Here is a 115,343-nt window from a genome sequence, read left to right as displayed (position 1 = left end):
TCGTGCCCCTGCAGATCGGCTCACCCGACGTCGCCTTCCCCCGCCTCAACGCCTTCTCCTACTGGCTGTTCCTGTTCGGCGGGCTCATCGTCGTGGGGTCGTTCCTCACCCCCGCGGGCGCCGCCGACTTCGGCTGGACCGCCTACACACCGCTGTCGAGCGCCCCGCACTCCCCCGGTGTCGGCGGCGACCTGTGGATCTCCGGGCTCGTCGTCGGCGGCCTGGGCACCATCCTGGGCGCGGTCAACATGATCACCACGATCGTGTGCCTGCGCGCGCCCGGCATGACCGCGTTCCGGATGCCGATCTTCACCTGGAACATCCTGATCACCAGCATCCTGGTGCTGCTGGCGTTCCCGATCCTCACCGCCGCGCTGCTGGGGCTGCTGGCCGACCGGCACTTCGGCGCGCACGTGTTCGACCCCGCCAACGGCGGCGTGATCCTCTGGCAGCACCTCTTCTGGTTCTTCGGCCACCCCGAGGTCTACATCATCGCGCTGCCGTTCTTCGGCATCGTGTCCGAGATCTTCCCCGTGTTCAGCCGCAAACCGCTGTTCGGCTACAAGGGCCTCGTATACGCGACGATCGCGATCGCCCTCTACTCGGTGGTCGTGTGGGCGCACCACATGTACGCCACCGGTGCGGTGCTGCTGCTGTTCTTCTCCGCCACCACGTTCATCATCGCCATCCCGACCGGCATCAAGTTCTTCAACTGGATCGGCACGATGTGGAAGGGCCAGCTCACGTTCGAGACGCCGATGCTGTTCAGCATCGGGTTCATCGTCACGTTCCTCTTCGGCGGCCTGTCCGGCATCCTGCTCGCCTCACCGCCGCTCGACTTCCACGTCACCGACACGTACTTCGTCGTAGCCCACTTCCACTACGTGCTGTTCGGCACCATCGTGTTCGCCACCTACGCCGGGATCTACTTCTGGTTCCCCAAGATCACCGGCAGGATGATGAGCGAACCGCTGGGCAAGCTGCACTTCTGGACCACGTTCATCGGCTTCCACGGCACCTTCCTGGTCCACCACTGGCTCGGCAACCAGGGCATGCCCCGCCGCTACGCCGACTACCTGGCCTCCGACAACTTCACGTTCCTCAACACCTTCTCCACGATCGGGTCCTTCCTGCTGGGCTTGTCGGTCCTGCCGTTCCTCTACAACATCGCGCGCAGCTACCGGTACGGCGAACCCGCCGGCGGGGACGACCCGTGGGGCTTCGGCAACTCGCTGGAATGGGCCACGACCTCTCCCCCGCCGCGGCACAACTTCCTCGAGCTGCCCCGGATCCGCTCCGAGCGCCCGGCGTTCGAGCTGCACTACCCGCACATGGTCGAACGCATGCGCGAGGAGTCCCACGTCTCCATCACCAGGTCCGGGCCGGCGGGCGTCGACAAGACCACCGAAGAGGTGCTCGCGCCGACCGACCGCGAGACCAAGCACTGAGGCCGCCGTGGACTCCGACGAACTCCGTGAGCTCCGCCGGATCGAGCGCTGGCTCGCGGTCAACGACCCCGACCTGGCCGAGGCGCTCAGCGCGCCCGGCGCGGTGCACCGCCGGGCGAACCGCCCGGTGGTGCGGCTCGCGATCCACCTCTTCGGCACGGCGAGCCTGCTGATCGGCGCGATCACCGACATGCTCTGGATCGTCTTCGCCGGTGTGCTGGTGCTCATGGTGGGCGCGTGCCTGCACACGACACGAAGGCATCGAACGAAGCGCGTGTGACGCGGTTGAACACCCTCCGCACGGGAACACCTGCGGTGCCAAGATCTATCGTCGCGAGGTGACCGCACATGTCCGAAGACCAGTACACCCGCCAGGACCCGCGGGAGCAGTACCCGCGCCCCGGTAGCCAGCAGGGCGAGGAGCAGCCGCATCCCGGCACCGACCGCCGGATGGGGCCGGAACCCGACCACGGCGAGCGCACCTACCGCGGCAGCAACCGCCTGCTCGACACCAAGGCGGTGATCACCGGCGGGGACTCCGGCATCGGCCGTGCCGCGGCGATCGCGTTCGCCCGCGAAGGCGCGGACGTGGTGCTGTCGTACCTGGAGGAGGAACAGGCCGACGCCGAGCGCACCGCCGAGCTCGTGCGGGACGCCGGCCGGCAGGCCGTCCTGGTGCCCGGTGACCTGCGGACCGAGGAAGCCTGCCAGGAGCTCGTCAAGCGGGCCGAGGAGGAGTTCGGCCGGATCGACGTCCTGGTGAGCAACGCCGCCTACCAGATGGCGCAGAGCGAAGGCCTGCTCGGCATCAGCAGCGAGCAGTTCGACCGGGTGTTCAAGACCAACGTGTACGCCATGTTCTGGCTCTGCAAGGCCGCGGTGCCGCTGATGCGCCCCGGCGCCTCCATCATCACCACGTCGTCCATCCAGGCGTTCCAGCCCTCCCCCGAGCTGATGGACTACGCGGCTTCCAAGGGCGCCATCGTCAACTTCACCAAGGCGCTCTCTGCCGACCTCATCGACAAGGGCATCAGGGTCAACTCCGTCGCGCCGGGTCCGGTGTGGACACCGCTCATCCCGGCGACGATGCCGGCGGAGAAGGTGGACGACTTCGGTGCGCAGGCGCCGATCGGACGCGCCGCGCAACCCGCCGAGCTGGCACCGGCCTTCGTCTTCTTCGCGTCGCAGGAGTCGAGCTACATCACCGGCGAGGTCCTCGGTGTCACCGGCGGCCAGTTGCTGACCTGAGCGGCGACTCCCTCCAGCGCAAGGCGGTCCTCTCGACGAGGGCCGCCTTCTCTGTCGGCTGGGTCACATCGGCTGGAAGTTGACACCGGTGTCACGGAATAGCTTCGCACCGTCCGCGCCGACCGCCGGCGCCCGACGGTGAAGGAGTCATCCGAGATGAGCAAAGCATTGGGGTACAACGCTTTCGGCGGCCCAGAAGTCCAGGTGTCCTTCGAGCGGCCGGACCCGGCCCCCGGTCCGGCCGAGGTCCTCATCCGCGTCGCCGCCGCCGGCGTGAACCCGCTCGACCACCTGCTGCGGTCGGGCCACGTTCCGGCGCTGAACGGCCACCTGCCCTTCCCCCAGGTCCTGGGGATGGAGGCGGCCGGCACGGTGCTCGCGGTCGGCGACGACGTGACCGGACTGGCCGTCGGCGACCGGGTCACCGGGTTCGCGCTGACCGGTGCGGGCACGTACGCGGAGACGACGTTGCTGCTCGGCACGTCCACGGCCCGCATCCCCGACACGCTGCCGGAGACCTGGGCGGCGACGGTTCCCGTCGCCGGCACCACCGCGCTGGACGTGCTCGACCAGCTCGACCTGCCCGCCGGGGCCTCGATCCTGGTGAACGGGATCGGTGGCGGTGTCGGCATCGCGCTGGCCCAGCTCGCCGGGGACCGCGGCCTGGTCGTGACCGGCACGGGCGGTCCCGCCAAGCGCGAGCTCGTGACGGCGACCGGCGCGACGTTCGTCGACTACACCCTGGGCGAGGTGGTCGACCGGCTCCGCGCGCACGCCCCGGACGGCTTCGACGCCGTCGTCGACACCGTCGGCGGCCAGTCCCTGCGCGACGTCGCCCCGCTGGCGGCGAAGCCGGACGCGCTGATCGCCGTGGGAGACCCGTCGGTGGCCGAGCTCGGTGGCGCCGAGGTACGCCGCCGCCTCGACCGCGCGAACCTCGAACGCGTCGCCGAGCTGATGGTCGCCGGACGGCTCGACCCGCACATCTCGGGGGCCTACCCGCTCACGCGGGCGGGAGAGGCGCTGGCTCTCGTCGAGTCGCGCCACGCCTCGGGCAAGCTCGTCATCGACATGAGCCTCTGACCGCGCTCAGCCGCCGTCCCCGCCCAACCCGCGCCGGTACCGGGTGTTGATGTCGATCAGCTCGTCGAGGACGTCCCTCGCACCGAGGAGCCGGGTGATGTCGGCGGTCAGCCTGTCGCGCTCGGAGAGCATGGTGGCGAAGGCGTCCTCGGCCACGTCCGTGCTGCCGGTATCGACGCAGGGCATCAGCCGGGCGATCACCCGGCTGCTCAGCCCCGCCTCGAACAGCCGCCGGATGATCTCGATCCGCGTGACCTCCGTCGCCGCGTAGTGCCGCTGGCCGCCGACGGACCGCGTGCTGTGCACCAAGCCCTGTTGCTCGTAGTACCGCAACGAGCGCGCGCTGACGCCCGTCCGCCGGGCCAGTTCACCGATCCGCATGGTCGGGGCAAGAGCTACCGTGGTCACGAAACCCCCTGTGTCGACAGGAACCGCACCAGATCCACCATAACCCCGCGCGTCGTGCGGGACGGCGGTGCCGGTGTCCTCCTCCGGGCGGCCGCGCCGTGGTCCACGGGGGACCGCTCAGCACGAGCGGTCCCCCGCACCGGCTAACGGCGCCCGGCGGAGAACAACGGTTCCAGCGCTTCGAGCCGGGGCAGCGCCACGCCGCGCCGCCGGGCCTCGGCCAGCACGTCCCTGGCGTAGACACCGCCCGCGCCGGGAGTCATCTGACCGGCGCTGTCCAGCTGTTCCATCAGGAAGGTGAGCATGTTGTCCCCGGTGAGCACCTTCTGCAGGACGAAGCTCAGCAGCCGGGCCGGAACGCGCGACACGAGAGCGGCACCCAGTCGCGGAGTCCCACCCTTGGCCTCCAGCAGCGGGATCATCTCCCGGACGAGCATCACGACCTCCTCGATGGCGGCGCGCGACCGCACGAGGCCGGCGTGCCCGCCGACCGCCAGCGCCTGGCTGAGGATCCCGGCGTCCAGGATGAAGTGGAACCACAGCCAGCTGCGGAAGTCGGGGACCTCCGACACCGAGAAGCCGGTGCTCCGGAAGAGCCCGCGCACCGCCTGATATCTCGCGCCGCGGTTGGAGCCGTCGCAGAACCCCAGGAAGACGGTCTTCACGATGCCACCGGAGAGCGTGGATCCGGCGTAGCCGCCGCCACCGCCGGGAAAGCCCCAGACGACCTGGTCGGCCGGCAGCGCCGAGACCACCGCCGCCGGGTCCTCCCACACGTTGCCGAACATCAGCACGGTGGCGTCGCCGACGCGGCTGCTCAGGAACTCGACCGCGCCGTCGAGCTGGTCGTGGTTGACGCTCAGGACGATCAGGTCGTAGTCGTGCCCGGCGTCCAGGTCCTCGCGCAGGGTGATCGGCCACCGCTCCCGCACGGCGGGTCCCCGCCGGGTACGCCCGTCCCGGATCCGCAGGTCGACCTCGGGCGCGTACTGGGCCGCCCTTCCCGGCCGCACGTAGAACTCCACGCGGTGCCCCGCTCTCGCGAGCGCCCAGCCGTAGAGCGACGCGATCGTGCCGCGCCCGAACATCAGAACCTTCATCCGGCATTCTCCCGATGACGAACCACCGGGCGACGGAAATGCCGCCACCCGTTAACGGAATTGAAAAGCGAAACCCGGCCGTGCGACACCACGGGAAATGCCACGCGCATCTCCCCTCACGCCAGAGAGGCGCCGCAGCCGAGACACCGCGTGGCCAGCGGAACCCGCAGTGGCGAACCAGTGCGCGTTTCGACCGCGGAGGATCTCTTCTCAATGGTGGCTGACGACCTTTGTCACCACCGTAGCCCGCTATGTGGAAAACGGTGTCCGGTTTTCCGGAAGTGAGATCAACGCGCGCGCGGGCGACTCACTTCGTCAACTGGAAATCGGTTTCCGATTCCTGTTCACTGGAGGAATGGCTGAACCCACCGACCTGCGTGCCGACGCCGCGCGCAACCGGGCCCAGATCGTCGAGGCGGCTCGCGACCTCTTCCGCACGCGCGGCGTCGACGTCCCCCTGAGCACGATCGCGCGGCGCGCCGGGGTCGGCGTGGCGACGCTGTTCCGGCGGTTCCCGAGCCGCGAGGCGCTGGTGACCGAGGTGTTCGCCGAGCAGATCGCGCACTGCGAGGCCCTGCTCGACGACGCCGTCACCGACCCGGACCCCTGGACCGGGTTCCGCCGCCTGCTCGAGTTCATCCGCGCCGAGCAGATCGAGGACCGCGGCTTCACCGAGGCGTTCATCGCGTCGTTCTCCGGCGACGCCGGCTACCGGCGGCGGCGCGAGGACGCCGAGAGCGCTCTGGAGGCACTCGTGCGCCGCGCGAAGGACAGCGGGCGCCTGCGGCCGGACTTCGCGATCAGCGACCTGGTCATGCTCGTCCTGGCCAACGGCGGTCTCCGGGACGCGCCGCCGGAGCACGCCCACGACCTCTCCCGCCGGTTGATGGCCTACCTGCTCCAGGCCTTCGACACCGAGGCCTCGCCGGGCGGCGTTCCCCTCCCCCCGGCCAGCCCGCTCGGCCTGCACCACGCGCGCCGCGGAGCCGGCGACCGACCGGAACGACGCGGGAGCGCCGCGGGCAGATGAGCCTCCGCCCGCGGCGCTCCGTCCCGGCCCGCGCCGGTCCGGCTCAGACAGCCCCGGTGGGCGCGGGAGCCTTCTTCGCGGCTGCTCCGAGCCGAATCGCCGAGACCAGGAAGAAGATGCCGCCGAGCGCGGCGTAACCGGCCACGCCGGTGAGCGCGGCGTCCGGCGCCGACGCCATCAGCACGAAGGACGCGCCGGCCCCCACGGACAGGCCACCGCTGAGGATCACGGGCCACTGACCGCCCATCCCGCGCCGGGCGAGACCGACGACGAGCTGGACGACGCCCGAGACGACAGCCCAGGCACCCCACACCTGGAGCACCCCGGGGATCCCGCTCGTGGCGGTGGCGACGGCGATGCCCGCCGCGGCGGCCAGGCTGACGGCGATGTTCACGTACAGGCCCAGCACGTTCTCCGACTTCCGGGACGCGCGCGCGTCGACGACGGCGGCGGCCACGTCGAACAGCGGGTAGAGCACGACCAGCGCGGTGCTGATCGGCCCGAGCCCGGATCCCGTCACGCCCATCAGGACGGCCCAGACGAGCGCGAACGCGGCACGGGCGAAGTACAACCGCCGCAGGGACGACGCGGTGGCACTGGTGGCGGTCACAGGACTTCCTTCGGTTCGAGGTGGATGACCCGGCTCCAACGCGTGGGCGCGTGCCACGTCAGGCAACGGTCGCGTCGACGGTCACCGGGATGTTGCCGCGCGTCGCGTGGGAGTACGGGCAGATGGCGTGCGCGGCTTCGACGAGCCCGTCGGCCGTCGCCTGGTCCACATCGGACAGTTCGACGCGCAGGGCGGCGCTGAGGCTGAAGCCGCCCTCCGGCGTCGGGTGCACTCCGACCTCGGCGACGACCGCGGAGTCCGCGACCTCGATCTTCCGCTGCGCCGCCACGGCCTTGACCGCGGAGTGGAAGCACGAGGCCCAGCCCGCCGCGAAGAGCTGCTCCGGGTTGGTCGCGCCACCGGGACCTCCCATCTCCCGCGGGATCGCGAGCGAGAGGTCGAGCAGGCCGTCGTCCGACCTGGCGCGCCCTCCCGCCCTGCCGTCCCCGGTGGAGGTGGCGATGCCGACGTACAGGGGTGCGCTCATGGCGGAGGTCCCTTCTCGATCGCGACGGTTCGCGATACCGAACGTTCTATCGCATCCCATCCTGGAGCCTTCGAGCCGACGAAGTCAATACCGAACGTTCTACCTCATCCGGAGGTCACGAGCTCGAACACGCGGCGGGCTCCGCGCAGAGCCGGTGAAAACCGGCGCTGTGCGGAGCCCCACCTGAGCCAGAGCCCGGCCCCGGCGTCATCCCCGGCCGGCGGGCTCGATCACGCCGGCCAGCGCGGTGCCGAGGTTCTCCACCGCGAGGTACGGGTTGAGGTGCGGGTGCCGGCTGCCGACCGCGACGTCGCGCCAGAAGCGCTGGAGCACGTTCGCCGTGGCGAAGCCACCGGAACCGTGCAGGTCGAGCATCCGTTCCACGGCGGCCCGGCAGTCCGCGCCGGCGTCCGCGACCGCCCGGTGCAGCCGGGGACCGTCCTCGGCGGACAGCTCGGCCGTGCTCGCCTCGCGGGCGACGGCCAGCATCGTCGTCACGGCGCGGTTCACGAGGTGGGTGGCCTCCGCCAGCCAGTGCCGGGCACCGGGTGACTCGCCCATGCGCGAGTACGCCGTCATGAACGGCTTGCGGTCCGAGGCGAACATCGCGTTGACGGCGTCGAGCGCCCCCTGGGCCGCGCCCACCACGGGGCCGAGCACCGTCATCGCGAACAGCATCCTGTCGTTGAGCGTGAAGGGCGTCGCCGCCACGATCCGCTCGGCCGGCACCAGCACGTCCTCGGCGACCAGGGTGTGGCTACCGGTGCCGCGCATGCCCGCCATGCGCCACGTCCGGTCGACGACGAGGTCGGCGGTCGGCACCAGGGCGAAGGAGAACGTGTCGCCGGCCAGCACCGCGAGGACGGCCCAGGTCGCGTCCTCGCAGCCGGAGACGTTCGGCCAGCGGCCGGTGACGCGCACCCCGTCCGGCACCTCCTCGCCACGGCCACCGGGCACCCCGGAGCCGCAGAAGAGCGCGTCCGGGTCCGCGAAGAACTCCGGGTCCTGGGCACCGGCGAAGGCGCGGGCGGCGAGGTTCTTCGCCGTGACGCACGTCCCGGCGACCCAGGCGGTGGCCGGGCAGGCACGTCCCAGCTCGGCCAGCCGCCGCGCGATGGTCTCCGCGTCCGCCCACGTCCCACCGTGGTCCCGCGGTGTCCGCAACGCGAAGACACCGTCCTCGCGCAACGCGGCCAGGCCCTCGGCGGCCGGTCGCTCGTCCTGCTCCACTTTTTCGGCATGGGCGCGCAGGACCTCGACGGTCCGCCCGCTCGCGTGTTCGATCACTCCACGAACTCAAGCACCGGCGCGCACACCGAGCCATGCGCCGACGGCACCGGTTCATACGCGGCCACACCGCGCGCATCACTAGGATCGCCGGTGTGGACCTGATCAGCGAGGTGATCCGCGGTGTGCGGGTCGGCAGCGCCAACGCCCGGCTGGTCCGGCAGACCGCCCCTGGCGGCGTCCGGTTCGCCGCCTTCGACGGCAGCGGGTTCCACATCGTCATGACCGGCACCTGCTGGCTGATCGGCCACGGCGACCCGGTCCCCCTGCGCCCCGGCGACATCGTGCTCGCCGCCGCCGGTGCCGAGCACGGTCTCAGCGAGACGCCCTGCGCGCTGCCGGACCTCCCGCTCGCCGAGATGGGCCCGCGCCCACCGGTGACCCGCAGCCCTGCGGCCTTCGAGTACCTGTGCGGCGCCTACCGGCTCGAACACAGCCGCACACCCCAGTACCTGCGGGCGCTGCCCGACCTCATCGCGGTGTCGCCGGACTACGACCGCCACCCGGAGCTGCGGTCCCTCGTCGACTTCCTCGCCGCGGACCTCTCCGGGGACCGGCCGGGTTCGGGCGCGACGCTGCGGGCGGTGCTGGACCTGGTCCTCGTGCAGGTGCTGCGCCACTGGCAGGAGCAGGACGCCACGTCCGGCTGGCCGGAGGCCGCCCACCCAGGGATCGCCGCCGCCCTGCGGGAGATCCACGAGCACCCGCAGCGGCGGTGGACGGTGGGGCGGCTGAGCGAGGTCGCGGGACTGCCCCGCGCGGCCTTCTCGAAGCTCTTCACCACCGCGGTGGGCCAGCCCCCGATGGGCTACGTGACCGGCTGGCGCCTCAGCCGCGCCGCCCAGCTCCTCCAGGAGACCACCGCCCCGCTCGCGAGCATCGCTCCCAAGGTCGGCTACTCGACCGAGTTCGCGCTGTCGGCGGCCTTCCGCCGCGAGTACGGCGTGTCGCCGGGAAGGTTCCGCAGCGCCACGCCACCCACCCGGCGCACCGTCGAGGCGGCACCGGACGCCGAGCTCTGATCGGACCTATACTCCGTAGGTTAGAGCCTATGAGGTGTAGGGTGTGTTCATGCGTCCTTCCCTGAGCGCGGCCGTCATCGTGGCCGACGCGGCGGCTCTCGCCGACGAGGCCGGGTTCGACCTGGTCACGCTGTCCGCGGTCGCCCGGCGGCTCGGCGTGCAGGCACCGAGCCTGTACTCGCACGTCCGCGACCTGGAGGCGTTGCGGGACGGGGTGACCGCGCTGGCGCTCGGCGAGCTGGCCGACCGGGTCGGCGCGGCCGTCGCCGGGCGTTCGGGCCGGGACGCCCTGGAGGCGTACGCCGCGGCCTACCGGACCTACGCCCGCGAGTCACCGGGACGGTGGCAGTCCCTGCAGCGCCGCGCCGGCGAGGCCGTCGTGCGCTCGGACGCGGCCAGGAACATGGCGACGCAGGCCGGTGCCGTGCTCAGGGGCTACCCGGTGCCCCCGGAGGAGCACGTGCACGCCGTGCGGCTGCTGGGCAGCACGATCAACGGCTTCCTCGCCCTCGAACGCACCGGCAACTTCGACCACAGCACCCCCGCGCCCGACGTGTCCTGGCACAAGACCGTCGTCGCGCTCGACGCGCTGCTGCGGGCCTGGCCCGTGGACTCCCCGGCGGACCGACCATGATCACCACACCGCTGACCGGCGCGCTCGTGCGCGGCGCCGCCGAGCTGGAGGAGACCGGCCGCGGGCTGCGGCCACACCGCCTGCCCGCCCCGGTGCGCACCCGCTTCCCCGATCCGCAACTGCTGGCGGCGGAGAGCCAGCCCTCCGGCGTGCGGCTCGTGATGGCCACCGCCGCACGCACCGTCGAGCTGGTCCTGCACCCCACCCGCGCCACCTACCGGGGCATCTCCCGTCCTCGCGGCAGCGTCGACCTCGTCGTCGACGGCGAACGGCTCGCCTCCGAGCAGCTCGACGGTGGCGATCACGTCGAGACCGACCTGCGTACCGGGACGTCGGAACTCCACGCAGGCCCGGCGTGCACCATCCGGTTCGCCGGTCTCGCGGACGCCGACAAGGCCGTGGAGATCTGGCTGCCGCACAACGAGGCGGTCGAGCTGGTCGCGCTGCGCACGGACGCGCCGGTGCGGCCGGTCGAGCCCACCCGCCGGGTGTGGCTGCACCACGGCAGCTCGATCAGCCACGGCTCGAACGCGGCCACCCCGACCGGCATCTGGCCCGCCGTCGCGGCCCGGCACGGCGACGTCGAGCTGCACAACCTCGGCTTCGGCGGTAGCGCGCTGGCCGACCAGTTCGTCGCCCGCGTGATGCGCGACCGCCCCGCCGACCTGATCAGCGTGAAGCTCGGCATCAACGTCGTGAACTTCGACGCGATGCGGCTGCGCGCGTTCGTGCCGGCCGTGCACGGGTTCCTGGACACGGTCCGCGACGGCCACCCCGGCACGCCGCTGGTGCTCATCTCACCGATCTTCTGCGGCGTCCACGAGGACACGCCGGGGCCCGGCGAGCTGGACGCGGACGCGCTCGCCGCGGGTGAGGTCGCCTTCACCGCCACCGGGCCGCACGGCCCCGCGCCGCAGCTGACGTTGCGGATCATCCGCGATGCCTTGCGGTCGTTGGCCGAACGCCGCGAGGACGACCCGCGGCTGCACTACCTGGACGGCACCCGGCTCTACGGCGAGCAGGACGCCATCACGCACCCGCTGCCCGACGCGCTGCACCCGGACGCCGCCACGCACGAGCTGATCGGCGAGCGCTTCGCCCGGTACGCCTTCGCGCCCGGAGGCCCGTTCGCCGGGCGCTGAACCGCCCTAAGTGGCGCTCGCCCGGAGCAGACCCTCGACTCCGGCGCGGAAAGTCTCACCGACCTCCGTCGCGTCGGTCAGGCACCCCGCCGCCATGGCGCCGTCCCGGAGCATGACGAAGTGCCGGCCCGCGGAGGCGGCCGACCTCTCGTCGAGCTGCGCGAACAGGTCGGTCACGGTGCGCAGGAACCACTCGCGGTGGTCCAGGACGGTCCTGAGCACCGGGTGCGCGGGGTCCGGGTACTCGGCCGCGGCGTTGAGGAAGGCGCAGCCGCGGAACCCGGCCGAGGAGATCCCCGCGGCGATGGACCCGGCGACCGCCCGCAGGACGTCGGCCGCCGTGCCGCCGGCGGTACGGGCCTGCTCGACCTGGTCGCGCTCCATCCCGGCCACCGACCGGAGGTACGCGACGACGAGCTCGTCCTTGCTCTTGAAGTGCCGGTACAGCGTCGCGCGGGTCACCTTCGCCTCCGCGACGACGCGGTCGATCCCGACGGAGTGCAGGCCCTCGGCGTAGAAGATCCGGGTGGCGGTGGCGAGCAGGCGCGACCGCGCTTCGGAGACCTGACCTCGAACGTTGTACCCCACCACGGCAACGCTAGCAGAACGAACGGTCAGTATGCCGTCACACCGCACAGCGAGTAGCGGCGTCGCCCGGCCGTGTGTGACACTTTGTCCAGTGATTGACATTTTGTTCACAAGCTGGAGGCCACTGTGCAAGACACGCCTCAACCCGCCGTCAGCAGCACGGCGGACGCGGTGTTCGCCGCGCTGACTCCCGTGATCGAGGGCATAGCGGCGACTTTCGGCCGTAGCTGCGAGGTCGTCCTGCACGACTACCGCGACCAGGAGCGGTCGGTCGTCGCGGTCGCGGGGGCGGTCACGGGCCGCGCGGTCGGGGACGCGATGAGCGAGATCGGCCTGCGCGTGCTCGCCGCCGGCGCCGACGCCCGCAACGAGGTCGGTTACGTCACCCGCGCGCAGGACGACGGCCGGGTGCTCAAGTGCACGACGCTGCCGCTGCGCGACGTCGACGGGACGTTGATCGGCGCGCTGTGCGTCAACATCGACCTCTCGGCGATCAACCGCGCCACCGGCGTGCTGTCGGACCTGCTCGGCCTGTCGGCACCGGCCGAGCCGGGACCGGGCGCCACGACGAACTTCTCCGGCGACCTGGACCAGGTGGTCGAGTCACTGGTCGAGCGCGCCGAACGGGAGCACGCGGTCCCCGTCGCGGCGCTGGGACGCGAGGAGCGCCTGGCGCTCGTCCGGTCCCTGCACGAAGCCGGGGTCTTCAGCCTGCGCGGCGCGCCCGCGCGGATCGCGAAGCGGCTGGGCATCTCCCGCACCGGTCTCTACAACGACCTCGCCGAGCTGAAGAAGGACAAGCCGTGACCGACAGCGCTTTCCCCGGCCCCACCGTTCCCGGCCCTGCCTTCTTGGGCGAGTCCGAGTCGGCGGCGCTCGTCGACGACGAGCTCGCGCTGGCCGCCGCGCGGGAGGCGTTCCTCGCCACCGCGACGGGGTCGGTCTTCCCGGTCGTGATCGGGCGTTCGCCGGTGCCGGGCACCAGGTTCACCCTCAAGTCCGGCTGCGCGGACGGCCTCGTCGGCGTGAAGATCGGCAGCTTCTGGCCGGGCAACACCGGCCTGCCGCGGCACAGCTCGACGATCGTGCTGCTCGACCCCGCCACCGGCAGGCTGAGCGCGGTGGTCGAGGCCGCGACCGCCAACGCCTACCGCACAGCCGCCGCCGACGCGCTGGCCGTGGACCTGCTGGCCCGCGAGGACTCCCGCACGCTGACCGTCATCGGCACCGGGCACCAGGCGTTGCACGAGGTGCGCGCGGTCAGCCGCGTGCGGCCGATCGACCGGGTGCTCGTCGTCGGCAGACGGGCCGAGGCGGCGCGGGCGTTCGCCGCGGAGGTGACCGCCGTGACCGGGGTGACCGCACACCCCGCCGATGCCAGGACCGGGATCGCCGCGGCGGACGTGCTCGTCACGGCCACGACCGCTCGAGAACCCTTGTTCGACGCGAGCTGGGTGGCACCGGGAACGCACATCTCCGCCATGGGCGCCGACGGCCCGGGCAAGCAGGAGCTGCCGGTCGCGCTCTACGACCGCGCATCGCTGTTCTGCGACCTGCCGGACCAGTCGCTCGCCATCGGCGAGTTCCAGCACACCACGGCCGCCACGCCGGTAGCGCTCGGAGCGGTGCTCGCCGGCGAGGCCGACGGCAGGACCGCGCGGGAGCAGATCACCGTCTTCGACAGCTCCGGATTCGCCTTGCAGGACCTCACCCTCGCCGCCGCACTGCTGCGCCGCCGCGCCGCCGTCCCAGGAGAACCCCGATGACCACTTTGGACACACCCGGCACGCCGTTCGCCGTGGTCGACGCGGACCGGCTGGACCGCAACGCCTCCCGGCTCCGCGACCACCTGCGCGGGCTCGGCGTGCCCCTGCGCCTGCACGTGAAGACGTCCAAGTGCGTCGAGGTCGCCGAGCGCGTCCACGCGGGCGGGCCGATCACGGTGTCCACCCTCGCGGAGGCGGAGCACTTCGCCGACGCGGGCTACCCGGACATCCTCTACGCGGTCGGCATCGACCCGCACAAGCTGCCGCGCGTCGCCGCACTGCTGCGCCGCGGCGTGACCCTCACGGTCCTGCTCGACACGCTCGTGCAGGCCGAAGCGCTGACCCGGTTCGCCCGCGAGCAGGACCTCCGCGTCCCGGCCCTGGTCGAGATCGACTGCGACGGGCACCGAGGCGGTGTCGTGTCCACCGACCCCGCCCTCGTGGAGATCGGCCGGGTGCTCGGCGGCAACCTCGCCGGAGTGCTCACCCACGCGGGCGAGTCGTACTTCGCCTACACGCCAGAAGCGTTGCGGCAGGCCGCGCGGAACGAACGCGACACCGCCGTCGCCGCCGCCACCACCCTGCGCGACGCCGGGCTGCCGTGCCCGGTCGTCAGCGTCGGGTCGACCCCCACCGCGCACGCGGCGACCGACCTGACCGGCGTGACCGAGGTCCGCGCGGGCAACTACGTCTTCTTCGACCTCGTCATGGCGGGCATCGGCGTCTGCGACGTCGACGACCTCGCCCTGTCCGTGGCCGTCACGGTGATCGGCCACCAGCGCGACCGCAACTGGGTCATCACCGACGGCGGCTGGATGGCCACCTCGCGGGACCGGGGCACCCAGGCGCAGGCCGTCGACCAGGGCTACGGACTCGTCGCGGACCTCCGGGGCGACCTGATCCCCGACCTCGTCATGACCGGAGCGAGCCAGGAGCACGGGATCTTGAGCACGCGGGACGGCAGGCCGGTGCCCGAGCTGCCCATCGGAACCCGCCTGCGGATCCTGCCCAACCACGCCTGCGCCACCGCCGCGCAGCACGACCGCTACCACGTCGTCCGCGGTACGGCCCATCCGCTCGTCGAAGCGACGTGGAGCCGTCACCGCGGGTGGTGAGCGGACCGGTCACGCGGTCGGGTCGGCGCCCAGCGCGACGTCCAGCAGCTCGCCGAGCTGGTCGAGCTGCTGGGCCGAGAGGTTGCGGAACGACGTTTCCAGGACGCCGTGCACGGCGGTGGCGGCGTGGCGACCATGGCCGGTTTCGCCGAACGCGCTCACGCGCGGGTGCTGCTGCCCACGCACCCCGGCTTCGGTGGCACACCGAAACCGGCGGGGCTCACCGGCGTCGCGGACCTGGCCCTCGCCTACGCCGCCCTGCTCGACCGGCTCGGCCTCACCGGCATCACCGTGGTCGGCAACTCCTTCGGCGGCTGGGTGGCCGCCGAGCTCGCCCTGCTGGCCAGCCCGCGGGTCGGCGAGGTCGTGATCGTGGACGGGATCGGCGTCGAGGTCGCCCCCGGCCGACGTGAGGGGCCTCTCCCCCGCGCAGATCCGCGCGCTCTCCTGGCACGACCCGGTGACGTGCGCGTCCCCGTCCACGTCGTGTGGGGAGAGAGCGACCGCGTCGTCGATCCGGAGTACGGCAAGGCCTTCGCCGCCGCGATCCCGGCGTCGAGGTTCACGGTGCTGCCCGGCACCCGGTAGCCCGGCGACGACCACCGGTCAGCCGCGGACGTCGGCCTCGGCGCACCGCGGCGCCTCGTGATGAGCGGCCAGCCGCACCGGGGCGTTGACCACGCCGCGTCGTTCCCGACCGGGCAGGGGTCGAGCCTCGCCCTGGTCGGCGCCTACGTGCTGGCGGGCCACCTGGGCACGGCCTCCGGCCACCCGGCCGCGTTCGAGGCGTACGAGCGCGGGCTCCGGCCGTTCGTCGAGGCGAACCAGGGCCTGGTCGACGAGGGCGACGCGGCGCTGTTCCCCGGCACCGCCGAGGCGCTGGCCGCGCGCAACGCCGCCCTGCGCGACCTCACGACCACCCCGGCGACGACCCGGCCGGAGGACTCGGCGCTGACGCTTCCCGAGTCCAGTTGAGTCCTTTGTGGACGGATGCGGCGGCCGGTCGCACGCTCTGCGGCCGTCCGCCGCATCTTCGCCGATCTTGGTTTGGGAAAACGCCGCCTTGGGCATAGGACCGTTCAGTGCGCGGACACGAGGTCGGAGCGGTGAGCAATGGTGGCGTCGTACTGGGAAACCGCTCGAACGGGATTCCTGGCTTTCGTGGGCGTGGGAGCGTTGGCGCTCCTTCCCCTGGTGTTGTTGCACTACTGGCGTTTCGGGCGGGTGGAGCCGCGCCGGGCGTTCGTGCTGTACGGCCTGCTGGCCTACGGTCTGGTCGCCTTGGCACTGATCTTCCTGCCGTTCCCCGCTGACGCCTCGCGGTTGTGCCAGGGCGAGCAGATGCTCTCCACCGTGCCGTTCCAGTGGGTCACCGACATGCGCAACAACATGGCGGCCAGCGGGCAGTCCGGCATCACGGCGATGGTGACGTCGTCGGCGTTCCTGCAGCAGATGTTCAACGTCGCGTTGTTCGTTCCGCTGGGTGTGGTTCTGCGCAAGGCCTACGGCAAGGGACCTCTCGCCGTCGTCGCCATCGGCCTCGGCGTCTCGCTGGCGGTGGAGGTCGTCCAGTACACCGGCAACTTCGGCTACTACCCCTGCCCGTACCGGATCTCCGACGTGGACGACCTGATCTCGAACACCGCCGGGTCCCTGCTGGGGTGGATGATCGCACCGGTCGCGCTCGTGGTGCCGAGGCTGCCGGACTCGACCGACGCGACCGCGCCCACCGGGACCGCGACCGTGCCCCGGCGGCTGCTCGGGCTGGTCTTCGACCTGATGCTGGTGGCCGTGGTCGCGAAGCTGGTGCTGCCGGCCGACCTGCGGTGGGCGCTCGGGGCGCTCGCGGTGGCGCGCGTCGTGGTGCCCGCGGTGGCCCGCGGGACGACGGCCGGCGGGTGGTTGCTGCGGTACCGGGTTCGCCGCGACGACGGCTCTGCCGCGAACCCGCTGCGGCTCGCGGTGCGCGAGCTGCTCGGCGTCACCGGGCTCATGGCCTACGCGGTCGTGGTGTCACCGCTGATCGACAACGCCGCGCTGGACCTCGCCGTCATCACGCTGGTCGTCGTCGGGACGTTCGTCGTGCCGGTCTTCCGGCGGGACCAGCGCGGCTGGCACGACCAGGCCGCCGGAACCCGCGTGCTGCTCAAGGAGAACGGCGACGTGCGAACGCCCACTCCGGTCGAGCGCCCGCACGCGGCGCCGAGGCCTTGAGCGCGACCGCCACCACGACCAGCGTGACGAGTGCGAACGCCGGATAGGCCCACCCGATCAGCGAAAGCCAGCCGGGACGGCTGACCGTCCAGATCGTCGGCTGGCGGTGCAACTGGAACGCGATCACGTCCAAACACATGACAGGGCACCACAGCGCCAGCAGCGTCGCACGTGCCCAGGTCGCGATTTTCCTGTGCACGGACCAGATCAGCAACGGCGCGACCCACACCCAGTGGTGGTCCCACGAGATCGGGGACAGCAACAGCCCGAGGAACTGCACCGACAGCACGCCCATCAACGCATCGCCCGCGCGCACCGCTGCTCTCAGCGCGAATGCGGCGATCACTACCGCGACGGCCGCCGTGACGAGCCACGGCCACGACATCCCGACGTCGTGGCCGAAGGAGCGGGACAACGCCCCGCGCAGCGACTGGTTGTGCGCGGTCGCGACCGGGCCGACCCGGCCCGGGTCGGCGAACAGCAGGAACCAGTACTGTCGCGCCTGCTCGACGTTCACCAGGAAGCCCAGGCCGACGCTGACCAGGAACGCGGCCACCGACCAGGCCGCCGCGGCGAACCTGCGGGTGGCGAGGAGGTAGAGGCCGGAGATCGCCGGGACGAGCTTCACCCCGGACGCGAGGCCGACGCCCGCCCCCGCCACGCGATCGTCCCGCGCGGCCATCGCCGCCAGCACGACGCCCGCCAGCACCAGGTTGATCTGGCCGAACTCCAGCGTGTGGAAGACCGGCATCATCCAGAGCAGCACCGCGGTCCACAGCACCGCCCGTTGCCGCCACGGCCGCGCGCAGGTCGTCCAGGCCTCGCCCGCGACCAGCCGCAGCGCCACGCGCACCACCCAGTACAGGCACAGCACCGACAGCACGCGGAAGGTCCACTGGGCCACGCCCCAGGGCAGCCACGTCATGGGCAGGAAGACCAGCGCCCCGAACGGCGGGTAGGTGAACGGCAGCGGGAAGTCCGGCGGCGAGTGCGGGGAGTACACCTCGTACAGGTCGCCGCCGAGCAGGTGCGGGGTCAGCGACCAGTAGACGCGCAGGTCGATCGAGTCGTTGCCGAAACCGGTGACGACGACCCACGCGCGCACCAGCACCGAGATCGCCAGCAGCCACGGTGCGACGGCCAGCAGCCGCCGTTCCAGCGTGTGCAATGTGGTCTGCCCCTACGTCTTGTGGAGCGCGGTGCGGTCTTCGGCGCGCAGCAGCCTCGGCGTCAGCGCCAGGGTGACCAGTGCGAGCGCCGGGTACACCCAGCCGAGCACGGCGAGCGGCCACGGCCTCGGGATCTCCCAGATCGACGGCTGCAGGTCGATCAGGAAGGTGATCAGGTCCGAACCGACCGCGAGCGCCCACACCGCGGCGAGCGCCGGGCCGCGCAGCGGGTGGACCAGCCACAGCACCAGCGGGATCACCCACAGCCAGTGGTGGCTCCAGGAGATCGGGGACACCAACAGCCCGAAGAGCTGCACCACGACCACCGCGGCCACCGTGTCGCCGGCCCTGACCGCGGCGCGCAGGGCGAACCACGTCAGCGCGGCGGAGACCGCCACCGCGAGGAGCCACGGCCACGACATCCCGACGTCGTGGCCGAGCGAGCGGGACAACGCGCCGCGCAGCGACTGGTTGATCACCGACCCCACCGGCCCCACGCGGTCGGCCGCGCCGAGCAGCTCGAACCAGTACCGCCACGAGTCCGGCGCCGACACGAGGAAGCCCAGCGCCACGGTGGCGGCGAAGCCCACGACCGACCACGCCGCCGCGGCGAACCTGCGCGTCGCGAGGAAGTACAGCACCGAGATCCCCGGCGTGAGCTTCATCCCGACGCCCACCCCGACGCCGAGGCCCGCCATCGGCTGCCGGGCCGCCACCACCGCCGCGAACACCCCGGCGACCAGGACGAGGTTGATCTGCCCGAAGTCGAGGGTCTTGCGCACCGGCTCGCACCACAGGAACAGCGCGGTCCACAGCAGCGCCCGGCGCGACCAGGTGCCGTCGAAGGGCCGGCCGGCCCTGGCGGCCAGCAGCACCAACGCCGTCCGCACCAGCCACCACAGGCAGACCAGCGACAGCACCTGCCAGAACACGCGCGCGACGACCCACGGCAACGCCGACAGCGGCAGGAACACCGCCGCCGCGAACGGCGGGTAGGTGAACGGCAGCGGGAAGTCGGCCGTGAACGGCATGGTGATCGCGTAGAGCCGGTCGGCGAGGACGTTCGGGGCGAGGCTCCAGTACACCTTGAGGTCGATCATCCCCCAGTCCGCCGGGTCGCCCAGGACCCAGGCGTGGACGGCGACCGACAGGCACAGCACCAGCGGCGCGAACCTCAGCAGCCGCTGCTCGGCCACCGCGGCCGTCCGTCGGGTGCTCGTGGTCCGGCCGGGGACGAGGCGGTCGGCCGGCGGGCGCGACGGAAGATCATCCGGCATGACCAGCGAAGGTACCCGAGCCGCTCGGGCGGACCCGACGAGCGGTCCGCCACCGGTGCCGCCGCGGATCGGAGCGGGGTGGTTCCGAGGCGCGGAGCGGTCCTGAGCACGTCCACCGCGCACCAGTCCAGCGCCAGGACGGCCAGCCACACGTAGGGCGAGCACGTTCTCGCGCTGGCGCGGGCGAGCTGTGGCGCGAGTCCTCGGTGCCGATGCCGCCGCCGCACGACGGCTGGGCGACGCCAGGAGCACGGCCGAGCAGCGGAACTACCTGTCGTGGTCGCTCTACGCGCTGCACGAGGCGCTGGCGGTGCACGAACAGGCCGCGGCGGTCCCGGTCCGCGACACCCTGACCGAGGCGTGGACCTGGTACTGCGGCTCGGCCGCCGGTCCGTCGAGCTGTTCGGCCGCGTCGGCTACCTGATCGGCGAGAACCGGGGGCTGGTCCTGATGGACGCGGGACGGTCCGGCGAGGCGCGGGAGACCTCGCGCAGGCCGTGCGCTGCGGGGCGCGCTGGCGGAGTGCGCCCGGTACGACACTCCCGCGGTGCGGGCCACGGCGGGAGAGCTGGCGGCGGCGGTGCGGTCGTAGCGGTCGCGGCAAGTCCTATGTGGACTTCGGGGTTCGTCCGCCGCCGTGATTCGTCCGGATTCCGGACACCCGCGCGCCGGCCCCGCCGGACGGCCAGGCACGTGACGTAGGTGCACACCAGGGCCGATAGGCCCAGTGTTGGTCAAGATTCGGGCCCCCTCAACGTCTTTATTACATCAGGTTCGGATGCGTGGATTGTTCGCGTTGAGTGATCTCGATAGGGTCCGCGTATCACTCCAAGGCATGACGTTAGGCGGCATTCTTGATCGGGCAGCGTGGACGACCGCCGTCGGACGCGGATCTGATCGACGCCGTGCGCGACGGCAAGGTCGAGGCCTACGGCACGCTCTACGAGCGCCACGTGCGATCAGCCACCATCCTGGCGTTGCAGCTGTCCTCCTCCTCCGCGGACGCCGACGACCTCGTGTCGGACGCGTTCGCCAAGGTCTTGGCCGCGTTGCGCTCCGGCGGCGGCCCCGGCGCGGCGTTCCGGCCCTACCTGCTCACGGCGGTGCGGCACGCGGCCTACGACAGGACCCGCAAGGAGAAGCGGCTCGAACTGGCGGGCAACGTCGAGGAGGTCCCCGGCGCCACGAAGGCGACCAGCGTGCCGTTCCGCGACAAGGCGGTGGAGGACCTCGACCAGTCGCTGGCCGCCACGGCGTTCGCCGCGCTGCCGGAGCGCTGGCAGACCGTGCTGTGGCACACCGCGATCGAGGGCCAGTCCCCCGGCGAGATCGCGCCGCTGCTGGGCCTCACCCCGAACGGCGTCTCGGCGATGGCGTTCCGCGCCCGCGAGGGCCTGCGCAAGGCGTTCCTGCAGGCGCACGTGGCCCGCGAACCCGCGGATCGCTGCCGCGCCACGGTGACCAAGCTCGGCTCGTGGACGCGCGGCGGCCTCAAGGGCCGGGAGGCGGTCCAGCTCGACGCGCACATGGACGACTGCGCCGAGTGCCGCAAGCTCGCCAACGAGCTGGCCGACGTCAACGGCGCGCTGCGCGGCCTGGTCGCGCCCATCGTGCTCGGCACGGGCACCGCCGGCTACCTCGCCGCCGCCGCGACCGCGACCAAGGGAGCGGCGGTGGGCATCACCGCGACGTCGTGGCTGGGCGTCGCCGCCTCGGCCGCCGCCGTCGTGGTCGTCGCCGCCTCCGGTGTCGTGAGCTCGGACGGTCCCGGCGCCACCACCCCCGGCGCCGCGCCGGACGTCACCTCCGGCACCACGGCCGCGGCCCCGCAGAGCCCCGGTCAGCCCGGCTCCACCCAGAACGCCGGCAGCGGGCCCACGGGCAGCTCCGCGGGCCCGGCCGCCGACCCCTCGGCGCCGGGCACCGGCTCGGCCGGGACCACCGGCACGACGGCCACCACGACCACGACGTTCGTCCCGGCGGGATCGGCCCAGCTGTCGGGGTCGGCCCCCGGCAGCATCGCCATGACCACCGACGGCCCGCCCAACGAGATGAACATCAGCATCACCAACGACGGCACGGCGCCCACCACGGTGCCAACGTTGACGTTGACGATGCCGGACAAGATCAAGACAGTCGGGCCGGGCCAGACGTCCGCCGGGGTGGTCGGCTGCCCGGCCGGCAAGGACACCGTCACGTGCGAGGGCGGGCAGACGCTCGCGCCGGGGCAGACGATCACCTTCCGGGCCCGGCTGCAGGCGGGCCCCAAGGCCGGGGACGGCGTCATCAGCGGGGTCGCCGGGCCGGTCCGGGTGAGCATTCCCGTCACGATCTCGTAGCCGCGGCGCACCCGGTGTCCACTTCGGAATGATGATGGGTTTCGGTTCCCGTGGCACTTCCTCGGGTAGATGCCAACGCCCCTCCGTGACGCGGGCCTGTCAGTGGCGTGCTTGTGATTTGCCCGCGGCGTACTGAGCTTCACGCGTTCTGCGTGTTGTCGCCCGCGTCGGAAGGTCTGCTCGACTCCTGTGCCGGACCGAGGTCGTCGAGTTGTCGCTGGACCCGCTCGGCGTCGTCATGGCGGCCTTGTTCCCGGTACAGCTCCAGCGCCTCCCGCCACACGTGGCGTGCCTGCTCGTGTTGGCCGAGGGCCGTGTGGGGGTGACCGACGTTGTCGAGGGAGTCCGCGGCCTGGTAGGCGTCGCCGAGGGTGCGGAACAGGGTCAGGGCCTGGTGGTAGTGGTCGATGGCCTGCTGGTGGTCACCGGTGCGGTGGGCGATGAACCCGAGGCTGTCCAGGGTGGTCGCCTCACCCGCGGGATGGTGGTGGCGGCGGTACAGGGTGAGGGCGGCGACGCAGGAGGCGCGGGCGTTGTCGAAGTCGCCCAGGCGCGCCGCGCACCAGCCCACCGCGTTGAGCGCGTCGGCTTCCCGCACCGGCTGGCCGAGAGCGCGGTAGAGGTCGAGGGCGTGTCGGGCGTGATCCAGGGCCCGCCGGTCGTCCCCCCGTTCTTCCCAGGCGTAAGCGAGCGCCCGGTGGGTGTGTGCCTGTTCGGTGGGGTCGTGGTGGCGCATGGCCAGGGAGAGGGCCTGGTCGAGGTGCTCGGTGGCCTCCGCGTGCAGGCCGAGCCGGGCGCAGGTGTGACCGAAGTGCCGGTGGGTGCGACTGCGGGTGGCCGGGTTGGGCAGGTGGGTGGCGGCGTCCAGTGCGGCCCGCCACATGGCGAGCGTGTCGCGCAGGTGCCCCCGCCGGTAGTGGAAGGTGTCCAGTGCCCGGGCGAGGTGCCAGACGACGTGGTGGCGGCCCAGGGCGGCGGCGGTTCGCTGGGTGGCCAGCAGGGTGGCGTGCTCGGCTTCCAGCCACGCTGTCGCGGCTGCGGCGTCGGGTAGCGGGTGCGGGTGGACGCCGGGTGCGGGCGGGCCGGGTTGCGGGTGCGTGCGGTGGGGGTTCAGGAGGTGGTCGGCGGCGTGGACGGTGTGCAGGTGGAAGTCCATCACTCGCACCAGGGCCGTGTCCCGCACCTCGTGGGGTAGCTGGCGAGCGATGGTGGTGGCGTAGGCGCGGACCAGGTCGTGCATCCCGTACCGGCCGCCCGGCCGCCGTTCGACCAGGGACGCGTCCTCCAACGCCGACAGCGCTTTGCGGGCGCGGGCCGGGGGCAGGCCGGTGAGGGCTGCCACGGCGGGCAGGGTGGTGTCGGGGCCGGGGGCGATGCCCAGCAGCGCGAACACGGTGCGGTGTTCGTCGGTGAGCCGGCGCAGGGACCAGGACAGGACGGCGGGCAGGCTGGCGGCGGGGTCGGTGTCGTGGTCGAGCATCTCCAACCCCAGCTCACGCAGCTCGGCGGCGACCTCGGCCAGAGGAAGACCGGGACGGGTGGCAGCGTGGCGGGCAGTGATCGACAGCGCCAGCGGATAGCCCCCGCACGACTCGACCAGCTCGTCCACGGCTTCAGGTTCGGCGGCGACGTTGCCGGCGCCGATGCGTGCGGCGAGCAGAGCGCGCGCCTCCTCACGGGTGAGCACGTCGAGTCGCAGGTGCCGGGCGCCGTGCCGGTCGATCAGCGAGGCGAGCCGGGAGCGGCTGGTGATCAGCACGGTGCAGGCCGGGCTGCCGGGCAGCAGTGGAACGACCTGCTCAGCGGTGACGGCGTTGTCCAGCACCACCACCATCCGCCGGTCCGCGACCAGGCTCCGGTACAGCGCGGCCTGTGCGTGCAGATCGGTCGGGATCCGGCCGGGATCGACTCCCAGGGCGTCGAGGAACCCGCGGATCGCCACCTCGGGGGGCATCGGTTCTTGCGTGGGGCTGAACCCGTGCAGGTCCACGAACAGCCGCCCGTCGGGGAACCGCTCGGCGTGCTGGTGCGCCCACGTCAGGGCCAGCCAGGTCTTGCCGATCCCGCCCGCACCGCCGATCGCCGAGATCACCACTGTCCGGTCCCGCCCCGCCTGCTCCAAAGCGGCGGTCAGCGCGGCGAGATCGGTTTCCCTGCCGGTGAAGTGCGATGGTGCGGCGGGTAGTTGCCGGGGCACCACCACCGGCGCGGTCACGCCGCCGCCGGGCCGGGTGGACAGCGCCGAGTCCGCGGCCAGGATCCGCTGGTGCAGCTCCTGCAGCGGGGCGCCGGGGTCGGCACCGAGTTCCTCGACCAGCCGGTCCCGCAACTGCCGGTAGTACTCCAAGGCATCCGCGGACCGCCCGGCCCGGTGCAAGGCGAGCAGGTACTGCCCAGCCACCCGCTCGTCCAACGGATACCGCGCAGCACGCGCCGCGAGTTCCACGACCAGCTCCTCGCCCTGGCCGACCCGCAGCCGGGCGTCGATCAGGTCGTGCTCGGTCGCCAGCAGTTCCTGCCGCAGCCGGTCACGCTCGGCCTCCGCCCACTGTCCGGTCAAGCCGGTCAACGGTTCCCCACGCCACAACGCCACCGCCTCGGTCAACAGCTCCACTGCCTGCCGGTCGTCGGCGTCGCGGGCACGGGTGCGCAGATCCCGGAACCGGTGCAGATCCACCGGATGATCAGCATGGTCCACCGTCAAGAGGTAGCCGCCGGAGCGCAGGACGATTCCCACGCCAGCCGCCCCGAGCAGTGTTCGTCGCAGCCGCGAGATGTGGCTGTGCAACGCTGCCCGCGCACGCCGCGGCCTGTCCGGGCCCCACACCTGCTCCACCAGCCGATCCGCCGGCACCACCCGGCCCGCATCGGCAGCCAGCGCCGCCAGCACGCACCGCCGCTTGGCAGGCCCGAGATCCACCGTCCGCCCATCGACCTGTGCGGTCACCTCGCCGAGCAGACCGACGTCCACCCCCATGGCCGCCTCCTCTCCCCCGTCCATGAATAGCGGCCTGGTCTGCGTGGCGTGGGCGACTGACAGGCGGTTCACACAATCGGCCGCGCTCTCGGCCGAGCCGGAGCGCAGCCACCCGGTTCAGCCGCCGGCCACGGAGAGCAGACACGTGAGATCAACGGCAAATCCTGCTTCCCAGGCACCGCGCACACCGGCCTGAGCTGCCCGAAGCAGGAAAAAGCAAGCATTTCGCACGAGAGGCGGCCGACAGTCGGAACCACGGAAGCGAAATCCTTCGCGACCTGAACGCAACGCACATCCAGGGAGGGATCGTGCCAACAGCACAACGTGTCCTGATCGCCATGATCACGACGGCAGTGGCTGTTCTGGGGATGGCGAGTTCGGCGACGACCGCGCTCGCGGTGCCGTCCGCGGGCGCTGGCGCACACCACGACGGGCCGGCCGGCGTCGGCAAGACCGAGCGGACGACCGGGGACGAGGTCGGGATCCTGGCCGGCCGGTTCGACTGGTGGGTCGAGGCGTCATTCTCCAAGTACTCGCGCCAGTGGACCTCGACGGGGGTGGGGTACACCAACATCAAGGTCAACAAGGTCTACGACCTCAGCACGGGCAGCCCGTGCAGCAGGATGAACTTCACGCTCTGGCGCTGGAACGGGGTCTACTGGTACAGCCTGGGCACGAAGACGGCCAACGGCTGTGACGGCGCCGACGATCTGATCTGGCACACCAGTGGCGGGGACTACCAGTTCGAAGCCAACCCGACCCGCGGGACCGGCGGGCCGTACGTCCACGCCGAGGGCATCGTCTACTACCCGTGATACGAGCCTTGACCGGGAGACGATCGCGGAGCACGTGGCTGGCCCGTGGGCACGAATCGACGTCAGTTACCACAGGCGTGACGTGCCGTCGACGTCCGACGGCGGAGTGGCCCTAGTTGGATCATGGCCCGGCTGGTCGTGTCCTACTGCCGCGGTCACCTCGAACGTCGAGGTGACCGCGGCAGGGTGTGTCATGTGAGCAGGGCGCGGTCGAGCGCTTCGTCGGCGCCGGAGCCTCGTGGGCGTCCGGCCTCACGTCGCGACGAGACGGCCAATCCGGGCGTTGAGGTAGCGCTGCTCGGGTTGGCTCGCCGTGAGACGGGCTGCCTGGCGGTAGCTGTCGAGCGCACCGGGCAGGTCGCCGGTCATTTCCATCAGGTGCGCGCGTACAGCGTGAGTGCGGTGGTGCCGCCTCGTCACGGGATCGTCGAGCAACGGACCGAGGAGGGCCAAGCCGTCCTCGGGGCCGAACGCCATCCCGACCGCGACCGCCTGGTTGAGCGTCACGGCCGGGCTCGGTGCCACCCGCGCCAGCATGGCGTAGAGCAGGGTGATCTGCCGCCAGTCGGTTCCTTCCCAGCTCTCGGCCTCCGCGTGGACGGCGGCGATCGCGGCCTGCAACTGGAACCTGCCGACGTGCCCGCGCGGCAGCACCCGTTCCAGGATCCGCACGCCTTCGGCGATCCGCCGGTGGTCCCACCGGGACCGGTTCTGCTCCGCGAGCGGCACGAGGTTTCCGTCCTCGGTCCGGGCAGCCGCGCGGGCATGCGTCAGGAGCATCAACGCCAGTGCGCCGGCGACCTCGTCGTGGTCGGGTACGACCGAGTGCAGTTGCCGGGTGAGGCGGATGGCTTCCTCGGCCAGCGGCGAGTCGACCAGTGCGTCACCGGTGGAACGCGTGTGTCCTTCGGTGAACATCAGGTGGCAAACGTCGAGCACGGCGGCGATGCGCGCGGGCAGGTCGGCGCGGGCCGGGAGCGTGAACACCGCACCTGCCGCCCGCAACGTGGAGCGCGCCCTGGTGAGGCGTTGCGTCATCGTGCGCTCGGGAACCAGGTACGCGGCGGCGATCTGCGCCGTGCTCAGCCCGCCGACGGCGTGCAACGTCAACGCGACCTGCGAGGACCGGCTCAGGCTCGGGTGACAGCACAGCAGCGACAACCGCAGGGTGTCGTCGGCTTCGTCGTGGGGTGACCGGCCGGCGGCCTGGGAGAGGTGGGCGTCGGAGGGAAGTGCGGCGCTGAGAGCGTTCTCCCGCGCTGTCCGCGCGTCGTCGGTTCGCATCCGGTCGATCACTCGCCGGGACGCGACCCTGATGAGCCAACCGCGGGGATTGTCGGGCACGCCGTCCCGGTCCCACTGCCGCGCCGCCGCCTCGGCTGCCTCCTGCGCCGCGTCCTCGCAGTCGCCCAGGTCGCCGTACCGGTGCAGCAGGGCGGCGAGGACGTGCGCGGACTCCTGCCGCCACACGTCCTCGACCACCTGTGCGGTCACTGGTCGGAACCCCCTGGCCACATCGCAGGACGCAGCTCGACGGTCTCGCCCGGACCGGCGAACCGTGCCGCGATCTCCTCCGCGCGCTCCTGGCTGTCCACGTCGACGAGGAAGAACCCGGCCAGGTGCTCCTTGGCCTCCGAGTACGGGCCGTCGGTAACCAGAGGCTTGCCGTCGCTCCAGCGGTAGAGCCGTGACGACTCGGGCGCTCCCAGCGCCTCGCCGCCCAGCAGCTCGCCCTTCTCCCGCAGGTCCGCGAGCATGGCCTCGAAATCGGCGTTCAGCCGTTCCCGCTGTTCGTCCGGCATGACCTGGTAGTCGGGGAGGTAGTCGGAGGTCGGGTGCCCCCACGGCTGCGGGTTGGAGTGGATCATGATCACGTACTTCACCATCGGCCCCTTGGTCTTCGTCGTGGACGCAGCCGGTCGGCCACATCCTCGCGTGAGACGTCGGAGCCGGGCACGCCGTGTCTACATCCCGTCGGAGGAAATCCTCTGAAACGACGAAGGTTCTGCCCGTCGGTCCCCGCCCACCGCGAAGGCGCGACGACGGCTGTGAGCTCAGCGCGCCTTCGGGGTGCAGTGCGGCCTGGCCGAGGTTGGGAACGGAACGCCAGGCCCGATCAGCCGGCACCCAAAGCCGCGAACCGCTCCTCGGCCTCCCTGCGGTGCCGCTCCGCCTCCGCCGGGTCCGCCACCGCGCGAGCCAGGTGCTTGTGCGCGTTCGCGGCCTCGCGGCGGTCGTCGATGCGTTCGGCCAGCTCCAGGGCCTCCCGCAGCAGCACCACCGCCTCCGCCGGGCGGCCGGCCGCGGTGAGCACCTCGCCCAGGTAGTTCAGCACCACCGTTTCCGTCGTGACGTCACCGATGGCGCGGACCGCCGCCAGCGCCGACCTCAACGCCGCCAGCGCCTCCTCGTGCCTGCCCATGGCGTGCAGGATCATGCCCAGCGCGCTCCGGGTGTCGGCCTCGTCGCGGCGGCTGCCCAGCTCGCGCATCAGCGCCAGGGCGGACGTGCAGGCCCGCAGCGCCTCGTCGTAGCGGCCGAGCGCGCTGTAGATGTTGCTGACGTTGCTCATCGCCTGCGACTCGAGGTGGCGGTCGCCGAGTTCGCGGGCCACCGTGATCGCCTGTTCCAGCAGGTCGGCGGCCTCGGCGTGGCGGCCCATGCTCCGGTACACCAGGGAGAGGTTGTTCAGCGTGCCCGCGACGCCCTGGAGGTCGCCCTGGTCGCGGAGCATCTCGATCGCGCGTTCGTTGTGGTGGATCGCCTTCGCGTACTGCGCGGTCTGCCAGAACACCATCGCGTAGTTCTTCGTGGTGATGGCGAGCGCGGCGGGGTTGTCGGCGGCGGCCTCCAGCGCCAGTTCGTTGATCGTGGCCCAGTCACGCGTGTGGCCGCGCACCATGCAGAAGAACGTCAACGCGCGTGCGAGCTGCCAGGTGTGCGTGCGCCAACCACCGTCGAGTGACAACGCCACGGCGGCGACGAGCGTTTGCCGTTCGGTCTCCAGCCACTCCACCGCGTGGTCGTAGTCGCGCAGCACCAGCCGCGACGCCGGCCGGTAGGTGATGTCGACCTCGTAGCGGCGGGCCGCGGGCGACATCAGCCTCGTCGCCTGGTTCGCGGTGTCGAGGAAGTGGTCGAGCAGCCGGGTCAGCGGCTCACGCGGCGCGTCCACCTTGGATCGCGCGTACTGCCGCAGCAGGTCGTGCATCCGGTAGCGGCCGAGCGTGGTCGCCTCGAGCAGGTGGACGTCGACCAGGTCCTCGAGGACCCCGTCGCAGACCAGCAGGTCGAGCCCACCCAGCGCGGCCGCCTGGTCGACGTCGAAGTCCGTGCCGTGGTGCAGGCCCAGCAGGGCGAAGAGCCGCCGGTGCCCGGCAGGGAGCTGGCCGAACGACAACGCGAACACCGCGTCCAGTTCGGATAATCGCCCCTCGCGCAGCCGGGTCGCGAGGTGGGCGGTGGTCCACGTCGGACGGCTGCGCAACCGGCCGGCGGCCAGCCGCACGGCCAGCGGCAGCCTGCCGCACAGCTCGACGACCTCGCGGGCCTCCTCGGCCAGCCCGCGCTCGTCGCCGACGATCGTCGCGAAGAGCTGCAGCGCCTCCGCCTCGGAGAGCACGTCCAGCGTGAGCGTGGACGTGCCTTCCAGCTCGACCAGCCGCGCGCGCGACGTCACGAGCACCAGCGAGCCCGGCACGCCCGGCAGCAGCGGCCGCACCTGGTCGGCGCTCGCCGCGTTGTCGAGCACGACCAGCAACCGCCGGCGCGACAGCTCGGCCCGCCACAGCGCCGCCCGTTCGTCCAAGCCGACCGGGATGTCCTCCAGACCGAGCGCGCGCAGCAACACGTCCAGCGCGTCTGTCGGTTCAACGGGCGCACGGCCCGCCGTGTGCGCGTGCAGGTCGATGAAAAGCTGACCGTCCGGATACTCCAACCGGTGCGCCAAGTGGACGGCCAGCGTCGTCTTGCCGACTCCCGGCATGCCGTCGATCGCGGAGATCACGACCGCCGACCGCCCGGTGACGGCCTCGATCAGCCGGTCCATCTCGGCCGCGCGCCCGGTGAAGTCCGCGACGTCACGGGGCAGCGTGTTGAGCGCGAGCCGCGGCTCGTCGCCCCGCAACAGCCGTTCGTGCAGCTCGCGCAGGTCGGAGCCGGGATCGGTGCCGAGCTCCTCGGCCAGCAGCACCCGCACCTCCTCGAACGTCTGCAACGCCTCGGCGGGGCGGTTGGCCCGGTGCAACGCGTTCATGAGCTGCAGCCAGAGCTGTTCGCGCAGCGGGAACTGCTTCGTCAGCCGGCGCAGCTCGGCGATGAGCCGCTCGCCCTGCCCCAGCTCGATCGCCAGGCGCGCGTGCTGCTCGGCGACCGTGAGCCTGCGTTCCTGCAGCAGCGTCAGCTCGGCCTCGAGCCGCGCCCCGACCGCGAGGCCGTCGAGCGCGGGGCCGCGCCACAGGGCGAGCGCCTCCTGGTACCTGCCCACCGCGCCGCGGTGGTCGCCCCGTTTGACCGCCTCGTCCCCGGCCGCGCACAGCCGCTCGAAGACCGCGACGTCGACCTCGTCGGCCGGTACCGCCAACCGGTAGCCGCCCGGCACGGTGACGACGTCGTCCGGCACGAGCTTGCGCAAGGCGGCCACGTAGGTGCGGATGTTGGACTCCGGTGCCGCGGGCGGGGATTCCCACACCGCCTCGCTCAGGTGTTCGAAGCTGACCGTCTCGTTGGCGTGCAACGCCAACGCCGCCAGCAGCGCCCGTTGCCGGGGCCCGCCCGGCCGCAGTTCCACGCCCCCGCGCGAGATCTGCAGCGGACCAAGAAGCCGATACCGCACTGACCCTCCTCGCAGCGCATGGTGCCAGAACTCGGGGCGCCTGTGCGGAATTTGTGCAGCCGATCTCCGACACTTCCCCCGCACCGCTGTGAGGAGGGGGAACCGTGACGGACCGGAGCCGGCACCCGGTGCGGGTGTGCAGATCATGGACGGGCCAAGCAGCCTAGGATGACCGCATGACCGAGACGGCGAAACGACGTCCCGGCCCGCGGATCGAAGAAGTCGCGCGGGTCGCGGGTGTGTCCAAGTCGACCGTCTCGCGCGTGATCAACGACGAGCAGTACGTCAGCGCCAAGGCCCGCGAAGCCGTGCACGCCGCGATCGCCGAGCTGGGCTACTCCCCCAACCAGGCCGCGCGGGCGCTCGCCGGCAACCGCGCCAACGCGATCGCCCTCGTCGTCTCGGAGCCGACCGGCCGGGTGCTGTCCGACCCGTTCTTCGCCGGGGTGCTGCGCGGGGTCCACTCCGAACTGGCCGGGCGGCACACGCAGCTCCTGCTGATGATGAGCCAGCCGTCGGACACCGAGGACCTCGTCACCTACCTGAGCAGCGGGCACGTCGACGGGGCGTTGCTGGTCAGCCTGCACGGCGAGGACCCGCTGGTGCCGATGCTCGCCGAGATCGGCCTGCCCGTGGTCTCCGGCGGGCGCCCGCTCGGCAAGACGGTCCCGTTCGTGGACGCGGACAACTTCAGCGGCGCGCTGGAGGCCGCACGGCACCTGGCCTCGTTGGGGCGCAAGAGGATCGGCACCGTGGCCGGCCCGAAGGACATGGCCGTCGGCGCGGACCGGCTGAGCGGGTTCCGGCGCGGGCTGAGCGAGGCCAAGATCGCCACCGGCCTGGTCGCGCACGGCGACTTCACGCCCGAGAGCGGGGCGCGGGCCATGGAACGGTTGCTGCGCAAGGCACCCGACCTCGACGCGGTGTTCGTCGCGGCGGACATCATGGCCCTGGGCGCGTTGCAGGTGCTCCACGCGCGGGGCAAGCGCGTGCCGGAGGACGTCGCCGTGGTCGGGTTCGACGACTCGGTGTTCGCCGCGACCGCGACACCACCGCTCACGACGATCCGGCAGGACGTCGAGGAACTCGGCCGCACGATGACGTGGCGGCTGCTCGCCGAGCTGGCGGGTGAGGACGGGCTGCCACCGTCGTTGCTGCTGCCGACGACGTTGATCAGGCGGGCGAGCGCCTGACCGGGCCTCGTGCGCGGCGACCGGTGGCCTGGCGAGGTGCGCCGGAGGCGGGAGGGCCGGGCCCGGCGTCGGCCGGACCCGGCCTCCGGACCTCCGACGACGTCCTGGCCGAAGACCGTCAGGGTCTTCGACCGCTCATCCCCGGCCACGTGGCCCGGTTGCGACACGACCAGACCACCCGAATCTCGCCCCGCCCCGTGCTCGCGGGAATCCGTCGGCCGGTTCTCCCTACGCCCGCCACGGCGTGTCCAGCGCCATGCTTCTCTCCTCGGGTGAAGTTGGTGCACGCCCGGCGAACGTAGCGTGGTAGCGCTCTCGCCACAGATCGCGTCTCAGTTGGGACGCCCGAAGGAACTCCATCGGCGGCAGTTGACGCTTTGTGACGGATCTGGCCCCTTTTCACCCGATCGGTACAACTTGACGGCACTCTCGGTAACGCCCGGCGCGAGTCCTCGATGGTCTGCGTACGAACCCCGTCCCGAGGGAGTTGCCACAGTGATCGAGAACTCGGCCGCCGGTCTGGTGATGGTGCCCGGCGAGGTGGCGGTGACCGTGACCGGCGAGGAGCACCACCAGGAGGTGCTCGCCCGGTACGCCGTGCCGGACGGCGTCACGCGGCACGTCGCCGTGCACCTGACGTGGTGCACGATCGCCGCGGGCAAGTACCGCGGTCAGCGAGGCGTCGAGGTGCGGCTCGACGGGCAGCGCGTCGGCGAGCTGACCTTCCTGATGGCGCAGCGGTACGCGCCCGTGCTGATGCACGTCGAGTCCGGCGGCGGGGCGACCGGGTGCTCGGCGGAAGTCCGGCGCGGCACCAACGGGCTGTTGCAGGTCGTGCTGCGAATGCCGCGACAGGTGCCGCGTGGCGCCGTGGTTCCGGTGGCGGGCTCCCGTTCGTGGGTGCCGCCGATCGCGATCGCGGCGGCGAGCCTCTTCGCGTTCTTCGTGGTGGTCGTCGTCGTGGCAGCGGTGATGAGCGACCCCGCCGGCGTGGACAAGGCGGCGTCGGCGCTGTCGACCACGGCCGCGCCCACCACCACGACAACGGTTTCGTCGCCGGCGAGCACGACGACGTCGACCACGACCTCCACCACGACAACGACCACTACGACGACGACCACCACCACGCCCCCGGCGGTGGCTCAGCCGAAGCCGCAACCCCAGCCCCAGCCACAACCCCAGCCCCAGCCGCAACCTCAGCCGAAGCCCAACCCCCAGCCGGTGCCCGCCCCCGAGCCGAAGCCCGCGTGCGACTCGAACTACAGCGGCTGCGTGCCGGTCGCGTCGGACGTCGACTGCGCCGGCGGCAGCGGGGACGGGCCCGCGTACGTGGCGGGCCCGATCCGCGTCATCGGCAGCGACATCTACCGGCTGGACCACGACAAGGACGGCGTCGCCTGCGAATGACTAGCGTTGGACGAACACGCTTCCGGCCTGGAACGTGATGTTCGGCTGGCCGGTCTTGCCGTCGATCGGGTAAGGCCGGCCGGTGCAGTCGTCACTGGCGAACAGCGACGCGGTCTTGGTGCTGTTGTTGTAGGCGGAGCGAATGCGGTTGCCCCAGCCGTGCTCGACCAGGTCGACGCACGCCGAGGCCCCGATCGGCGCGACGTTGAACCTCGCGCCCTCGTAGTCGATCTGGTCCCATGCGCAGAACGCGTCGGTGAAGGTGCAGTCCGGCGGCGCGGCGTGAGCGGCGGGCGTGACGGCGAACCCCGCCAGAGCGCACAGCACAACGGCGATCTTCTTCATGATTCCTCCCCAGTTTCCCCTTGCCAGCACCTTTCCGCTCCTCCCGCCACCGCGTCAAGGACTGGCGGTACCGGAATTCACTTGGCGGCGCGGCACCTTCCGCCGAGGATGAGCACGTGGAGCTACCTGAGGACGTGGTGCGTGCGGTCGGCTCGGACGTCGTGTGGTCCCACGACCACGAAGGCCTGTCCGGCGAGGTCTGGCGGGCGGGATCCTGCTGGGTGAAGCGGAGCGGCGCGGACGAGCACGACCGGTTGCGCTGGCTGGGCGAGCACTTCGAGGTACCTCGGATCCGGGCGTTCACGGACGGCTGGCTGGTTCTCGCCGACGTCGGGGCACCCTCGCTCGCGTCGGTCGATCCCGTGCTCGCGGCGACGGTCATGGGCACGGTGCTGCGGTCGTTGCACTCGCTGCCGGTGGACTCATGCCCTTACGACGCACGGGTTCCAGCTCTGCTGGACCACGCACGGCGCAACGTCGAGGCCGGGCTGGTGGACCCGGAGGACTTCGACGACGACAACCTCGGCGCCACTCCCGGGGAGCTGCTCGCGCGCCTGATCGCCACGGCTCCCCGCGACGAGGACCTCGTGGTGGCGCACGGGGACTTCTGCCCACCGAACGTGCTGCTGCGCCCGGACGGTTCGACCGTGCTGATCGACGTGTCCCGGCTGGGCGTGTCCGACCGGCACCGGGACATCGCACTGGCGCACAGGGAACTGGGCGGGGAAGCCGCGGCCGCGTTCGACCGCGCCTACGGCCTCACCCCCGACCCGCCGGCGCTGGAGTGGTACCGGCTGCTCGACGAGTTCTTCTGACCCCGTTCGTACGGCGTCTTCTCCCCCGCCGGCACCTCGAACGGCAGGTGGTTCCCGGCGGGCGGGAGCGGGCAGGTGGCGAAGTCGGTGAAGGCGCACGGCAGGTTCGTCGCCCGGTTGAAGTCGAGCACGACCACGCCGTCCCGCGGAGTCGCCGCCAGCGACCGGTTCGCCGCGTACGTGGTGACACCGCTGGTCTCGTCGGTGAACAGGATGCTCAGTCCGCCGTTGTGCCCGTTGAACGCCGTCAGCGTGTGTTCTTCGCCGTCGTGCTGGAACCGCACACGGCCCGGTGCCTCGTAGACATGGCTAAGCCCTTCCACGACCGCACCAACGGTCGTGGGGACGGGTGCGTCAAACGGTTCGTAGACGCCTTCGAGCACCCACGACTCCTGGGGTTCGTAGGCCGGCACACCCCGGAAGTTGCGGAGCACCTCCGCCTTCGGGTCGTGCACCCGGATCAGGTACCCGCCACGGCGGGCGACCTCGATCTCGACGTCCCCCGACTTCACCCGCGCACCGGGACCGCTCTGCACGAGTTCGAACCGCTGCCGGTCCCCCTCGTTCTCCCAGTACGCCGCTTGGTCGTCTTGCCACCACACGCCCGGTAGTCCGTCATAGGCGCGTGGGGCGGTCTCCAGCCAATCGAGTGAGACCAGTGCCAGCCACCCGTACGGGTCAGCCAGGGACTTCTCCCGCTCCGTCTTCCAGGTCTGCCAGTCCTCCGCGAAGCCGCTCATGACCATGCCAACGACCTCGGCGGGGACCGGCTTCCCCGTTCCACCCCTTGAGACCCACCTGGGAGTCGAACCCAGCGCCAACGCTGTTGCAGAGCGTTCCACGACCGTCGTGACGTGGGTCGGGCATCGCGCGTCCTGGTGTCGAACCAGGCACCCCGGGTTCATGAGGCCCAGGTGACCACCGGGTCCCGCGCGACTGTGGTGACCGACTGGGGTGACCGACCGGACTCGCACCGGCTTCGACCAGGACCACGACCTGGCGCCTCGACTGCTTCGGCTTCGGTCACAGCTGCCCGTCGAGGACTCGAACCTCGATCTCCGCGTCCAGAGCGCGGCGTCCGTGCCGATTGGACCAACGGGCATCAAAAAAGCCGCCTCGTCGCGACGGCGACGGGACGGCTCCCCGGAGGCGTGGGTCAGGCCAGGACCGGGGAGCACCACTCGTGCTGCTGACACATGTGCTGTTGCCTCACGGTTTGCTCCCTCCTCCGGTTCGTCGAGATCCACTCTGACGGATGACACGCAGGTGCCGCAACGCATTATCCAGGGCTGCAAAAGTTTGCAGATCAGGCCTTTCGCGGCCAGTAAACATCAAGCCGACTTGCGGAAAACTTTTGCAACGTCTTTCCTGGACCGCTGACACACCACATCGGAAGGCATGAACATGTCCCAGGACTGGTGGCGGCACGCCGTCATCTACCAGGTCTACGTGCGCAGCTTCGCCGACTCGAACGGCGACGGCGTCGGCGACCTCCCCGGCATCCGCTCGCGCCTGCCCCACCTCCGCGACCTGGGCGTCGACGCGGTCTGGATCACGCCGTTCTACGCCTCGCCGATGGCCGACGGCGGCTACGACGTGGCGGACTACCGCGCGGTCGACCCGCAGTTCGGCGAGCTCGACGACGTGCGCGAGCTGGTGGCGGACGCGCACGCGGCCGGCATCAGGGTGATCGTCGACATCGTGCCGAACCACAGCTCCGACCAGCACGCGTGGTTCCAGGAGGCGCTGGCCGGGCGCGGCCGCGAGCGCTACATCTTCCGCGAGGGCGTGGGCGATGAGCCGCCGAACGACTGGGAGTCGGTCTTCGGCGGGCCGGCGTGGACGCGGGTCGCCGACGGGTCCTGGTACCTGCACCTGTTCGCACCGGAGCAGCCGGACCTGAACTGGGAGCTGCCGGAGGTGCGCGCGGAGTTCCGCGACGTGCTGCGGTTCTGGCTGGACCTCGGCGTCGACGGCTTCCGGGTGGACGTGGCGCACGGGATGGTCAAGGCGCCGGGGCTGCCGGACATCGGGCACGCGGACCAGCTCAAGCTGCTGGGCACCGAGCCGTTGCCGTTCTTCGACCAGGACGGCGTGCACGAGATCCACCGCGAGTGGCGTGCCGTCGTCGACTCCTACCCCGGCGAGCGGGTGCTCGTGGCCGAGGCGTGGACGCCCTCCGCCGAGCGGACGGCGATGTACCTGCGTCCCGACGAGATGCACCAGGCGTTCAACTTCCACTACCTGACCGCGGAGTGGAACTTCGAGGCGCTGCGGTCGGTGATCGACTCGTCGCTGGCGGCTGTCGCACCGGTGGGCGCGCCTACCACGTGGGTGCTGTCGAACCATGACGTGCAACGGCATGTGACGCGGTACGGCGGTGGCGAGACCGGCGTGCGGCGTGCGCGCGCTGCGCTGGCGTTGATGCTGGCGTTGCCGGGATCCGTGTACCTGTACCAGGGCGAGGAACTCGGGCTGCCGGAGGTGCTGGACCTGCCGGACGAGGTGCTGCAGGACCCGATGTGGGAGCGGTCCGGGCACACCGAACGCGGCCGCGACGGGTGCCGCGTGCCGTTGCCGTGGACCGCGACCGGCCCCTCGCTCGGTTTCGGCACCGGCGGCTCGTGGCTGCCGCAGCCGGCGGACTGGGCGAAGCTCAGCGTGGAGACGCAGGCCGGCGACCAGGACTCGATGTTGTCGTTCTACCGCAACGCCTTGCGCGTCCGCCGCGAGCACCCGGCCGTGGGCGCCGGGCTCACCTGGGTCGACGGCCCGGCCGACGTCCTGTGGTTCGAGCGCGACGGAGTCGCCTGCGCGGTGAACCTGTCCGGTTCCGTCGTGGAGCTGCCCGACCCCGGCTCGGTCCTGCTGGCCTCGTCGTACTACGGCGTGCGCGACGGCCAGTTGCTCCTGCCGCCGGACACCGCGCTCTGGTGGAAGCTCTGACCACCGCGTCCGCCTGAGCGACGACACCCTCCCGGCCCCCTGGGTCCGGCCCGGGCCCATCAGCCCGGACCGCATCCAGGGGGCCTCGCGCTGCGGGCGGCGGCCGGGCGGTTCCGGTGCCCGCCGACCGTCCGGTTCGGACGACCGGGCGGGTCGCCCCCAGGTGGCGCCCGTCGCGCCCGCAGACGCCCCGGATGCCGGTCTGAGCTGCGACTTCGCGTGATCGACGAAAACTGTCGGACCGGCTGGGTACGGTCCCCCTCGACAACTCCGGATCGGACAGCAGGGGGTACGGCAGTGCGCAGGTGGGAGCTCGTCTCCGGCGGCTCGGCGAAGTTCTGGGAGATCGACCGGGACGGCACCGCGGTGACCGTCCGCTTCGGACGGCTGCAGACCAGCGGCCAGACCCAGACCAAGGAGCTCGCCTCCGCCGAGGCAGCGCAGGCGCACGTGGCCAAGCTGGTGGCGGAGAAGGAGAAGAAGGGCTACCGAGAGGTGGGCGCGTCCGCCGCCCCCGCAGCCGATCCCGCCGCCGGTTCCGCAGTCGATCCCACCGCCGGCCGGCCCGCCACCGGCCGACCCGCTCCGGCGTCGGCCACTCAGACCGCCACGCCCACCACCGACCGGGCCGGTGCCGCGCCGGTCGCCGACCGGGCCACCACGACCTCTCCCGCCGGCCGGCCCGCCCCCGTCGACGAGGACACCTGGGTGATGCCCAAGGTCTGGCTGCGCGACGTGATCCGGCGGCGCGGCTTCGACCCGGCGCCGGTCTTCTCCGTCGACCCCGAGCTGGCGGACGAAGCCCGCCGTCGGGTGGACGAGCACGCCGCCACCATCGAACTGGTGCTGTCGGAGCCGACCTCCGAACCCGACCTCGTGCAGGCGGCGCGCGAACACCGAGCCGGACGTCCGAACCCCGTCGGGGCAGCAGCGATCGCGGCCATCGCCAAGACCGGGCCGCAGTCCGTGCACGCCTGGATCGCCGACCACGGCGTGGTGTTCGCCGCCGAGGCGACGATGGCGTTCGTCGGCCTGGTCTCCACCAGGGAATGGCTTCGGCAGCAGCATTCGTACGGCAAGGAGCGCCTCCGGTCCCGCGGCGGCTACCTGCACGTCACCCCCGACGGCGACGAAGGCCGGATGCTCACGGCGGTCCGCTACGCGCTGGCCATCGCGGACGACGCCGAGCACGCCGCCGCGGAGGCCGCGCTCGACCGGCTCACCGAGGACGCCGCGAAGTTCGCGCGGGTGTACCTCATGCCAGGGCGGGCCGACTGGTTCGCCGAGGCGTGCCGGTTGCAGCAGGGCCACACCCGGTGGTGGCTGCTCGCCTGCAGCGCCACCAGGTTCGAGGAGTTCGAGCGCGCGCGTGCCAGGCCGACCAACGCCGCGTTCATCATGCACACCGCCATCCACGTGCTGGGTCCGGCCATCGCGCCGTTGCTCGCTCAAGACCTCGACCACTCGTACCAACGGGCCGACGGGCGCAAGCAGGCGCTGAAGGTCCTCGCGATGCTGCCGACCGACGAGGCGTTCACCATCTTGCTGGACCGGCTCGACGCGAAGTACGTGCGTCCGGCGCTGCTGGAGGCGATGGCGGCGTTCCCGGCGCGGGCCGCCCGGCTGCTCGGCGAACGCGCAGCGGGCGACGACGAGGTGCGTCAGCTCTTGACCGTGCACCTGACCAAGCACCCGCACCTGGAGGCGCCCGCGGGGTTCACCGCGATCGAGGACGAGCGGGTGCCGGCCGCCCCGCCGGAGGCGTTGCCGCCGCTGCTGGTCTCACCGCCGTGGGTCAACCGGAAGCCACCGCTCAAGGCGGTGGTGGTGCCGGATCTCCCGCTGCCGTCGTCCTCGATCACGTGGGAGCCCGGCGAGCGGGAGGAGTGGCTGAAGGCCGGCCTCGGGAACAGCCGCTACACCTGGCAAGAGCTGCTGGAGCAGTTCCACCAGGGCCGCGTCGGGTACCGCGTTCGCGACCTGTTCGCCCTGGCGCCCGTGGACGAGGTCCGGCACCTCCTGGCGGACTGGGAGCCCCGCCTGCACTGGAACGCCGAGGCCACCGGCAAGCTGCTGGCCGCGCGCTTCGGCTTCGACGCCCTGCCGCCGCTGCTGCGGCTCGTCGAGTCGAACGTGAACGTCGCCGTCGTCGTGCTGCCGTTCGCCACGCCCGAGGTCGCCGCGCTGATGGCGGACTGGCTGGTGCGGCTCAAGCAGGTGCGCAAGGTCGCGCTGGCGTGGCTCGCCCGGCATCGCGAGACCGCCGCCCGGCTGCTCGTTCCCGCCGCGCTGGGCAAGCCCGGCGCCGGACGCCGCAACGCCGAGACCGCGATCCGCCACCTGCACGGCATGGGTGTCGACGTGGTGGCGCTGGCGCCCGGTCCCGAGGCGGCCGACGCGCTGCGGGCCTTCCTCGCCGTCGATCCCGTCGACGTCCTGCCGACCAGGCTTCCCGTTCTCGGCGAGTGGGCCGAGCCGCGGCTGCTGCCCCAGGTCCTGCTGCGCGACCGCGGGCACGCGCTGCCCGCCGAGGCGGCGAGCCACCTGCTCATGATGGCCGCCCTGTCCAAGCCGGGCGACGTCTACGCGGGCCTGCCCGTGGTGCGCGAGGCACTGGACCGCGACTCGCTCGCGGAGTTCGCGTGGGCCGTTTTCCAACGCTGGCAGGAGGTGGGCGCGCCGTCGAAGGAGGGCTGGGCGTTCACCGCGCTCGGCTGGTTCGGCGACGACGAGACGGTGCGCCGCCTGTCCCCGCTGATCCGCACCTGGCCGGGCGAGAGCCAGCACACCAGGGCGGTCGCCGGCCTCGACGTGCTCGCCGACATCGGCACCGAGGTCGCCCTGTCGCACCTCAACGGCATCGCCGAGAAGGTGAAGTTCAAGGCGCTCAAGACCCGCGCGCAGGAGAAGGTCTCCCAGATCGCCGCCGAGCTGGGCCTGTCCCGCGACCAGCTCGCGGACCGCCTGGTGCCGCGCCTCGGCCTCGACGACGAAGCCTCCCTGGTGATCGACTACGGTCCCCGGCGGTTCACGGTGGGATTCGACGAGCAGCTCAAGCCGTTCGTCCTCGACCAGGACGGCAAGCGCCGCAAGGACCTGCCGAAGCCCGGTGCGAAGGACGACCAGGACCAGGCTCCGTTGGAGCACAAGAGGTTCATGGCGCTGAAGAAGGACGTCCGCACCGTGGCGGGCGACCAGATCCACCGCCTGGAACGGGCGATGGTCAGCCAGCGCACGTGGACGGCCGAGGAGTTCCACGCGGTCCTGGCCGGCCACCCGCTGCTGTGGCACATCGTGCGCCGCCTGGTGTGGATCACCAACGAGGGCCTCTCCTTCCGCTTGGCGGAAGACCGCACCCTCGCCGACGAGAACGACGACGAGTTCTCGCTGCCCGAGGACGCCACCGTCCGCGTGGCGCACCCGGTGGACCTGCGGGACTCGTTGGAGGCGTGGGGCGAGGTCTTCGCCGACTACGAGATCCTCCAGCCGTTCCCGCAGCTGAGCCGTCCGCTGCACGTCGTGCCGCCGGGCGAGGACCTCCTGGCCCGGCTCGCGAAGTACGACGAGGTGCCGTACCCGGTCGGCAAGGTCCTCGGCCTCACGAACAAGGGCTGGGTCCGCGGCCAGCCCCAGGACGCGGGCGTCGAGTGCTGGATCACCCGCCCGTTCCCCGGCGGCGGCGCCCTGGTCGCCTCCCTCGACCCCGGCATCGCGGTGGGCGCGGTGGACATCTTCCCGGAGGTGAAGTTCACCGGTCTGTGGTTCTCCGCCGACGGCGAAGGCGACTGGTCCGCCCCGAAGAACGCCCCCGCCATGCCCGCGGCCGACCCGATCACGGTGTCGGAGCTGCTGTCCGAACTGGAGTCACTGCAAGCTTGATCCGCCACCAGGGGGTCTGACCGCCGGGAATTGTCAGACCCCCTGGGTAACGTCGCGGGCATCGACTCCCCGTCCGGCCCCAGGAGGTAAGGCAGTGCGCAGGTGGGAACTCGTCGCGGACAGCTCCGCGAAGTTCTGGGAGATCGGCCGGACCGGCACGACGGTGACCGTCCGCTTCGGACGGTTGCGGACCAGCGGCCAGACCCAGACCAAGGAGCTCGCCTCCGCCGAGGCGGCCCAGGCACACGTCGCGAAGCTGGTGGCGGAGAAGGAGAAGAAGGGCTACCGGCCGGTGGACTCCACCGAGGGGGCGCAGGCTGCCGGCCCCCGGACCGGCTCGGCGACGCCCGGGCTTCCCGCCGCTCCCCCGTCACCGGCCAACGCGCAGTCGTCCGCCAGGAATCCTCCGGCGGCACCGCACATTGACGTCCAGCCCACCGGCACGCAGCCCACCGCGGGCCAGCCCCACGTCGCCACCGCCACGCTCTCGGCCCGCCCCACAACCGTCCACCACGGGGCCACCCCGCGCTCGGCAGGCACCGCCGGTCCCGCCCCCACCGCGATCGACGAGGACGCCTGGGTCATGCCCAAAGCGTGGCTGCGCGACGTCGTGCGCCAGCGCGGCTTTCACCCGGCACCCGAGTTCACCGTGGACGCCGCGAAAGCGGCCGAGGCCCGGCAGCAGGTCGTCGACCAGGCCGAGGGCATCGAACGCGCACTGTCCACGAAGGGCTCCGCCGAGTCACTGGTGCTCGCGGCCCGCGCCCACCTCGACGGGCAGCACAACCCCGTTGGCGCGGCGGCCATCGCGGCCATCACGGCGTCCGGGCAGACGTCGGTGCACGCGTGGATCGCCGACCACGGGGTCGCGTTCGCCGCGGCCGCCGTGGTCGAGTACCTGTGCCTGGACTACTCGCCGCACTGGGACAACCGGCTGAACAAGTTCACGGCCACCCGGTTGCTGCCCCGTCGCGGCTACTTCCACGCCTCGGTCGACGACACCGAGGGCCGCATGCTCACCGCCGTCCGGTACGCCATCGCGGTCGCCGGCGACACCGAGCGCGAGGCCGTGGAGGCCGCGCTCGACGAGCGGGGCGCCACGCCCACGACGAAGCAGCTCCGGGCGTACCTCGTCCCGGAGCGGGCCGACTGGTTCGCCGAGGCGTGCCGGTCGCACGGGGCGGGCCGGTGGTGGATGCTGCCGTGCAGCGCCGGCGACGTCGAGGGCTTCGCCGCGGCCGACGAGTCGCTGACCGGCTCGGCTTTCGTGCTCCGCACGGCGTTGTACGTGCTGGGGCCCGCCATCGCGCCGTTGCTCGCCGCGGAGCTCGACACCGATCCGGCCTACCAGCGGACCGACGGGCGCAAGCAGGTGCTGAAGGTGCTCGCGGCGCTGCCGACGGACGAGGCCTTCACCCTGCTGCTCGACCGGCTCGACGCGAAGCACGTGCGGCCCGCGGTGCTGTCGGCGATGGCGGCGTTCCCGGCGCGGGCGGCCCGGCTGCTGGCGGAGCGGGCGTTGTCCAGCCCGGCCGCGCGTCAACTGCTGCACGCCCACCTGCTGTCGAACCCGTCCCTCGAGGTGCCCGCCGACGTGGCCGCGGTGCTCGCCGAGTCCGCCGTCGCGACGCTGCCGGAGGCGAGCGCGGACGAGCTGCCGCCGCTGCTGGTCTCGCCGCCGTGGCACCGGCGGCGTTCGCCGGTCAAACCCGTGGTGGCGCCGGACCTCCCGGTGCCGGCGCCGTCCGCCGCGTGGGAGCCGGGCGAGCGCGAGCAGTGGCTCGAGTGCGGCGGCGAGTGGATCTCCGAGCACCTCGACTGGCGCCGGCTGCTCGCCGACCACCAGGCGGGCAGGATCGGGTACCACGACAACGACCTGTTCCTCCTCGCCCCCGAGGAGGAGGTGCGGCACCTGCTCGCGGCGTGGCAGCCGAACCACCCCTACGGCGTCGAGGACTGGGGCAGGCGGATCGCCGCCCGGTTCGGCGTCGACGCCGTCCCCGCCCTCCTGCGGGTCGCCAGGTCCGTCCCGGGGACGGCCGCGGCGGTGCTGCTGCCGTTCGCGACCGCCGAGGTGGCCGCCGCGATGGCCGACTGGCTCACCAGGTCCAAGCAGGCGAGGCGCTGGGCGCTCGCCTGGCTCGCCCGCCACCGCGAGACGGCCGCGCGGCTGCTCGTGCCCGCGGCCGCCGGCAAGGCGGGTGCCGCTCGCCGCAACGCCGAGGCGGCCGTGCGCCACCTGCACGGTCTCGGCGTGGACGTGGCGGGCGTCGCCGCGTCCTGCGGTGCGGGGGCCGCGATCGACGTCGTGCTGTCCGTCGACCCGGTCGACGTGCTGCCCGCGAAGCTGCCGGTGATCGGCGAGTGGGCGGACACCCGGCTGCTCCCCCAGGTGCTGCTGCGCGACCGCGGGCACGCGCTGCCCGCCGAGGCGGCGGGCCACCTGCTCATGATGGCCGCCTTGTCCAAGCCGGGCGAGGTCTACGCCGGTCTGCCCGTGGTCCGCGAGGCTCTCGACCGCGGCTCGCTCGCGTCGTTCGCGTGGGCCGTCTTCGAGGCGTGGCAGCAGGCCGGGGCGCCGTCGAAGGAGAACTGGGCGCTCGCCGCGCTCGGCTGGTTCGGCGACGACGAGACGGTGCGCCGCCTGTCGCCGCTGATCCGCGCCTGGCCGGGCGAGAGCCAGCACGCGAGGGCGGTGGCGGGCCTCGACGTGCTCGCCGACATCGGCACCGAGGTCGCCCTGGCGCACCTCAACGGCATCGCCGAGAAGGTGAAGTTCAAGGGCCTCAAGGACCGCGCCAGGGAGAAGGTCGGCCAGATCGCCGCCGAGCTCGGCCTCTCGCGCGACCAGCTGTCCGACCGCCTCGTCCCCCGCCTGGGCCTGGACGACGCGGCGACCCTGGTGATCGACTACGGGCCGCGCCGGTTCACGGTCGGCTTCGACGAACAGCTCAAGCCGTTCGTCCTCGACCCCGACGGCAAGCGCCGCAAGGACCTCCCGAAGCCGGGGGTGAAGGACGACCAGGAGCGGGCCCCGTTGGAGCACAAGAGGTTCACGGCGCTGAAGAAGGACGTCCGCACGATCGCGTCCGACCAGATCCACCGGCTCGAACGCGCCATGGTCGACCAGCGCACGTGGACGGCCGACGAGTTCCACTCGGTGCTGGCCGCGCATCCGCTGCTGTGGCACCTCGTCCGGCGGCTGGTCTGGATCACCGCCGAGGGCACGTCCTTCCGCCTCGCCGAGGACCGCAGCCTGGCCGACGCGAACGACGACGAGGTCGCGCTGCCCGGCGGCGCGTCCGTGCGGGTGGCGCACCCGGCCGACCTGGTGGGCACGGCGGCGGCGTGGGGCGAGGTGTTCGCGGACTACGAGATCCTCCAGCCGTTCCCCCAGCTCGGCCGCCCGCTCCACCTCCTGGCGCCGGGAGAGGACCTGCTGACCCGGCTGAAGGGGTACTGCGACACTCCGCACCCGGTCGGCAAGATCCTCGGCCTCACCAAGAAGGGCTGGGTCCGCGGTGAACCGCAGGACGCCGGCGTCGAGTGCTGGATCACCCGGCCGTTCCCGGCCGGTGGCGCGCTCGTGCTCTCCCTCGAACCCGGCATCGCGGTCGGCGCCGTCGACGTCTTCCCCGAGGTCGGTTTCAGCGGTGCGTGGTTCTCCCCCGGCGGCCGCGGCGGCTGGTCCGCCCCGAAGGACGCGCCGCCCACCTTCGACATCGACCCCGTCACGATTTCCGAACTGCTCTGCGAACTGGAGTCCCTGCGGTCATGACCAGCACCCAGACGATGCAGCGCCCGCCGGCCGAGGTCCGCTTCGCCGACGAGCTCGCCCGGCTGCGCGACACCGACACCGCTCCCAAGCCGCCCGGCTGGGCGCTGAGCCTCGAGGCCGCGCGGCGGTTCGTGGTGGGCGATGAGAAGCGCGGTGTCACCAAGAAGTTCGTGGGCGACCCGTCCCTCGTGGACCGGGCGCTGGTCACGCTGGCCACCAGCCGCGGGCTGATGCTCGTCGGCGAGCCGGGCACGGCCAAGTCGCTGCTGTCCGAACTGATCGCGGCGGCGGTCTGCGGCGAGTCGACGCTGACCATCCAGGGCGGCGCGGCCACGACCGAGGACCAGATCAAGTACTCGTGGAACTACGCGCTGCTGGTGGCCGAGGGGCCCTCACCCCGCTCGCTCGTGCCTGCGCCGATGCTGCGGGGCATGGCCGAGGGCAAGATCGTGCGGTTCGAGGAGATCACCCGCTGCCCGCTGGAGGTGCAGGACTGCATGCTGTCGATGCTGTCCGACCGCGTGATGGCGATCGGCGAGCTGAACGGCCCGGACGGCATGGTGTTCGCGCAGGACGGGTTCAACGTGATCGCCACGGCGAACACGCGCGACCGGGGTGTGAACGAGATGAGCGCGGCGCTCAAGCGGCGGTTCAACTTCGAGACGGTGTTCCCGATCGCGGACTTCGACACCGAGCTCGCGCTGGTCGAGCAGGAGGCGGCGAAGCTGCTCGCGAAGTCCGGCGTGGAGCTCGCACCGAAGCGGGACGTGCTGGAGGTCCTGGTCAGGACGTTCCGCGACCTGCGGGAGGGCAACGACCGGCTCACCACCGTCATGAGCACGGCCGAGGCGGTGTCCGTGGCGCACGCGGTGGGCCTGCGCGGGTGGTTCCTGCGCGGTGAGGCCGGATCGGCGGCCGACGTCGTCGAGTGCCTCGCGGGCACGGCGGCCAAGGACAACGCCGAGGACCTCGCCCGGCTGCGCCGGTACCTCGAACAGCACGCGCCCCGCCGCAAGGGCCGGCAGTGGCAGGAGCTGCACCAGGCCCGGCACCGGCTGCCCGGCTGATGGGGGCCGTGTTCGTCGGCGTCCGGCACCACAGTCCCGCCTGTGCCCGGCTGGTCGCCGCCACCATCTCCGCGCAGCAGCCCGCGTACGTGCTCGTCGAGGGTCCCGCCGACTTCAACGAGCGCATCGACGAGCTGCTGCTCGGCCACGAGCTGCCGATCGCGTTGTTCAGCTACTCCGACGAGCACGCGTCCTGGTCGCCGTTCTGCGACTACTCGCCGGAGTGGGTGGCGATCACCGAGGCGCGCCGGTGCGGCGCGGAGGTCAGGTTCATCGACCTGCCCGCGTGGCACGAGGCCTTCCGGGACGTCAGCAACCGGTACGCCGACGCGGAGCTGCGGTACGCCGAGGTCGTCGAACGGCTGTGCCGGGAGTTCGCGGTCGACAACGCCGACGCGCTGTGGGACCACCTCTTCGAGTGCGAGTCCGAGCCGAAGGGCATGGACGAGTACTTCGACCTGCTCCGCGGCACGGCCACCGCGGACGCCGGCGACTCGGCCCGCGAGGAGTACATGGCGCGCTGGGTCCGGGCGGCGGTGCGGGACGCGGGCGACAGGCCGGTCGTGGTCGTCACCGGCGGCTTCCACACGCCCGCGCTCAAGGCCAAGCTCGACGGCGGCACCGAGTGGCCGGAGGTGCCCGAACGCGACAAGGGCGCCAGCTACCTGGTGCCGTACTCGCACGCACGGCTGGACGCGTTCACCGGCTACCAGTCGGGCATGCCGTCACCCGGCTACTACCAGCAGGTCTGGGAGAACGGGGTGCGGCGCGCGGCGGACTGGCTGGTCGAGTCGGTGGCGGCCCGGCTGCGCGGCAGGCAGCAGCCGGTGTCGACGGCCGACCTCATCGCGGCGCACACCCAGGCGGGGGCGCTGGCGCGGTTGCGCGGGCACGAGAACCCGGCGCGCACGGACGTGCTGGACGGGCTGACCAGCGCGTTGATCTCCGAGGACCTGACGCAGCCGCCGCCGTGGACGCGGCGCGGCACGCTGCACCCCGGCGCGCACCCGGCCCTGGTCGAGATGATCGGGGCGCTGCGCGGCGACCGGGTCGGCCGGCTCCACCCGGCCACGCCGGCGCCGCCGCTGGTCAACGCCGTGCAGGAGCTGCTGCGGGCGCACGACCTCGACCGGGAGGGCAAGATCGCCCTCGACCTCACCGACGCGCGGGGGCTCGAGCGCAGCAGGATCCTGCACCGCCTGCGGGTGCTGCGGATCCCCGGCTTCGAGCGCACGAGCGGGCCGGCGGAGGGCGCGCCGCCGCAGCTCGACGAGCAGTGGACGCTCCGGCCCGTCGACGAACGGGTGGCGGCGCTGATCGAGGCCGCGGAGAACGGCGCCACGCTCGAGGAGGCGGCCGGGGTGGCACTGGAGCGGCGCTCCCGCGACGCCCGGCTGGACCAGTTGGCCGCGATCCTGTTCGACGCGGTGCTGTGCGGGATCACGACGCTGTCCGGCAAGGTCAAGGCCGCGCTCGGCGAAGGCATCACCGAGACCGGCGACCTCCCGGCGCTCGGCCACGTGCTCGGCGCGGTGCTCGGGCTGTGGCGGCACGACAGGTTGTTCGGCACGAAGCGCGACCCGTTGCTGGGCAGCGTGATCGACAAGGCGACGGCCAGGGTGCTGTGGCTCGTCGAAGGCCTGCACGGCGGGCCGGCGCCGGCCGATCCGCACCGGCTGCGGGCGATGGCCGCGACCAGGGACGCGGTGCTGCACGCGAAGGCCGCGCTGTCACTGGACGTCGCCGACGTCACCGGCGTGGCGACGCGGGTGAGCAACGACGCGCAGGCCCCGCCGGACCTGCGCGGCGCGGCGCTCGGCCTCGCGTGGGCGCTGGGCAGCACACCGGACGTGCGGAAGGTGCGCGCCGTCGACGCGCTCGGCGACTGGCTCGCCGGGTTGTTCGCCGTGGCGCGCGAGGAGGTGCTGGCGAGCCCTGACCTGGTCGGGGTGCTCGACGAGCTGGTCAGCGCGATGACCGAGGACGAGTTCCTGGTGGCGCTGCCCGCCTTGCGCCTCGCCTTCGGCTACTTCCCGCCCAGGGAGCGGGAGACGATCGCGACGACCGTCCTCGCCCACCGCGGCGTCGAGGGCAGCGCCAGGAGCATCACCCGCCTCACCGCCGACCCGCTGGTGGTGGCCGAGGCGATGGCCGTGGAGAAGCGCGTGGACGCGTTGCTGGTGAAGGGCGGGCTGGCATGACGGACCTGGAACGCTGGCGGCTGATCCTGGGCGAACCAGCCGCGCGCCGCACCGGCGGGCTCACAGGGGAGAACGGGCGCAGGGACGCCGCGCTGGAGTGGCTCTACGGGCGCGATCCCGAGCTCGCCGAACGCGGCGTGCGCAAGGGCGGCGACGAGGACTCGGTGCTGCAGACCGTCGACTGGCTGGACGAGGTGCACAGCCTCTTCCCCAGGGAGACGGTCGAACGGCTCGAGCGCGACGCGGTCGAGCGGTACGAGATCACCGACGTCGTCACCGATCCCGATGTGCTGCAACGCATCGAGCCGAACCCGGCCCTGCTGCGGGCGGTGCTGCGGACCAAGCACCTGATGAACCCCGCGGTGCTCGCGATGGCGCGCAAGATCGTCGAGGCGGTCGTGAGGCAGTTGATGGAGAAGCTGAGGACGGAGGTGCGGACGGCGTTCAGCGGCACGCGGTCGCGGCGGCCGAGCATCCACAAGAACACCCGCAACTTCGACTTCCGGGCGACGATCAGGGCAAACCTGCGGCGCTACCAGCCGGAGGAGCGCAAGCTCGCGATCGAGCACCCGAAGTTCGTCTCGCGCACGAAACGGCACGTCGAGCAGTGGCAGGTCGTGCTGCTGGTCGACCAGTCCGGTTCGATGACGAGCTCGGTGATCCACTCGGCCGTCACGGCGGCGTGCCTGTGGGGGCTGCCGGGGCTGCGGACGCACCTCGTCGCGTTCGACACCAACGTGGTCGACCTGACCTCGGACGTGACCGACCCGGTGGAGCTGCTGATGAAGGTGCAGCTCGGCGGCGGCACGGACATCGCGGGGGCCGTCGCGTACGGGGCCGGGCTCGTGGACAGCCCGCGCCGCGCGATCGTCGCCATCATCAGCGACTTCTACGAGGGCGGCAGCGAGGCGCGCCTGATCCGCACGGTGAAGGAGCTGTGCGAGCAGGGCACCCACGTCCTGTGCCTCGCGGCGCTGGACGAGGAGGCGAACCCGGACTACGACCGGGCGCTGGGCCAGCGCCTCGCGAACGTCGGCGCCCACGTCGGCGCCATGACCCCCGGCCAGCTCGCGGAGTTCGTCGCGGAGAAGCTCAGGTGACCCGATCCGACCTGCTGGCGCTGACCCCGGACGCGCTCGCGGCGCTGGCCAACCGCGGCTTGGTGAAGCGCGCCGTGAAAGAGCTCGACGCGGGAGTCGTCCCCGCCCTCGGCACCGACCCGGCCGGTGCCGTCCGGGGCGAGTTCCCCGACGGCACCACGACCACGCTGCCGCCCGGCACCGCGCTCGAGGCGGCGCCGTGCAGCTGCGGCGCGTCGGGCGTGTGCCGCCACCGGATCGCCGTCGTCCTCGCGTACCAGCGCACGCAGGAGACCACCGCCCCGGCCGAGCTGTGGTCACCGGGCGCGGTGACGGACGACGACCTGGTGGCGCTGATGGGCGAGCGGACGCTGCGCCGCGCCCGCCGCGTCCTCCAGGCGGGCTACCGCGCCAAGCTCCGCCGTCCCGCCGCGGACGACCCGACCGCCCAGGCGGAGCTGCCCACCTGCACGGTCACCTTCCTCGTGCCCGGTGACCTGTCCTACGTGCACACGGACGCGGTCAACCGCGACGAGGCGACCGCGTTGGCGGTGTGGGCGTTCCGCGCAGCGGACGAGCAGGGCACCGACACCGTCGACGTGGGCGGGTCCCCCACCACCGCGGCCGACCTGACCGCGGTCGGCGACCTGGTCGAGCAGTTGCTGCTCGACGGCGCCACCAACGCGAGCGAGGTGCTCGACGTGGCGTGGCAGCGCCTGCACCGCGACCTGACCGCCCAGCGCCTGCACTGGCCCGCGGCGGTGGTCACCGACCTGCTCGCCCAGCTGTCCGCGTACCGGCGCAGGAGCGCCGACTACGAGGCGGAGCGGTTCGCCGCGCTGCTGACCGAACTGCACGCGCGGATCACCGCGACCGGGCCGCGCGCGGAGGTGCTCGGTCCCGACGAACCGGCGGAGACGCCGTTGCGCCGCGTCCGGCTGACGGCGCTGGGCGCACGGCTGCGCACCGAGACCACCGCCGACGTCTACTTCGCGTCGGGCGACGTGGTGCTGGTGCAGCGCGACACCCCCCTGCGCACCGGCCAGCGGCTCGCCGCGTCCAACGTCGTCTCGGAGTCGGCCGCCCGCAGCGCGAGCCGTGCGGTGACGCTGAAGACCAGTCGTGTCGCCAAGACCTCGCTCACCCCGGTCGGCACGGCGTGGGACCACCTGCCGCAGGCGCTGGTGGTCGACGACTACGACGCGGCGGCCGCGCACCTGGCCGAGCTGCCGCCGCGCCAGGTCCGCGCGCGGGTCGAGGCGGAGCTGGTGCGCGCGGTCCGCGTCGCCGGGGTGGGCGACCTGGCCTACGACCCCGCCGCGCAACGCCTCACCGCCACGCTGCACGGCCCGACCGGCACCACCTGCGTCCTGGAGGCGACGCACCGGGCGGTGGCGCCGCGGTCGCTCGACGCGCTGGCGGCGGCGCTGGCCGCCGGTCCGGTGACGATCACCGGGTCGGTCCGCAGGCACCGCGGCAGACTGGTCGTCGACCCGCTCGCCGTGCGCACCGAGGCGGGGGTCGTGGTCCTGGACCTGGCCGCGGACGCGCCGCCGCGCCCACTGCCGCCGGGCACCACCGCGTCCGACCCGGTGAGCGCGAGCGTGGACAGCGCGCTGACGGTGTTAGCCGAGGCCGCGCACCGCGGCCTCGACCACCTGACGGACAGCCTCCTCGCCCGCGTGCGCGAGGTCGGCGCGCACCTGCGGCGCACCGGTCTGCGCACGGCGGCGGACCGGGTCACGGCGTTCGCCGACGCCCCGGCCGCGGCCACCTGGCTGGGCGCGCACCTGAGGTTGCTGGTCACGGCCGACGCCCGCTGACACCGACGCCGTCGGGTCGATGCGGTGCGACAGCACGTAGTCCTCGGCCGCCTCGGCCACCCGGCCGAGGCGGTCGAGCACGAACCCGCGCAGGTGAGCCGCCCGCGCCGCACCCCAGCCGCCGAGCGCCACCCCACGGCCGTAGGCCTCCAGCGCGTCGTCGAGCCTCCCGGCGGCGGCCAGGGCGTCGCCTCGCAGCGCCCACGTCCGGTCGTCGCCGGGGCTGAGCTCGACCAGCTCGCCGGTGTACCCGACGGCGCGCTGGGCCAGGCCGGCGGCGAGGTGGCTCCGCACGAGGAAGCAGCACAGGGCGTAGAGCTCGTCCGCCCACGCCAGCCGGGCGAGGACGCCCTCGCCCGGCGGGTGCGACGCCAGGCCCTCCAGCGCCCGCCCGAGCAGCCGGTGCGTCTCCTGGGCTTCACGCCGGGCGAACGGGATCGCGGCGAGCGCCCGGTGCAGCCGCGCCCGGTGCAGCGCCCCGGCGAACCCGTGCCGGGGCAGCTCCGCCGAGGCTTTCGTGGCCAGCGCTGCGGCGGCCCGCAGCGACGTGGAGTCGGCGCCTCTGGCGGCGTTGCGGAACGCCACGAACAGGGCCAGGTCCCGGCGTGTCTCGGGCGGGAGCGTCGATCGGGCGCCCCGCAGCGCCATCGCCTCCACCACCGACGCCGGGAGGTGGCAGCGCAGTACGGCGAGCTGTTCGAGCGCGAGCTCGGGCGAGAGCACGTGCGTGCGCGCGTCGATCACGCTGAGCCCGATCACCGAGGCCGCGCGCCGCGGGTATCCCAGGCGCAGCAGGAGGTCGCAGGCGAGCCGGCGTTCGGGCGTGCGCAACGAGCCGAGCGAGCGCTCGTGCACCCGCCACCACAGCTTCGCGGCGAGATCGACCGGGAAGGTCGTCATGTCGGCGCCCACGCCGTCGAGCCGGCCCCAGCTCGCCGCGGTCAGCAGCCGCAGCTGGGCCGACGGCGGGGGCTCGAACCGCGGCACGTCCGCGGCGGCGCCCGCCACGAACGCCTCCGCCATCGCGTGGGTGATCCGCGCGTGCAGCGCGGAGGTGGCGACGGGTGCGGAAAGTCCGGCGTACACACCGCAGGCGACCGGAACATCGGCGGTGCGCAGGGCACGCAGACGGGCGGCCAGCGCGCGAGGACTCGGGTCGGTGCGGTACCGCGGCATCGCGGCCATGCGGGCCTCCCAGGTTCAGTTCAGCAGTTCCCAGCCGCGTCTGGTCAGGCGGTGGCGGACCGACCGGCCGTTGCGGTGGGTGGAGACGAAGCCCGCGGTGCGCAGGGCGGTGGCGTGCTGCGACGCCGTCGGCAGGCTGATGCCCACGTGCTTGGCGAGCTCGGTGGTGGTGCGTTCCGACGTCAGCGCCCGCAGCACCAGCGTTCTGGTGCGGCCGAGGGCCAGCTCGAGGCTCGCGCCGCCCGGCCGGGGTGCCGCCACCGGGTAGAACAGCAGCGGCTGCGGTTCGGCGAACATCGACACCGCCGGCCGGGTCAGCCCGTGCAGCACCGGCACGATCAGCACCCCCGTGCCACGCAGGGAGATCTCGGTGTCCCAGCCCAGCTCGACGTGCAACGCCGGTGAGGTCCACGAGATCGACGGGTGCAGGTCGCCGAGCAGGCCGCCCAGGCCGCGCGTCATGGCCTGTGCCGACCGCAGCCGCACCTCGGCCTCGAACGCCTGCCGCGTCTGCGGCCAGTCCGGTCCCAGCAGCTCGCGGAAGGCCGACCTGAGCGCCGAGTTCAGGTCCTGGCGCGAGGTCGGGGTGCCGGCCGCGAACGACCGGAGCCACGGCGACGTCGTGCCCAGCATGCTCGCGATCTGGTCGCGCACGCGTGCCGCGGACACGTCGAGCACCTGGCGCACGGCCTCGTCGAAGTCGGGACACGCGGAGTTGAAGAAGTCCGGGATGAACCGGCCCGGCCGGACCAGCTCGGCGAGCGGGCGGATCTGCGGCAGCAGCAGGCGGTCCCAGTCACCGCTGTGCACGGTGAACACCAGCTCGTACATCGGCAGCGGCGCCGGCGCGAACCGCGTGCGCGCGAGATCTTCCAGCTCGAAGAGAATCGTCAGTCCGCGCCCCTTCGGCGCGGGTTCGGACAACACGATCGGCATTTGCTTCCCCCCGGAGTGCAACCACTTCCGACGGTACGCAGATTTCGTTGTCCGGTGTCAGCGTTGGCGAGGTTGACAACGTTCGGCGGACAAAACCGAACGGGCAGTCCCGCCTGTTCGAAGAAACTCCCGCTCGAAAAACCTCAGCCGCAGGTCACGGTTCACTCGGAAGAGTGAACGAGAATAAGATCAGCACGCCGCGAGCGAGATCAGCCGGAATCGATTTACCGCCGTCGGCGGGACCGCGGCCCGGCGGCGAAGAACGTGCGGCCGGCAGTGACCGGGGTGGCCCGCGGGCTCATTCCGGGCGCGCGGACGCGGAACCGGACGCCTCGGCCAGCCGCTCGTGCAGGCGCTCCCTGATCTGCTCCGGGGTGTAGGCCGCGCGGCGGCGCTGGTTGCGGGCGGCGACCACGCCGCTCGCCGCGACACCGGCGAAGGCGGCCATGCCGAGCAGCTTCCAGAGCTTCATCCCCATAGGGTACGGGGCTATGCCGACAACTCTGGACGAAGCCGTCGAGATGACCCGCACCGGGGACGTGTGGGTGTTCCGCGGGCGCAGTGCGGCGGACCGCGCGATCCAGGCCATGACGAACAGCCCCGTCAACCACGTGGGCATGGCGATCGTGCTGGACGACCTGCCGCCGTTGATGTGGCACGCGGAGCTCGGCAAGTCGCTCAAGGACATGTGGAGCGGGACGCACCAGCGCGGCGCCCAGCTGCACGACCTGCGCGACGCGGTGGTGACATGGCACGACAAGTACCGGCAGCGGGCGTGGCTGCGGCAGCTCGACCACGTCGTGACGCGCGAGATGGAGGACGCCGCGCTCAGGACGGTGGCGCGGCTCGACGGCACGCCGTTCCCGTCGACGGCGAAGCTCGCCTCGCGGTGGCTGCGCGGGCGGGTCCCGGTGGGCCGCGGCTCCGAGGCGTCGCTGGAGAGCGCGTTCTGCGCGGAGGTCGTGGCGGTGACGTACGAGGAGATGGGGCTGCTGCCCCGGCGCAGGCCCAACTGGTACGACCCCGGCCGCTTCTGGAGCGGCGACGACCTGGACCTGCTGGGCGGGGCCAAGCTCGGCCGGGAGATCGAGATCGTCGTCATGTGACCGGCTGTCCGCAACACGACTGATAATCATCAGCCCCTTGACCGCGGGCGCGCGGCCCCCACACGATGAGAGCGGTCTCACCCTGGGAGCTGACAACGATGTCACGACTGCTTGTGATCGTGCTCGCCCTGCTGTTGCCCGCCGTGCCCGCCGTCGCCGCGCCGACCGGCTGGACCGTCACCGGACCGGGCAACGTCACCGCGAAAGTGAACCTTGCCGGTGGAAACCTGACGCTCGCCGTGCAGCGGCAAGGACGAACCGTCCTCCAGCCCGCGCCGGTCGGCCTGACGACCACCGCCGCCGATCTCACGAAGGACCTGACGTTCACCGGGCGCAGTGACCGCGTTGTCATGGAGCGCTACACCATGCCGCACGGCAAACGGCTGCAGCGCTCCGCCCGGATGACCGAGACCCGGCTCGGCTTCCGCACCGCGAGCGGCAGCTTCGACCTCCTCGTGCGCGCCGCGGCGGACGGCGTCGCCTACCGCTACGTGCTGCCCGGCCCGGCCACGGTCGTCTCGGAGGCGTCGAGCTTCCGCGTCCCGGCGGAGTCGAAGGCGTGGCTGCTGCCCTACAACGCCTGGTACGAGGCCAACCGCGTGCGCACGACCGCGGGCGAGGCCACCGGCGACTTCGGCTACCCGACCCTGCTGCAGAACCAGCAGGACTTCGCGCTGCTCACCGAGTCCGACGTGGACGGGCGGTACGCGGGCAGCAGGCTGCGCAAGACCGCCGACAGCTTCCAGGTCGTGCTGGCCGACGAGCGGGTCGAGTCGACCGGGACCACCCCGTGGCGCACCGCGATCGTGGGCGACCTCGCCACCGTCAGCACCTCCACGCTCGTCGACGACCTGGCGACGCCGGCGAAGCTCTCGGACACGTCGTGGGTCGAGCCGGGCAAGGTCGCGTGGTCGTGGCTCAGCGAGCACTCGAGCCCGAGCGACTACGCGCGGCAGAAGCAGTACGTGGACTTCGCCGCCCGCAACGGCTGGGAGTACGCGCTGGTCGACGAGGGCTGGAGCGCCGCGTGGGTGCCGGAGCTGATCCGGTACGCCCGCGCGCAGGGCGTGGAGATCCTGCTGTGGCTGCGCTGGAGCGACCTCGACACGCCGCAGGAGCGCGACACCGTGCTGCCCAGGATCAAGCAGTGGGGCGCCAAGGGCGTGAAGCTCGACTTCATGGAGTCCGACTCGCAGGACCGCTACCGCTGGTACGACGCGGTTCTGCAGAAGACGGCCGACCTCCGGCTGATGGTCAACTTCCACGGCTCGACCATCCCGCACGGCCTCGCCCGCACCTGGCCGCACGTGCTCACCATGGAGGCCGTGCGCGGCGCGGAGAACTACCCGCCCGCCGCCAACAACCCCGTGCAGTTCTTCACCCGCAACGTCGCCGGGTCGATGGACTACACGCCGGTGTCGCTGGAGGTCGGCACCAAGGAGGCGTCGATCGCGCACGAGGTCGCGCTGCCGGTCGTCTACGAGTCGGGCTGGACGCACTTCGCGGACAAGCCGGAGGCCTACGACCGGCACCCGCAGGCGTTGCGCTTCCTCAACCAGCTACCGACGGTCTGGAACGAGACCAGGCTGCTCGACGGCGACCCGGACACGCACGCCGTGGTCGCGCGCCGCAACGGCGACAGGTGGTTCATCGGCGGCATCGCGGCCGATGAGCGCACTCTCAAGGCCCAGCTCGGGTTCCTCGGCGGCGGCCAGTGGCTCGTCGAGACCGTGCGCGACCCCGCCACGAGGGCCGACGTCGTCCGCGACCGGCAGGTCCTGCGCAGCACCGACACCCTCGACGTGCCCGTGCGGCGCAACGGCGGCTTCGCCGCGGTCGTCTGCCGCAACCGGCCCGGCCTGCAGACGTGCGACCAGCCGGTCCGCCAGGTCCCGAAGACGACGTTGACGGTCACGCCCACCGGGACGGTCGACGCCACGCCGGGGACGGCGTTCGAGGTCACCGGCACGTTCACCAACGGCGACCGGGAGATCCGCGACGTCGCGCTGACGGCCGTCGCCCCCGAGGGCTGGACGGTGTCCGGCGCCGTGGTGCAGCGCAGGAAGCTCGCGCCGGGCGAGTCGCTCAGCGGGCGGTGGCAGGTGCGGGCGGGCGGCCCGACCGGCCCGGTCGACGTGCCCGTCGTCGCCACGTTCGCCGGCGTGCACGTCGAGCAGGCGGTCAAGGCGTTCGTGCCCCCGCCGACGCCCGCGAACGGCGCCCAGGTCAGCGATCTGCCGTTCATGAGCGAGACCAACGGCTGGGGCCCGGTCGAACGCGACCGGTCCAACGGCGAGAGCTCCGGCGGCGACGGCAACGTGCTGTCCATCGGCGGCGTCACCTACGCCAAGGGCCTCGGCTCGCACGCCCCGTCCGAGGTGTCGGTCTACCTCGGCCGGGGCTGCGAGCGGTTCACCGCGAAGGCCGGCCTCGACGACGAGACCGAGCAGCCCGGTTCGGTGGCGTTCCAGGTGTTCGGCGACGACAAGCCGTTGTACGACAGCGGTGTCCTGCGCGGGAAGGGACCGGCGGTCCCGATCGACGTCGACGTCACCGGCGTGCGGATGCTCAGCCTGCGCGTCACCGACGGCGGTGACGGCCGCAACTTCGACCACGCCGACTGGGCGGAGGCGGCGCTGGCGTGCTGATCAACCGCAGGACCTTCCTCGCCGCGACGGGGTTGCTGACCCTCGCGCCGAGCGTCTCGGCCACCCAGGCCACCCGGCTCAAGGACGTCTACCACGAGGTGCTCCTGCGGCACACGCGGTGGGCCGAGACGCAGTACGACGCCACGGCGGGACGGTACCGGCGCACGGACTTCGGGTTCGCGGTCGTGCTCGGGAACGCCGTGCTGCTCACCCGAGGTGGTTACGACGCGGCGCTGGCGGGCGTCGAGGAGGACGTGCTGCGCCGGAACACGCTCGCCACCGTCCGGCACTTCGCCGCGAGCAACGTGCTGGCCGGCGGTGGTGAGTGGGGCAAGACGCTGTTCTGGGACACCACGTTCCAGTCGTACTTCGTGCTGGCGGCCCGGCTGCTCTGGCCGGAGCTGGACGCGGCGACCCGCGCGAACGTGGAGGCGATCGCGCGGGGGCAGGCCGACTACGCGGTCTCGCTCGGCGCCGGGAACGACCCGCGCTCGGGCGGCTGGAGCCCGAACGGGCTCACCGGCGGGTACCGCGGCGACACCAAGCTGGAGGAGATGGGCGTCTACGCGCAGGCGCTCGCCCCCGGGCTCGCCTGGCACGGCGACGGGCCGGGCTGGCGGGAGGCGTTCGGCCGGTGGAGCCGCAACGAGGCCGGGCTGCCGGCCGCCGACCTCGCCAACCCCGCCGCGGTGGACGGGGTCCCGATCTCGGCGAACACCGCGACGAACCTGCACGACACGTTCATCGTGGAGAACCACGGCTCGTTCGGCCCGCACTACCAGGAGGAGCTCTGGCGCACGTCGGGCCGCAACGCCGTGCACTTCCTGCTCGCGGGCAGACCGCTGCCCGAGGTGCTGACCCAGCAGCCGAACGGGGAGCTGTTGTGGCGCACGATCCTGGCCACCATGAGCGACGCCGGTGAGCCGCTGATGCCGATGGTCGACGACCGCGAGCACCTCTACGGCCGTGACGTCATCCCGCTCGCGTTCCGCTCCACGGTGCTGCGCGACCCGATGGCGGCACGGGCGGAGGCGGCGCTCGCGTCCCGGCTGCTCGCCTACCAGGCCCACCCACCGGTGCACCGGCTCGCGAAGTTCTCCGGTGAGGCCAAGTACGAGCCGGAGGCACGGGCCGAGCTCGCGATCAGCTACCTGCTGCACGAGCTGCGCCCACCCGTGGAACCCGTGCCGGAGCAGGAGTTCTTCGCCCGCGCCGCGATCACGATCGACCACGGCGCGGAGCCCGGCCTGCTGACGCAGCAGTCCGCGGCCGCGTGGGCGGGCACGGTGACCAAGCTCGGCTTCACCAAGCTCGCCTGGCAACCGGCGCACGACGACTGGCTGTTCAAGATCAGCGGCACGACCCCGATGCTGTTGCCGCCCGCGGCGGTCACCGGCCGCCACACCGCGACCTACCGCCGGATCCGCGACGGGTTCGACGCGACCGCGAGCCTGCTGCGGTTCGCGGACGGGTTCGCCGGCACCGCCACGCTGCCCACCGGCACGATCGTGTGCGCACTCCCCCGCCCGGGGCGTGTGGACGTGCACAACCTCGCGATGGCGGGCATGCCGGGACTCACCGGTTCGCGCACCTACACAGGGGCGGCGGGCAGCGTGACGGTCCGGGCGCGTGAAGGGTTCCGGGTCGACGAGCTGACGTTCCCGGCCACCTCCGCGCGGCACGTCCGCATGGTGGGCATCAGGCCGCACCCCACCTACGGCTACTCGCTGTTCGACTTCGAGGTGGACGGCGCGGCCGGCCTGACGGCATCGGCCTCGTCGTCCGACCCCGGCTTCGAGCCCTCCAGGGCGGTCGACGGCGACCCGGCCACGCGCTGGGCGGTCGCCCGGTCCGACCGCGGCCGCGCCGACAGCTGGCTCGCCGTCGACCTCGGCGCCACCACGACGGTGCGGCGCGTGCGGTTGCGCTGGGAGACAGCGGCGGCGGGCGCCTACCGGATCGAGACGTCGGCGGACGGTGCCGTGTGGACGGCGGTGGCCGAGTACCCGCGGCCGGACCTCAGCACGGCGGGCTGGCTCGACGTGGACGGCAGGGCGGGGTTCGTCGCCCGGTCGGCCGACCCGATCACCGTGCAGGGCGACACGATCACCGTCCCGGCCGGGGTGGTCGAAGGGTACGTGCGGGCCGATCTGCGGGCGATCGCGGCGCAGCCGGCGCCGCAGTGCCCGCCGGCGGTGCGGGCGAGCACCGCGGACGGGTTCCTCAGCCTCTTCAACCTGTCCACAGAGGACGTCACCGCGACGGTGCGCCTGCCCGGCTTCCGGCTCTACCGGGGCACGCAGGTCACCACGGCCGACGGCACCGAGTACGCGCTCGGTCTGCCCGCCGCCACCGCACGGGTCGAAGCCCCGTGGTTCACCGCCCGTGGCGTCCCGCCGGGCATCACTGCGGTCGTGCACGACGCGCGCCGCGTGACGTTCCGCGGTGGCCCCGCCCGGTTCACGCTGACGCACCGGGACGGCGGCACGCTGCCGGTCGTGCTCGGCCGGGCGGAGCGCACGGTGACGATGCCCTGGGCGAAGGCCTACCCGTTCGACGACCTCGCGCTGGGCCGCCTCACGTTCCCCTGCTCGGTCCTGCCACCCGGCATGAGCGATCCGGCGGCCGCGGTCGACGGGTCACCGCGCACCGCGTGGACGCCGGGGCGTGACGGGCGCATGGTCGTCGACCTCGGTGCCCTGCACGCGATCCGCGAGGTCGATCTGAAGTGGACGGACGGCAAGCCACCGCCGCACACCGTCACGTACAGCGTGGACGGCAGGACCTACGGGCCGGCGACCACGGCGCGGTACGTGGCGGTGTCGACCGGATGGCGGCCGGGACACGCGTCCCTCACGACCATCTCAGTGAGCGGTTTAGCCGCCGTGTAGCAGGCAAGCCTTGTGTCATGGCGGACGACGCGCGTTGGGGCACACGGGAAGGCGTGCTCAGAGCGGTGATGAGGGTGCCCGACCTGATGCGGCACCGGGTGTGGCGTGACGCCGATCCCGGACAGGGCGGCGGCACGGGCGTCGTGCTGGTGCCGGGGTTCGGCGCGGGCCGGGTGAGCCTCGTGCCGGCCGCCGCGTGGCTGCGCGCCCGCGGCTACCGGCCGGTGATCGCGCGCGTCGGGTTCACCGTCGGCTGCACCGCCGATCTGCTGGCGAAGGTGCTGCGCAACACCGAGGAACTCGCCGAGAGCACCGGTCGTCCGGTGGTGCTGCTCGGCCAGAGCCGCGGCGGCGGCCTCGCGCGCCTGGTCGCCGCCCGGCGCCCCGACCTGGTCCGGGGGCTGGTGATGATGGCGTGTCCCGTGCTGGACCCGCTGGGCGCGCACCCGGACGTGCTGCGCTTCGTGCGGTGGCTCACGCGGCTGGCGGCGGCGGGCGTGCCGGGGCTGCTCGACGACGACTGCCTGAGCGGACCGTGCTACGAGGAGCACATGCCGAGCCTGGCCCTGCCGCTGAGCGTTCCCGCCGTCTCGATCTTCTCGCGTGCGGACGGCGTCGTGCAGTGGCAGCTCTGCCAGGACCCGTACGCCGAGTGCGTCGAAGTGCACAGCACGCACACCGGCATGGGGTTCGACCCGCAGGTCTACGAGGTGCTCGGGCCGCGGCTCGCGGACTGGGCCCGGTCCGGCAGCGAGGTCACCGCGTGACCTCCACGATCCGCGCGTCCAGCAACTGACCGTCCACGACGTCCAGCAGCCCGATCGTCCCGTGCGGCTGGCGGCGCTTGTCCGTGGGCGAGCCGGGGTTGAAGACGCGGAACCCGTTCTCCTGCTCGTCCCACGGGATGTGGGAGTGGCCGAACACCACCAGCCGGGCCTTCGGGAACCGCCGCCGCATCCTCGCGAGCCTGCCCGTCTTCTGACCGCTGTCGTGGATCATCGCGACCGGCAGCCCCTCGACGTCGAGCTCGGCGGTCTCCTGCGCTCCCCAGGCCACGACGTCGGGCCCGTCGTTGTTGCCGCACACCGCGACCACGGGCGCGTACTGCGCGATCTCGTCCAGCACGGGAGCGACGCACACGTCGCCTCCGTGCAGGACGAGATCAGCGGAACGCAGATGTTCGGCCACGGCCGGTGGGCACCGCTTCCAGAACCGCGGCGCGTGGGTGTCGGACAGCACGACCACTCTCACGCGTCCGACCGTAACAAACTGGTCAGTACGGGCCGCAGTCGTTCTCGTAGGGCAGGTTCGCGCGCTCGTTGCCCTCGAAGTAGATGGCACTGACGAGGTAGCGGCCGCCGCTGTTCATGCTGACCATGATCCAGACGTTGTTGCTGTACCCGAGCGCGGTGACGGTCTCGCCGCGCGTCCAGCAGATGCCGATGGTGCTGGTACCCGCCGGGATCACCTGGTACACGGGGCACGACAACGCCTCGCACGTGCGGACCTCCGCGTCGTGCCACGTCGTCACGGTCGGGTACGGCGGTGCCGGCGGATCAGCCTGTGCCACCCCGGCTCCGCCGATGAACGCCAGGATCGCGAGCAGGCTCCCCAGTACGGTTCTCATGCGCTTCCTTCCCACAGGTTCGTCGATCATGGGTGGAAACTCGTCCCGCGGAGATCGGGTTGCACGCCGTCAAACGTCAACAGGAGGTTCGGCGGCGGCGGAACCGGGTACATCTTGCCCATGGCACGGGCGATCTGGAGCGGTTCGGTCAGTTTCGGGCTGGTGACGATCCCGGTGGAGCTCTACGGCGCCACCGAGGACCACACGGTCCACTTCAACCAGTTCCAGCGCGGGACGTCGGACCGGATCCGGTACAAGCGCGTCAACGAGCGCACCGGACGTGAGGTGCCGTTCGACAAGATCGTGAAGGGGCACGAGGTCGACAGCGGCGAGTACGTCGTCGTGGAGCCGGAGGAGCTGGACGAGATCGCCCCCGGCCGGTCGCGCACGCTCGACATCGAGGCGTTCGTGGACCTCGACGAGATCGATCCGGTCCACTTCCAGAAGACCTACTGGCTCGGCCCGGCCAAGCCCGAGTTCTCCCGCCCGTACCTGCTGCTCGCCCAGGCGATGAAGAAGACGAACCGGGCGGGCATCGCCATGTTCGTCATGCGGGGCAAGCAGTACCTGACGGCCTTGAAGGAGGACGGCGGCATCCTCGCGGTGCACACGCTGTACTTCGCCGACGAGATCAGGAAACCCGAGGACGTGCTCGACGTGGTGCCGGAGGGTCGCGCGCCGCGCGGCAAGGAGCTCGACATGGCGGTGTCGCTGGTCGAGTCGATGGCTGACGACTGGCGCCCGCAGGACTACCGCGACACGTACACCGAACGGGTGAACGAGCTCATCAAGGCCAAGCAGAAGGGCCGGGAGGTCGTGGTCGAGGCCGAGCCCGCGGAGGCCACGGACGTCGTGGACCTCATGGAGGCGTTGCAGCGCAGCGTCGAGGCGAGCAAGAAGAAGCGCGGCAAGAAGACCGCTAGCTGACGACGAGCGCGGTCGCGTTGTCGGTCCCGCCCGCGTGCAGGGCCGCCCGCACCAGCCGGTCGGCCGAGCCCTGCCCGGACATGATCGCCGCGATGCCCTCGTGGCCTAACGGCCCGTACACACCGTCCGAGGCGAGCACCAGCCGTGGGGCCCGCGTGGCCGCACGCCCGATGTTCTCCGGTGTCGCGTGCCGGACGGTGTTCGTGACGACGTGCTCCATCTTCGGCCCGGGCACCACGCCGCGCTCGCGGAAGTACTCGGCGACCGTGTGGTCCGTGGTGAGCTGGACGAGCTCGTCCCCGTTCGAGGCGTACGCGCGGGCGTCACCCGCCCAGGCCACGTCGAAGCCGCCGCCGGGCCGGGCCACGGCGACCACGATCACCGCGTCCCCGGTGTGCACCTGCAGGGCGTCCCTGGCGGCCAGGATGGCGGCTGCCGGGTCGGTGAGCAGCGCCGCGGCCTGCGCCGCGGCGTGCGCGGCCTCGGCGGCGGCAGCGGAGTCACCCACCCCGTCCACCACCACGAACGTGCGGCGGCCGGCCGCGTAGGCGTCGGCGTTGTACCGGCGCGGCCCGCGGTCCCTGGCGTAGGTGACGGTGAGCGCGGTGCCCAGTGGCATGGTGCGATCGATCAGCATGGCGGACCTCCCTGACCTCCACTAAGCCGTGCGGAGCTGGGAATCTGCTGTCACCGGCCTGAGAAAACCTTCAGAGTTCCGCCGCCCGGCGGAACCGGTCGGCGGCCCTGACCAGTGCTGCAGCCAGTGCGGGCGGCGACACGACCTCGAACTCGACCGTGATGCTCGCGAGCATGAACACCACGTCGTCCATCGTCTCGCCACCGACCCGCACGTGGCACGACGTCTCGTCCACAGTCACAACCTCGCCGTAACTGCGCCACTCGTCGGCCTCCGAGGCGGGCACGCTCAGTCGCACCACCCCCTGGACGGGCCATCGATCGGCCACCCGCGCGGCCACGAACGCCCCCGCGTCCCCGCCCGGGATCTCACGCGGCGTGAACCGCGCACCGAACGTGGTCCGCAGATTCATTCGATCGAGTCGAAAAGTTCGCCAGTCCTCCCGCAGCACGTCCCACGCGACGAGGTACCACCGCCTGCCCCAGGTCACCAGCCGGTGCGGTTCGGCCTCGCGCAGCGACTCCTCCCCCGAGTGCCCGGCGTAGGCGAACCGGATCCGCCGCCGGTCGCGACAGGCCGAGCCGACCGCCGTCAGCAGTCCCACCTCGACCACCGGCCCCGAGGTGTGCGGCACCGTCGCGATCTCCAGCGCCGCCACCCGGTGCCGCAGCGCGGACGGCAGCACCTGCTCGACCTTGAGCAGCGCGCGCACCGCCGTCTCGCCGATGTTCTCGATCCCGCTCGCGGTCCGCAGCCCGACCGCCACGGCCACCGCCTCGTCGTCGTCGAGCAGCAACGGGGGCAGCGCCGCGCCGGGGCCGAGCCGGTAGCCGCCGCCGGACGTGCCCATCGACGCGTGCACCGGGTAGTCGAGCAGCCGCAGCTTGCCGACGTCCCGGCGGACCGTGCGCGTGGTGACGCCCAGCCGTTCCGCCAGCTCCGCACCGGACCACTCCCGGCGCGACTGCAGCAGACCGAGCAACTTCAGCAACCGGGCGGACGACACTGGAGGACAATATCCGTCCTGCAGTCGTCCTAGCGTCGGCCGCATGAAGCCGTTCGAGATCACCATTCCCCGGTCCGAGATCGACGACCTGCACCGCCGCCTCGACCACACCCGCTGGCCCGGCTCCCCCGCGGGCGCGAGCTGGGCCCAGGGCACGCCCCTCGCCCACCTCCGGGAGCTCGCGGGGCACTGGCGGGACTTCGACTGGCGCAAGGCGGAGCGGCGGCTCAACGAGCTCCCGCAATTCATCACCGAGATCGACGGCGCGACGCTGCACTTCCTGCACGTGCGCAGCCCGAGGCGCGACGCCGAACCGCTGCTGCTCACGCACGGCTGGCCGGGGACGTGCTTCGCGTTCGAGGAGGTGCTCGAGCCGCTGAGCCGCGACTTCCACCTGGTGGTGCCGTCGGTGCCGGGCTTCGGGTTCTCCGGCCCCACCGAGGAGCTCGGCTGGACCATCCCCCGCGTGGCCGGCGTGGTCGCCGAGCTCATGCGCCGCCTGGGCTACGACCGGTACGTCGCGCACGGCTACGACCTCGGTGCCGCGCTGACCCGCCACCTCGGGATGCGGGACGAGGTGCGGGCGATCCACGTCAACCAGATCTTCTCGGCGGGCGTCACGGCCGAGACCGCCGACATGGACGTCGAGGCCGAGCGCAGGTCCGTGGAGAAGGCGCACCGGTACGAGTTCGAGCAGTTCGGGTACGCCTCGATGCAGAGCACCCGGCCGCAGTCGGTCGCCTACGCGCTCACCGACTCGCCGGTGGCGCAGCTGGAGTGGATCGAGTGGGCGTTCCACACGTGGAGCGACCCGGAGATCGGGGTACCCCTGGACGCGCTGCTGACCGACGCGTCGATCTTCTGGTTCACCCGGACCGCCGGCTCGTCGGCCCGCTACTACCAGGAGGGCGACGAGACGTGGGGCGAGCTGGAACCCGAGTCGCCGACACCGACCTCGGTGGCGGTCTTCCCGCACGACCTGGCTGTGCCGATCCGGCGGATGGCCGAGCGCAACCACAACATCGTGCGGTGGACGGAGATGCCGAGCGGCGGGCACTTCGCCGCGATGGAGGTGCCCGAGCTGGTGGTCGGCGACCTGCGGGAGTCGTTCCTGCGGTGACGGTGACGTGATCGCGTGCGGCCGGGGGTGCGGACGGCCCGTGGCCGGGCGTCGTCCCGGCGGGAGCGGCTACGGTGATCACCGTGCGGTTCACGGTCTTCGGCGGCGTCTCGGCACGGGTGGACGGCCGCGTGACCGAGTTCGGCGCGACGCGGCTCGGAGCCCTGCTGGGCGTGCTGCTCGTCGGCGCCGGCGAGGTGGTCACCGCCGACGAGCTGGTGGAACGCGTCCTGGGCGATGCCCCGCCGGCCCGCGCCCGCGCGATGATGCGGACGTGGCTCACCCGGCTGCGGCAGACGCTGCCCGGCCTGGTCGAACGCGACGGCGCCGGGTACGTGGTGCGGGTCGACCCGCTGGAGGTCGACCTGCACCTGTTCCGGCACCTGGTGCGGGCCGGACGGACCGCGGAGGCGCTGGCCCTCGTCACCGGCGAGCCGCTGTCCACCCTGGACACGCCGTGGGCCGCGCAGCACCGCGCGGGCTTCGCGGCCGAGCTGCTCGCCGCGCGGCTCGACCACGTCGACGACCGGCTGGCCCGGGACGAGCACGCCGCGCTGGTGCCCGAGCTGCGCGCGTTGGCCGAGCAGCGCCCGCTGGACGAACGCGTCGCCGCCCAGCTCATCGAGGCGCTGCACGGCAGCGGCCGCACGCAGGAGGCGGTCAGGCACTTCGAGGTCGTCAAGGCGCGGCTCGCCGACGAGCTGGGCGCCGAGCCGTCCCGCCCGCTGGCCGCCCTGCACCGCAGGCTCCGGTCCGCCTCCGCGCCGCGGCAGCTCCCAGCCCCGCCCAAGCCGTTCACCGGCAGGGCGCCGGAGCTCGCGCAGCTCGACCGGGCGCCGACCGGGGTCGTGGTGATCACCGGCACCGGCGGGGTCGGCAAGACCTCGCTCGCCGTGCACTGGGCGCACCGGGCCGCGGACCGGTTCCCCGACGGGCAGCTCTTCGTGAACCTGCACGGGTTCGGGCCGAGCGGCGCGGCGGTGAGTCCCGGCGACGCGTTGCTGCGGCTGCTGTCGGCGCTCGACGTGCCGCGTGCGAAGGTGCCGCACGACCTGGCCGGGCAGTCGGAGCTGCTGCGCGACGCGCTCGCGGACAAGCGGGTGCTGATGGTGCTGGACAACGCCACCGACACCGACCAGGTCGAGCCGTTGCTGCCGCGCACGCCGAACGCGCACGTGGTGATCACGAGCCGGACGGCGATCAAGCCAGCGCACGCGCACTCGTTGCCGCTGGGGCTGTTGCCGCCCGACGACGCCCGCGAGCTGCTGGCCTCCCGGATCGGCCACGACCGCGCGCGGGCCGAGCCCGAGGCGGTCGACACCGTGGTCCGCCGCTGCGCCCGGCTCCCGCTGGCACTCGCCGTCGCCGGCGCGCGGGCCGCGACACAACCGGAGTTCCCCCTCGCGGCACTGGCGGACGAGCTGGCCGACCTCGACGCGTTCGCCGACGACGATGACGTGACGGCGGACCTGCGTTCGGTCTTCTCCCACTCCTGCAAGGCGTTGAGCCCGGCCGCGCTGCGCCTGTTCCGGCTGCTGGGGTTGGTGCCGGGCTCTGACATCAGCCTCGCGGGCGCCGCGTCGCTGGCGGGGCTCGCCGTGCCGGAGACCGAGGCGCTGCTGGCGGAGCTCGCCAGGGCGAACCTGCTCGACGAGCCGGAAACGGGCCGGTTCACCTGCCACGACCTGCTGCGCGACTACGCGGCCGAGCTGGCCCTCGACAGCGAACGGGACGAGGCCCTGCACCGGCTGCTCGACCACCTCGCGCTGACGAGCGTCGAGGCGGGCGTCGTGTTCACCCCCAGCCGCCGCCGGCCCGCCACGCCGGAACCGGCCACCGGAGTGGTGGTCACCCGGTTCCACACGCACGAGGAAGCGTTGACGTGGCTGATGAGCGAGCACCCGGCGTTGATGGCGGCGATGCCGCACGGCACGCCGGCGCAGACCTGGCTGATCGGCTGGTCGCTCGCCGATGTCCTCGACCGCCAGGCGCACTACCGCGACCTGCTGACCTCGCAGCAACTCGCCCTCGCGGCCCTGGAACAGCTCGACGACACCGACGGCCTGGGCCGCACGCTGATCAACCTCGGCCGCGGCCTCGCCAGGGTCGGCCGGCTCGACGAGGCGACGGCGGCGCTGGAGCGGGCGTTCGACGTGTACGAGGGTGATCCGGCCGGACAGGCGGGAGTGCTGCTGAACATCGCGATGCTGTGCCCGGACGACCGCATCCCCCAGGCGCTGGAGTACACGCGGCGCGGGCTCGCGTTGTTCGAGGAGTGCGGTGACGAGTACGGGCAGGCCAACGCGCTGACCGGGCTCGCGTGGGGCTACGGCAAGATCGGCGAGTACGGGAAGGCCATCGAGCACGCCGAGCGCGTCATGGTGAAGTGGCGGGCCATGGGCCACGTCATCGGCCAGGCCGAGACGTGGGACAACCTCGGCACCGCGTACCTCGGCCTGGGCGAGCACGAGAAGGCCGCGGAGGCGTTCACCCGCTCCGCCGAGCACTTCCGCCTCGGCGGCGACCGCCCGCTGGAGGCCGCCGCCTACGAGGAGCTCGGCGACACCCACGCGGCCGCGGGTGACGCCGAGCTCGCTCGCGAGGCCTGGCAGACGTCGCTGCGGCTGCACGCGGAGGCGGGCCTGCCGGCCGAGCGCCTCCGCGCGAAGCTACAGCCCGAACGCCAGTAGCACGTGCCCGTGCGGGTTCACGAAGTCCGAGTGGTACCCGGACTGCACGTACACCATGCCGTCCGACACCACCGCACCCGTGCCGGGACCGGCCATCGTGCCGCCGCGCCCGGTCAGCCCGTTGACGCCGCGGACGTCCTGGATGGTGTCGTGCGACCAGATGATCCGGCCGGTCCTCGCGTCGTACGCGCGGAACTTGCCGTCGGCGGCACCCAGCCACACCACGCCCGGTGAGCTCGACACCGGCAGGCCGTGCGCGGGCCAGCAGCCCGGCTGCCCCGCCGCGCCGCCCGTGGCACAGCCGTCCGCGGGCGCCGCGGTCTCCCACAGCACCTGACCGGTCGCCGGGTCCACCGCGAACAACTTGCCGGGATCGGCGTAGTAGGTCGCGATGTAGAGGCGCTCGCCGTCGTGGCTCGACCCCCACTGGATGCCGGAGATGCCACCGCTGGGCAGCGGCACGCCGAGCTGCCGGCGCCACACGACCTGTCCCGTCGACGCGTCGAACACGTGGTAGACACCGGACTTCTGCCCGACGCCGACGAGCTGCCTGCCGCCCGCCCGGAACAGGTTCGGCGTGGCACCGATGTCGTAGTCGAGGTTGGTGCCGTCCTTGAGCCCGGGGCAGTACCCCTCGGCGTCGGGCTGGTTGCAGGCGTCACGCCAGGTGTCGGCGTCGGTGACCTGGTTGGTCCACCTCACCGCACCGGTGCGGGCGTTCAGCGCGAGCAGCGAGTCGAACTCGCCACCCTTGCCCGTGTAGTTCTGGCCGGTGCCGACGTAGAGGGTGCCGGTGCGGCGGTCGATGACCGGCGAGCTCCACACCCCCACGCCCGACGGCTCGAACCGCTTGGCGCCGTTGGGCCAGGTGCCGGCCTCGACCGGTTCCGGCACCGTGTAGTGGCGCCAGACCAGCGCCCCGGTGTCGACGTCGTAGGCGTCGATGTGCCCGCGGAACGTGCAGCAGGCGTGCGTGTTCGGCAGCATGTTCTCCGCGCTGGACGTGCCCACGTACACCAGTCCGTTGTGGACGATCGGCGAGCTGGTCGTCTGCGAGGCGATGCCGTCGTCGAGCTGCACCTGCCACCGCAGCCGCCCGGTGCGCTGGTCGAGCGCGAAGAACCGGCTCGCGCTGTCACCGAAGAACACCTTGCCGCCGGCCACCGTCGGCCCGTCGGAGTTGTACGCGTACCGGCTGGCCGGCGGGAGCGTGAACTCCCACCGGGCGTCGCCGGTGCGGGCGTCACGGGCGTAGAACTTCCCGTCGGGGCCACCGAAGTAGATGGTGTCCCCCACGACGGCCGGCTGGCTGCGGACGGCGTTGAACTCGCCCTTCGGGTAGGCGAACGCCCACTTCAGCTCGAGCTCGCCCGCGTTGTGCCGGTTGATGCGCCATTCCGCGGCGTTGTGCCGGGATCCGTCGAGGTCCTTCTGCCACCCCGGCCAGTCGCCGCCACCTCGGGCGGTGGCAGGTGCCGCGGTCAGCACCACGAGCGCCGCGGTGAGCAGCGCGGTCTTCCTCAGCATGGAATTTCCCCCTTCCGCCGTCCACCCTGGCAGCGGCGGAAGCCACGCACGTCCCCCCAACGTCTCGTCGTGGCTCAACCGATCGGTTGATGCGCCGCCGGTTCGCGAACCAGGACCGCGTCACGGTTTCGCCACGGCACGCACCGCGGCCTCGACACCGTCGAGCAGAACCCGCAGCCCGTTGCGGAAGTTCTCCACGGCGTCGTTCTCCAGGTACGGCAGCTCCGGGTCGACGGGCTCGCGGTCGCTCTCCAGCAGGTGCAGCGCAGGGAACTTCTCCGCGAGGTCCGGCTCGATCTCCATCAGCACCGCCGAGCGCGCGTACCACCACTCCTCGTCGGCCTCGCCGGTCGCGCCGCCCGCGGCACGGGCCTCGGCGACGGTCTGGGCGGCGCCGCGCACGAAGTAGTTGACCGCGCCGACGATGCCGCGCAGTTCCCGGCCGGGCAGGCCGGTCGGGACCAGGATCGCGGCCAGGGCCTCGATCACGGCGAACTCGTGCGGCCCGAGCACCGGGCGCGCCTGCGAGACCTGGAGCACCCACGGGTGCCGGACGTAGAGCTCCCACATGTCCCGCGCCCACCGCGTCACAGCGGGCCGCCAGCCGTCCGCGAGCGGGTACGAGGTGGGCAGCTCGGCCATCGTGCGGTCGTACATGAGGTCGACCAGCTCGTTCTTGCCCGGGACGTAGGTGTAGAGCGCCATCGCGGTGCGGCCCAGCCGTTCGCCCACGGCGCGCATGGAGAAGGCCATGCCCTGCTCGTCGGCCACCGCGATGCCCGCGTCGACGATCGCGTCCACGCTCAGCCCCGGCTTCGGGCCGGGCCGCTGCTCCGCGACCGGCCTCCGCCACAGCAGCTCGATGGAGCGGCGCGGGTCGCCCTGCCCGGCGTAGACCACCACGGTTGCGACTCCTTACATCGTAAAGTAACCTCGTCGGTCGATAGTTTACGGCATAAAGAAACCATGCCCGACAAAACCCGGGGGAAACAGCTGTGAACGCTGTCGCCGACAGCCACGACCTGATCCAGGTCCGCGGGGCCAGGGAGAACAACCTCGCGGACGTGTCGCTCGACATCCCCAAGCGCCGCCTCACCGTCTTCACCGGCGTGTCCGGCTCCGGCAAGTCCTCGCTGGTCTTCGGCACGATCGCGGCCGAGTCCCAGCGCATGATCAACGAGACCTACACCGCGTTCCTGCAGTCCTTCATGCCCTCGATCGGGCGCCCGGACGTCGACGCGCTGCGCAACCTGAGCGCGGCGATCATCGTCGACCAGGAGCGGATGGGCGCGAACTCCCGTTCCACCGTCGGCACCGCCACCGACGCCCACACGATGCTGCGCATCATGTTCAGCCGTCTCGGGACACCGCACGTCGGCACGTCCGGCGCGTTCAGCTTCAACCTGCCGGAGGGCATGTGCCCGGCGTGCGAGGGACTCGGCAAGGTCACCACCATCGACGTCGACGCGATCGTGGACAGGTCGAAGTCGCTGAACGAGGGCGCGATCAACGCCCCGAACTACGGTGTCGGCACCTGGTACTGGCAGGTGCTCGCGAACTCAGGCCTCTACCCCGCCGACAAACCGATCGCGGAGTTCACCGAGCAGCAGCTCGACGACTTCCTCCACAAGCCGACGACCAAGCTGGACATCGGCGGCACCAACGTCACCTACGACGGCCTGATCCCCAAGCTGCAGCGGACGGTCCTGGCCAAGGACCGGGAGTCGATGCAGCCGCACATCAGGGCGTTCGTCGACCGCGCGGTGACGTTCGCGGTGTGCCCGGACTGCGCGGGCGCACGGCTGAACAAGGCCGCGCTCGAGTCCCGGATCAACGGGCTGAACATCGCGGACTGCTGCGCCATGCAGATCAGCGACCTCGCGGCGTTCGCGCACTCGATCGACGACCCGTCCGTCGCGCCGCTGCTGGCCACGCTGCGCAACACCCTGGACTCGCTGGTCGGGATCGGCCTGGGCTACCTCTCGCTCGACCGCGAGTCCGCGACGCTCTCGGGCGGCGAGTCGCAGCGCGTGAAGATGGTGCGGCACCTGGGATCGTCGCTCACCGACATCACCTACGTCTTCGACGAACCGACCGTCGGCCTGCACCCGCACGACATCCAGCGCATGAACACCCTGCTGCTCCAGTTGCGGGACAAGGGCAACACCGTCCTCGTCGTCGAGCACAAGCCCGAGACGATCGCGATCGCCGACCACGTCGTCGACCTCGGCCCCGGCGCGGGGGTGCACGGCGGGCACGTCTGCTACTCCGGTGACGTGGCCGGGCTGCGGGCCTCCGGCACCCTGACGGGACGGCACCTCGACCACCGCGCGAAGCTGCGGCCCCGGTTCCGCTCCCCCCGCGGTTTCCTGACGATCAGCGGCGCCCGGCTGAACAACCTCAGGGACGTCTCGGTGGACATCCCGCTCGGGGTGCTGACCGTCGTCACCGGTGTCGCGGGCTCCGGCAAGTCGTCGCTGATCCACGGCTCGCTGCGCGGGCGGCCGGACGTGGTGACGGTGGACCAGTCGCCGATCCGCGGGTCACGGCGCTCGAACCCCGCCACCTACACCGGCCTGCTCGACTCGGTGCGCACCGCGTTCGCCAGGGCCAACGGCGTCAAGCCGGGGTTGTTCAGCGCGAACTCCGAGGGCGCGTGCGGCCACTGCAAGGGCATCGGGCTCGTCTACACCGACCTGGCCATGATGGCCGGCGTCGCGACCGTGTGCGAGAAGTGCGAGGGCAAGCGGTTCACGCCCGAGGTGCTGCGCTACACGTTGCGGGGCAAGAACATCAGCGAAGTGCTCGGCATGTCCGTGGCCGAGGCGCGCTCGTTCTTCCCGTCCGGCCAGGCACACGCCGTGCTCAGCCGCCTGCACGACGTCGGCCTGTCGTACCTCTCGCTCGGCCAGCCGCTGACGACGCTGTCCGGCGGCGAGCGGCAACGGCTCAAGCTCGCCATCCACATGGCGGAGAAGGCCTCGACGTACGTGCTGGACGAACCCACGTCCGGCCTGCACCTCGCGGACGTCGACCAGCTCCTCGGCCTGCTCGACCAGCTGATCGACGCCGGCGGCACGGTGATCGTGATCGAGCACCACCTCGCCGTGATGGCGCACGCCGACTGGATCGTCGACATGGGCCCGGGAGCAGGCCACGACGGCGGCCGGGTCGTGTTCACCGGCACGCCCGCCGACCTCGTGTCGGACTCCGGCACGCTCACCGCCCAGCACCTGAAGGAGTACCTGTCATGAGCCTGCTGACGGTCACCTCCGTCGTGCCCCTGACCCCGCGGATGACCCGCGTGACGTTCGTCGGTGACGGCCTGGCGGACATCGGCACCTGGCCGGACCAGCAGCTCAAGCTGCTCTTCCCGAAACCGGGCGGGCCGGTGGACGTCTCGGCCTCGTCCGACGCCGGCACCTGGTACCAGGCCTACCTCGCCGTTCCCGACGAGGTACGGCCCTGGATGCGCAGCTTCACCGCCCGGTCGCTGACCGGCGGCGTGCTGACCGTCGACTTCGTGCTGCACGGCGACGACGGGCCCGCCTCGGCGTGGGCGTCCCGGGCACGGGTGGGCGACGTCATCGGGCGGTTCGGGCCGTCACCGGAGTACGCCCGCCCGCTCGGCACCGCGGACCTGCTGGTGTTCGCGGGCGACGAGACGGCGTTGCCGGCGATCGCCTCGCTGCTCGAGCTGCTGCCCGCCGCGCAGTCGTTCGCCGCGTTCGTCGAGGTGGCGGATCCCGCGGAGGAGCAGGACGTCCCCGGTGTGCGGTGGGTGCACCGCCGTGCCGGCGAGGACCTGGTCTCGGTGGTGTCGGCGATGCCGGCGGTCGAGGCCGGGGAGTCGGTGTGGGTGTGGCTCGGCGGCGAGGCGTCCGCGGTGCGCGCCCTGCGCAGGCACTTCGTCGGCCTCGGCGTGTCCAGGAAGGACATCGAGTTCGCCGGGTACTGGCGGCGTTCGCTGACCCAGGATGACGCACCCACCTCCGAAGACCTCGCTGAGGCCGAAGAACGCATTGCCGTTCTCAGCGAATGATTTGTTTCTGTCAACACTGAAGCAATAGGGAGAACGACAACTACGCCCGTGCGCATACCGTGTGTGTATGAGGACCAACTGGGCGGGCAACATCACGTTCACCGCGACGCAGGTCGTCGAGCCGACCTCGGCCGACGACCTGCGAGCGATCGTCCGCGGTTCGTCGGCCGTGCACGTCGTCGGTTCGGGACACTCGTTCAGCCCCATCGCCGACACGACGGGCACGCTGGTGTCGCTCGCGGGCATGCCGCCGGTCTGCGAGATCGACGGGCGGACCGCGCGGGTCAGCGCCGGCATGACGCTCGCCGATCTCGCCCCGCGGCTCGACCGGGCCGGCCTGGCGCTGCACACGCTCCCGTCGTTGCCGCACATCACCATCGCCGGCGCGGTCGCCACCGCCACCCACGGCTCCGGCAGCCGGTCACTGGCGGGGGCGGTGCGCGCGGTCGAGGTCATGCGGGCGGACGGCTCGGTCGTCGAACTGACGTCCGCGGGCGCCGCCGTCTCGCTCGGCGCGCTGGGGGTCGTCACGGCGGTGACGCTGGACGTGGTGCCGTCGTTCGAGGTCGAGCAGACCGTCTACGAGGACGTCGCCTGGACGACCCTGCTCGTGCGGCTCGACCAGATCTTCGAGGGCGCCTACAGCGTCAGCGCGTTCGTCGACTGGCAGGGCGGTGCGACGGTGTGGGCGAAGCACCGCGTGGGCGACGAGCCGTTCGCGTTCCCCGGCCGCCCCGCCGACGGCCCGCGCCACCCGGTGCCCGGCCAGCCCGCCTCGCGCTGCACGCTCCAGGGCGGCGTGCCCGGCCCGTGGCACGAGCGGCTCCCCCACTTCAAGGCCGAGTTCACGCCGTCGGTGGGCGAGGAGCTGCAGACCGAGTACTTCGTGCCCCGCACCCGCGCGGTCACGGCCCTGCGCGCGCTCGCCGAGATGTCCACGGTCATCTCACCACTGGTGCAGGCCTGCGAGATCCGCACGATCTCGGCCGAACCGCAGTGGCTGAGCCCCGCCCACGACCGCGACAGCCTCGCGATCCACTTCACCTGGGTGCCGGACACCCCCGCGGTGCTGGCGCTGTTGCCGCGGCTGGAGGAGGCCATCGCGCCGCGTCCGCACTGGGGCAAGCTCTTCACCGTGCCACCGATGCTGCTGGCGGCACGCTACCCGCAGTGGAACGCGTTCAAGGCGCTGATGCGCGAGCACGACCCGAAAGGCGTGTTCCGCAACGACCTCCTCACGCGCTACTTCGGTGCCACCGAGTCGAGCTGACGGCGCAGGAGGTCCGCCTCCGGCCCGCGCAGCCGCGCCAGCAACCGCCGCGCCTCCTCCCCGATGCCGATGGCGCTCTCCGCGTCATGGGCCGATGCGGCGAGACCGATCAACGCCCGCACCTCCCCCGCGCGGTCACCGAGGCGGCGGTAGGACTTCAGCGCCGCGCGGTACGGGTCACCCGCGAGGACCGCTTCGCCGTTGTCGACGCGGAGGGCGCCCACCGCCTCGTGCAGCCTCGCCTCGATGCCGGCCTCGCGCTGGTCGAGGGAGGCGAGGGCGGCGGAGAGCGTGTGGATCGCGTGGGACAGTCCGAAGGCCTGGACCTGCATCCTCGCGAGCGCGATGATGATGTCGGCCTTCTCCACCGAACCCTCCGCGAGGTCGAGGGCGCGGAGGAAGTGCTCCTCCGCCCTGCGGTACCGACCGGCAGCGGTGTCCAGGTACGCGAGCTGACTCAGCGCGCTGACCTGGTCCCCGGGCAGCAGCGTGTTCTGCTCGACGGCCTCGGCGAGCTGCCGCCCGGCCTCCTCCAGGTCACCTTGGTCCACCAGCAACGACCCCAGTTCGAAGCCGAGCTTGGCCGCGAGCACGTCGTCGCCCGAGCTGAGTTCCCGCGCGGTCGCCAGATGCCGCAAAGCCTCGCTCGGCCTCCCGGCCCGCAGTTCCATGGTCGCGAGCTCCCGGTGCACCAAGGCCTGCTCGTGCTCGTCGGCACCCGCGTCCAGCGCCTCCTGGAAGTGTTCGGCCGCGAGGAACAGGTCGCCCATGTCGCGGTAGACCTCGCCCAGCAGCCGGTGAGCTCGCGGCGCCTCGCCCGGATGCGACACCGCGACGAGCAGATCGCGTTCAGCCTCGTCGAGCCGCCCGAGCCGCATGGCCACCTCGCCGCGCAGCAGCAACGACTTCGTCGGCGTGTTCGACGCCTGCACCGTGCGGGTGACCAAGGCGTGCGCACCGGCCAGATCTCCCCGTTCCTGCAGCCTGCGAGCGGCTGCCACGAGCACGTCCGCCCAGTCCGGCCTCGCGTCGTCCACGGGCAGCGCGCTGACGACCTCGACCGCGTCGGCGTTCCTGAGCGGGTGTGCGGCCGCGAGCTGCTTCGGCGCCTCCCCCACGACCATCACCAGCCGGCCGGAGTCGAGCTGCACCTGGTCGAGGATCTCCTGCACTCCCGCCGACGGCCGGGCCGGTGGGTCGACGACCACGAAGTGCCGCACCATGGACAGCTCGGCGAGCCGCCCGCGCACCGCCCGCACGCCGAGGGCCAGCAGCTCGTCGGTCAGCCGCACGGCCCGTTCGGACGTGCCGTGCACCAGCACGTCGTAGCGGAAGCCCTGGCCGGCTTCCCGCCGCCCGCGTTCCCTGGCCGCCGAGACGTACGTGTCGCGGTTGCTCACCAGCACATCCGCGTCCGCGAGCCGATGGGCGAGCAACGCGGCGATGTTGTCCATGTAGTAGGAGACCGAGTCCGGGCTGCCGCTGCGTTCGTCGACGACGGCGATCTCCTCGCCGAAGCTCCAGTAGGGCAGGTACGGCACCGTCGTCCGCTCGACCAGCCCCAGCTCCGGCTGGTCGTCGTGCTGGTCGGCCGGCAGCCAGCTCGCGTAGAGGGGCCCGAACTGCTCGGCCATCGCGGTCCGCCACGACCGCGCCCGTTCGTACTCCTCCTTGCCGTCGAAACGCGACACCACCGGCAGGTACAGCAGCCCGGCGCGGTCGTAGGGCAGCTTGTCGCGCGCGTCGGACGCCCGCCGGGCCACCTCCAGGGCTCCGGCGAGGTTCTGCCGGTTCGGCGCGACGCACAGGACCAGCACGTCCGGTAGCTGCGCGGTGCAGATGCCGCCGATGTCGGTGATGCCGGTGCGGCTGTCGACCAGCACGTAGTCGAAGTGCTCCGCCCACTCCTCGCGGATCTTCTCGAAGCGCCAGCCGAGGTCGTGGTCCGCGAAGAGCTCCGGCCACGACAACGTCTGGGCGCGGTCGGCGTACGAGGGGGTCATCGCGCCCGCGGCGAGCAGCGACAGGCTCTCGGCGTCCGGCACGAAGACGGGTTCCACGACCTCCGTCCAGTCGGCCTCGCCGGCGATCACCTCGACCAGGCCGCCGCGGACCGGAGCGTCGGCGTACGGGCTGAAGTACTCGTGCAGGCCCGGCGCGTCCAGGTCGAAGTCGACGCACAGCACGCGGTTGCCCCAGCGCGCGAGCTGCACGGCGACGTTCGCGAGGCAGAAGGACCGGCCGACGCCGCCCTTGTACGAGTAGAACGTGACGATCACGGCGGCCCTCACAGCCTCGGCAGCGGGCCGGGCGGCAGCGACGCGGGGTCGAGCGCCGGTCTCACCACCCGCCACTGCGGGTCCCATGGCGGCGCGTACTCGATGCGTTCCGCCACCTCCTTCGCGAGCTGCTGCACCGCCGTGAGGAAGTGCTCGTAGCTGGCCGAACGGCTGTAGACCTCGTAGGCGAGCGGCTTGTTCCACGCCGTGAAGTCCGCCTGCTGCGTCGCCTGCGCCTCCGGCGGGTAGTGCCGCCCGTCGGCGTAGCGCACCGGCAGCACGAGCTGCCGGGGGTGGTCGGCGGAGCCGTAGCCGAGCTTCTCGTGGCGGTGCAGCATGCTCTCCCACTCGGCGCGGCACCACGGCGACCGGAAGTACGGCGGCGAGAAGACGGCGACCATCACCTTGGACCGCAGCAGCGCGCGTTCGAGGTTGGTCGGCCACGCGACCCCGGTCTCCTGGTTCCAGTCCACGAAGATGTCGGGGTCCTTGTCCATCTCGTTGCCGAGCCACTCCTTGAGCGCGCGGTAGAAGTGCTCCTTCACCCAGACGTCACCGCCTCCGCGGCGGGTGTAGCTCAGGAAGACGTCGTACTCATAGCCCACGCACTCCCATCGCGATCATGCCCTGCGCCATTACGACGCCTCACCCTTCCGGCGCAACGCCTCCAGTTCGGCGTCGGAGAACCCGTAGGTCGTCACCACGGTCATCTTCGCGCTGGTGACCAGCAGCCCGGGACCCCACTCCCCGATCACCACGCCGCGCTGGTGCGCCGAGGAGAAGAACGGCTCGCCGGTCACGCCGAGGTCGACCTCGGCCGGCCAGAAGAGCGTCCGGCGCTCCTCGCCGGGGTGGAACTCGTGGGCGAACTTGAGCTGGTGCAGGAACGTGATCCAGCCCTCGGTGATGTCGTCGTAGTACTCGTCCCACTCCGGCGAGGTGCCCTTGGGCGCGCGGGTCAGCACCACGCGGGTGCCCTCGGGGACCGGCGTCAGCGCGAACGTGTCGTGGCCCTGGACGACGAGCGTGGTGCCGTCCTCCTCGACGTCCCGGAAGTAGATGTGGTCGATCTCGTCGTCGAGCTCCGGGATGTCCCAGCCGTGCCAGTGCCGGAGCTTCTCCCTGTCGCGGAACGACTGCCACACCTCGTCGACCGGCGCGGCCACGGTGATCTCGATCCGCACGCCCTCATCACTCATCTGCAACTCCCGGATGGCCCATGGCGACCACCCGGTACGGGCGGCCGGACTCGGTGTCGTACTTGAGCGCGAGCTGCCGCACCGCTTCGGCGAGGTCGCCGGTGAACTCGTGGACGTCGCCGGGCGCGCCGAAGCGGACCGTCGTCTCCACGGTGAAGGTGAGCAGGCGCTTCCCCGCACCGGCGGCCGCGCCGGACATGCGCTCGACCTCCCGCGCGGTGCTCTCGGCGACCGACACCAGGTGCGTCGCGGCGAACTGGTCCTGGACGTCCGCGGCGACCTCGCGGCCCGGCCGGGCGCGCAGGACCCGTTCGACGCAGCCGCGCCGCTGCCGCTGTTCCACCAGCTCCACGAGCCCCGCCTGCTCCAGGGCCCTGACGTGGTAGTTCACCCGCTGCCGCGGCAGGTCGAGCGCCGCCGCGAGCTGGGTCGCCGACGCGGGCGTCGTCTTCAGCAGCTCCAGCAACGACCTGCGCAACGGTGACAGCTCCACCCCGGCACGGTGCCATTTGACAAAATCATTTGTCAATACCGGAACGCGACCGGAAACAGGTAAGTTCGTTGACGGTTGCAACAAACCGCCCGCACCCTGTGACGCGTGAGAACCCCCCTGCTGGTGGCAGCGTTGGCAGCAGCGGCGATCGTTCCCGTGTGGACGGTCGCGGCCCAGGCCGACGTGGTGCCCGGAACCGCTTATCAGGTGACAAACGTCGGCAGCGGAAAGTGCGTGGAGTCGCTGGGAACGGCCAACGGCGCGCAGCTCCGCCAACAAGGATGCTCCGGGCAGACCTGGAAGTTCACGCCCACGAGCGACGGCTACCACACGGTCGGCGAAGGAGCCGTCTGGGACGTCTCGAACGTGTCCACTGCGGACAACGCGGCGGTCCACATGTGGCAGTCCTTCACCGCGAACAACCAGCAATGGCGCCCGGAACAGGTGGGCACCGGCACCTACCGGTTCGTGAACCGGCACAGCGGCAAGTGCCTCGACGTGCCCGCCGCGACCACCAACGACGTCCAGCTGGTCCAGTACACCTGCAACGGGACCAACGCGCAGCTCTTCCGGTTGTCCGCGGCGAACCAGAATCCCGGCCAGCCCGACTTCGGCCCCAACGTGCTCGTCTTCGACCCGTCGATGCCCGCGAGCACCATCCAGGCGCGCCTGGACGACGTCTTCCGCCAGCAGGAGGAGGGCCAGTACGACGCCCGGCGCTACGCGATCATGTTCAAGCCCGGCAACTACAACGTCGACGTCAACATCGGCTTCTTCACCCAGGTGCTCGGCCTGGGCATGCTGCCGGACGGCGTGACGATCAACGGCCAGGTGCACGTCGAGGCCGACTGGTTCCAGGGCAACGCGACGCACAACTTCTGGCGCGGCGCGGAGAACCTCGCGATCCGGCCGCCGAGCGGCACCAACACGTGGGCCGTCTCGCAGGCATCTGCCATGCGGCGCACCAAGACCTACGGCAACATGCAGCTCGACGACGGCGGCTGGTCCAGCGGCGGCTTCCTCACGGACTCGGTCGTGACCGGGCAGGTGCGGTCGGGTTCGCAGCAGCAGTGGCTGTCGCGCAACACCGAGTGGGGTTCGTGGACCGGTGAGAACTGGAACATGGTGTTCGTCGGCGCGCGCAACGCGCCGCAGACCTCGTTCCCGGAACCGCCGTACACGAACGTCGCGCAGACCCCGGTTGTGCGAGAGAAGCCGTTCCTGAACGTCGACGGCAGCGGCAACTACAACGTGTTCGTGCCGGCGCTGCGCACCAACTCCAGCGGCACCACGTGGGCGAGCGGCACCCAGCAGGGCACGAACATCCCGCTGTCGCAGTTCTTCATCGCGAAGCCCGGCACCTCGGCCGCGACGATGAACCAGCAGCTCGCCGCCGGCAAGCACCTGCTGCTCACCCCGGGCATCCACCAGGTGAGCGAGCCGATCCGCGTCACGCGCCCGGACACCGTCGTGATGGGTCTCGGCCTCGCGACCGTCATGCCCACCAACGGCACCATGGCGCTGGACGTGGCCGATGTGGACGGTGTGAAGGTCGCCGGTCTGCTGATCGACGCTGCTCCGACCAACTCGCCGCTGCTGATGCAGGTCGGCGCGCCGGGCAGCTCCGCGCGCCACCAGGCGAACCCGACGTCGCTGCACGACCTCTACGTGCGCATCGGCGGCTCGGCCATCGGACGGGCCACGACCTCGTTGGTGGTCAACAGCCACGACGTGATCGGCGACCACCTCTGGCTGTGGCGCGGTGACCACTCCTACGGCGTCGGCTGGGACGTGAACACGGCCGACACCGGTCTGATCGTCAACGGCAACAACGTGACGATGTACGGCCTCTTCGTCGAGCACTACCAGAAGTACCAGACCATCTGGAACGGCCAGGGCGGCCGGACGTACTTCTACCAGAACGAGATGCCGTACGAGGCGCCCAACCAGGCGGCGTGGATGAACGGCTCGACCCGCGGCTACGCGGCCTACAAGGTCGCCAACCACGTCACCACGCACGAGGCGTGGGGGCTGGGCAGCTACATCTACATGCGCTACAACGCCGCCGTGACCGCCGATCGCGCGTTCGAGGTGCCGAACACGCCCGGCGTGAAGTTCCACAGCATGGTCACGGTGTCGCTGGGCGGCAACGGGACCATCCAGCGGATCATCAACAACTCGGGCGGCACGGCGACCGCCGGGTCCACCGAGGCCTACCTCGCGCACTACCCGAACCCGTAACACCCGGTCGCGGCAGGACGGGCCCGTGCTCCCCCTGGCAGCGGGCCCGTCCTGTCAGCGCAGCCGCTTGGGCCGGTTGACCTTCATCTCGTCCACGTCGGTGACCTTGGCCTTCAGGCCCCGGAAGTCGACCCCCAGCGCGTCGAGCGCGGTGCTCGCGCGCCGCAGTCCCGCCTCGTCCGGCTTCTCGGCGGCCGTGAGGATGACGCGGTAGCTGAAGAAGTCGAGCTTCTCGTCGTAGCTGAGCGCGCCCTCCTCGCTGAAGCCCGCGTCGCGCAGGAAGTCGAAGCCCTTCAGGCGCTCCCGCAACGACCCGCGCTGCTCGTCGGTCAGCTCCGCGAAGCGGCCGCGGACGAGTACCCGGTAGGTGTGTTCAGCCACGAGCGAAGATGGTCCCCGAACCGCCGCCGATCTGGCGAACGATTTCCCGCGTGCGGAAGAATCCCGGCCATGAACGCAGAAGAGCTGGTCTCGCGGATCCGGGCGGAGCTGCACCCCGGTGAGCACGACAACCTCGTGGTCAAGCTGATCGAAACCGGCGAAGCGCCGCGCTCGGTGATCGCGACGTTCGCCGCGGAGGAGAACCACATCGTGTCGTCGGACTGGCGGACGTTCCTCGTGCTCGCGGCCAAGGCGGAGGAGCCGAACGCGCGGGCGTTCTTCACGCTGCTCGCGGGCGGCGAGGAGCTGGTGCTGCCGATGCTGGAGCCCCTCGCCAGGGCCGCGGGCATGCCGGCGGAGAAGTTCCACGGCTACGAGCCCTTCCCCGGCTGCCAGGCCTACCCGGCGTACCAGGCGTGGATGGCGCTCAACGGCGACCCGGCCGACGTGGTGCTCGCCATCCTCGCCAACTTCACCGCGTGGGGCGGCTACTGCGCCCGCATGGCCAAGGGGCTGCGCGAGCACTACGGCTTCGACGACGAGGCGTGCGCGTTCGTCGACTTCTTCGCCACCCCGGCGCCCCAGCTCGAGGAACGCGCGGTCGCCGCCGTCCAGGCCGCGCTGGACGGCGGCTGGCAGCCGAAGCACGCGTGGCGCTACGGCCGCCTGCTGCAGGCCTACGAGCTCCAGTTCTGGTCGACGCTGGCGTGAAAGGGCGGGGGCGGCGAGTGCTGCCCCCACCCCCGGCACACGGCTCTATCGCGGCAGGTAGGCCCGGTGGGCCTTGGAGAACTCGTAGTTGTTGAACTTGTCCCAGTTGATCGACCACGTCATGAGGCCGCGCAGGTTCGGGTACACGCCCTTCGGCTTGTAGGTGCCGCACCGGGTGCCCTTGGTGAGGCAGTCCAGCGCGATCTGGACGTCCGCGACGGAGGTGAACCCGTTGCCGGCGTGCATCGCGGCGGGCAGGCCGATCGCCACCTGTTCCTGCCGCAACGGCGCGAAGACCTTCGACGTGTCACCGCGCACCGGGAACCCGGCGAGCAGCATGTCGGTCATGGCCACGTGGAAGTCCGCACCGCCCATGTTGTGGTACTGGTTGTCCAGCCCCATCACGGGACCGGAGTTGTAGTCCTGCACGTGCAGCAACGTCAGGTCGTTGCGCATGGCCTCGATCACCGGCAGGTACGCGCCGGTGCGCGAGTCACCGGTGCCCGTGCCGCCGTAGAACTGGTAGCCGACCTGCACGAAGAACGTCTCCGGTGCCATCGTCAGCACGAAGTTCGCTCCGTAGCGGGACTTCAGCGACCGCAGCGCCGAGATCAGGTTCACGATCACCGGCGTGGTCGGGTTGCGGAAGTCGGTGTCGCCGGGGTTCAGCGACAGCGAGTGGCCCTCGAAGTCGACGTCCAGGCCGTTCAGGCCGTACTTGTCGATGATCGCCGACGCCGAGCGCACGAACGCGTCACGCGCCGCCGCGGTCTCGAGCCGCACCTGGCCGTTCTGGCCGCCGATGGAGATCAGCACCTTCTTGCCCTTGCTCTGCTGCGCGCGGATGCCGGCGATGAACTCGGCCTCCGGCTCGACGTTCGGGCACTCGGCCACCGGGCACTGGCTGAACCTGAGCTCACCCGAGGTCGCGCTGGTGGGCTCGGCGAACGACAGGTTGATGACGTCCCACTCGTCCGGCACGTCCCGCATGCGGATGTAGCCGGAGCCGTTGGCGAAGCTCGCGTGCAGGTAACCGACGAGCACCTTGCGCGGCAATGAGCCCGTAGGTGGCGGGCCGGTCGTGGTGGTGGTGGTGGTCGTCGTCGTCGTGGTGGTCGTGGTGGTGGTCGAGGTCGGCGAGGTGCCGCCACCGGCGCAGGCCGCGCCGTTGACCGTGCAGCCGGCCGGCTCGGCGGTGCCCGAGGCGTTGAACCCGAACGTGACGCTGGCGCCGGGCGCGACGGAGCCGTTGTACTCGCGGTTGGCGAACGTGTTGTGGTTGCCGCTCTTGGTGAGCAACGAGTCCCAGTAGGCGCCGACGGAGGTGGACGCGGGGTAGTCGAACTCGACCTTCCAGGAACTGATGGGCGCGCTGGTCTCGTTCTTGATCGTCACCGTCGCGGTGTACCCGCTCGCCCAGGTCTGCTTGGCGAACGTCGCCGTGACACCGGCGGCGCTGGCGGGCGCGAGGCTGGCGACCACGGCGCCGAGCATCAGTGCGGCGACCGCGGATATTCGAGCGAACAACAGCATGGCTGCTCCATCCCACGCGTGGCGGCCGGCAGGGTCACCCCGAATTGGACTAGACCATCTATCGCCGCGTCAAGGTCCCGGCCCCTCTCCCGCGGATCAGTCCGGCGAGAGCCGCGGGCGGGGCCCCGCGGCAGAAGGCCTAGAGTGGACCCCCGTGCCCCACGCCCGTGCCGCCGACGGAACCGCGCTCTTCTACTCGGTCGAGGGCTCCGGCCCCGCCCTGCTGCTGATCGCGGGCCAGTCGAACTCGTCCCGCTGGTGGTCGCGGGTGCGCCCGGCCTTCGCCGAGCGGTTCACGACGATCGTCACCGACCACCGCGGAACCGGCGCCAGCGACAAGCCGGACATCCCCTACAGCACCCGGCTCTTCGCTTCGGACTGCGTCGCCGTGCTCGACGCCGCGGGCGTCGCGAAGGCCCACGTCTACGGCACGTCGATGGGTGGCCGGATCGCGCAGTGGCTCGCCGCCTCGCACGGCGAGCGCGTCGACCGGCTCGTGCTGGGCTGCACCTCCCCCGGCGGTCCGCACGCGATCGAGCGCAGCGCCGAGGTGCGCCGGTCGCTGGCCCAAGCCGATCCGATGAAGGCGCGCAGGGCGCTCGAAGAGCTGATGTACACGCCGGCCTACCGCGGGCCGTTCAACACGCTCGGCGATCCGGACATGCCGCCCTACGCGCGCAAGCGGCACCTGTTCGCGAGCGCGGAGCACGACGCGTGGGACGTGCTGCCGTCGATCACCGCGCCGACCCTGGTGGTGCACGGCACCGACGACGTCTTCAACCCGGCGGCGAACGCTCCGTTGATCACCGAGCGGATCCCCGGCGCGCGGATGCACCTCATCGAGGGCGCGCGGCACGGCTACTTCGAGGAGTTCGCCTCGGTGGCGACTCCTCTGGTGGTGGACTTCCTCAGCCGGTGACCCAGCGCAGGCCGCGCATCAGCGCGTGGCCCGCGAACCGCACCCCGGTCGCCTCCGTGACCGGCAGGTAGGGCAGCCGCAGCGGAATCCGCGCCCACACCGGCAGCGAGGCGACCGCCGAGGCGGCGAGGATCGCGTACGGCCCTCGCGCGACCATCGGCAACGGAGCCTTGAGCAACAGGAACCGCGCCGCTTCCCGCGCCTCGCGGGTGCTCTTGAGCTCGGGCCGGTAGGCGTTCAGGCGCGCTTCGAGCTCCGCGGTCGTGCGCGGCGGGTCCGGGATGCCCATCGCTTCGGCGATCACCGCCATGTCGGCGACGTAACCGTCGTAGCCGGCGAGGGGGTGCTCGCCGTAGCGCTGGTGGCAGCGCAGGAAGCTGTCGACCTCGGCCACGTGCACCCAGGCCAGCAGGTGCGGGTCGTCGGCGCGGTAGCGGCGGCCGTCGGACGCGGTGCCGTGGATGTGCTTGTGCACGCGGGCGAGCCGGTCGATCGCCTGGTGCGCGTGCTCGGCCGTGCCGTAGGTCGTGACACCGACGAACAGGCTCGTGCGCTGCAACCGTCCCCACGGGTCGGTGCGGTAGTCGGAGTGCTGGGCGACGGCGGCCATCGCCAGCGGGTGCAACGACTGCAGCAGCAACGCGCGCAAACCGCCGATGAACATGGCGTGGTCGGCGTGGACGTGGCGGATCGGGCGGTCGTCGGCGAACAGGCGCGGACCGGGCGCTTCGTGGATGCGGCGCGCGTGTCTCTCGTGGTCCGGGCCCACCACGCGCTCGAACAGGCCCTCGCTCAGCTGTTGCCTCATTGCCTCCAGCATCACTCCATCATGCGCCCCGGTGGCCGCGTCCGGGGAACGGCAGCCCCGGATCACAGCTCCCAGCGGACGCGATCAGGCAGGACCACCCACCGGGCGGGCGAGGTGAACGCCCTGTCGTCCTCCGGCCGCAGCCCCGCGTAGGCGCAGCAGCAGGCAACGGCGTGACGGACGTAGAGGTGCTTCAGCAGGACGTCGGCCGTGCTGTCGGCGCTGTCGGGAGAACCGCCCGGGTGGAGGTCCCGGTCGACGGTCTCGCCATCGCGGTCGATGCTGCCCTGGTTGCCGCTCTTGGGGTTGGCGTACATGCCGCAGGTCACGGTGCCGGCGGACAGCGCGCGGGTGATGGCCGGGATCGACGCCGTGTACGACCAGGGTTGCAGCACGACGCACCCGCCCGGCACGTCGGTGACGCCCACGACGACCTCGGTGTCGTCGCCGAACGGGTCGTCCCACGGGTTCGCGAGGTCCGGGACCTCGTCGTCCGGCACCACCTCGGCGTCCAGCCGGCGGACGGCCTCGTCCGAGCCGACACCCCGGACGCAGGCGATGCTGAACCCGTCCACGTCGGGGAACCGCCCGAGGGCGGCGACGAGCCGGTCCCGTTCCGCCACCGCGGCTCGCTCCCGGGGCGTGAGGACCTCGCCGGTCGCGATCGGGTGCGCGGTCGTGAGGCTCAGCCGCGCGGGCGACCAGCCGGACATCATGGGACGCGCCGGATCGGCGCCCGCCGCCAGCAGCACGCCGACGCTGTCGTAGTTGCGCCGGTGCACCGCCTGCCACAACGCCGTGCGGTCGTCGAAGAGCACGTCGACGTCGTCGACCTCCGCGACCAGCTCCGCGACCTCGCGCGCCGTGCCGAAAGCCGCCGCCCGGTGCAATGCGGTGAACCCGTCCCCCATGGGATCGGCACCCTATCGACGCCGGGCGCCACACCCGAGAGCGGCTCGGAGGGAGAGCCGCTCTCGGCTGTACGGGTGAACGCCCCATCCGCCGCCCGGGACCGAGGGCCTGTCCGCGATGATCACGTGGTACCACACGTTTGACCGCGCATGACCGGCGTTGCCGGGGAGGGAGAGCGAGCGGATGGACGACAGGCACCTTCCCGGCTTCTACCACGACGCGGAGGCGGTGTCCCAGCGCGGACAGCGCCTCACGCTGCTGTTCAGCAGGGTGCGGCTGCTCGGCGCGGTGGTCGCGGCGCTCGGCGGTGCGTTCAAGTGGAAGGTCGGCGAGGGCGTCGACATCTGGGCCTGGGTGGCGCTGCTCGGGTTCCTCGTCGCGCTGTTCGGCGAGATCCTGCTGTGGGTCGTGCACCCGGAGCAGAAGTGGAACGCGGGCCGCACCGTCGCCGAACGCGTGAAGTCGCTGGCCTGGCGCTACGCCGTGCTGGGCGACCCGTTCCCCGCCACGACCAGGGACCCGCGCAAGCAGTTCGAGCTCGCCATCGCCGACGCGGTGGGGGACCACCGCAAGCGGGTGCTGCTCACCAGCACCAACGACGAGGGCGACCGGGTGGTCGCCGCCCTGCGCGCCGCATCGTTCGCCGAGCGCAAGAAGGCCTACCGCGAGGACCGCGTGCTGCGGCAGCTCACGTGGTACCGCGACAAGGCGGCGCTGAACGAGACCAGGGCGACCGTGTTCCGCGTGCTGCTGATCGTGGGCGAGCTCGTCGCGATCCTGTTCGCGACCCTGCGCATCAACGGCGCCTGGGACGTCGACCTGTCCGGCGTGCTGGCCGCGGCCGTCGCGGGCGGCGCCGCCTGGATCGGGCTGCGGCAGTACGAGAACCTGCGGGTCACCTACGCGGCGGCGGCCGGCGAGCTCGCGGACGTCTACCAGCGGCTCCCCTACACCGAGCAGGACGACTGGGCCGCGACGGTCGCCGACGCCGAAGCCGTGATCAGCAAGGAGCACACCGCCTGGCTCGCGTCACGGCCGAGCGCGACCTGACCCGCCGAGGCACCGGCCGCACAGCTTCCCGCCCGGCTCGCGTCACACCGGGCGCAACCAGACCCGGCAAGACCGCCAGCCACACAGCACCCCGCCCGCGACCGCCAGCCCCCGCCCGGCACCTCTCAGTTCAACGCTTCCACCACGCGCGCCACCATCGCCCTCTCCGCCGCGGCCACCTCACCATCCGCACCGGCCACCGAGCGGCACATCTCCGCCACGGCGGCGCGGAAGATCGCGACGTCGCGCGGCTCGTGCGCGCCGATGATCGCCACGGCGTCGCGCAACGCGGCCAGCACGCCCTGCTCCACATCGGACGCCGAGCCCTTCGGCAGCGACGGAGGCGCGGCCGCGATGGCGGCGCGGAGGTCGTCCGAGAGCAGGGTCATGGCCCTGACGCCGGCCTGGCTCTCCTCGTCGACCGAGCCGGGGTCCGCCGTGGACACCAGCACCATGGCACCGAAAACGGCCGTGCGGAGGGTCTGCCCCTCCGCCTCCGTGTACGCAGTCATGGGCGCAAGCCTATGCAACGATCAGCGGCTATGAGTGCGGGTCAGGTGCTTGGCGCCAACATCAGGGCGTTCCGGGAGCAGCGCGGGTTGTCGCTGTCGGAGCTCGCGCGGCGGTCGTCCATCGCCAAGGGCACGCTGTCCCAGCTCGAGAGCGGGTCGGGCAACCCGACCATCGAAACAGTGTTCAGTTTGTCGAACGCTTTGGACGTGCCCGTGTCGGAGCTGGTGACCGAGCGGACGGCCCCGGACGTCGTGCTGGTGCGGGCCCGCGACGTCGAGGTGCTCAGCAGCAACGCCGTCGACCTGCGGCTGATGCGGCGGATGGACGTCGGGGACACCGTGCTCGAGATCTACGACCAGCGCGTCCGGCCGGGTGCCACGCAGTCCACGGAAGGCCATCCCGGCAAGGAACACGTGCTGGTCACGAGCGGACGACTGCGCGTGGGACCGTCCGAGCGGCCCTACGAGCTCGGCCCCGGCGACTACGTGTGCTTCCCCGGCTCGGTGCCGCACCTGTACGAGACCCTCGACGGCGAGGTCAGTTCGGTGCTGGTGCTGGAGTACCCGAAGCACTAACGTTCATTCTATTGAACGGAGGTGGTGATGCGGCCGGACGTCGTGGTCATCGGAGCGGGCATCATCGGCGCCGCGTGCGCCCAGGCGCTGCACGCGCGCGGGCTCACCGTTCTCGTGGTCGACCGCCACGGACCCGCGTCGGGCACCAGCGCCGCCGGCGAGGGCAACGTCCTCGTCAGCGACAAGGAACCAGGCCCTGAGCTGGAGCTCGCCCTGGCCAGCCGAGAGCTGTGGCCGGAGCTGGCGGCGGACGCCGAGTGGGAGGAGAAGGGCGGCCTGGTCGTCGCCACGACCGGGGACTCCGCCCAGCCGCTCAGGGACTTCGCCGCGCGGCAACGCGCAGCGGGCGTCGACGCCCGCGAGCTGACCGCGGCGGAGGCGCTCGCCCGTGAACCGCACCTCAACCCGGAGCTCACCGCCGCCGTCCACTACCCGCGCGACGCGCAGCTCAACCCGGTCAAGGCCACCAGGGCCCTGCTGCGCGGCATCGCGGTCACCCGCGCCGAGGTGTCCACGACGGACGGCCGCAGCGTCACGACCTCCGGCGGTGTGATCCGCTGCGGCGCGGTCGTCAACGCCACCGGCCCGTGGGCGCGCGGCTTCGGCGTCAACGTGCTGCCCCGGCGCGGTGTCGTGCTGGTCACCACACCGATCCCCGGCGCGATCCGGCACAAGGTCTACGACGCGGACTACGTCGGCGCGGTCGCGAGCGGCGACGCGGACCTGCAGACGTCCGGTGTCGTCGAGTCGACGCGGGCCGGCACCGTCCTGATCGGGTCGAGCCGGCAGCGCAAGGGCTTCGACGACACGATCGAGAGCGAGGTGCTCAGAGCGTTGGCCCGCCGGGCCATAGCGCTCTTCCCGATGCTCACGAACGTGCCGGTCATGCGCGCGTACGGCGGCTTCCGCCCGTACGCGCCCGACCACCTGCCGATCATCGGTGCGGATCCCCGCACGCCCGGTCTGTGGCACGCCACGGGCCACGAGGGCGCGGGCGTCGGTCTCGCCCCGGCCACCGGGCGGCTGCTCGCCCAGTTGCTCACCGGCGAGACGCCGCTCGTGGATCCCCACCCGTTCCGCGTCGACCGCCCGGAGGTGATGGTGTGAAGGTGAGCTTCAACGGCCTGCAGCGCGAGGTGGCCCACGTCGCGGAGCTGCTGCCCGGCAGGTTCTTCTGCGGCATCGGCGTCTGCTTCGGCTGCGTCGCGGAGATCAACGGCGTGCCCGAGGTCCGCGCGTGCCGCCACCGGTTGCGCGACGGCGACGTGATCAGGACCGAGTCGTGAGGGTGGTCGTGGTGGGGGCCGGACCGGCCGGCATGGCCGCCGCCACCACCGCCGCCGGCGCGGGGGCCGAGGTCGTCCTGGTCGACTCGGAACCCGCCGCGGGCGGCCAGTTCCTGCGCGGCCGCGCCCGGTTCGCGCACCCCGGCGTGACGCACCTGACCGACACCGAGGCGTGGCTCGTCGAGGACGGCACGCTGCACCTGCGCGGTCCGGCGCGGCTGCGCTTCGACGCGCTGGTCGTCGCCACCGGCGCCTACGACCGGCCGCTGCCCTTCCCCGGCTGGGACGGACCCGGCGTGATCACCGCCGGTGCCGCCCAGGCGCTCGCGAAGCAGGGCGTCGCGCTCGGGCACCGCGTGATCGTCTCGGGCACCGGCCCGTTCCTGCTGCCCGTCGCCGCCGCGCTGCGGGAGCTCGGCGCCACGCTCGTCGGCGTCTACGAGGCCTCCTCGCCGACGAGGTGGCTGCGGGAGGCCAGGGCCGTCGCCGCCAACCGGCACAAGATCGCCGAACTGGCCGGGTACCGGAAGGTGCTGGCCCGGCTGGAGACCCGCACGGCGGTGGTCGCCAAGCACGGCGACCGCGTCACGGTCGCGAAGCTCGACCGCGACTGGCGCCCGGTCAGCCACCGCACGGAGCACGCCGACCTCGTCTGCACCGGCTACGGCTTCCTGCCCCGCACGGACCTCGTGCCCCACGCCGAGCGCACCGGCGACTTCCTCGACGTCGACGACCACCAGCGCACCTCGGTCGGGAACGTCTTCGCGGCCGGTGAGGTCACCGGCATCGGCGGCGCCGACCTCGCCGCGGCCGAGGGTGTCGTGGCCGGAGCCGCCGCGGCGCGCCGGGACCCTCCCCGGGAAGCCCTCGAAGCCGTGCGCAGGGGCCGGTTGTTCGCGCGGGCCCTCGCCAGGGTGCACGCCGTCCAGCCCGGCTGGCGGACGTGGCTCGAGGAGGACACCACCGTGTGCCGCTGCGAGAAGGTGAGCCTGCGGGACCTTCCCGACGCGACCGGCATGCGCGAGCTGAAGCTCACCAGCCGGGTCGCGATGGGCCGCTGCCAGGGCCGCATCTGCGCCCGCAACGCCGCCGAGCTGACCGGCGTCCCGTTCGACGGGCAGCGCCGCGTGATCGCTGTCCCGATCCCCCTCGGCGAACTCGCCGCACTCCCGGAGGAGAACCAGCCATGAGCGAACGCCTCGACGGCGTCATCGTCGCCACCGCCCTGCCCTACGCCGAGGACCCCGCGGCACCGGCGGGACTGCGCCCGGACCTGGACAAGCTCGCCGAGCACTGCCGGTGGGTCGTCGAGAACGGCTGCCGCGGCGTCGGGCCGAACGGCTCGCTGGGCGAGTACTCGTCGCTGACCGACGCGGAACGCCGCGAGGTCGCCAGGACGGCCATCGCGGCGGTGAAGGGCAAGGGGATCGCCGTCATCGGCGTGCACGGCGTCGGCGCCCACCAGGCCCGCCACTGGGCCGAGCTGGCGGCGGAGGACGGCGCGGACGGCGTGCTCTGCCTGCCGCCCACCATGTACCGGGCCAACCGGGGTGAGGTCGTGCACCACTTCCGCGAGGTCGCGAAGGCCGGGCTGCCGATCATGGTCTACAACAACCCGATCGACACCAAGGTCGACCTCACCCCGGACCTGATCGCCGAACTGGGGCAGATCGAGCAGGTCGTGGCGGTGAAGGAGTTCTCCGGCGACGTCCGGCGCGTGCTCGAGATCCGCGCGGCCGCCCCGCACCTCACCGTCGTGGCGGGCGCGGACGACGTCGTGCTGGAGAGCCTGCTGATGGGCGCGACGGGCTGGTTCGCGGGCTACCCCAACGTCTTCCCCGCCGAGTGCGCCGAGCTGTTCACCCTCGCGCGGGAGGGCAGGCTCGCCGAGGCCCGGACGTTGTACGAACGGCTCGTGCCGGCGTTCCGCTGGGACTCGCGCACCGAGTTCGTGCAGGCGATCAAGCACTCGATGGACTTCGTCGGCCGCTACGGCGGTCCGTGCCGCCCGCCGCGCGGGCCGTTGTCGCAGGCCCAGGTCGAGCAGGTGGACGCGGACATGAAGCTGGCGACGTCATGAGGTTCGCCCGGTACCTCAGCGCGGTCGACTCGCACACCGAGGGCATGCCGACGCGCGTGATCACCGGTGGGGCCGGGGTGATCCCCGGCGCGACCATGGCCGAGAAGCGGCTGAACTTCGTCGAGCACCACGACCACCTCCGCAGGTTCCTGGTCAACGAGCCACGCGGCCACGCGGCGATGAGCGGCGCGATCCTGCAGCCGCCGACCCGGCCGGACGCGGACTGGGGCGTGCTCTACATCGAGGTGTCGGGCTGCCTGCCGATGTGCGGGCACGGCACGATCGGCGTGGCGACGGTGCTGGTGGAGACCGGCATGGTCGAGGTGGTCGAGCCGGTGACGACCGTCCGCCTCGACACCCCGGCCGGACTGGTGCTCGCCGACTACGACACCCGCACGAAGCTGGTGACGATCCGCAACGTCCCGGCGTACGCGCACGAGCTGGACGCGACCGTCGACGTGCCCGGCCTCGGCCAGGTCCGCTACGACATGGCGTACGGGGGCAACTTCTACGCGATCCTGCCCCTCGCGGACCTCGGGATCCCGTTCGACCGGGCGGAGAAGGACCGGATCCTCGCCGCCGGTCTGTCCATCATGGACCGGATCAACGCGGAGAACCGCCCGGTGCACCCGGTGGACGCGGCGATCAGCGGCTGCAAGCACGTCCAGTTCACCGCGCCCGGCCGGGACGGCGCCCACTCGCGCAACGCGATGGCGATCCACCCCGGCTGGTTCGACCGGTCCCCGTGCGGCACGGGGACCTGTGCCCGGATGGCCCAGCTGCACGCGCGCGGCGAACTCGGGATCGGCGCGGACTTCGTGAACGAGTCGTTCATCGGCACCAGGTTCATCGGGCGGCTGCTGGACGAGGTGCCCCTCGGCGACCGCACGGCGGTCCTGCCCACGGTGGCGGGCCGCGCGTGGATCACCGGGATGGGCCAGTACCTGCTCGACGCCACCGACCCGTTCCCGGAGGGGTTCACGCTCTGAGGCCGGTGCCGGGCTTCTCCGGGCGCGCGCGTTTCCGTTGCTCGTGGTGCCGGCCGCCGGAGCTCACACCGCCGGAGGCCGGTCCTCGTAAGGCGTCGACAGCACCACGGTGGTCCGCGTCGACACGTTCGCCGACTCGCGGATCTTCTGCAGCAGCTCCTCCAGCGCCGTCGGCGAGGCGACCCGCACGCGCAGCACGTAGGAGGCGTCGCCCGCGACCGAGTAGCAGGCCTCGATCTCCGGCAGGTGCTCGAGGCGCTTGGGGTAGTCGTCGGGCTCGGCCGGGTTGATCGGGAAGAGCGAGATGAAGGCGGACATCGGCAGGCCGACCTCGGCGCCGTCCAGGCGGGCGGCGTAGCCCTTCACGATGCCGCGCTGTTCGAGGCGCTTCACCCGCTGGTGGACGGCCGAGACGGACAGGCCCACCCGCTCGGCCAGGTCGGTGAAGCTGCACCGGCCGTCCGAGGCGAGTTCCTTCAGTATCGCTCTGTCGATCTGCTCGAGGGTCAAAGCACCACCAGTTCGTGAGGTCGGTTGTTGAAGGACTCGACGCCGTCGGCGGTGGCCACGACGATGTCCTCGATGCGCGCGCCCCACCGGCCCGGCAGGTAGATGCCGGGCTCGACGCTGAAGGCCATGCCTGCCTCCAGCGGCAGCGCGTTGCCGCTGACGATGTAGGGCTCCTCGTGCACGTCCAGGCCGATGCCGTGGCCGGTGCGGTGGACGAAGAACTCGCCGAAGCCCGCGTCGGCGATGACCGCGCGGGCGACGTTGTCGATCTCCTCGCACGTCACGCCGGGCTTCACGGCCTCGACGGCGGCCTGCTGCGCGGCCTGCAGGACGGCGTAGGTGTCCCAGACGTCGTCGTGGGACGGCTCGCCCATGACGTAGGTGCGGGTCGAGTCGGAGTTGTAGCCCTCGGCGACGGGGCCGCCGATGTCGATGACGACGACCTCGCCCGCCTCGATCACGCGGTCGGAGTCGCGGTGGTGCGGCGAGGCGCCGTTCGGGCCGGAGCCGACGATCACGAACTCGGCGACCGCGTGGCCCTCCTCGACGATGGCCACGGCGATGTCGCGGGCCACCTCGCGCTCGGTGCGGCCGACGCGCAGGAACTCGCCCATGCGCGCGTGCACCCGGTCGATCGCGGCGCCCGCCTTGCGCAGGGCGGCGATCTCCGCCTCGTCCTTGCGCATGCGCAGCTCGCGCAGGATCGGGCCGGCCAGGGACTGCGGACCGCCGAGCGCGGTGCCGAGCTTGATGGTGTGCAGGGCGGGCATCATGTCCGCCACGGCCGCGCGCGACCCCTTCACCGCGGCCTTGACCAGGGCGTACGGGTCCTCGCCGTCCACCCACGTGACGACCTCGACGCCGAGCTCGTCGGTCGGGATGCCCGCGTAGCCCGGCTGCTCCAGCTTCGGCACGACCAGCGTCGGCGTGCCGTCGACCGGCAGCGCGAGGCAGGTGAGGCGCTCGAACGAGTCGCCACCGGCACCGATCAGGTACCGCAGGTCCGAGCCGGGAGAGATGAGCAGGGCGTCGACGCCCGCCCGCCCGGCGGCTTCGGAGGCGCGGTCGAGCCTCGCACGGAGTGCAGACACGTCGATGGGGCCGGTGATCGTTGCCATGCCGGAAAGCCTAGTAGCTTGTCCAATCGTGAGCTCTCCCCTGGTGCTGCTCGACTCCGCGAGCCTCTACTTCCGGTCGTTCTACGCGCTGCCGGACTCGATGACGGCGCCCGACGGCACGCCGGTGAACGCCGTGCGCGGGTTCGTCGACACGATCGCCCGCGTCATCACCGACCGCGGCGCGTCGAGGCTCGTCGCCTGCCTCGACGCCGACTGGCGCCCCGAGTTCCGGGTGAAGGCGCTGCCGTCCTACAAGGCGCACCGCGTCGCCGAGGACGCCGCCGACGGCTCCGAGGAGGTCCCGGACACCCTGACGCCGCAGATCCCGATCATCCTCGACGTGCTCGACGCGGCCGGCATCTGCACCGGCGAGGCGGCCGGCCACGAGGCGGACGACGTGATCGGCGCCCTCGCCCACCGCGAGACGATCTCCCCCGTCGAGGTGGTGACCGGCGACCGCGACATGTTCCAGGTCGTGCGCATGGACCCCACGCCCGTGCACGTCGTGTACGTCGGTCGCGGGTGGAACAAGGCGGAGGTCCTCGGCCCGCGGGAGCTGGCAGCCAAGTACTCGCTGCCGGTGGAGAACGCGGGCTCCGCCTACGCCGACATGTCCGTGCTGCGCGGCGACCCCTCCGACGGCCTGCCGGGCGTCGCGGGCATCGGCGAGAAGACCGCGGCGAAGCTCATCACCGAGTTCGGCTCGCTCGACGCCGTGCTGAAGGCCGTCCACGACCCGATGGACCGCAAGCTCACCACCAAGGCCCGCAACTCGCTCATCGCGGCCGAGGAGTACCTGGCGGTGGCGCCCGTCGTCGTCCGCACCGCACTCGACGCCCCGGTGGTGCTCGACCGCGACGACGAGCTGCCGCGCGTGCCCGCCGACCCCGAGCGGCTGCGTGAGCTCACGCAGCGCTGGGGGCTGGGCAGTTCGGTGCCGCGCCTGGTGAACGCGATGGAGCGGCGCGCCTGAGCCGGTCCGCGCCGCCGCCCGGCCACCCGGACTAGAAGAACGTGCCGCAGTACGGCTTGCGCTGCACGGCGAACAGCGCGTCGGCGTCGGCCAGGCGGCTGCCGGAGAGCCGTTTGACGGCCGCGAGCTGGGAGAAGGTCGTGTCGCCGAGGTACACGGCGCCGAGCAGGCCGACCGGGATCGTGACGTCGGCCGGCTCCTCGACGCGCTCGGCGCCGTCCGCCGACACCCGGTAGCAGCCGGAGTTGGCGGGCAGCAGCCCGTCCTGGACCTCGATCACGACCGGCTCGGCTTCGCCGTAGGTGCGGGCGGAGAGCATGCGCGGCACGTCGGTCAGCCGCAGCCAGATCTCGTCGAAGATCTCCCGGGTGTGGACGACGCGCGGGTCCTCGAACAGCCACGAGACCGGGTCGTCGAGCGCCAGGTCGATGTCGATGTGGTCGACGAGGTCCAGGCGCGAGACGAAGATCCACAGATCGCGCCACGCGTCGTCGTCCGCCCACTCGAAGTCCTCGATGGACAGCCGGTGCCGGAACCCCTTCTCCTCGGCGACCTTGTAGGTCAGGAAGCCGTCGTCCCCGTCGGGTCCACTGTGGACGACGGTGACCGAGTTCTCCGCCTCGCTCTTGCGGTCGCGCGCCCGTGCCCACCAGCCAGGCCACCTGCCGATCTGGCCCGGCCTCGCCAGGCCGACGGCCTCGTGCAGCTCCGGCAGCAGCTTGTCCGCGGTGTCCTGGTCGACCATGCGCACGCGGCCGGTCATCTCGCCGGGGATCACGGCCCGCTTGGCGTCGATCTCCACCGTGCGCCAGCGGCTCGCCGGGCCGTAGCCGAAACGGCCGTAGATGCGGCTCTCCGAGGCGCGCAGCGTGGCCACGGGATCGGGCAACGACGAGAGCTGTTCGCGCATCAGGGCGGACAGCACACCCCGGCGGGTGTGGTCGGCGCGGACGCCCACGCGGGAGACGGCGGAGTGCGGCACGACCGCGCCGCCTGGGACCACGAGCGAGGAGCCGTAGGACTGGGTGGTGCCGATCATCTCGTCGCCGTCGAACGCGGCGAGCACGCGGCCCGGCTCGTAGGAGGGGCGTGCCACCTGCCACTGCTCGTCGCTGAACGGACTCCAGTGCATGGCACGGCGGAACACCGTCATGTGGGCGCGGAACTGCGCGTCGTCGGTGAGAACGCGGATCTCGGTCACGCCCGCGATCGTGTCTCAGCACGACCGCGGGCGCACCTCAGTTTTCGCGCGGGCGATCAGCCCGTGGGCTGGCCGACCTCGTACTCGCCGTCCTCGGTCTTGACGACGATCTTGACCTTCTTGTCCTTGCCGCCGACCTGGACCTTGCACTCGAACGAGGTGTTGGGCTTGACCTCGTTCTCACCGCCGCAGGTCGCGGCCCCGACGTCGGAGATCTTGTACTCGTCCTTCAGGATCTGGACGATCCCGTTCTGCACGGCGGTGTTGTCGAAGATCTTCTTCTTGAAGAAGGCCGGCGACACGAACCCGGTGAAGAGCACACCGCCGACGAGCAGGACGACGACCACCGCGGCGACCCAGATGGCCGCGCTGGACTTCTTCTTCGGCGGCATCGGCGGGCCGTAGCCCGGCTGCTGCCCGTACGGGTTGGGCTGCTGGCCGGGAACGCCGTACTGCTGCGTCTGCTGGCCGTACGGGTCCTGCGCGGGCGTGCCGTACGGGTTCGACTGCGGCTGCTGGCCCGGCACGCCGTACTGCTGGGTCTGCTGCTGGGACGGATCGAAACCGGGGTACGGCTGCTGCTGCCCCGGCTGGGGCTGCTGCGGCTGGCCGTAGGGGTTCTGGGCCGGGAAGCCGCCGGACGGTGTGCCGGGAGGAAAACCGCCACCGTAGGGCTGCTGCGGCTGGCCCCAGGGCTGCTGCGGATCGTTCCCTCCGGACGGTCCGTACGGGCTGCTCATCTGTCGACCTCCGTGTGTACGACGTTGCGCCGAGATCCAATCACACCGCTGACGTCAGTCTTTACTCCGACTCGCAAAACCTTCGTCAGGCCCATGTCACATCATCGCCACAACTCCGCGGCGCAGGGCGTCGACCGCCTTGGCCGCCGCCGCGCCGACCGCGTCCTTGCGGCCGAGCACCTCGCGGATCTGGTCCAGCAGGTCGATCACCTGGCGGCACCAGCGCACGAAGTCGCCGGCGCCGAGCTCGTTGCCACCGGCTTCGGCCGCGCTCAGCACCTTCTCGAGCGACTCGCCGCGCGCCCAGCGGTACACCGGCCACGCGAAGCCGGGATCCGGCTGGCGCGTGATGCGCTCGAGCTTGTGGCGGCGCTCGTCGTCCTCGATCTCCGCCCACAGCCGCACGGTCTTCCCCATCGCGTCCGCCACCGGGCCCTGGGGCAGCCGCGCCTCCACCGGACCGTCCCGGCGCGCCTCGTAGACGAGTGACGACACCACGGCCGCCAGCTCCTCCGGCCTGAGGCCCTTCCACACGCCGTGGCGCAGGCACTCGGCGGCCAGCAGGTCCGACTCGCTGTACAGCCGCGTGAGGCGCTTGCCGTCCTGCGTCACCTCGTCGGCCTCGGACAGGTAGCCGCGCTCGCGCAGCAACGCCCGGATGCGGTCGAACTGGCGGGCCAGCGAGTGCGTGGTCGCCGCGACCTTGCGCTCCAGCTGCTCGGTCTCGGCCAGCAGCCGGTGGTACCGCTCGCCCCAGCGCGCGTGGTCCTCGCGCTGGTCGCAGCCGTGGCACGGGTGTGCGCGCAGCGCCCGGCGCAGCGTCGCGAGCTCGGGGTCGTCGTCCGCCGTCGTCTTCCTGCGGCCGCGCGACGGCACGACGATCCCGGTGTTGCGGATCGTCGCCGCGAGGTCGCGCCGCGACTTGGGCGAGCGCACGTCGACCTGCCGCGGCAGCCGGAGGTGGCCGAGCACCTCGACCGGCGCCGGGAAGTCCGCCGACGTGAGGCGGCCCGACCAGCGGTCCTCGGTGACGACCAGCGGCCTGGCCTCGCCCAGCGGCTCGATGCCGGGGTCGATGACGACGGCGAGGCCGCTGCGCCGCCCGGACGGCACCGCGATCACGTCGCCCTTGCGCAGCCGCTCCAGCGACTTGGCCGTCTCGATGCGGCGCGAGTTCGTGTTCTGCTTGGCGAGCTGCTTCTCCCGGTCCGCGACCTTCCTGCGCAGGCCCGCGTACTCGGCGAAGTCGCCGAGGTGGCACGTCATCGACTCGGAGTAGCCCTCGAGCGCGTCCTTGTTCCGCTCGATCCGGCGCGCCAGCCCGACCACCGACCTGTCCGCCTGGAACTGCGCGAACGACTGCTCCAGGATCTCGCGCGCGGCCGAGGCCCCGAGCTGGTGCACGAGGTTGACGGCCATGTTGTAGCCGGGCCGGAACGACGAGCGCAGCGGGTACGTGCGCGTGGAAGCGAGACCACCGACGGCCTTCGGGTCGATCCCCGGCTGCCAGACGACGACCGCGTGGCCCTCCACGTCGATGCCCCGCCGCCCCGCACGACCGGTGAGCTGCGTGTACTCCCCCGGCGTGAGGTCGACGTGCGCCTCGCCGTTGTACTTCACGAGCTTCTCGAGCACGACCGTGCGCGCGGGCATGTTGATGCCCAGCGCGAGCGTCTCGGTCGCGAACACCACCTTGACCAGGCCGCGGACGAACAGCTCCTCGACGGTCTCCTTGAACGCGGGCAGCAGCCCGGCGTGGTGGGAGGCGATGCCGCGCTCCAGCGCCTCGCGCCACTCCCAGAACCCGAGCACCATCAGGTCGGCCTCTGGCAGGTCGCGCGTCTTCTCGTCGATGATCCGGCGGACCTGCTCGGTCTCCTCCGGCGTGTTGAGCCGCAGCCCGGCCCGCGCGGTCTGCGCGACCGCCGCGTCGCAGCCCGCCCGGCTGAACACGAACACGATCGCCGGCAGCAGCGAGGCCGCGTCGAGCCGCTGGATCATGTCGATGCGCGACGGCGGCTTGTAGCCGGTGTTGCGCGGCGGGCGGCCCGCGCCGCCGCTGCCCCCGCGGTTGCGCCCGCGGCTGAACGGCACGTGGTAGCGCACCAGTTCCTCGGTCTTGCGCAGCACCTGCGCGTTGATCCGCGCGTGCGACTCGTCGCCCTCGAACAGGTCGAGCATCTGGTTGCCCACGAGCATGTGCTGCCACAGCGGCACGGGCCGGTGCTCGTCGACCACCACCGTCGTGTCGCCGCGCACCTCGACCAGCCACTCGCCGAACTCCTCGGCGTTGCTGACCGTCGCGGACAGACCGACGACCTGCACGTGCTCCGGCAGGTGCAGGATGACCTCCTCCCACACCGGGCCGCGGAAGCGGTCGGCGAGGTAGTGCACCTCGTCCATGACGACGTACGCGAGTCCGTCCAGAGTGGACGACCCGGCGTACAGCATGTTGCGCAGCACCTCGGTGGTCATGACGACCACCGGCGCGCCGCCGTTCACGCTCGTGTCGCCGGTGAGCAGGCCGATGCTCTCCGCCCCGTAGCGCGCGGTGAGATCGGCGAACTTCTGGTTGGACAGGGCCTTGATCGGGGTCGTGTAGAAGCACTTGCGGCCCTCGCTCAGGGCGAGGTGCACGGCGAACTCGCCCACCACCGTCTTGCCGGCACCGGTGGGGGCGCAGACGAGCACTCCGTGACCGTCCTCCAGGGCCTCGCAGGCCTGGCGCTGGAACGGGTCCAGCTCGAACGAGATGACGGAGCCGAAGTCGGTCAGCTTGGGCCGTTCAGCGCGACGCCGAGAGTCGGCGTAGGCCTCGGCCGGGGACCGCGAAGCACGTGACACCCCTTCAGGCTGTCACATCGCACCGACAACCGCCGCCGAGATAGATTAACTTCGACCGACACTGAAACGACAGAGGGCAGTGTCCTCACGACACCGCCCCCTGCCTGCGGTTTCCTCAGAACGTGCGCTGCAGCCGGTCTGCCACCAGCTTCACGAAACGGGACGGGTCGGCCAGCTCGCCGCCCTCCGCGAGCAGCGCCAGCCCGTGGATGAGCTCGGCCGTGCCGGCCAGCGAGTCGCGTTCACCGTCCGCGAACGCCTTGTGCAACCCCTCCACGAGCGGGTGCGCCGGGTTGAGCTCCAGGATCCGCTTGATCTTCGGCAGCTCCTGCCCCATCGCCTTGTACATCTTCTCCAGCGTCGGGGTGATGTCGTGGGCGTCGCCGACCACGCAGGCGGGCGAGGTCGTCAGGCGCGAGGAGAGCCGGACCTCCTTGACGTCCTCCGCGAGCTGCTCGCCCATCCACGTCAGCAGGTCGGCGAACTCGGCGGCCTTGGCCTCGTTGGCCGACTTCTCCTCGTCGGTCTCCAGGTCCACCTGGCCCTTGGCGACGGACTGGAACGGCTTGCCGTCGAACGACGGCACCGAGTCGACCCACATCTCGTCGATCGGGTCGGTCAGGATGAGCACCTCGAAGCCCTTGGCGCGCAACGCCTCCATGTGCGGCGAGTGCTCCACCGCGGACCGGGAGTCACCGGTCATGTAGTAGATGTGCTCCTGGCCCTCCTTCATCCGCGAGACGTAGTCGGCCAGCGTCGTCAGCGCGTCCTCGGAGTGCGTCGAGGCGAACGAGCAGATCTCCAGGATCGCGTCGCGGTTGTCGAAGTCGGAGAGCAGGCCCTCCTTGATGGCCGCGCCGACCTCCCGCCACAGCTTCGCGTAGTCGTCGGCACGCGACGACTGCAGCGCCTTGATCGAGGACAGGACCTTCTTCACCAGGCGGCGGCGCATCAGCTGGATCTGGCGGTCCTGCTGCAGGATCTCCCGCGAGACGTTCAGCGAGAGGTCCGCGGCGTCGACGACGCCCTTGACGAACCGCAGGTACTCCGGCATCAGCTCGGCGCAGTCCTCCATGATGAAGACGCGCTTCACGTAGAGCTGCACGCCGCGCTTGCTGTCGCGCATGAACAGGTCCAGCGGCGCCTGCGCGGGCAGGAACAGCAGCGCCTGGTACTCGAAGGTGCCCTCCGCCTGCATGCGGATGGTCTCGAGCGGCGCGTTCCAGTCGTGGCTGATGTGGCGGTAGAACTCGGCGTACTCCTCCTCCGTCACCTCGGAGGCCGGGCGCGCCCACAGCGCCTTGCGGGAGTTGATCTCCTCGCCGCCCAGGCGCACGGGCCAGGTGATGAAGTCCGAGTAGCGCTTGACGATCTCGCGGATCTTGGCCGGCTCGGTGTAGTCCGGCAGCTTGTCCTCGTCGTCGGACGGCTTGAGGTGCAGCGTGACCGAGGTGCCCTGCGGCGCGTCGTCGACGTCCTCGATCGTGTAGGTGCTCTCGCCGGTCGACTCCCAGCGGACGCCCTTCTCCGCGTGCGGGAACTTCGTCACCAGCGTGACCTTGTCGGCCACCATGAACGACGAGTAGAAGCCGATGCCGAACTGGCCGATCAGGTCGGAGGCCGACGACGACTGCTGCTCCTTGAGCTTGTGCAGGAACTCCGCGGTGCCGGACTTCGCGATCGTGCCGATCAGCCGCACGACGTCTTCCCGCGTCATGCCGATGCCGTTGTCGCGCACCGTCAGCGTGCGCTCGGCCGGGTCGGACTCGATCACGATGTGCAGGTCGTCGACGTCGACCTGCATGTCCTTGTCGCGGAAGGACTCGAGCCGCAGCTTGTCCAGCGCGTCGGAGGCGTTCGAGACCAGCTCGCGCAGGAACGTGTCCTTGTTCGAGTAGATCGAGTGGATCATCAGCTGCAGCAGCTGACGCGCCTCGGACTGAAACTCCAGCGTTTCCATGAATCCCCACCGAAAACCGAAACGAACCGAACAACCCTACAATTTAGCGACCCACGACTGTGAGAGCGCCTGGGACCGTCCGAACTGAGACGGGCAGGGCCTCCTGGCGCTCGCCGTCGGCGTAGGCGATCCAGCCGTTGCCGCCGGACAACGTCACTTCACGCGCGCGGAACGTCCGCACGGCCGGGTGCCCGGTGTGGTCGCCCGTGCGCAAGGTCGGCAGCATCCGCACCAGCACGGCGCGGCTCGCGCGCTCCACGACGGTGACGTCGAACAGGCCGTCGCCGGCGTCCGCCTCCGGGCACACGGGGATGCCGCCGCCGTAGTTCGCCGTGTTCCCCACCGCCACCAGCGTCGCGTCCAGCGAGAAGGTCTCCGACTCGGTCGCCAGCACCACCGGCGCCGACCGCAGCGACGCGAGCTCGGCCAGGATCGCCAGGTCGTAGCGGCGCGGGCCGGCGGGCCAGCGCATCGCGTTGGCCCGCTCGTTCACCGCGGAGTCGAACCCGGCGCACAGCACCGTCGCGAACCACTGCCCCGTCGACAACCGCCCCAGGTCCAGCGCCTTGCGGGAGCCGTGCACGACGTCGTCGACCGAGGCGGACCCGATCGCGGCCGCCAGGTCGTTGCCGGTGCCGGCCGGCACGACGCCCAGCGCCGTGGAGGTCCCGGCGCAGGCCTGGACGCCCAGGTGGGCCGCACCGTCGCCGCCGAGCACGACCAGCAGGTCGATCCCGCCGGCGACGGCCTCGCGCGCCATCCGCAACGCACCCTCGGCGTCGTGCGCCACGAGCTGCGTCAACGACGAGACGTGCGGGCGCAACGCCGCGGCGGTCGACCCCGCCATCCTGGCCGCGCGTCCCTTGCCCGACGCGGGGCAGACCAGCAGAGCGGCCCGCGTCACGTGGCGTCGTCGTAGTTCACGCGCTTCGGCTGCTCCGAAGCGACGGCCTTCTCACCGGGCAGCTCGCCGTCGGCGTCGGACGGCGTGTAGTCGAACGGGGCCGGCTCGTTGTCGTCGAGCGCGTCCCAGCCCTCGGCGGCGCGCAGCTTGGCCTTGCGCTTGTCGTGGACGCGGGCGATCTGGATCGCCATCTCGAACAGCAGCGACAACGCGACCGCCAGCACGACCATCGAGAGCGGGTCCGTGCCCGGCGTCGCGATCGCCGCGAACACGAACAGGCCCATCAGCAGGCCACGACGCCACTTGTGCAGCTTCTCGTACGACACCACGCCCGCGCGGTTGAGCATGACGACCAGCAGCGGCAACTCGAAGCTGACGCCGAAGATGAACAACATCGTGATCACGAACGAGATGTACTTGCCACCGGTCAGCGCCGTGATGAACTCGTCGCCACCGAAACTGATCAGCACCTGCAGGCCTTCCGGCACCACCAGGTAGGCGAGCACCGCACCGGCCGCGAACAAGATCGCCGCGAAGAACACGAAGCTGCGCGCGAAGTTGCGTTCCTTGGCGTACAGGCCAGGCGTGATGAACGCCCAGAACTGGTACAGCCAGAACGGGCTGAGCAGCACCGCACCGGCCGCGGTGCCGACCTGCAGCCGGATCATGAACGCCTCGAACGGCTCGGTCTGCAGCAGCTTGCAGCTCGTCTCACCGGGGAACTGGACGCGGTACGGCGCCAGGTCCGGCTGACAGTACGGAGCCGTCATGATGTCGCCCAGCGACGGGACCGGCCCCAACCTCACGCCGAACCAGATGAAGCCGAAGACGGCACCGATGGTGACGAACAGCAGCGCCAAGGCGAGCCGGTGCCGCAGCTCGTACAAGTGCTCTTTGAGCGACATCGTGCCGTCGGCGTTGCCCCGACGGCGCTTGCCGCGTTCCCGGCGTTCGGCGAACCACCGGAACGGACCTGCCACCTCGCCAACCGTCCCTTACATGTCTGCGACCGGAAGGTCAGCTGTTGGCGGCCTTGTTCTGCGCGGTCTGCTCGATGGGCGGCGCGACCTGCGGCTGTTGCACGGGCTGCACGGGCTGCTGGACCGGGGGCTGCGCCGGCGGGAGCTGCTGCACCGGCGGCTGCGCGGGCTGCTGGACGGTCGCGTCGTCGGACGCGTCCTGGTCGCGCAGGCCCTTGGTCTCGGCCTTGAAGATCTTCGCCGACCTGCCGAGCGACCGGGCCATGTCAGGAAGCTTCTTCGCACCGAACAGCAAGATGATCACCACGGCGATGATGATCAGCTCGGTGGGTCCGAGGTTAGGCATTGCTGGTCCTCCTGTCTGCCCCGCGACGTCGATCGTACGCGGGGTTTGCCCTGGTGCGGGCCTGTTCCGAAGACCGCCGACCGGCGATGGCCACCTTCAGCGCGGCACTGCGCGCCTTCAGCAGGCCAGCACGGTCGCCGACCCTGTCCCCCACCAGAGTGCGGGCGCTGGCGAATCGGCGCAAGGATCGGACGACTCGGACCGAGATCGCGACCAGCGCGACCAGGCCGAACGCGCTCAGCGCCAGGGTCGGTGTAGACGGCACGAACACACGTTATACGGCTTAGGTGGACAGCAGGTGATCTGCCCGGCGCAATGCTTCGCGCGCTTGGCGCACCACCTCGGCGGCCAGCTCGGGCGGCTGCTCGACGTGCACGTCACCGCCGAGCCCGAGGAGCAGGCGCACCATCCACGACGAGTCGTCGTAGCGCATGAGGACACGCGTGCGACCGTCCGAGAGCTCCGCCGCGTGGTCGACGGGGTAGTACTCGGCGACCCAGTGCGCGTCCGGTTCGAGGAGGAGGACCGCGATCTTCTGGTCGTCCCGCGGCCGGAACAACCCCTCCGATGTGTCGGTCGGCTGGGCGTGGGGCGGGGGCGAGGAGGGCTCGGCGAGCACCTCCACCGCGTCGATCCGGTCGAGCCGGAACAACCGCACCCCGAGCGCCGAGCGGCACCACGCCTCGAGGTAGCCGCGGCCTTCCAGGAGCAGCAGCCGCATCGGATCGACCACTCGGTCGCTCATCGCGTCGTGCGACTGCGAGTAGTAACGGATCCGCACGGCCCGTTCGCGTTTCACGGCGTCCTGCACGGCGGCGCGGATCTCCGCGGTCTCCTCGCGTTCGAACGCGCCGAGCCCGACCACCATGCCCGCGGGCTGCGCCTTGCCGACCGCCGCCTCGATCTTGGCCAGCGCCCGCTGCACGGCGTCGGTGTCGACCACGCCCGGCGTGTCCGCCAGGGCCCGCAACGCGACCAGCAGCGACGCCGCCTCGGCCGCGGTCAGGCGCAGCGGCCGGTTCATGCCGGCGTCGAACGAGACGGTGATCGTCTCGCCCTCGAACGACAGGTCGATGAGGTCGCCGGGGCCGTAGCCGGGCAGGCCGCACATCCACAGCAGCTCGAGGTCCTTGCGCAGCTGCTTGGGCGTGATGCCGAAGTCGGCGGCGGCCTCCTTGATCGTGATGGCCGGCCGGTTGAGCAGGTACGGCACGAGGGCGAGCAGCCGCGGCAGCCGTTCGTTCGACGCGGTCACCGCGCTCCTTCCAGTGCGCCCTGCAGGCGGTCGCGGACCGACTTGGCCAGCACCTCGGGCTCCAGCACCACGACGTCGGGCCCGAACCCGGCGAGCCACTTGGCCGCCGAGTCGGGGAACTTCAGGTCGATCTCGACGACGTCGCCGCCGTCGCGTTCCTCGATGACCTTCGCGTGCCGCCGCACGCCCTGCGCGCGGTCCTTGGCCACCCAGATCCGCGCGGGCGCCGTGTGGTGCGGGTCGGCCTCCGTGCGCGCGATGAGGCTCATCAGGTCGGTGCCCTCGGGCACCTTCACGACGCCGGGCTTGCCGACCGGCTTGACGGTGCCCACGACGCGCGAGAGCCGGAAGCAGCGGGTGTCGTTGCGGTCGCGGTCCCAGCCGACGAGGTACCACCTGCCGCGCCACGCGACCACGCCCCACGGCTCGACCGTGCGGTCCTTGTGCCCGCCGGGCGGCGGTTTGCGGTAGCCGAACGTCACCACCTGCCCGGCCTGCACGGCCTGCAGCAGCGGCGGGAACGCGGGCTCGTTCGCCCGGACCTTGGGCTCGACGGTGGCCGGCGCGTCCTGGTCGACGTCCACGCCGGCGGCCCGCAGCTTGATCAGCGCGCCGTGCACCGCGCCGGTGAGCTGGGGCGAGTCCCAGAGCCGGGCGGCCAGCGCCACCGCGGCCGCCTCGTCGGGCTCGAGGTCGATGTCGCCGAGCTCGTAGTCGCGCCGGGCGATGCGGTACCCGTCCTCCGCGCCCTCCGCGTTCGACTGCCTGCCGGTCTCCAGCGGCACGCCGAGGTCCCGCAGCTCGGACTTGTCCCGTTCGAACATGCGGAAGAACGCCTCGTCCGTCGGCGCTTCGTGATAGCCGGGGACGATGGCGCGGATGCGCTCCGCTGTCAGGTACTGACGGGTCGACAGCAGGCACAGCACCAGGTTGACAAGGCGTTCGGCGCGTGCGATGGCCACGGGACAAACCCTAACGCTTGCGCGCGCTGGAACCTCACCAACACCTGTCGTCAACGGTCCGTTCAGAGCAGGGAGCGCAGTTCTCGCACCAGCTCGACGGGTGCTTCCTCGGCCATGTGGTGCCCGCAGTCGATGGAACGTACGCGCACGTCGTCGGCCCATTCGGCCCAGATGGCGGGCAGGTCCTCGTACAGGTCGCCGAGGTCGTCCTTGGCCGCCCAGAGCGCCAGCACGGGGCACGTGATCCGGTGTCCCCTGGCGCGGTCCTCGTCGTCGTGGGCGCGGTCGACCTCCAGCCCGGCGCGGTAGTCGCCGCACATCGCGACCACGGTCTCCGGGTCGTGGATCGCGCGCTGGTAGTCGGCCCAGTTCTCCACGCCCATCGCGAGCGGGGTGTCGCGGTAGCGGCCGCCGTACCACTGCTCCGGGTTCTGGTTGATCATCGCGGCGGCGAGGTCCTGCTGCGCCAGGAAGAACCAGTGGTACCAGGCCTGCGCGAACGTCGCGTCGCACCGCTGCAGGTGCGCACCGATCGGCAGCCCGTCGAGGACGGCGAGCGCCGTGACGTGGCCCGGGTGGTCGAGGGCGAGCCGGATCGCCGCGGCCGCTCCGCGGTCGTGCCCGACGACGGCGAACCGGTCGTGCCCGAGCTCGCGCATCAGGTTCACGAAGTCGCGCGCCATGGCTCGTTTCGAGTAGTCGCCAGGTTTGCTGGACTCGCCGTAACCACGTAGATCAGGGCATACGACCGTGTGGTCGTCCGCCAGCAACGGCGCGACGCGGTGCCACGTCGTATGGGTCCGAGGGTGGCCGTGAAGCAGGAGGACCGGTGGCCCTGCTCCACCGGTCCTCACCCGCAACACGGCCTCGCCGACATCGATGCGACGCAACGAGAATCCCTCGAACACACCGGATGACTACCCGGGCTGACGGCGGCGAAAACTAGGTGCGGCCGACGCGGCCCTTCTCCCCCGCCGCCCAGCAGGTGGAGCCGGCGCAGTCGACGGTGTCGAAGCTGCCGGTGTCGGCCACCTCCCAGCTCCTGCCGTCCCCGCTGGTGTCCGTGCCCGACGGCCCGACCGCCACCAGCCCGTTGCCCCGGTAGGCGATGCCCGACCGGTAGCCGACCGGCGCCCGCGCTCCGGCCTTCCAGCCGCGCCCGTCGGTGGTCGCGAACGCCGGCGTCGGATCGGTCGGCTTGAGGTAGTCGCCGCCGATCGCCACGCCCCGCCACGGCGTCTTGAACGCCACCGCGAACACCCCGGCCGCCGCGCCGCTGGGCAGCGGCACCTCGGAGGCCGTCCAGCTCCGGCCGCCGTCGCGCGACTGGAGCACCCGTGCCTTCGCGCCGCCGCCGGTCCCGATCCACGCGTGGTTGCCGCTCGTCGTGACGCACTGCCCGGACGCCGCGAAGGCGAACTCGCCCGGCAGCGCGTCCGGCATGCCCTTCGGGTCGTCGACGTGCCACGACCGGCCGCCGTCCCAGGTCCGCAGGACGCGGAACCTGCCGTCGACGGGGTCGCTCAGCGCCAGCCCGCGGAAGGGGTCGAAGAACGCCACGCAGTCGTAGAACGCCTTCGGGTCGGTGTTGCGGAACGCCTCCTGCCAGGTCTTCCCGCCGTCGGAGGTGCGGTAGATCCGCGACGACTCGCCCTCGCCGATCGACAGCGCCACCGCGGTGCGCGCGTCGAAGGCCTCGATGTCGCGGAAGTCCAGCGCCCCGGCGCCGGGCGGCCCGACGGACTCCCAGGTCCGGCCGGCGTTCGTCGTGCGCAGGACGGTGCCCTGCGCGCCGCTGACCCACACAACCTGACCGGACACGGCGGACAGGCCGCGCAGGCGCGCGTCGGACCCGGTCGGTTTCAGCTCCCAGAAGGAGTCCGCCGAGGCGACTCCGGGGAGAACCAGGAATGCGGCGAGTACCGCCGCGACGATCCTCATGCCGACACTCTGGTCGAAGCGGTGACCCGTTCCCACCCGCCGATCGGCCGGACACGGCCCGCGGCAGTGGCCTCCGACGACCGGGCGGGCGGGACCGGAGTCCCGCCCGCCCGCGTCCGGCAGCCCCTACAGCGACGAGATGAGCCTCTCGACCCGCTCGTCCACGGCCCGGAACGGGTCCTTGCACAGCACCGTGCGCTGCGCCTGGTCGTTCAGCTTCAGGTGCACCCAGTCGACGGTGAAGTCGCGACCGGCGGCCTGCGCGGCGGCGATGAAGTCACCGCGCAGCTTCGCCCGCGTGGTCTGCGGCGGGGTGTCCTTGGCGGCCTCGATCTCGCCGTCGTCGGTCACGCGCTCGACCTGGCCCTTGCGCTGCAGCAGGTCGAACACGCCGCGGCCGCGCCGGATGTCGTGGTAGGCGAGGTCGAGCTGGGCGATGCGCGGGTTGGACAGGTCCATGTCGTGCTTGGCCATGTACCGCTCCATGAGGCGGTTCTTGATGGCCCAGTCGATCTCGCGATCGATCTTCGACAGGTCCTGCGACTCGACGGCGTCGAGCGTGCGGCCCCACAGCTCGAGGACGCGCTGCGCCATCGGGTCCGGCGAGCGCTTGGCCACGTGCTCGACGGCCTTCTCGTAGTACTCGCGCTGGATGTCCAGCGCCGAGGCCTCCTTGCCGCCCGCCAGCCGGACGGTGCGGCGGCCGGTGAGGTCGTGCGAGATCTCGCGGATGGCGCGGATCGGGTTGTCCAGGGAGAAGTCGCGGAACTGGACGCCCTGCTCGATCATCTCGAGCACGAGGTTCGCGCTGCCGACCTTGAGCAGCGTGGTGACCTCGGACATGTTCGAGTCGCCGACGATGACGTGCAGGCGCCGGTAGCGCTCGGCGTCGGCGTGCGGCTCGTCGCGGGTGTTGATGATGGGCCGGGACCGGGTGGTCGCGGACGACACGCCCTCCCAGATGTGCTCGGCGCGCTGCGAGAGGCAGTAGACGGCGCCGCGCGGGGTCTGCAGGACCTTGCCCGCTCCGCAGATGAGCTGGCGGGTGACCAGGAACGGCAGCAGCACGTCCGCGATGCGGGAGAACTCGCCGGCCCGTGCGACCAGGTAGTTCTCGTGGCAGCCGTAGGAGTTGCCCGCCGAGTCCGTGTTGTTCTTGAACAGGAAGATGTCGCCGCCGATGCCCTCGTCGGCCAGCCTGCGCTCGGCGTCGACGAGCAGGTCTTCGAGGATCCGCTCGCCGGCCTTGTCGTGCGTGACGAGCTGGGCCAGGTCGTCGCACTCGGCCGTGGCGTACTCCGGGTGAGAGCCGACGTCCAGGTAGAGCCGAGAGCCGTTGCGCAGGAAGACGTTCGAGGAACGCCCCCACGAGACGACCCGGCGGAACAAGTACCGCGCGACCTCGTCCGGGGAGAGACGCCGCTGCCCGTGGAAGGTGCAGGTCACCCCGAACTCTGTCTCAATGCCGAAGATCCGCCGCTGCATACCCCAACAGTAGGCGACTCCCCGGCGGAGGTGGGTGATCCGTTCGGGCGGCACGCCGGTTGCGGTTTAGTGTCGAGGCGTGTGGAAACGCGTCAGCGCTCTCGACAAGAAGCTCATGAGCTCCTCGGCCGAACTGCCTCCGAGCAGGCTCGACACGGGTTTCAAGCGGCTTTCCAAAACCGCCAACCACAGCCTGCTGTGGTTCGTCGTGGCGGCGGTGCTGGCCACGGCGAAGGGCCCGTCCCGGCGGGGCGCCCTGCGCGGCCTCGCGGCCATCGCCGGGGCGTCCGCCGGCGCGAACCTGGTCGGCAAGTCGCTCTTCCCGCGGCGGCGGCCCGCCGCCGACCTGCTCGCCGTGCCGCGGCGGCTCGCCAAGCGCCCGACGTCGTCGTCGTTCCCCTCCGGCCACTCGGCGTCGGCGGCCGCCTTCGCCACGGCGGTGGCCATGGAATCACCCAAGGCGGGCGCGGTGGTGGCGCCGATCGCCGCCGCCGTGGCCTATTCGCGCGTCCACACGGGCGTTCACTGGCCGACTGACGTGGCGGCCGGCGCGGCCGTGGGCGTCGGGGCGGCCCTCCTGACGCGCCGGTGGTGGCCGCTCGGGATGCACGAGCCCGCCTCGGCCTACGAGCACGCCGACCTGACGTCGTTGCAGGACGGCGACGGGCTGGTCGTGGTCGTGAACCCGCAGTCGGGGCTCGGCCCCGACCCGACGCCGCAGATCGTCGAGGAGTGGCCGAAGGCGCAGATCGCCTCGGTCGAGGAACTGGACTCGCTGCCGGACGCCAAGGCGCTGGGGGTGGCCGGTGGCGACGGGACGGTGGCCGCCGTGGCCGCCATCGCGGCGGAGCGCGACCTGCCGATGGTGCTCATCCCCTCCGGCACGCTGAACCACTTCGCGCGCGACGTGGGCATCACGGGGCTGCACGACACAGCTCAGGCGGTGGCGGACGGTGTGGGCGTGCGGGTCGACCTGGCCAAGGTCAACGAGCAGTGGTTCGTGAACACGGCGTCGCTGGGCGGCTACCCGGACATGGTGCGGATCCGCGAGAAGCTGGAGAGGCGCTGGGGCAAGTGGCCGGCGGCCGGGATCGCGCTGTTCCGCGTGCTGCAACGCGCCAAGCCGTTGCACATGACGATCGACGGCGACAGGCAGCTCGTGTGGTTCCTGTTCGTGGGCAACGGCCCGTACCGGCCGAAGGGGTTCGCGCCGACGATGCGCCCGCGGCTCGACGACGGGCTGCTCGACGTGCGGTACGTGCGCGCCGACAGGCCGTTCTCGCGGACCCGGTTCTTCATAGGCGCCCTCTTCGGGGCGCTGGAGCGCTCGCGGACGTACAAGCACCTCGAGGTCGCCTCGCTCAACGTCGAGGTGCACGGCGCGCCCATCTCGATCGCGACGGACGGGGAGGTGCGCGGCAGGAGCACGCACTTCGCCTTCCGGTCGCGGGCGGCGGCGCTGGGCATCTACCGGCCCTGATCCTTCCGTCGTTCGACATTGTCGAACGAGCGCAGGTAGAATGGGGTGCGTGCCCGGACCCATCCAGTCGATCCACCGCGCGGCGGAGGTCCTGAAGCTGCTCGCGCACGGCGGCGCGCACCAGCTGAGCGTCGGTGAGATCGCCCGCGCGCTCGACCTGGCGAAGCCGACGGTGCACGGCATCCTGCGGACGTTGCAGGAGGTCGGGTTCGTCGAGCAGGAGGTGGAGGGCGGCAAGTACCGCCTGGGCGCCGCGCTGTTCCAGATCGGCACCTCCTACCTCGACGGCAACGAGCTGCGCGCGAAGGCGCTGAACTGGTCGGACTCGCTGGCGATGCGTGCCCGCGAAGCCGTGCGCATCGGTGTGATGCACGGCAGGCACGTGCTCGTCGTGCACCACGTGTTCCGGCCGGACAACAGCAGGCAGGCCCTGGAGACCGGCGCGCTGCTGCCGTGGCACGCGACGGCGCTGGGCAAGGTGCTGGTCGCGTTCGGCGAGTGGCCCGACGGCGAGCTGCGGGCGTTCACCCGGCACACGCTCGACGCCGCGGCACTGGCCGCCGCCGTCGACGAGGTCCGCGACCGCGACTGGGCCTACGACCTGCACGAACTGGTCGAGGGCGAGGCGTCCGTCGCGGCGCCGATCCGCGACCGGCGTGGCGTTGTGGTGGGCGCGGTGGGCATCTCCGGACCGGTCGAGCGGCTGTGCGAGTCGCCGGACCGGCCGCCGCGGCTTGAACTCGTGTCCTACGTACGTGAGGCAGCTCGCAGCGTTTCGAGGGAGCTGGGCGGCCTCTCCTGGTAGTAGTGTTGAAGCGTTCGACATTGTCGAATGGACAGGGTCGGACGGTTCGCACGAAGGAGTGTGCACGGTGGCCTACATCGCGGCGATCGACCAGGGCACGACGTCGTCCCGGTGCATCGTGTTCGACGCCTCCGGCGGGATCGTGTCGGTCGCCCAGCGCGAACACCGGCAGATCTTCCCCAGGCCGGGCCTGGTGGAGCACGACGCGACCGAGATCTGGGCGAACGTGCGGGCCGTCGTGCGCGACGCCCTCGCCCAGGCGTCCCTGAGCCACGCCGACATCGCCGCGTTCGGCATCACGAACCAGCGCGAGACCACCGTCGTCTGGGACCGCGAGACCGGCGAGCCCGTGCACAACGCGATCGTCTGGCAGGACATGCGCACGGACGCGTTGATCAAGCAGCTCGACGGGGACCTGTTCCGCGAGCGGTCGGGGCTGCCGCCCGCGACGTACTTCTCCGGCCCGAAGCTGCGCTGGCTGCTCGACCACGTCGACGGGCTGCGGGCCAGGGCGGAGCGCGGCGAGGTCCTGTTCGGCACCATGGACACCTGGCTGATCTGGAACCTCACCGGCCGCCACGTCACCGACGTGACGAACGCGTCGCGCACCATGCTGATGAACCTGGAGACCCTCGACTGGGACCCCGAGCTGGTGGCCGCGATGGGCGTACCGCCGGCGGTGCTGCCCGAGATCCGGTCCTCCGCCGAGGTCTACGGCACCCACGAGGGCGTGCCCGTCGCGTCGGCGCTGGGCGACCAGCAGGCGGCGCTGTTCGGGCAGACCTGCTTCGCGCCGGGCGAGGGCAAGTGCACCTACGGCACCGGCGCGTTCCTGCTGGTCAACACCGGCGACCAGCCGGTGCGGTCGGCCAACGGGCTGCTGACCACCGTCGCCTACCGCATCGGCGAGGAGCCCGCCGCGTACGCGCTGGAGGGCGCGATCGCCGTGACGGGCGCGCTGGTGCAGTGGTTCCGCGACAAGGTCGGGCTGATCTCGTCGGCGGCCGAGATCGAGACGCTGGCCCGCACGGTCGACGACAACGGCGGCGCGTACTTCGTGCCCGCGTTCTCCGGCCTCTTCGCGCCGCACTGGCGCAGCGACGCCCGCGGCGTGATCGCCGGCCTGACTGGCTACATCTCGCGCGGACACCTCGCACGGGCCGTGCTGGAGGCATCGGCCTGGCAGACCCGTGAGGTCGTGGACGCGATGAACGCCGACTCCGGCGTGGACCTCACGACGTTGCGGGTCGACGGTGGCATGACGGCGAACAACCTGCTCATGCAGTTCCTGGCGGACGTGCTCGACGTGCCGGTGGTGCGCCCGATCGTGGCCGAGACGACGTGCCTCGGCGCGGCGTACGCGGCCGGACTGGCGGTGGGCTACTGGCCGTCGGCCGAAGCCCTGAAAGCGAACTGGCACAAGGCGGCCGAATGGGAGCCGTCGATGGAACCGGCCGCCCGCGACAGGGGCTACCGGAAGTGGAAGAAGGCGGTCGAGCGGACCGTCGGGTGGATGGACGAGGACGATGACTGACCTTTCTCCTGGCCTTTCCGGCCTTTCCCAGCGGGCACGCGCCCGCGAAGAGCTGCAGCACGGCAAGTTCGACGTCGTCGTGATCGGTGGCGGCATCCTGGGCATCGCGACCACGTGGGCCGCGGCGCGCTCGGGGCTGCGGGTCGCGCTGGTGGAGAGCGGTGACTTCGCGGGCGCCACCTCGTCCGCGTCGTCCAAGCTCGTGCACGGCGGCCTGCGCTACCTCGCGATGGGCCCGTCGGCCGTGCCGATGGTGCACGAGAACCACAAGGAACGGCGCGCGCTGGGCGACCGCCTGGCCCCGCACCTGGTGCGCCCGCTGCCGTTCCTCGTCCCCGTCTACAAGGGGGGCCCGCACTCGCGCTTCGTGCTCGGGGCGGGCGTGACGCTGTACTCCGCGCTGTCGGGCTTCGGCGACGGCGTCGGGAAGGTGCTGTCGGCGCGCAGGGCTGTGGAGTGGGTGCCTGACCTGCGCGCCGACGGTTTGCGCGGTGCCGCGATGTACTACGACCACCAGATGAACGACAGCCGCGTGGCGATCACCGCCGCACGCGCCGCCGCCGAGGCCGGTGCCGTGCTGCTCAACCACATCTCGGTCGTGGGCCTGCGCAAGACCGGCGCCAAGGTCACCGGCGTCGACCTGCGCGACTCGTCGGGCGAGTTCGGTGTGGACGCGAAGGTCGTCGTGAACGCGACCGGCCCGTGGCTCGACGTGCTGCGGCGGATGGAGGACGCCTCGGCGGCACCTTCCATCCGATTGTCCAAGGGCTCGCACCTGGTGCTGCGGACGTCGTCGGAGTGGAAGGCCGCGCTGACCATCCCGGTGGACGACGTGCGCGTGTCGTTCGCGATCCCGTGGGAGGGCCACCTCCTGCTCGGCACCACCGACGAGGCGTACGAGGGCGATCCCGCCCAGGTCGCCTGCACCGACGCCGACGTGGACCAGATCCTGGGCGAGGCGGGCGTCGCGGTCTCCGGCCTGGACCGCTCCCGCATCGCCTACACGTTCGCGGGCCTGCGGGTCCTGCCCGGCGGCCCCGGCGACACCTCGCACGCCAAGCGCGAGACGGTGATCACCGCGGGCTCCGGCGGCATGATCAGCGTGGCCGGCGGCAAGTGGACGACGTTCCGCAAGATCGGCGCCACCGTGCTCGCCCGCGTGAACTCCGAACTCGGCCGCACCTTCGACGGCGCGCTCGACGGCGTCGCGCTGCCCGGCTCCGCCTCCCCCGACACCGTGGGCTCCGTGCTGGGCCACGCCTGGGACACCCTGCCCGACGACGTGGTGCGCCACCTGGCCACGCACTACGGCACGACGTCGCACGAGGTCGTCGCACTCGGCCTGGAGAACCCGGCCCTGCTGGAGCGGGTGCACCCGGACGGCCCGGACATCTGGGCGCAGGTCGAGCACGCCCGCCGCACCGAGTGGGCGTCCGAGGTGGACGACGTCCTGCGCCGCCGCACCACCGTGATGGTGCGCGGCCTCGACTCCCCCGAGGTCCGGTCGCGGGTGTCGGAGCTGCTCGCCTCCTGACGCGGTCGCGCGTTCCACGAGGTGCCCGACGAGCTCGGGTGCCGCGTGGAACGCGCCGCGGCAG

97 protein-coding genes, 1 tRNA gene and 1 pseudogene (1 of these 99 only partly in view) are annotated in these 115,343 nt (G+C 71.9%); 52 read left to right on the top strand and 47 right to left on the bottom strand.

Features of this window, described 5'->3' with window-relative positions; all coding sequences use genetic code 11:
- The 4 genes from ctaD to BMW88_RS27265 form a co-directional block, all read left to right on the top strand.
- Positions 1 to 1,448 carry the 3' portion of an aa3-type cytochrome oxidase subunit I gene (ctaD, locus tag BMW88_RS27280; RefSeq protein ID WP_089955620.1) on the top strand. It extends 307 nt beyond the left edge of the window, so the window shows 1,448 of its 1,755 coding nt (coding positions 308-1,755); its start codon lies beyond the left edge, outside the window; its stop codon occupies positions 1,446 to 1,448.
- Between the two features lie 7 nt (positions 1,449 to 1,455).
- Positions 1,456 to 1,728, top strand: coding sequence for a DUF3040 domain-containing protein (locus BMW88_RS27275; RefSeq protein ID WP_089955618.1), 273 nt, complete (start codon positions 1,456 to 1,458; stop codon positions 1,726 to 1,728).
- A 68-nt stretch (positions 1,729 to 1,796) separates the two neighbouring features.
- Complete coding sequence (locus BMW88_RS27270) at positions 1,797 to 2,696, top strand: SDR family oxidoreductase (RefSeq protein WP_089955615.1); 900 nt, start codon at positions 1,797 to 1,799, stop codon at positions 2,694 to 2,696.
- Between the two features lie 156 nt (positions 2,697 to 2,852).
- Positions 2,853 to 3,779 (top strand): NADP-dependent oxidoreductase, encoded by a 927-nt coding sequence (locus BMW88_RS27265; protein ID WP_089955612.1) that lies wholly within the window; start codon positions 2,853 to 2,855, stop codon positions 3,777 to 3,779.
- 6 nt (positions 3,780 to 3,785) lie between these two features.
- On the opposite strand, the gene BMW88_RS27260 is transcribed toward BMW88_RS27265, so the two are convergent.
- Together BMW88_RS27260 and BMW88_RS27255 are read right to left on the bottom strand one after the other, a co-directional pair.
- Entirely contained in the window at positions 3,786 to 4,187 is a 402-nt protein-coding gene (locus BMW88_RS27260) for a MerR family transcriptional regulator (RefSeq protein WP_342715239.1), read from the bottom strand.
- Positions 4,188 to 4,330: 143 nt separating this feature from the next.
- Positions 4,331 to 5,287 (bottom strand): ketopantoate reductase family protein, encoded by a 957-nt coding sequence (locus BMW88_RS27255; protein ID WP_089955607.1) that lies wholly within the window; start codon positions 5,285 to 5,287, stop codon positions 4,331 to 4,333.
- Between the two features lie 355 nt (positions 5,288 to 5,642).
- On the opposite strand from BMW88_RS27255, the gene BMW88_RS27250 reads away from it, so the two are divergent.
- Positions 5,643 to 6,317: a TetR/AcrR family transcriptional regulator gene (locus tag BMW88_RS27250; protein ID WP_089955604.1), complete on the top strand. Its 675-nt coding sequence runs from the start codon at positions 5,643 to 5,645 to the stop codon at positions 6,315 to 6,317.
- Positions 6,318 to 6,360: 43 nt separating this feature from the next.
- Here the strand turns inward: BMW88_RS27250 and BMW88_RS27245 are convergent, their stop codons facing one another.
- The 3 genes from BMW88_RS27245 to BMW88_RS27235 all read right to left on the bottom strand — a co-directional run bounded on the left by BMW88_RS27245 (position 6,361) and on the right by BMW88_RS27235 (position 8,701).
- The gene (locus tag BMW88_RS27245) at positions 6,361 to 6,927 is read right to left on the bottom strand and encodes a hypothetical protein (RefSeq protein ID WP_089955602.1); all 567 of its coding nucleotides are present in this window, start codon (positions 6,925 to 6,927) and stop codon (positions 6,361 to 6,363) included.
- 58 nt (positions 6,928 to 6,985) lie between these two features.
- A complete protein-coding gene (locus BMW88_RS27240) occupies positions 6,986 to 7,414 on the bottom strand; it encodes an organic hydroperoxide resistance protein (RefSeq protein ID WP_089955599.1) in 429 nt (142 codons plus the stop codon).
- 207 nt (positions 7,415 to 7,621) lie between these two features.
- On the bottom strand, positions 7,622 to 8,701 hold the full coding sequence (locus tag BMW88_RS27235) for an acyl-CoA dehydrogenase family protein (protein ID WP_089955597.1): 1,080 nt from the start codon (positions 8,699 to 8,701) through the stop codon (positions 7,622 to 7,624).
- 95 nt (positions 8,702 to 8,796) lie between these two features.
- Between BMW88_RS27235 and BMW88_RS27230 the strand changes: the two genes are divergently transcribed.
- Genes BMW88_RS27230 through BMW88_RS27220 form a run of 3 tightly spaced genes read left to right on the top strand, consistent with a single transcriptional unit; the run spans position 8,797 to position 11,499 of the window.
- A complete protein-coding gene (locus tag BMW88_RS27230) occupies positions 8,797 to 9,723 on the top strand; it encodes an AraC family transcriptional regulator (RefSeq protein ID WP_089955756.1) in 927 nt (308 codons plus the stop codon).
- A 49-nt stretch (positions 9,724 to 9,772) separates the two neighbouring features.
- The gene (locus BMW88_RS27225; RefSeq protein WP_089955753.1) at positions 9,773 to 10,357 is read left to right on the top strand and encodes a TetR/AcrR family transcriptional regulator; all 585 of its coding nucleotides are present in this window, start codon (positions 9,773 to 9,775) and stop codon (positions 10,355 to 10,357) included.
- On the top strand, positions 10,354 to 11,499 hold the full coding sequence (locus tag BMW88_RS27220) for a GDSL-type esterase/lipase family protein (protein WP_089955594.1): 1,146 nt from the start codon (positions 10,354 to 10,356) through the stop codon (positions 11,497 to 11,499). Before BMW88_RS27225 ends, BMW88_RS27220 begins: the two co-directional genes overlap by 4 nt.
- Before the next feature lie 6 nt (positions 11,500 to 11,505).
- On the opposite strand, the gene BMW88_RS27215 is transcribed toward BMW88_RS27220, so the two are convergent.
- Positions 11,506 to 12,087, bottom strand: a complete 582-nt coding sequence (locus BMW88_RS27215; protein WP_245778079.1) for a TetR/AcrR family transcriptional regulator — start codon at positions 12,085 to 12,087, stop codon at positions 11,506 to 11,508.
- Between the two features lie 126 nt (positions 12,088 to 12,213).
- Here BMW88_RS27215 and BMW88_RS27210 point away from each other — a divergent pair, with 126 nt between their 5' ends.
- The 6 genes from BMW88_RS27210 to BMW88_RS27185 all read left to right on the top strand — a co-directional run bounded on the left by BMW88_RS27210 (position 12,214) and on the right by BMW88_RS27185 (position 17,182).
- Positions 12,214 to 12,894: a helix-turn-helix transcriptional regulator gene (locus BMW88_RS27210; RefSeq protein ID WP_089955591.1), complete on the top strand. Its 681-nt coding sequence runs from the start codon at positions 12,214 to 12,216 to the stop codon at positions 12,892 to 12,894.
- On the top strand, positions 12,891 to 13,853 hold the full coding sequence (locus tag BMW88_RS27205) for an ornithine cyclodeaminase family protein (protein WP_089955589.1): 963 nt from the start codon (positions 12,891 to 12,893) through the stop codon (positions 13,851 to 13,853). Before BMW88_RS27210 ends, BMW88_RS27205 begins: the two co-directional genes overlap by 4 nt.
- Positions 13,850 to 14,968 carry an alanine racemase gene (locus BMW88_RS27200; protein ID WP_089955586.1) on the top strand — a complete coding sequence of 373 codons (1,119 nt, stop codon included), beginning with the start codon at positions 13,850 to 13,852 and terminating at the stop codon, positions 14,966 to 14,968. Before BMW88_RS27205 ends, BMW88_RS27200 begins: the two co-directional genes overlap by 4 nt.
- A 135-nt stretch (positions 14,969 to 15,103) precedes the next feature.
- Positions 15,104 to 15,556, top strand: coding sequence for an alpha/beta fold hydrolase (locus tag BMW88_RS27195; protein WP_089955751.1), 453 nt, complete (start codon positions 15,104 to 15,106; stop codon positions 15,554 to 15,556).
- Between the two features lie 60 nt (positions 15,557 to 15,616).
- Positions 15,617 to 15,943, top strand: coding sequence for a hypothetical protein (locus tag BMW88_RS27190; protein ID WP_177221370.1), 327 nt, complete (start codon positions 15,617 to 15,619; stop codon positions 15,941 to 15,943).
- Positions 15,944 to 16,144: 201 nt separating this feature from the next.
- On the top strand, positions 16,145 to 17,182 hold the full coding sequence (locus BMW88_RS27185; protein WP_177221368.1) for a VanZ family protein: 1,038 nt from the start codon (positions 16,145 to 16,147) through the stop codon (positions 17,180 to 17,182).
- Here BMW88_RS27185 and BMW88_RS27180 read toward each other — a convergent pair.
- Complete coding sequence (locus BMW88_RS27180; protein WP_089955581.1) at positions 17,115 to 18,350, bottom strand: glycosyltransferase 87 family protein; 1,236 nt, start codon at positions 18,348 to 18,350, stop codon at positions 17,115 to 17,117. The two genes, BMW88_RS27185 and BMW88_RS27180, sit on opposite strands and share 68 nt — an antisense overlap.
- Before the next feature lie 12 nt (positions 18,351 to 18,362).
- Positions 18,363 to 19,628 (bottom strand): glycosyltransferase 87 family protein, encoded by a 1,266-nt coding sequence (locus BMW88_RS27175; RefSeq protein ID WP_089955578.1) that lies wholly within the window; start codon positions 19,626 to 19,628, stop codon positions 18,363 to 18,365.
- 190 nt (positions 19,629 to 19,818) lie between these two features.
- On the opposite strand from BMW88_RS27175, the gene BMW88_RS27170 reads away from it, so the two are divergent.
- Together BMW88_RS27170 and BMW88_RS43515 are read left to right on the top strand one after the other, a co-directional pair.
- Positions 19,819 to 20,052, top strand: a complete 234-nt coding sequence (locus BMW88_RS27170) for a hypothetical protein (RefSeq protein ID WP_089955576.1) — start codon at positions 19,819 to 19,821, stop codon at positions 20,050 to 20,052.
- Between the two features lie 430 nt (positions 20,053 to 20,482).
- Positions 20,483 to 21,967, top strand: coding sequence for a sigma-70 family RNA polymerase sigma factor (locus BMW88_RS43515; RefSeq protein ID WP_143116259.1), 1,485 nt, complete (start codon positions 20,483 to 20,485; stop codon positions 21,965 to 21,967).
- Between the two features lie 139 nt (positions 21,968 to 22,106).
- On the opposite strand, the gene BMW88_RS27160 is transcribed toward BMW88_RS43515, so the two are convergent.
- The gene (locus tag BMW88_RS27160) at positions 22,107 to 24,944 is read right to left on the bottom strand and encodes an AfsR/SARP family transcriptional regulator (protein ID WP_089955573.1); all 2,838 of its coding nucleotides are present in this window, start codon (positions 24,942 to 24,944) and stop codon (positions 22,107 to 22,109) included.
- Positions 24,945 to 25,282: 338 nt separating this feature from the next.
- Here BMW88_RS27160 and BMW88_RS27155 point away from each other — a divergent pair, with 338 nt between their 5' ends.
- Entirely contained in the window at positions 25,283 to 25,759 is a 477-nt protein-coding gene (locus BMW88_RS27155) for a hypothetical protein (RefSeq protein WP_143116258.1), read from the top strand.
- A 252-nt stretch (positions 25,760 to 26,011) separates the two neighbouring features.
- On the opposite strand, the gene BMW88_RS27150 is transcribed toward BMW88_RS27155, so the two are convergent.
- The 3 genes from BMW88_RS27150 to BMW88_RS27140 form a co-directional block, all read right to left on the bottom strand.
- The gene (locus BMW88_RS27150) at positions 26,012 to 27,253 is read right to left on the bottom strand and encodes an RNA polymerase sigma factor (RefSeq protein WP_089955567.1); all 1,242 of its coding nucleotides are present in this window, start codon (positions 27,251 to 27,253) and stop codon (positions 26,012 to 26,014) included.
- Complete coding sequence (locus BMW88_RS27145) at positions 27,250 to 27,645, bottom strand: YciI family protein (protein ID WP_245778078.1); 396 nt, start codon at positions 27,643 to 27,645, stop codon at positions 27,250 to 27,252. The genes BMW88_RS27150 and BMW88_RS27145 overlap by 4 nt, the downstream gene beginning before the upstream one ends.
- A gap of 230 nt (positions 27,646 to 27,875) precedes the next feature.
- Complete coding sequence (locus tag BMW88_RS27140) at positions 27,876 to 30,593, bottom strand: AfsR/SARP family transcriptional regulator (protein WP_177221367.1); 2,718 nt, start codon at positions 30,591 to 30,593, stop codon at positions 27,876 to 27,878.
- 176 nt (positions 30,594 to 30,769) lie between these two features.
- Here BMW88_RS27140 and BMW88_RS27135 point away from each other — a divergent pair, with 176 nt between their 5' ends.
- Complete coding sequence (locus BMW88_RS27135; RefSeq protein WP_089955560.1) at positions 30,770 to 31,786, top strand: LacI family DNA-binding transcriptional regulator; 1,017 nt, start codon at positions 30,770 to 30,772, stop codon at positions 31,784 to 31,786.
- 495 nt (positions 31,787 to 32,281) lie between these two features.
- Positions 32,282 to 33,193, top strand: coding sequence for a hypothetical protein (locus BMW88_RS42905; protein ID WP_218148230.1), 912 nt, complete (start codon positions 32,282 to 32,284; stop codon positions 33,191 to 33,193).
- Here BMW88_RS42905 and BMW88_RS27120 read toward each other — a convergent pair whose 3' ends face one another.
- A complete protein-coding gene (locus BMW88_RS27120; protein ID WP_089955558.1) occupies positions 33,194 to 33,538 on the bottom strand; it encodes a peptidase inhibitor family I36 protein in 345 nt (114 codons plus the stop codon).
- Between the two features lie 116 nt (positions 33,539 to 33,654).
- Between BMW88_RS27120 and BMW88_RS27115 the strand changes: the two genes are divergently transcribed.
- Entirely contained in the window at positions 33,655 to 34,353 is a 699-nt protein-coding gene (locus BMW88_RS27115; RefSeq protein ID WP_177221365.1) for an aminoglycoside 3'-phosphotransferase, read from the top strand.
- Here BMW88_RS27115 and BMW88_RS27110 read toward each other — a convergent pair.
- Complete coding sequence (locus BMW88_RS27110; RefSeq protein ID WP_089955745.1) at positions 34,290 to 35,093, bottom strand: DUF1684 domain-containing protein; 804 nt, start codon at positions 35,091 to 35,093, stop codon at positions 34,290 to 34,292. The genes BMW88_RS27115 and BMW88_RS27110 overlap by 64 nt on opposite strands.
- 289 nt (positions 35,094 to 35,382) lie before the next feature.
- Positions 35,383 to 35,455 (bottom strand) — tRNA-Gln (locus tag BMW88_RS27105).
- A gap of 302 nt (positions 35,456 to 35,757) precedes the next feature.
- Between BMW88_RS27105 and BMW88_RS27100 the strand changes: the two genes are divergently transcribed.
- The 7 genes from BMW88_RS27100 (at position 35,758) to BMW88_RS27070 (ending at position 51,126) form a co-directional block, all read left to right on the top strand.
- Positions 35,758 to 37,299: a glycoside hydrolase family 13 protein gene (locus BMW88_RS27100; RefSeq protein ID WP_089955551.1), complete on the top strand. Its 1,542-nt coding sequence runs from the start codon at positions 35,758 to 35,760 to the stop codon at positions 37,297 to 37,299.
- 297 nt (positions 37,300 to 37,596) lie between these two features.
- Positions 37,597 to 41,178, top strand: coding sequence for a DUF4132 domain-containing protein (locus BMW88_RS27095; protein WP_143116257.1), 3,582 nt, complete (start codon positions 37,597 to 37,599; stop codon positions 41,176 to 41,178).
- Positions 41,179 to 41,272: 94 nt separating this feature from the next.
- Positions 41,273 to 44,956, top strand: coding sequence for a DUF4132 domain-containing protein (locus BMW88_RS44065; RefSeq protein WP_089955545.1), 3,684 nt, complete (start codon positions 41,273 to 41,275; stop codon positions 44,954 to 44,956).
- Positions 44,953 to 46,023: an ATP-binding protein gene (locus BMW88_RS27085; protein WP_218148229.1), complete on the top strand. Its 1,071-nt coding sequence runs from the start codon at positions 44,953 to 44,955 to the stop codon at positions 46,021 to 46,023. Before BMW88_RS44065 ends, BMW88_RS27085 begins: the two co-directional genes overlap by 4 nt.
- The gene (locus tag BMW88_RS27080) at positions 46,023 to 48,224 is read left to right on the top strand and encodes a DUF5682 family protein (protein WP_089955543.1); all 2,202 of its coding nucleotides are present in this window, start codon (positions 46,023 to 46,025) and stop codon (positions 48,222 to 48,224) included. The genes BMW88_RS27085 and BMW88_RS27080 overlap by 1 nt, the downstream gene beginning before the upstream one ends.
- Entirely contained in the window at positions 48,221 to 49,324 is a 1,104-nt protein-coding gene (locus BMW88_RS27075) for a VWA domain-containing protein (protein WP_089955542.1), read from the top strand. The genes BMW88_RS27080 and BMW88_RS27075 overlap by 4 nt, the downstream gene beginning before the upstream one ends.
- Entirely contained in the window at positions 49,321 to 51,126 is a 1,806-nt protein-coding gene (locus tag BMW88_RS27070) for a hypothetical protein (protein ID WP_089955540.1), read from the top strand. Before BMW88_RS27075 ends, BMW88_RS27070 begins: the two co-directional genes overlap by 4 nt.
- Before the next feature lie 1,200 nt (positions 51,127 to 52,326).
- On the opposite strand, the gene BMW88_RS27065 is transcribed toward BMW88_RS27070, so the two are convergent.
- Together BMW88_RS27065 and BMW88_RS42145 are read right to left on the bottom strand one after the other, a co-directional pair.
- Positions 52,327 to 53,247, bottom strand: a complete 921-nt coding sequence (locus tag BMW88_RS27065) for an ArsR/SmtB family transcription factor (protein WP_089955539.1) — start codon at positions 53,245 to 53,247, stop codon at positions 52,327 to 52,329.
- 298 nt (positions 53,248 to 53,545) lie between these two features.
- Positions 53,546 to 53,719 (bottom strand): hypothetical protein, encoded by a 174-nt coding sequence (locus BMW88_RS42145; RefSeq protein WP_177221363.1) that lies wholly within the window; start codon positions 53,717 to 53,719, stop codon positions 53,546 to 53,548.
- A 19-nt stretch (positions 53,720 to 53,738) separates the two neighbouring features.
- On the opposite strand from BMW88_RS42145, the gene BMW88_RS27060 reads away from it, so the two are divergent.
- From BMW88_RS27060 to BMW88_RS27045, 4 genes are all read left to right on the top strand, one after another.
- Positions 53,739 to 54,353, top strand: coding sequence for a hypothetical protein (locus BMW88_RS27060; protein ID WP_089955537.1), 615 nt, complete (start codon positions 53,739 to 53,741; stop codon positions 54,351 to 54,353).
- A 98-nt stretch (positions 54,354 to 54,451) separates the two neighbouring features.
- Positions 54,452 to 57,001 carry an NPCBM/NEW2 domain-containing protein gene (locus BMW88_RS27055; protein WP_089955534.1) on the top strand — a complete coding sequence of 850 codons (2,550 nt, stop codon included), beginning with the start codon at positions 54,452 to 54,454 and terminating at the stop codon, positions 56,999 to 57,001.
- On the top strand, positions 56,995 to 59,892 hold the full coding sequence (locus BMW88_RS27050) for a discoidin domain-containing protein (RefSeq protein ID WP_177221361.1): 2,898 nt from the start codon (positions 56,995 to 56,997) through the stop codon (positions 59,890 to 59,892). The genes BMW88_RS27055 and BMW88_RS27050 overlap by 7 nt, the downstream gene beginning before the upstream one ends.
- A gap of 17 nt (positions 59,893 to 59,909) precedes the next feature.
- Positions 59,910 to 60,659, top strand: a complete 750-nt coding sequence (locus BMW88_RS27045; protein WP_089955530.1) for an esterase/lipase family protein — start codon at positions 59,910 to 59,912, stop codon at positions 60,657 to 60,659.
- Here BMW88_RS27045 and BMW88_RS27040 read toward each other — a convergent pair.
- Positions 60,649 to 61,143: a metallophosphoesterase family protein gene (locus BMW88_RS27040; RefSeq protein ID WP_089955528.1), complete on the bottom strand. Its 495-nt coding sequence runs from the start codon at positions 61,141 to 61,143 to the stop codon at positions 60,649 to 60,651. The genes BMW88_RS27045 and BMW88_RS27040 overlap by 11 nt on opposite strands.
- A 22-nt stretch (positions 61,144 to 61,165) precedes the next feature.
- Positions 61,166 to 61,519 (bottom strand): hypothetical protein, encoded by a 354-nt coding sequence (locus BMW88_RS27035; RefSeq protein ID WP_089955525.1) that lies wholly within the window; start codon positions 61,517 to 61,519, stop codon positions 61,166 to 61,168.
- 120 nt (positions 61,520 to 61,639) lie between these two features.
- Here BMW88_RS27035 and ku point away from each other — a divergent pair.
- Positions 61,640 to 62,431 (top strand): annotated as a pseudogene (gene ku / locus BMW88_RS27030) (non-homologous end joining protein Ku); the annotation flags it as partial.
- Positions 62,432 to 62,438: 7 nt separating this feature from the next.
- On the opposite strand, the gene BMW88_RS27025 reads toward ku, so the two are convergent.
- Positions 62,439 to 63,083 (bottom strand): PP2C family protein-serine/threonine phosphatase, encoded by a 645-nt coding sequence (locus BMW88_RS27025; protein WP_143116256.1) that lies wholly within the window; start codon positions 63,081 to 63,083, stop codon positions 62,439 to 62,441.
- Between the two features lie 70 nt (positions 63,084 to 63,153).
- Entirely contained in the window at positions 63,154 to 64,134 is a 981-nt protein-coding gene (locus BMW88_RS27020) for a helix-turn-helix transcriptional regulator (RefSeq protein ID WP_089955738.1), read from the bottom strand.
- On the opposite strand from BMW88_RS27020, the gene BMW88_RS27015 reads away from it, so the two are divergent.
- On the top strand, positions 64,133 to 65,209 hold the full coding sequence (locus tag BMW88_RS27015; RefSeq protein WP_089955521.1) for an epoxide hydrolase family protein: 1,077 nt from the start codon (positions 64,133 to 64,135) through the stop codon (positions 65,207 to 65,209). The genes BMW88_RS27020 and BMW88_RS27015 overlap by 2 nt on opposite strands.
- Before the next feature lie 83 nt (positions 65,210 to 65,292).
- Positions 65,293 to 67,899: an AfsR/SARP family transcriptional regulator gene (locus BMW88_RS27010; protein ID WP_143116255.1), complete on the top strand. Its 2,607-nt coding sequence runs from the start codon at positions 65,293 to 65,295 to the stop codon at positions 67,897 to 67,899.
- Here the strand turns inward: BMW88_RS27010 and BMW88_RS27005 are convergent.
- Entirely contained in the window at positions 67,879 to 69,426 is a 1,548-nt protein-coding gene (locus tag BMW88_RS27005; RefSeq protein WP_089955516.1) for an outer membrane protein assembly factor BamB family protein, read from the bottom strand. The genes BMW88_RS27010 and BMW88_RS27005 overlap by 21 nt on opposite strands.
- 120 nt (positions 69,427 to 69,546) lie before the next feature.
- Positions 69,547 to 70,329 (bottom strand): TetR/AcrR family transcriptional regulator, encoded by a 783-nt coding sequence (locus tag BMW88_RS27000; RefSeq protein ID WP_089955513.1) that lies wholly within the window; start codon positions 70,327 to 70,329, stop codon positions 69,547 to 69,549.
- A 92-nt stretch (positions 70,330 to 70,421) separates the two neighbouring features.
- Here BMW88_RS27000 and BMW88_RS26995 point away from each other — a divergent pair, with 92 nt between their 5' ends.
- The 3 genes from BMW88_RS26995 to BMW88_RS26985 all read left to right on the top strand — a co-directional run bounded on the left by BMW88_RS26995 (position 70,422) and on the right by BMW88_RS26985 (position 74,738).
- On the top strand, positions 70,422 to 72,680 hold the full coding sequence (locus BMW88_RS26995) for an ATP-binding cassette domain-containing protein (RefSeq protein ID WP_089955512.1): 2,259 nt from the start codon (positions 70,422 to 70,424) through the stop codon (positions 72,678 to 72,680).
- Positions 72,677 to 73,468 (top strand): siderophore-interacting protein, encoded by a 792-nt coding sequence (locus BMW88_RS26990; RefSeq protein ID WP_089955509.1) that lies wholly within the window; start codon positions 72,677 to 72,679, stop codon positions 73,466 to 73,468. Before BMW88_RS26995 ends, BMW88_RS26990 begins: the two co-directional genes overlap by 4 nt.
- A 67-nt stretch (positions 73,469 to 73,535) precedes the next feature.
- Complete coding sequence (locus BMW88_RS26985; RefSeq protein WP_089955507.1) at positions 73,536 to 74,738, top strand: FAD-binding protein; 1,203 nt, start codon at positions 73,536 to 73,538, stop codon at positions 74,736 to 74,738.
- Here BMW88_RS26985 and BMW88_RS26980 read toward each other — a convergent pair.
- From BMW88_RS26980 to BMW88_RS26965, 4 genes are read right to left on the bottom strand one after another with little or no spacing between them, the layout of a single operon-like run.
- Positions 74,711 to 77,017, bottom strand: coding sequence for a KGGVGR-motif variant AAA ATPase (locus BMW88_RS26980; RefSeq protein ID WP_177221359.1), 2,307 nt, complete (start codon positions 77,015 to 77,017; stop codon positions 74,711 to 74,713). The two genes, BMW88_RS26985 and BMW88_RS26980, sit on opposite strands and share 28 nt — an antisense overlap.
- Before the next feature lie 8 nt (positions 77,018 to 77,025).
- Entirely contained in the window at positions 77,026 to 77,622 is a 597-nt protein-coding gene (locus tag BMW88_RS26975) for a toll/interleukin-1 receptor domain-containing protein (protein ID WP_089955503.1), read from the bottom strand.
- 30 nt (positions 77,623 to 77,652) lie between these two features.
- Positions 77,653 to 78,216 carry an SRPBCC family protein gene (locus BMW88_RS26970; RefSeq protein ID WP_089955501.1) on the bottom strand — a complete coding sequence of 188 codons (564 nt, stop codon included), beginning with the start codon at positions 78,214 to 78,216 and terminating at the stop codon, positions 77,653 to 77,655.
- Positions 78,209 to 78,709 carry an ArsR/SmtB family transcription factor gene (locus BMW88_RS26965; protein ID WP_218148228.1) on the bottom strand — a complete coding sequence of 167 codons (501 nt, stop codon included), beginning with the start codon at positions 78,707 to 78,709 and terminating at the stop codon, positions 78,209 to 78,211. The genes BMW88_RS26970 and BMW88_RS26965 overlap by 8 nt, the downstream gene beginning before the upstream one ends.
- A gap of 105 nt (positions 78,710 to 78,814) precedes the next feature.
- Here BMW88_RS26965 and BMW88_RS26960 point away from each other — a divergent pair, with 105 nt between their 5' ends.
- Positions 78,815 to 80,950, top strand: coding sequence for an RICIN domain-containing protein (locus tag BMW88_RS26960; RefSeq protein WP_245778076.1), 2,136 nt, complete (start codon positions 78,815 to 78,817; stop codon positions 80,948 to 80,950).
- Between the two features lie 54 nt (positions 80,951 to 81,004).
- On the opposite strand, the gene BMW88_RS26955 is transcribed toward BMW88_RS26960, so the two are convergent.
- A complete protein-coding gene (locus tag BMW88_RS26955; RefSeq protein WP_089955495.1) occupies positions 81,005 to 81,331 on the bottom strand; it encodes a DUF6204 family protein in 327 nt (108 codons plus the stop codon).
- 69 nt (positions 81,332 to 81,400) lie between these two features.
- On the opposite strand from BMW88_RS26955, the gene BMW88_RS26950 reads away from it, so the two are divergent.
- On the top strand, positions 81,401 to 82,042 hold the full coding sequence (locus tag BMW88_RS26950) for a thiaminase II/PqqC family protein (RefSeq protein ID WP_089955493.1): 642 nt from the start codon (positions 81,401 to 81,403) through the stop codon (positions 82,040 to 82,042).
- 45 nt (positions 82,043 to 82,087) lie between these two features.
- Here the strand turns inward: BMW88_RS26950 and BMW88_RS26945 are convergent, their stop codons facing one another.
- Positions 82,088 to 83,575, bottom strand: a complete 1,488-nt coding sequence (locus BMW88_RS26945) for a chitinase (RefSeq protein WP_089955492.1) — start codon at positions 83,573 to 83,575, stop codon at positions 82,088 to 82,090.
- Positions 83,576 to 83,729: 154 nt separating this feature from the next.
- Between BMW88_RS26945 and BMW88_RS26940 the strand changes: the two genes are divergently transcribed.
- Positions 83,730 to 84,494, top strand: a complete 765-nt coding sequence (locus BMW88_RS26940; protein ID WP_177221357.1) for an alpha/beta fold hydrolase — start codon at positions 83,730 to 83,732, stop codon at positions 84,492 to 84,494.
- On the opposite strand, the gene BMW88_RS26935 is transcribed toward BMW88_RS26940, so the two are convergent.
- Positions 84,484 to 85,302 (bottom strand): oxygenase MpaB family protein, encoded by an 819-nt coding sequence (locus BMW88_RS26935; RefSeq protein ID WP_245778075.1) that lies wholly within the window; start codon positions 85,300 to 85,302, stop codon positions 84,484 to 84,486. The genes BMW88_RS26940 and BMW88_RS26935 overlap by 11 nt on opposite strands.
- A 62-nt stretch (positions 85,303 to 85,364) precedes the next feature.
- Positions 85,365 to 86,213, bottom strand: a complete 849-nt coding sequence (locus tag BMW88_RS26930) for a DUF6461 domain-containing protein (RefSeq protein WP_245778074.1) — start codon at positions 86,211 to 86,213, stop codon at positions 85,365 to 85,367.
- A gap of 184 nt (positions 86,214 to 86,397) precedes the next feature.
- Here BMW88_RS26930 and BMW88_RS26925 point away from each other — a divergent pair, with 184 nt between their 5' ends.
- Positions 86,398 to 87,264, top strand: a complete 867-nt coding sequence (locus BMW88_RS26925; RefSeq protein ID WP_089955485.1) for a DUF4231 domain-containing protein — start codon at positions 86,398 to 86,400, stop codon at positions 87,262 to 87,264.
- 125 nt (positions 87,265 to 87,389) lie between these two features.
- On the opposite strand, the gene BMW88_RS26920 is transcribed toward BMW88_RS26925, so the two are convergent.
- Entirely contained in the window at positions 87,390 to 87,776 is a 387-nt protein-coding gene (locus BMW88_RS26920) for a hypothetical protein (RefSeq protein WP_089955483.1), read from the bottom strand.
- A 30-nt stretch (positions 87,777 to 87,806) separates the two neighbouring features.
- Here BMW88_RS26920 and BMW88_RS26915 point away from each other — a divergent pair, with 30 nt between their 5' ends.
- Genes BMW88_RS26915 through BMW88_RS26890 form a run of 6 tightly spaced genes read left to right on the top strand, consistent with a single transcriptional unit; the run spans position 87,807 to position 92,707 of the window.
- Positions 87,807 to 88,352: a helix-turn-helix domain-containing protein gene (locus BMW88_RS26915; RefSeq protein WP_089955481.1), complete on the top strand. Its 546-nt coding sequence runs from the start codon at positions 87,807 to 87,809 to the stop codon at positions 88,350 to 88,352.
- Positions 88,353 to 88,379: 27 nt separating this feature from the next.
- Entirely contained in the window at positions 88,380 to 89,459 is a 1,080-nt protein-coding gene (locus tag BMW88_RS26910) for an NAD(P)/FAD-dependent oxidoreductase (RefSeq protein WP_089955731.1), read from the top strand.
- On the top strand, positions 89,456 to 89,638 hold the full coding sequence (locus BMW88_RS43490) for a 2Fe-2S iron-sulfur cluster-binding protein (RefSeq protein ID WP_245778073.1): 183 nt from the start codon (positions 89,456 to 89,458) through the stop codon (positions 89,636 to 89,638). The genes BMW88_RS26910 and BMW88_RS43490 overlap by 4 nt, the downstream gene beginning before the upstream one ends.
- Positions 89,635 to 90,828, top strand: coding sequence for an NAD(P)/FAD-dependent oxidoreductase (locus BMW88_RS26900; protein ID WP_089955479.1), 1,194 nt, complete (start codon positions 89,635 to 89,637; stop codon positions 90,826 to 90,828). The genes BMW88_RS43490 and BMW88_RS26900 overlap by 4 nt, the downstream gene beginning before the upstream one ends.
- On the top strand, positions 90,825 to 91,718 hold the full coding sequence (locus tag BMW88_RS26895; RefSeq protein WP_089955477.1) for a dihydrodipicolinate synthase family protein: 894 nt from the start codon (positions 90,825 to 90,827) through the stop codon (positions 91,716 to 91,718). Before BMW88_RS26900 ends, BMW88_RS26895 begins: the two co-directional genes overlap by 4 nt.
- Positions 91,715 to 92,707 carry a proline racemase family protein gene (locus BMW88_RS26890; RefSeq protein WP_089955474.1) on the top strand — a complete coding sequence of 331 codons (993 nt, stop codon included), beginning with the start codon at positions 91,715 to 91,717 and terminating at the stop codon, positions 92,705 to 92,707. Before BMW88_RS26895 ends, BMW88_RS26890 begins: the two co-directional genes overlap by 4 nt.
- A 63-nt stretch (positions 92,708 to 92,770) precedes the next feature.
- Here BMW88_RS26890 and BMW88_RS26885 read toward each other — a convergent pair whose 3' ends face one another.
- Together BMW88_RS26885 and BMW88_RS26880 are read right to left on the bottom strand one after the other, a co-directional pair.
- Positions 92,771 to 93,217: an Lrp/AsnC family transcriptional regulator gene (locus tag BMW88_RS26885; protein WP_089955472.1), complete on the bottom strand. Its 447-nt coding sequence runs from the start codon at positions 93,215 to 93,217 to the stop codon at positions 92,771 to 92,773.
- Positions 93,214 to 94,335 (bottom strand): M24 family metallopeptidase, encoded by a 1,122-nt coding sequence (locus BMW88_RS26880; protein ID WP_089955470.1) that lies wholly within the window; start codon positions 94,333 to 94,335, stop codon positions 93,214 to 93,216. Before BMW88_RS26880 ends, BMW88_RS26885 begins: the two co-directional genes overlap by 4 nt.
- Positions 94,336 to 94,363: 28 nt before the next feature.
- On the opposite strand from BMW88_RS26880, the gene BMW88_RS26875 reads away from it, so the two are divergent.
- Complete coding sequence (locus BMW88_RS26875; protein WP_089955468.1) at positions 94,364 to 95,308, top strand: 5'-3' exonuclease; 945 nt, start codon at positions 94,364 to 94,366, stop codon at positions 95,306 to 95,308.
- 31 nt (positions 95,309 to 95,339) lie between these two features.
- On the opposite strand, the gene BMW88_RS26870 is transcribed toward BMW88_RS26875, so the two are convergent.
- The 13 genes from BMW88_RS26870 to pafA all read right to left on the bottom strand — a co-directional run bounded on the left by BMW88_RS26870 (position 95,340) and on the right by pafA (position 109,926).
- Entirely contained in the window at positions 95,340 to 96,509 is a 1,170-nt protein-coding gene (locus tag BMW88_RS26870) for a GNAT family N-acetyltransferase (protein WP_089955466.1), read from the bottom strand.
- Positions 96,510 to 96,565: 56 nt separating this feature from the next.
- Positions 96,566 to 97,249 (bottom strand): DUF4333 domain-containing protein, encoded by a 684-nt coding sequence (locus BMW88_RS26865; RefSeq protein ID WP_089955464.1) that lies wholly within the window; start codon positions 97,247 to 97,249, stop codon positions 96,566 to 96,568.
- Positions 97,250 to 97,345: 96 nt separating this feature from the next.
- The gene (locus BMW88_RS26860; protein WP_089955462.1) at positions 97,346 to 100,093 is read right to left on the bottom strand and encodes a DEAD/DEAH box helicase; all 2,748 of its coding nucleotides are present in this window, start codon (positions 100,091 to 100,093) and stop codon (positions 97,346 to 97,348) included.
- Positions 100,094 to 100,208: 115 nt separating this feature from the next.
- A complete protein-coding gene (gene htpG / locus BMW88_RS26855; protein WP_089955460.1) occupies positions 100,209 to 102,053 on the bottom strand; it encodes a molecular chaperone HtpG in 1,845 nt (614 codons plus the stop codon).
- 43 nt (positions 102,054 to 102,096) lie between these two features.
- Positions 102,097 to 102,957, bottom strand: a complete 861-nt coding sequence (locus tag BMW88_RS26850) for a diacylglycerol kinase family protein (protein ID WP_089955458.1) — start codon at positions 102,955 to 102,957, stop codon at positions 102,097 to 102,099.
- Complete coding sequence (gene tatC, locus BMW88_RS26845; protein WP_089955728.1) at positions 102,954 to 103,862, bottom strand: twin-arginine translocase subunit TatC; 909 nt, start codon at positions 103,860 to 103,862, stop codon at positions 102,954 to 102,956. The genes BMW88_RS26850 and tatC overlap by 4 nt, the downstream gene beginning before the upstream one ends.
- 112 nt (positions 103,863 to 103,974) lie before the next feature.
- The gene (tatA, locus tag BMW88_RS26840) at positions 103,975 to 104,283 is read right to left on the bottom strand and encodes a Sec-independent protein translocase subunit TatA (RefSeq protein WP_089955455.1); all 309 of its coding nucleotides are present in this window, start codon (positions 104,281 to 104,283) and stop codon (positions 103,975 to 103,977) included.
- On the bottom strand, positions 104,276 to 104,548 hold the full coding sequence (locus BMW88_RS26835) for a bacteriophage holin (RefSeq protein ID WP_177221355.1): 273 nt from the start codon (positions 104,546 to 104,548) through the stop codon (positions 104,276 to 104,278). The genes tatA and BMW88_RS26835 overlap by 8 nt, the downstream gene beginning before the upstream one ends.
- An 18-nt stretch (positions 104,549 to 104,566) precedes the next feature.
- The gene (locus tag BMW88_RS26830; RefSeq protein WP_089955453.1) at positions 104,567 to 105,538 is read right to left on the bottom strand and encodes a helix-turn-helix transcriptional regulator; all 972 of its coding nucleotides are present in this window, start codon (positions 105,536 to 105,538) and stop codon (positions 104,567 to 104,569) included.
- Complete coding sequence (locus tag BMW88_RS26825; RefSeq protein ID WP_089955451.1) at positions 105,535 to 106,500, bottom strand: helix-turn-helix transcriptional regulator; 966 nt, start codon at positions 106,498 to 106,500, stop codon at positions 105,535 to 105,537. The genes BMW88_RS26830 and BMW88_RS26825 overlap by 4 nt, the downstream gene beginning before the upstream one ends.
- A 62-nt stretch (positions 106,501 to 106,562) precedes the next feature.
- Entirely contained in the window at positions 106,563 to 107,354 is a 792-nt protein-coding gene (locus tag BMW88_RS26820; protein ID WP_342715242.1) for an alpha/beta fold hydrolase, read from the bottom strand.
- Between the two features lie 88 nt (positions 107,355 to 107,442).
- The gene (locus BMW88_RS26815; RefSeq protein WP_089955726.1) at positions 107,443 to 108,441 is read right to left on the bottom strand and encodes a WD40/YVTN/BNR-like repeat-containing protein; all 999 of its coding nucleotides are present in this window, start codon (positions 108,439 to 108,441) and stop codon (positions 107,443 to 107,445) included.
- A gap of 126 nt (positions 108,442 to 108,567) precedes the next feature.
- Complete coding sequence (pafA, locus tag BMW88_RS26810) at positions 108,568 to 109,926, bottom strand: Pup--protein ligase (protein WP_089955448.1); 1,359 nt, start codon at positions 109,924 to 109,926, stop codon at positions 108,568 to 108,570.
- Between the two features lie 115 nt (positions 109,927 to 110,041).
- Between pafA and BMW88_RS26805 the strand changes: the two genes are divergently transcribed.
- From BMW88_RS26805 to BMW88_RS26790, 4 genes are all read left to right on the top strand, one after another.
- Positions 110,042 to 111,406 (top strand): bifunctional phosphatase PAP2/diacylglycerol kinase family protein, encoded by a 1,365-nt coding sequence (locus tag BMW88_RS26805; protein WP_089955723.1) that lies wholly within the window; start codon positions 110,042 to 110,044, stop codon positions 111,404 to 111,406.
- 49 nt (positions 111,407 to 111,455) lie between these two features.
- Positions 111,456 to 112,211, top strand: a complete 756-nt coding sequence (locus BMW88_RS26800) for an IclR family transcriptional regulator (protein WP_089955720.1) — start codon at positions 111,456 to 111,458, stop codon at positions 112,209 to 112,211.
- A 67-nt stretch (positions 112,212 to 112,278) separates the two neighbouring features.
- Complete coding sequence (gene glpK / locus BMW88_RS26795; protein ID WP_089955445.1) at positions 112,279 to 113,745, top strand: glycerol kinase GlpK; 1,467 nt, start codon at positions 112,279 to 112,281, stop codon at positions 113,743 to 113,745.
- Positions 113,738 to 115,279, top strand: a complete 1,542-nt coding sequence (locus tag BMW88_RS26790) for a glycerol-3-phosphate dehydrogenase/oxidase (RefSeq protein WP_089955444.1) — start codon at positions 113,738 to 113,740, stop codon at positions 115,277 to 115,279. Before glpK ends, BMW88_RS26790 begins: the two co-directional genes overlap by 8 nt.
- Positions 115,280 to 115,343 lie beyond the last annotated feature (64 nt).

This window comes from Lentzea xinjiangensis (assembly GCF_900110955.1).
Taxonomy (GTDB): domain Bacteria; phylum Actinomycetota; class Actinomycetes; order Mycobacteriales; family Pseudonocardiaceae; genus Lentzea; species Lentzea xinjiangensis.
This window is presented reverse-complemented; position numbering and strand designations above follow the sequence as displayed.

Bases quoted from the DNA above. Each gene is read 5' to 3' on its own strand.
- BMW88_RS26990 (WP_089955509.1), top strand. From the start codon at position 72,677: ATGAGCCTGCTGACGGTCACCTCCGTCGTGCCCCTGACCCCGCGGATG.
- BMW88_RS26865 (WP_089955464.1), bottom strand. From the start codon at position 97,249: ATGAGCAGCCCGTACGGACCGTCCGGAGGGAACGATCCGCAGCAGCCC.
- BMW88_RS26920 (WP_089955483.1), bottom strand. From the start codon at position 87,776: ATGACTGCGTACACGGAGGCGGAGGGGCAGACCCTCCGCACGGCCGTT.
- BMW88_RS27190 (WP_177221370.1), top strand. From the start codon at position 15,617: ATGAGCGGCCAGCCGCACCGGGGCGTTGACCACGCCGCGTCGTTCCCG.
- BMW88_RS27060 (WP_089955537.1), top strand. From the start codon at position 53,739: ATGCCGACAACTCTGGACGAAGCCGTCGAGATGACCCGCACCGGGGAC.
- BMW88_RS27160 (WP_089955573.1), bottom strand. From the start codon at position 24,944: ATGGGGGTGGACGTCGGTCTGCTCGGCGAGGTGACCGCACAGGTCGAT.
- BMW88_RS27240 (WP_089955599.1), bottom strand. From the start codon at position 7,414: ATGAGCGCACCCCTGTACGTCGGCATCGCCACCTCCACCGGGGACGGC.
- BMW88_RS27255 (WP_089955607.1), bottom strand. From the start codon at position 5,287: ATGAAGGTTCTGATGTTCGGGCGCGGCACGATCGCGTCGCTCTACGGC.
- BMW88_RS27110 (WP_089955745.1), bottom strand. From the start codon at position 35,093: ATGAGCGGCTTCGCGGAGGACTGGCAGACCTGGAAGACGGAGCGGGAG.
- BMW88_RS27035 (WP_089955525.1), bottom strand. From the start codon at position 61,519: ATGAGAACCGTACTGGGGAGCCTGCTCGCGATCCTGGCGTTCATCGGC.
- tatC (WP_089955728.1), bottom strand. From the start codon at position 103,862: ATGTCGCTCAAAGAGCACTTGTACGAGCTGCGGCACCGGCTCGCCTTG.
- BMW88_RS27005 (WP_089955516.1), bottom strand. From the start codon at position 69,426: ATGCTGAGGAAGACCGCGCTGCTCACCGCGGCGCTCGTGGTGCTGACC.
- BMW88_RS26970 (WP_089955501.1), bottom strand. From the start codon at position 78,216: ATGAGTGATGAGGGCGTGCGGATCGAGATCACCGTGGCCGCGCCGGTC.
- BMW88_RS27270 (WP_089955615.1), top strand. From the start codon at position 1,797: ATGTCCGAAGACCAGTACACCCGCCAGGACCCGCGGGAGCAGTACCCG.
- BMW88_RS27085 (WP_218148229.1), top strand. From the start codon at position 44,953: ATGACCAGCACCCAGACGATGCAGCGCCCGCCGGCCGAGGTCCGCTTC.
- BMW88_RS27220 (WP_089955594.1), top strand. From the start codon at position 10,354: ATGATCACCACACCGCTGACCGGCGCGCTCGTGCGCGGCGCCGCCGAG.
- BMW88_RS26985 (WP_089955507.1), top strand. From the start codon at position 73,536: ATGAGGACCAACTGGGCGGGCAACATCACGTTCACCGCGACGCAGGTC.
- BMW88_RS27225 (WP_089955753.1), top strand. From the start codon at position 9,773: ATGCGTCCTTCCCTGAGCGCGGCCGTCATCGTGGCCGACGCGGCGGCT.
- BMW88_RS27080 (WP_089955543.1), top strand. From the start codon at position 46,023: ATGGGGGCCGTGTTCGTCGGCGTCCGGCACCACAGTCCCGCCTGTGCC.
- BMW88_RS26925 (WP_089955485.1), top strand. From the start codon at position 86,398: ATGGACGACAGGCACCTTCCCGGCTTCTACCACGACGCGGAGGCGGTG.
- BMW88_RS27015 (WP_089955521.1), top strand. From the start codon at position 64,133: ATGAAGCCGTTCGAGATCACCATTCCCCGGTCCGAGATCGACGACCTG.
- BMW88_RS27025 (WP_143116256.1), bottom strand. From the start codon at position 63,083: ATGCTGATCGATCGCACCATGCCACTGGGCACCGCGCTCACCGTCACC.
- BMW88_RS27075 (WP_089955542.1), top strand. From the start codon at position 48,221: ATGACGGACCTGGAACGCTGGCGGCTGATCCTGGGCGAACCAGCCGCG.
- BMW88_RS27145 (WP_245778078.1), bottom strand. From the start codon at position 27,645: ATGGTGAAGTACGTGATCATGATCCACTCCAACCCGCAGCCGTGGGGG.
- BMW88_RS27020 (WP_089955738.1), bottom strand. From the start codon at position 64,134: ATGCGGCCGACGCTAGGACGACTGCAGGACGGATATTGTCCTCCAGTG.
- BMW88_RS27045 (WP_089955530.1), top strand. From the start codon at position 59,910: ATGGCGGACGACGCGCGTTGGGGCACACGGGAAGGCGTGCTCAGAGCG.
- htpG (WP_089955460.1), bottom strand. From the start codon at position 102,053: ATGGAAACGCTGGAGTTTCAGTCCGAGGCGCGTCAGCTGCTGCAGCTG.
- pafA (WP_089955448.1), bottom strand. From the start codon at position 109,926: ATGCAGCGGCGGATCTTCGGCATTGAGACAGAGTTCGGGGTGACCTGC.
- BMW88_RS26950 (WP_089955493.1), top strand. From the start codon at position 81,401: ATGAACGCAGAAGAGCTGGTCTCGCGGATCCGGGCGGAGCTGCACCCC.
- BMW88_RS26805 (WP_089955723.1), top strand. From the start codon at position 110,042: ATGAGCTCCTCGGCCGAACTGCCTCCGAGCAGGCTCGACACGGGTTTC.
- BMW88_RS26790 (WP_089955444.1), top strand. From the start codon at position 113,738: ATGACTGACCTTTCTCCTGGCCTTTCCGGCCTTTCCCAGCGGGCACGC.
- BMW88_RS26930 (WP_245778074.1), bottom strand. From the start codon at position 86,213: ATGGGGGACGGGTTCACCGCATTGCACCGGGCGGCGGCTTTCGGCACG.
- BMW88_RS27055 (WP_089955534.1), top strand. From the start codon at position 54,452: ATGTCACGACTGCTTGTGATCGTGCTCGCCCTGCTGTTGCCCGCCGTG.
- BMW88_RS27175 (WP_089955578.1), bottom strand. From the start codon at position 19,628: ATGCCGGATGATCTTCCGTCGCGCCCGCCGGCCGACCGCCTCGTCCCC.
- BMW88_RS27250 (WP_089955604.1), top strand. From the start codon at position 5,643: ATGGCTGAACCCACCGACCTGCGTGCCGACGCCGCGCGCAACCGGGCC.
- BMW88_RS26910 (WP_089955731.1), top strand. From the start codon at position 88,380: ATGCGGCCGGACGTCGTGGTCATCGGAGCGGGCATCATCGGCGCCGCG.
- BMW88_RS26935 (WP_245778075.1), bottom strand. From the start codon at position 85,302: ATGAGGCAACAGCTGAGCGAGGGCCTGTTCGAGCGCGTGGTGGGCCCG.
- BMW88_RS27120 (WP_089955558.1), bottom strand. From the start codon at position 33,538: ATGAAGAAGATCGCCGTTGTGCTGTGCGCTCTGGCGGGGTTCGCCGTC.
- BMW88_RS26890 (WP_089955474.1), top strand. From the start codon at position 91,715: ATGAGGTTCGCCCGGTACCTCAGCGCGGTCGACTCGCACACCGAGGGC.
- tatA (WP_089955455.1), bottom strand. From the start codon at position 104,283: ATGCCTAACCTCGGACCCACCGAGCTGATCATCATCGCCGTGGTGATC.
- BMW88_RS26945 (WP_089955492.1), bottom strand. From the start codon at position 83,575: ATGCTGTTGTTCGCTCGAATATCCGCGGTCGCCGCACTGATGCTCGGC.
- BMW88_RS27155 (WP_143116258.1), top strand. From the start codon at position 25,283: ATGATCACGACGGCAGTGGCTGTTCTGGGGATGGCGAGTTCGGCGACG.
- BMW88_RS27265 (WP_089955612.1), top strand. From the start codon at position 2,853: ATGAGCAAAGCATTGGGGTACAACGCTTTCGGCGGCCCAGAAGTCCAG.
- BMW88_RS27200 (WP_089955586.1), top strand. From the start codon at position 13,850: ATGACCACTTTGGACACACCCGGCACGCCGTTCGCCGTGGTCGACGCG.
- BMW88_RS26880 (WP_089955470.1), bottom strand. From the start codon at position 94,335: ATGGCAACGATCACCGGCCCCATCGACGTGTCTGCACTCCGTGCGAGG.
- BMW88_RS27065 (WP_089955539.1), bottom strand. From the start codon at position 53,247: ATGCCGATCGTGTTGTCCGAACCCGCGCCGAAGGGGCGCGGACTGACG.
- BMW88_RS26915 (WP_089955481.1), top strand. From the start codon at position 87,807: ATGAGTGCGGGTCAGGTGCTTGGCGCCAACATCAGGGCGTTCCGGGAG.
- BMW88_RS27195 (WP_089955751.1), top strand. From the start codon at position 15,104: ATGGCCGGTTTCGCCGAACGCGCTCACGCGCGGGTGCTGCTGCCCACG.
- BMW88_RS42145 (WP_177221363.1), bottom strand. From the start codon at position 53,719: ATGAAGCTCTGGAAGCTGCTCGGCATGGCCGCCTTCGCCGGTGTCGCG.
- BMW88_RS26815 (WP_089955726.1), bottom strand. From the start codon at position 108,441: ATGAGGATCGTCGCGGCGGTACTCGCCGCATTCCTGGTTCTCCCCGGA.
- BMW88_RS27135 (WP_089955560.1), top strand. From the start codon at position 30,770: ATGACCGAGACGGCGAAACGACGTCCCGGCCCGCGGATCGAAGAAGTC.
- BMW88_RS27100 (WP_089955551.1), top strand. From the start codon at position 35,758: ATGTCCCAGGACTGGTGGCGGCACGCCGTCATCTACCAGGTCTACGTG.
- BMW88_RS26895 (WP_089955477.1), top strand. From the start codon at position 90,825: ATGAGCGAACGCCTCGACGGCGTCATCGTCGCCACCGCCCTGCCCTAC.